This window comes from Maritimibacter sp. UBA3975 (assembly GCF_002384975.1).
Lineage (GTDB): Bacteria > Pseudomonadota > Alphaproteobacteria > Rhodobacterales > Rhodobacteraceae > Maritimibacter.
On record NZ_DGCP01000012.1, the window covers coordinates 329942 to 439797 of the forward strand.

General features: G+C 65.3%; 117 protein-coding genes, 1 tRNA gene and 1 other RNA gene (2 of these 119 running past the window's edge). 58 read left to right on the forward strand and 61 right to left on the reverse strand.

Annotated elements, in window-relative coordinates; translation table 11 throughout:
• The 5 genes from B2585_RS15475 to B2585_RS15495 form a co-directional block, all read right to left on the reverse strand.
• On the reverse strand, nt 1-848 hold the 5' portion of the coding sequence (locus B2585_RS15475; RefSeq protein WP_292024843.1) for an SPFH domain-containing protein. It extends 271 nt beyond the left edge of the window; 848 of the gene's 1119 nt are visible here — the first part of the coding sequence; the start codon lies at nt 846-848; its stop codon lies off the left edge, out of view.
• Nucleotides 849-858: 10 nt separating this feature from the next.
• Entirely contained in the window at nt 859-1797 is a 939-nt protein-coding gene (locus tag B2585_RS15480; protein WP_292024844.1) for a DUF2927 domain-containing protein, read from the reverse strand.
• 2 nt (nt 1798-1799) lie between these two features.
• Nucleotides 1800-2990 carry a toxic anion resistance protein gene (locus B2585_RS15485; RefSeq protein WP_292024845.1) on the reverse strand — a complete coding sequence of 397 codons (1191 nt, stop codon included), beginning with the start codon at nt 2988-2990 and terminating at the stop codon, nt 1800-1802.
• Nucleotides 2991-3005: 15 nt separating this feature from the next.
• The gene (locus B2585_RS15490; RefSeq protein ID WP_292024846.1) at nt 3006-3890 is read right to left on the reverse strand and encodes a 5-bromo-4-chloroindolyl phosphate hydrolysis family protein; all 885 of its coding nucleotides are present in this window, start codon (nt 3888-3890) and stop codon (nt 3006-3008) included.
• 314 nt (nt 3891-4204) lie between these two features.
• Complete coding sequence (locus B2585_RS15495; protein WP_414674062.1) at nt 4205-5086, reverse strand: pseudouridine synthase; 882 nt, start codon at nt 5084-5086, stop codon at nt 4205-4207.
• A gap of 2 nt (nt 5087-5088) precedes the next feature.
• Here B2585_RS15495 and B2585_RS15500 point away from each other — a divergent pair, with 2 nt between their 5' ends.
• Entirely contained in the window at nt 5089-5520 is a 432-nt protein-coding gene (locus tag B2585_RS15500; RefSeq protein WP_292024998.1) for a nucleoside deaminase, read from the forward strand.
• A gap of 88 nt (nt 5521-5608) precedes the next feature.
• On the opposite strand, the gene B2585_RS15505 is transcribed toward B2585_RS15500, so the two are convergent.
• A complete protein-coding gene (locus B2585_RS15505; protein WP_292024848.1) occupies nt 5609-6301 on the reverse strand; it encodes a metal-dependent hydrolase in 693 nt (230 codons plus the stop codon).
• Nucleotides 6302-6353: 52 nt separating this feature from the next.
• Between B2585_RS15505 and B2585_RS15510 the strand changes: the two genes are divergently transcribed.
• The 8 genes from B2585_RS15510 to B2585_RS15545 all read left to right on the forward strand — a co-directional run bounded on the left by B2585_RS15510 (nt 6354) and on the right by B2585_RS15545 (nt 11902).
• Nucleotides 6354-7007 carry a ceramidase domain-containing protein gene (locus B2585_RS15510; RefSeq protein WP_292024849.1) on the forward strand — a complete coding sequence of 218 codons (654 nt, stop codon included), beginning with the start codon at nt 6354-6356 and terminating at the stop codon, nt 7005-7007.
• A gap of 28 nt (nt 7008-7035) precedes the next feature.
• On the forward strand, nt 7036-7323 hold the full coding sequence (gatC, locus tag B2585_RS15515) for an Asp-tRNA(Asn)/Glu-tRNA(Gln) amidotransferase subunit GatC (protein ID WP_287435542.1): 288 nt from the start codon (nt 7036-7038) through the stop codon (nt 7321-7323).
• Complete coding sequence (gatA, locus tag B2585_RS15520; RefSeq protein WP_292024850.1) at nt 7323-8807, forward strand: Asp-tRNA(Asn)/Glu-tRNA(Gln) amidotransferase subunit GatA; 1485 nt, start codon at nt 7323-7325, stop codon at nt 8805-8807. Before gatC ends, gatA begins: the two co-directional genes overlap by 1 nt.
• A gap of 33 nt (nt 8808-8840) precedes the next feature.
• Nucleotides 8841-9602 carry a hypothetical protein gene (locus B2585_RS15525; RefSeq protein WP_292024851.1) on the forward strand — a complete coding sequence of 254 codons (762 nt, stop codon included), beginning with the start codon at nt 8841-8843 and terminating at the stop codon, nt 9600-9602.
• Complete coding sequence (locus B2585_RS15530; protein WP_292024852.1) at nt 9568-10293, forward strand: N-acetylmuramoyl-L-alanine amidase; 726 nt, start codon at nt 9568-9570, stop codon at nt 10291-10293. Before B2585_RS15525 ends, B2585_RS15530 begins: the two co-directional genes overlap by 35 nt.
• Before the next feature lie 11 nt (nt 10294-10304).
• Nucleotides 10305-10690: RNase P RNA component class A (gene rnpB / locus B2585_RS15535), an RNA gene on the forward strand.
• A gap of 386 nt (nt 10691-11076) precedes the next feature.
• On the forward strand, nt 11077-11244 hold the full coding sequence (gene rpmG, locus B2585_RS15540; protein ID WP_009572866.1) for a 50S ribosomal protein L33: 168 nt from the start codon (nt 11077-11079) through the stop codon (nt 11242-11244).
• A 118-nt stretch (nt 11245-11362) separates the two neighbouring features.
• Nucleotides 11363-11902 (forward strand): GNAT family N-acetyltransferase, encoded by a 540-nt coding sequence (locus tag B2585_RS15545; RefSeq protein WP_292024853.1) that lies wholly within the window; start codon nt 11363-11365, stop codon nt 11900-11902.
• A 51-nt stretch (nt 11903-11953) separates the two neighbouring features.
• Here the strand turns inward: B2585_RS15545 and B2585_RS15550 are convergent, their stop codons facing one another.
• From B2585_RS15550 to B2585_RS15560, 3 genes are all read right to left on the reverse strand, one after another.
• On the reverse strand, nt 11954-12076 hold the full coding sequence (locus tag B2585_RS15550; protein WP_292024854.1) for a hypothetical protein: 123 nt from the start codon (nt 12074-12076) through the stop codon (nt 11954-11956).
• Between the two features lie 163 nt (nt 12077-12239).
• On the reverse strand, nt 12240-12977 hold the full coding sequence (locus tag B2585_RS15555) for a Bax inhibitor-1/YccA family protein (RefSeq protein ID WP_292024855.1): 738 nt from the start codon (nt 12975-12977) through the stop codon (nt 12240-12242).
• Nucleotides 12978-13093: 116 nt separating this feature from the next.
• Complete coding sequence (locus B2585_RS15560) at nt 13094-13306, reverse strand: DUF1127 domain-containing protein (protein WP_292024856.1); 213 nt, start codon at nt 13304-13306, stop codon at nt 13094-13096.
• A gap of 116 nt (nt 13307-13422) precedes the next feature.
• Between B2585_RS15560 and B2585_RS15565 the strand changes: the two genes are divergently transcribed.
• Nucleotides 13423-14340 carry a LysR family transcriptional regulator gene (locus B2585_RS15565; protein WP_292024857.1) on the forward strand — a complete coding sequence of 306 codons (918 nt, stop codon included), beginning with the start codon at nt 13423-13425 and terminating at the stop codon, nt 14338-14340.
• On the opposite strand, the gene B2585_RS15570 is transcribed toward B2585_RS15565, so the two are convergent.
• Entirely contained in the window at nt 14277-15245 is a 969-nt protein-coding gene (locus B2585_RS15570; protein ID WP_292024858.1) for an NADPH:quinone oxidoreductase family protein, read from the reverse strand. The genes B2585_RS15565 and B2585_RS15570 overlap by 64 nt on opposite strands.
• Before the next feature lie 361 nt (nt 15246-15606).
• On the opposite strand from B2585_RS15570, the gene B2585_RS15575 reads away from it, so the two are divergent.
• The 7 genes from B2585_RS15575 to B2585_RS15605 all read left to right on the forward strand — a co-directional run bounded on the left by B2585_RS15575 (nt 15607) and on the right by B2585_RS15605 (nt 20966).
• Nucleotides 15607-15975: a helix-turn-helix domain-containing protein gene (locus tag B2585_RS15575; RefSeq protein WP_292024859.1), complete on the forward strand. Its 369-nt coding sequence runs from the start codon at nt 15607-15609 to the stop codon at nt 15973-15975.
• 66 nt (nt 15976-16041) lie between these two features.
• The gene (hisN, locus tag B2585_RS15580) at nt 16042-16842 is read left to right on the forward strand and encodes a histidinol-phosphatase (protein WP_292024999.1); all 801 of its coding nucleotides are present in this window, start codon (nt 16042-16044) and stop codon (nt 16840-16842) included.
• A complete protein-coding gene (locus B2585_RS15585) occupies nt 16839-18173 on the forward strand; it encodes an 8-oxoguanine deaminase (RefSeq protein ID WP_292024860.1) in 1335 nt (444 codons plus the stop codon). The genes hisN and B2585_RS15585 overlap by 4 nt, the downstream gene beginning before the upstream one ends.
• Before the next feature lie 80 nt (nt 18174-18253).
• Entirely contained in the window at nt 18254-18871 is a 618-nt protein-coding gene (locus tag B2585_RS15590) for a VOC family protein (protein ID WP_292024861.1), read from the forward strand.
• A gap of 46 nt (nt 18872-18917) precedes the next feature.
• Entirely contained in the window at nt 18918-19598 is a 681-nt protein-coding gene (locus B2585_RS15595; RefSeq protein ID WP_292024862.1) for a molecular chaperone DjiA, read from the forward strand.
• Nucleotides 19598-20629 (forward strand): endonuclease/exonuclease/phosphatase family protein, encoded by a 1032-nt coding sequence (locus tag B2585_RS15600; RefSeq protein WP_292024863.1) that lies wholly within the window; start codon nt 19598-19600, stop codon nt 20627-20629. The genes B2585_RS15595 and B2585_RS15600 overlap by 1 nt, the downstream gene beginning before the upstream one ends.
• Nucleotides 20630-20666: 37 nt before the next feature.
• Nucleotides 20667-20966, forward strand: a complete 300-nt coding sequence (locus B2585_RS15605; protein ID WP_292024864.1) for an AAA+ family ATPase — start codon at nt 20667-20669, stop codon at nt 20964-20966.
• A 4-nt stretch (nt 20967-20970) separates the two neighbouring features.
• Here B2585_RS15605 and B2585_RS15610 read toward each other — a convergent pair whose 3' ends face one another.
• The 4 genes from B2585_RS15610 to B2585_RS15625 form a co-directional block, all read right to left on the reverse strand.
• Complete coding sequence (locus tag B2585_RS15610; RefSeq protein WP_292024865.1) at nt 20971-22506, reverse strand: Ppx/GppA family phosphatase; 1536 nt, start codon at nt 22504-22506, stop codon at nt 20971-20973.
• Nucleotides 22507-22633: 127 nt separating this feature from the next.
• Nucleotides 22634-24820 carry an RNA degradosome polyphosphate kinase gene (locus B2585_RS15615; RefSeq protein ID WP_292024866.1) on the reverse strand — a complete coding sequence of 729 codons (2187 nt, stop codon included), beginning with the start codon at nt 24818-24820 and terminating at the stop codon, nt 22634-22636.
• A gap of 39 nt (nt 24821-24859) precedes the next feature.
• The gene (locus B2585_RS15620; protein ID WP_292024867.1) at nt 24860-25543 is read right to left on the reverse strand and encodes a DnaA ATPase domain-containing protein; all 684 of its coding nucleotides are present in this window, start codon (nt 25541-25543) and stop codon (nt 24860-24862) included.
• Between the two features lies 1 nt (nt 25544).
• The gene (locus tag B2585_RS15625) at nt 25545-26636 is read right to left on the reverse strand and encodes an AI-2E family transporter (protein WP_292024868.1); all 1092 of its coding nucleotides are present in this window, start codon (nt 26634-26636) and stop codon (nt 25545-25547) included.
• A gap of 98 nt (nt 26637-26734) precedes the next feature.
• Here B2585_RS15625 and B2585_RS15630 point away from each other — a divergent pair, with 98 nt between their 5' ends.
• Complete coding sequence (locus tag B2585_RS15630) at nt 26735-27589, forward strand: asparaginase domain-containing protein (RefSeq protein WP_292024869.1); 855 nt, start codon at nt 26735-26737, stop codon at nt 27587-27589.
• 149 nt (nt 27590-27738) lie between these two features.
• Here the strand turns inward: B2585_RS15630 and B2585_RS15635 are convergent, their stop codons facing one another.
• Both B2585_RS15635 and B2585_RS15640 read right to left on the reverse strand, forming a co-directional pair.
• Nucleotides 27739-28242, reverse strand: a complete 504-nt coding sequence (locus B2585_RS15635) for a fasciclin domain-containing protein (RefSeq protein WP_292024870.1) — start codon at nt 28240-28242, stop codon at nt 27739-27741.
• 108 nt (nt 28243-28350) lie between these two features.
• A complete protein-coding gene (locus B2585_RS15640) occupies nt 28351-28983 on the reverse strand; it encodes an SAM-dependent methyltransferase (protein WP_292024871.1) in 633 nt (210 codons plus the stop codon).
• Nucleotides 28984-29087: 104 nt separating this feature from the next.
• Between B2585_RS15640 and B2585_RS15645 the strand changes: the two genes are divergently transcribed.
• Nucleotides 29088-29513, forward strand: coding sequence for an RrF2 family transcriptional regulator (locus tag B2585_RS15645; protein ID WP_292024872.1), 426 nt, complete (start codon nt 29088-29090; stop codon nt 29511-29513).
• Here the strand turns inward: B2585_RS15645 and B2585_RS15650 are convergent.
• The 8 genes from B2585_RS15650 to B2585_RS15685 form a co-directional block, all read right to left on the reverse strand.
• Complete coding sequence (locus B2585_RS15650) at nt 29503-30399, reverse strand: alpha/beta hydrolase (RefSeq protein WP_292024873.1); 897 nt, start codon at nt 30397-30399, stop codon at nt 29503-29505. The genes B2585_RS15645 and B2585_RS15650 overlap by 11 nt on opposite strands.
• 58 nt (nt 30400-30457) lie before the next feature.
• Nucleotides 30458-30676 (reverse strand): formate dehydrogenase subunit delta, encoded by a 219-nt coding sequence (locus tag B2585_RS15655; protein WP_292024874.1) that lies wholly within the window; start codon nt 30674-30676, stop codon nt 30458-30460.
• Nucleotides 30666-31481 carry a formate dehydrogenase accessory sulfurtransferase FdhD gene (gene fdhD, locus B2585_RS15660; protein ID WP_292024875.1) on the reverse strand — a complete coding sequence of 272 codons (816 nt, stop codon included), beginning with the start codon at nt 31479-31481 and terminating at the stop codon, nt 30666-30668. Before fdhD ends, B2585_RS15655 begins: the two co-directional genes overlap by 11 nt.
• A 2-nt stretch (nt 31482-31483) precedes the next feature.
• On the reverse strand, nt 31484-34399 hold the full coding sequence (fdhF, locus tag B2585_RS15665; protein WP_292024876.1) for a formate dehydrogenase subunit alpha: 2916 nt from the start codon (nt 34397-34399) through the stop codon (nt 31484-31486).
• Between the two features lie 4 nt (nt 34400-34403).
• A complete protein-coding gene (locus B2585_RS15670; RefSeq protein ID WP_292024877.1) occupies nt 34404-34613 on the reverse strand; it encodes a DUF4287 domain-containing protein in 210 nt (69 codons plus the stop codon).
• A gap of 100 nt (nt 34614-34713) precedes the next feature.
• Nucleotides 34714-36213, reverse strand: coding sequence for an NADH-ubiquinone oxidoreductase-F iron-sulfur binding region domain-containing protein (locus tag B2585_RS15675; protein WP_292024879.1), 1500 nt, complete (start codon nt 36211-36213; stop codon nt 34714-34716).
• On the reverse strand, nt 36210-36692 hold the full coding sequence (locus tag B2585_RS15680) for a formate dehydrogenase subunit gamma (protein WP_292024880.1): 483 nt from the start codon (nt 36690-36692) through the stop codon (nt 36210-36212). The genes B2585_RS15675 and B2585_RS15680 overlap by 4 nt, the downstream gene beginning before the upstream one ends.
• Nucleotides 36693-36776: 84 nt before the next feature.
• A complete protein-coding gene (locus tag B2585_RS15685; protein WP_292024881.1) occupies nt 36777-37658 on the reverse strand; it encodes a LysR family transcriptional regulator in 882 nt (293 codons plus the stop codon).
• 147 nt (nt 37659-37805) lie between these two features.
• Between B2585_RS15685 and B2585_RS15690 the strand changes: the two genes are divergently transcribed.
• Nucleotides 37806-38732, forward strand: coding sequence for a lipid A-modifier LpxR family protein (locus B2585_RS15690; protein ID WP_292024882.1), 927 nt, complete (start codon nt 37806-37808; stop codon nt 38730-38732).
• A 127-nt stretch (nt 38733-38859) separates the two neighbouring features.
• Nucleotides 38860-39906, forward strand: a complete 1047-nt coding sequence (locus B2585_RS15695) for a Hint domain-containing protein (RefSeq protein WP_292024883.1) — start codon at nt 38860-38862, stop codon at nt 39904-39906.
• 6 nt (nt 39907-39912) lie between these two features.
• Here B2585_RS15695 and rsgA read toward each other — a convergent pair whose 3' ends face one another.
• Entirely contained in the window at nt 39913-40980 is a 1068-nt protein-coding gene (gene rsgA / locus B2585_RS15700; protein WP_292024884.1) for a ribosome small subunit-dependent GTPase A, read from the reverse strand.
• A gap of 477 nt (nt 40981-41457) precedes the next feature.
• Here rsgA and rpsD point away from each other — a divergent pair, with 477 nt between their 5' ends.
• Nucleotides 41458-42078 (forward strand): 30S ribosomal protein S4, encoded by a 621-nt coding sequence (gene rpsD / locus B2585_RS15705; protein WP_292024886.1) that lies wholly within the window; start codon nt 41458-41460, stop codon nt 42076-42078.
• A gap of 170 nt (nt 42079-42248) precedes the next feature.
• Here the strand turns inward: rpsD and B2585_RS15710 are convergent, their stop codons facing one another.
• A complete protein-coding gene (locus tag B2585_RS15710) occupies nt 42249-43019 on the reverse strand; it encodes a nuclear transport factor 2 family protein (RefSeq protein WP_292024887.1) in 771 nt (256 codons plus the stop codon).
• A gap of 90 nt (nt 43020-43109) precedes the next feature.
• Between B2585_RS15710 and B2585_RS15715 the strand changes: the two genes are divergently transcribed.
• The 4 genes from B2585_RS15715 to B2585_RS15730 all read left to right on the forward strand — a co-directional run bounded on the left by B2585_RS15715 (nt 43110) and on the right by B2585_RS15730 (nt 46323).
• Nucleotides 43110-43481 carry a winged helix-turn-helix transcriptional regulator gene (locus tag B2585_RS15715; RefSeq protein WP_292024888.1) on the forward strand — a complete coding sequence of 124 codons (372 nt, stop codon included), beginning with the start codon at nt 43110-43112 and terminating at the stop codon, nt 43479-43481.
• A 194-nt stretch (nt 43482-43675) separates the two neighbouring features.
• Nucleotides 43676-45097 (forward strand): homospermidine synthase, encoded by a 1422-nt coding sequence (locus B2585_RS15720; protein ID WP_292024889.1) that lies wholly within the window; start codon nt 43676-43678, stop codon nt 45095-45097.
• A gap of 1 nt (nt 45098) precedes the next feature.
• Nucleotides 45099-45848: a type I methionyl aminopeptidase gene (gene map / locus B2585_RS15725; protein ID WP_292024890.1), complete on the forward strand. Its 750-nt coding sequence runs from the start codon at nt 45099-45101 to the stop codon at nt 45846-45848.
• 97 nt (nt 45849-45945) lie between these two features.
• The gene (locus B2585_RS15730; RefSeq protein ID WP_292024891.1) at nt 45946-46323 is read left to right on the forward strand and encodes a rhodanese-like domain-containing protein; all 378 of its coding nucleotides are present in this window, start codon (nt 45946-45948) and stop codon (nt 46321-46323) included.
• Here the strand turns inward: B2585_RS15730 and B2585_RS15735 are convergent.
• Together B2585_RS15735 and B2585_RS15740 are read right to left on the reverse strand one after the other, a co-directional pair.
• Nucleotides 46272-47081 (reverse strand): helix-turn-helix domain-containing protein, encoded by an 810-nt coding sequence (locus B2585_RS15735; protein WP_292024893.1) that lies wholly within the window; start codon nt 47079-47081, stop codon nt 46272-46274. The two genes, B2585_RS15730 and B2585_RS15735, sit on opposite strands and share 52 nt — an antisense overlap.
• Nucleotides 47082-47098: 17 nt before the next feature.
• Nucleotides 47099-47401 (reverse strand): putative quinol monooxygenase, encoded by a 303-nt coding sequence (locus tag B2585_RS15740; RefSeq protein ID WP_292024894.1) that lies wholly within the window; start codon nt 47399-47401, stop codon nt 47099-47101.
• A gap of 207 nt (nt 47402-47608) precedes the next feature.
• On the opposite strand from B2585_RS15740, the gene hisC reads away from it, so the two are divergent.
• From hisC to B2585_RS15760, 4 genes are all read left to right on the forward strand, one after another.
• Nucleotides 47609-48706, forward strand: a complete 1098-nt coding sequence (gene hisC / locus B2585_RS15745; protein ID WP_292024895.1) for a histidinol-phosphate transaminase — start codon at nt 47609-47611, stop codon at nt 48704-48706.
• Nucleotides 48696-49622 (forward strand): prephenate/arogenate dehydrogenase family protein, encoded by a 927-nt coding sequence (locus B2585_RS15750; RefSeq protein ID WP_292024896.1) that lies wholly within the window; start codon nt 48696-48698, stop codon nt 49620-49622. Before hisC ends, B2585_RS15750 begins: the two co-directional genes overlap by 11 nt.
• Nucleotides 49619-50512 (forward strand): extensin family protein, encoded by an 894-nt coding sequence (locus B2585_RS15755; RefSeq protein ID WP_292024898.1) that lies wholly within the window; start codon nt 49619-49621, stop codon nt 50510-50512. The genes B2585_RS15750 and B2585_RS15755 overlap by 4 nt, the downstream gene beginning before the upstream one ends.
• A gap of 67 nt (nt 50513-50579) precedes the next feature.
• The gene (locus B2585_RS15760; protein ID WP_292024899.1) at nt 50580-51704 is read left to right on the forward strand and encodes an aminotransferase class V-fold PLP-dependent enzyme; all 1125 of its coding nucleotides are present in this window, start codon (nt 50580-50582) and stop codon (nt 51702-51704) included.
• On the opposite strand, the gene B2585_RS15765 is transcribed toward B2585_RS15760, so the two are convergent.
• The 4 genes from B2585_RS15765 to B2585_RS15780 form a co-directional block, all read right to left on the reverse strand.
• Nucleotides 51701-51901, reverse strand: a complete 201-nt coding sequence (locus B2585_RS15765) for a hypothetical protein (RefSeq protein ID WP_292024900.1) — start codon at nt 51899-51901, stop codon at nt 51701-51703. The two genes, B2585_RS15760 and B2585_RS15765, sit on opposite strands and share 4 nt — an antisense overlap.
• 47 nt (nt 51902-51948) lie before the next feature.
• Nucleotides 51949-52134, reverse strand: coding sequence for a hypothetical protein (locus B2585_RS15770; protein WP_292024901.1), 186 nt, complete (start codon nt 52132-52134; stop codon nt 51949-51951).
• Between the two features lie 87 nt (nt 52135-52221).
• The gene (locus B2585_RS15775; RefSeq protein WP_292024902.1) at nt 52222-53421 is read right to left on the reverse strand and encodes an FAD-dependent monooxygenase; all 1200 of its coding nucleotides are present in this window, start codon (nt 53419-53421) and stop codon (nt 52222-52224) included.
• A 2-nt stretch (nt 53422-53423) separates the two neighbouring features.
• Nucleotides 53424-54101: a pyrimidine 5'-nucleotidase gene (locus tag B2585_RS15780; protein WP_292024903.1), complete on the reverse strand. Its 678-nt coding sequence runs from the start codon at nt 54099-54101 to the stop codon at nt 53424-53426.
• A 109-nt stretch (nt 54102-54210) separates the two neighbouring features.
• Here B2585_RS15780 and B2585_RS15785 point away from each other — a divergent pair, with 109 nt between their 5' ends.
• Nucleotides 54211-54852, forward strand: a complete 642-nt coding sequence (locus tag B2585_RS15785) for a GntR family transcriptional regulator (RefSeq protein WP_292024904.1) — start codon at nt 54211-54213, stop codon at nt 54850-54852.
• On the opposite strand, the gene B2585_RS15790 is transcribed toward B2585_RS15785, so the two are convergent.
• Nucleotides 54827-56845: a glycosyltransferase family 2 protein gene (locus B2585_RS15790; RefSeq protein WP_292024905.1), complete on the reverse strand. Its 2019-nt coding sequence runs from the start codon at nt 56843-56845 to the stop codon at nt 54827-54829. The genes B2585_RS15785 and B2585_RS15790 overlap by 26 nt on opposite strands.
• Before the next feature lie 74 nt (nt 56846-56919).
• Nucleotides 56920-58077, reverse strand: coding sequence for a glutamine-hydrolyzing carbamoyl-phosphate synthase small subunit (carA, locus tag B2585_RS15795; RefSeq protein WP_292024906.1), 1158 nt, complete (start codon nt 58075-58077; stop codon nt 56920-56922).
• A 136-nt stretch (nt 58078-58213) separates the two neighbouring features.
• Between carA and B2585_RS15800 the strand changes: the two genes are divergently transcribed.
• Nucleotides 58214-58669 carry a GatB/YqeY domain-containing protein gene (locus B2585_RS15800; RefSeq protein WP_292024907.1) on the forward strand — a complete coding sequence of 152 codons (456 nt, stop codon included), beginning with the start codon at nt 58214-58216 and terminating at the stop codon, nt 58667-58669.
• A 105-nt stretch (nt 58670-58774) separates the two neighbouring features.
• Nucleotides 58775-60310 (forward strand): hypothetical protein, encoded by a 1536-nt coding sequence (locus tag B2585_RS15805; protein ID WP_292024908.1) that lies wholly within the window; start codon nt 58775-58777, stop codon nt 60308-60310.
• Here the strand turns inward: B2585_RS15805 and B2585_RS15810 are convergent.
• The 3 genes from B2585_RS15810 to B2585_RS15820 all read right to left on the reverse strand — a co-directional run bounded on the left by B2585_RS15810 (nt 60296) and on the right by B2585_RS15820 (nt 63059).
• Complete coding sequence (locus tag B2585_RS15810) at nt 60296-60838, reverse strand: DUF2244 domain-containing protein (RefSeq protein ID WP_292024909.1); 543 nt, start codon at nt 60836-60838, stop codon at nt 60296-60298. The two genes, B2585_RS15805 and B2585_RS15810, sit on opposite strands and share 15 nt — an antisense overlap.
• Complete coding sequence (locus B2585_RS15815; protein ID WP_292024910.1) at nt 60838-61317, reverse strand: hypothetical protein; 480 nt, start codon at nt 61315-61317, stop codon at nt 60838-60840. Before B2585_RS15815 ends, B2585_RS15810 begins: the two co-directional genes overlap by 1 nt.
• 68 nt (nt 61318-61385) lie before the next feature.
• Entirely contained in the window at nt 61386-63059 is a 1674-nt protein-coding gene (locus tag B2585_RS15820) for a cytochrome c oxidase subunit I (protein WP_292024911.1), read from the reverse strand.
• A 322-nt stretch (nt 63060-63381) separates the two neighbouring features.
• Here B2585_RS15820 and B2585_RS15825 point away from each other — a divergent pair, with 322 nt between their 5' ends.
• Complete coding sequence (locus B2585_RS15825; RefSeq protein WP_292024912.1) at nt 63382-63621, forward strand: hypothetical protein; 240 nt, start codon at nt 63382-63384, stop codon at nt 63619-63621.
• Between the two features lie 79 nt (nt 63622-63700).
• Here the strand turns inward: B2585_RS15825 and B2585_RS15830 are convergent, their stop codons facing one another.
• The gene (locus B2585_RS15830; RefSeq protein ID WP_292024913.1) at nt 63701-64159 is read right to left on the reverse strand and encodes a c-type cytochrome; all 459 of its coding nucleotides are present in this window, start codon (nt 64157-64159) and stop codon (nt 63701-63703) included.
• Nucleotides 64160-64758: 599 nt separating this feature from the next.
• Here B2585_RS15830 and B2585_RS15835 point away from each other — a divergent pair.
• On the forward strand, nt 64759-65340 hold the full coding sequence (locus tag B2585_RS15835) for a hypothetical protein (protein ID WP_292024914.1): 582 nt from the start codon (nt 64759-64761) through the stop codon (nt 65338-65340).
• On the opposite strand, the gene lipB is transcribed toward B2585_RS15835, so the two are convergent.
• Both lipB and B2585_RS15845 read right to left on the reverse strand, forming a co-directional pair.
• Nucleotides 65337-65984, reverse strand: coding sequence for a lipoyl(octanoyl) transferase LipB (lipB, locus tag B2585_RS15840; protein WP_292024915.1), 648 nt, complete (start codon nt 65982-65984; stop codon nt 65337-65339). The two genes, B2585_RS15835 and lipB, sit on opposite strands and share 4 nt — an antisense overlap.
• A 4-nt stretch (nt 65985-65988) precedes the next feature.
• Complete coding sequence (locus B2585_RS15845; protein WP_292024916.1) at nt 65989-66789, reverse strand: LytTR family DNA-binding domain-containing protein; 801 nt, start codon at nt 66787-66789, stop codon at nt 65989-65991.
• 125 nt (nt 66790-66914) lie between these two features.
• Here B2585_RS15845 and B2585_RS15850 point away from each other — a divergent pair, with 125 nt between their 5' ends.
• Nucleotides 66915-67673, forward strand: a complete 759-nt coding sequence (locus B2585_RS15850; RefSeq protein ID WP_292024917.1) for a hypothetical protein — start codon at nt 66915-66917, stop codon at nt 67671-67673.
• A gap of 140 nt (nt 67674-67813) precedes the next feature.
• On the forward strand, nt 67814-68329 hold the full coding sequence (locus B2585_RS15855; protein WP_292024918.1) for a DUF2306 domain-containing protein: 516 nt from the start codon (nt 67814-67816) through the stop codon (nt 68327-68329).
• Here the strand turns inward: B2585_RS15855 and B2585_RS15860 are convergent.
• Nucleotides 68281-68613: a hypothetical protein gene (locus B2585_RS15860; RefSeq protein ID WP_292024919.1), complete on the reverse strand. Its 333-nt coding sequence runs from the start codon at nt 68611-68613 to the stop codon at nt 68281-68283. The genes B2585_RS15855 and B2585_RS15860 overlap by 49 nt on opposite strands.
• A 202-nt stretch (nt 68614-68815) precedes the next feature.
• Between B2585_RS15860 and B2585_RS15865 the strand changes: the two genes are divergently transcribed.
• Nucleotides 68816-68902, forward strand: a tRNA-Leu gene (locus B2585_RS15865).
• Nucleotides 68903-68982: 80 nt separating this feature from the next.
• Here B2585_RS15865 and B2585_RS15870 read toward each other — a convergent pair.
• Nucleotides 68983-69957 carry an NAD-dependent epimerase/dehydratase family protein gene (locus tag B2585_RS15870; protein ID WP_292024920.1) on the reverse strand — a complete coding sequence of 325 codons (975 nt, stop codon included), beginning with the start codon at nt 69955-69957 and terminating at the stop codon, nt 68983-68985.
• Nucleotides 69958-70371: 414 nt separating this feature from the next.
• Between B2585_RS15870 and B2585_RS15875 the strand changes: the two genes are divergently transcribed.
• Together B2585_RS15875 and B2585_RS15880 are read left to right on the forward strand one after the other, a co-directional pair.
• Nucleotides 70372-72357, forward strand: a complete 1986-nt coding sequence (locus tag B2585_RS15875; protein WP_292024921.1) for a glycosyltransferase — start codon at nt 70372-70374, stop codon at nt 72355-72357.
• A gap of 95 nt (nt 72358-72452) precedes the next feature.
• Nucleotides 72453-73202, forward strand: a complete 750-nt coding sequence (locus B2585_RS15880) for a sulfotransferase family 2 domain-containing protein (RefSeq protein WP_292024922.1) — start codon at nt 72453-72455, stop codon at nt 73200-73202.
• Nucleotides 73203-73207: 5 nt separating this feature from the next.
• Here the strand turns inward: B2585_RS15880 and B2585_RS15885 are convergent, their stop codons facing one another.
• The 4 genes from B2585_RS15885 to B2585_RS15900 form a co-directional block, all read right to left on the reverse strand.
• Nucleotides 73208-74146, reverse strand: coding sequence for a bifunctional riboflavin kinase/FAD synthetase (locus tag B2585_RS15885; RefSeq protein ID WP_292024923.1), 939 nt, complete (start codon nt 74144-74146; stop codon nt 73208-73210).
• Nucleotides 74147-74354: 208 nt separating this feature from the next.
• Nucleotides 74355-77447, reverse strand: a complete 3093-nt coding sequence (locus tag B2585_RS15890) for a valine--tRNA ligase (RefSeq protein ID WP_292024924.1) — start codon at nt 77445-77447, stop codon at nt 74355-74357.
• 179 nt (nt 77448-77626) lie between these two features.
• The gene (locus B2585_RS15895; protein ID WP_292024925.1) at nt 77627-79255 is read right to left on the reverse strand and encodes an alpha-D-glucose phosphate-specific phosphoglucomutase; all 1629 of its coding nucleotides are present in this window, start codon (nt 79253-79255) and stop codon (nt 77627-77629) included.
• A 28-nt stretch (nt 79256-79283) separates the two neighbouring features.
• The gene (locus B2585_RS15900; RefSeq protein ID WP_292024926.1) at nt 79284-79715 is read right to left on the reverse strand and encodes an Lrp/AsnC family transcriptional regulator; all 432 of its coding nucleotides are present in this window, start codon (nt 79713-79715) and stop codon (nt 79284-79286) included.
• Between the two features lie 116 nt (nt 79716-79831).
• Between B2585_RS15900 and B2585_RS15905 the strand changes: the two genes are divergently transcribed.
• Genes B2585_RS15905 through B2585_RS15915 form a run of 3 tightly spaced genes read left to right on the forward strand, consistent with a single transcriptional unit; the run spans nt 79832 to nt 84422 of the window.
• Nucleotides 79832-80983, forward strand: a complete 1152-nt coding sequence (locus B2585_RS15905; RefSeq protein WP_292024927.1) for a type III PLP-dependent enzyme — start codon at nt 79832-79834, stop codon at nt 80981-80983.
• Between the two features lie 30 nt (nt 80984-81013).
• Nucleotides 81014-83302 carry a xanthine dehydrogenase family protein molybdopterin-binding subunit gene (locus B2585_RS15910; RefSeq protein WP_292024928.1) on the forward strand — a complete coding sequence of 763 codons (2289 nt, stop codon included), beginning with the start codon at nt 81014-81016 and terminating at the stop codon, nt 83300-83302.
• Between the two features lie 16 nt (nt 83303-83318).
• Nucleotides 83319-84422, forward strand: a complete 1104-nt coding sequence (locus B2585_RS15915) for a DUF2235 domain-containing protein (protein WP_292024929.1) — start codon at nt 83319-83321, stop codon at nt 84420-84422.
• Here B2585_RS15915 and B2585_RS15920 read toward each other — a convergent pair.
• The 3 genes from B2585_RS15920 to B2585_RS15930 form a co-directional block, all read right to left on the reverse strand.
• On the reverse strand, nt 84397-84885 hold the full coding sequence (locus B2585_RS15920) for a PaaI family thioesterase (RefSeq protein WP_292024930.1): 489 nt from the start codon (nt 84883-84885) through the stop codon (nt 84397-84399). The genes B2585_RS15915 and B2585_RS15920 overlap by 26 nt on opposite strands.
• 65 nt (nt 84886-84950) lie before the next feature.
• The gene (locus B2585_RS15925) at nt 84951-85403 is read right to left on the reverse strand and encodes a hypothetical protein (protein WP_292024931.1); all 453 of its coding nucleotides are present in this window, start codon (nt 85401-85403) and stop codon (nt 84951-84953) included.
• 62 nt (nt 85404-85465) lie between these two features.
• Nucleotides 85466-85918, reverse strand: a complete 453-nt coding sequence (locus tag B2585_RS15930; protein ID WP_292024932.1) for a hypothetical protein — start codon at nt 85916-85918, stop codon at nt 85466-85468.
• A 198-nt stretch (nt 85919-86116) separates the two neighbouring features.
• On the opposite strand from B2585_RS15930, the gene B2585_RS15935 reads away from it, so the two are divergent.
• Nucleotides 86117-86404 carry a co-chaperone GroES gene (locus tag B2585_RS15935; protein ID WP_292024933.1) on the forward strand — a complete coding sequence of 96 codons (288 nt, stop codon included), beginning with the start codon at nt 86117-86119 and terminating at the stop codon, nt 86402-86404.
• 38 nt (nt 86405-86442) lie between these two features.
• A complete protein-coding gene (groL, locus tag B2585_RS15940) occupies nt 86443-88080 on the forward strand; it encodes a chaperonin GroEL (RefSeq protein WP_292024934.1) in 1638 nt (545 codons plus the stop codon).
• 58 nt (nt 88081-88138) lie between these two features.
• Here groL and B2585_RS15945 read toward each other — a convergent pair whose 3' ends face one another.
• Together B2585_RS15945 and B2585_RS15950 are read right to left on the reverse strand one after the other, a co-directional pair.
• The gene (locus B2585_RS15945) at nt 88139-88798 is read right to left on the reverse strand and encodes a hypothetical protein (protein ID WP_292024935.1); all 660 of its coding nucleotides are present in this window, start codon (nt 88796-88798) and stop codon (nt 88139-88141) included.
• A complete protein-coding gene (locus B2585_RS15950; RefSeq protein ID WP_292024936.1) occupies nt 88791-89327 on the reverse strand; it encodes a MarR family winged helix-turn-helix transcriptional regulator in 537 nt (178 codons plus the stop codon). Before B2585_RS15950 ends, B2585_RS15945 begins: the two co-directional genes overlap by 8 nt.
• A 147-nt stretch (nt 89328-89474) precedes the next feature.
• Between B2585_RS15950 and B2585_RS15955 the strand changes: the two genes are divergently transcribed.
• From B2585_RS15955 to B2585_RS15970, 4 genes are all read left to right on the forward strand, one after another.
• Nucleotides 89475-90605, forward strand: a complete 1131-nt coding sequence (locus B2585_RS15955; protein ID WP_292024937.1) for a hypothetical protein — start codon at nt 89475-89477, stop codon at nt 90603-90605.
• A 2-nt stretch (nt 90606-90607) separates the two neighbouring features.
• Entirely contained in the window at nt 90608-91348 is a 741-nt protein-coding gene (locus B2585_RS15960) for an alpha/beta fold hydrolase (RefSeq protein WP_292024938.1), read from the forward strand.
• A gap of 62 nt (nt 91349-91410) precedes the next feature.
• Nucleotides 91411-92286 carry a 50S ribosomal protein L11 methyltransferase gene (locus B2585_RS15965; RefSeq protein WP_292024939.1) on the forward strand — a complete coding sequence of 292 codons (876 nt, stop codon included), beginning with the start codon at nt 91411-91413 and terminating at the stop codon, nt 92284-92286.
• 89 nt (nt 92287-92375) lie between these two features.
• The gene (locus B2585_RS15970) at nt 92376-92756 is read left to right on the forward strand and encodes a hypothetical protein (protein WP_292024940.1); all 381 of its coding nucleotides are present in this window, start codon (nt 92376-92378) and stop codon (nt 92754-92756) included.
• Nucleotides 92757-92763: 7 nt separating this feature from the next.
• On the opposite strand, the gene B2585_RS15975 is transcribed toward B2585_RS15970, so the two are convergent.
• Entirely contained in the window at nt 92764-93312 is a 549-nt protein-coding gene (locus B2585_RS15975; protein WP_292024941.1) for a peptidoglycan-binding domain-containing protein, read from the reverse strand.
• Nucleotides 93313-93374: 62 nt separating this feature from the next.
• On the reverse strand, nt 93375-93767 hold the full coding sequence (locus B2585_RS15980; RefSeq protein WP_292024942.1) for an OB-fold nucleic acid binding domain-containing protein: 393 nt from the start codon (nt 93765-93767) through the stop codon (nt 93375-93377).
• 116 nt (nt 93768-93883) lie between these two features.
• Between B2585_RS15980 and B2585_RS15985 the strand changes: the two genes are divergently transcribed.
• Together B2585_RS15985 and B2585_RS15990 are read left to right on the forward strand one after the other, a co-directional pair.
• Nucleotides 93884-94207 (forward strand): 2Fe-2S iron-sulfur cluster-binding protein, encoded by a 324-nt coding sequence (locus B2585_RS15985; protein WP_292024943.1) that lies wholly within the window; start codon nt 93884-93886, stop codon nt 94205-94207.
• Nucleotides 94208-94387: 180 nt separating this feature from the next.
• Nucleotides 94388-95104, forward strand: coding sequence for an FG-GAP repeat domain-containing protein (locus B2585_RS15990; RefSeq protein ID WP_292024944.1), 717 nt, complete (start codon nt 94388-94390; stop codon nt 95102-95104).
• A 100-nt stretch (nt 95105-95204) separates the two neighbouring features.
• Here B2585_RS15990 and B2585_RS15995 read toward each other — a convergent pair whose 3' ends face one another.
• Together B2585_RS15995 and purD are read right to left on the reverse strand one after the other, a co-directional pair.
• On the reverse strand, nt 95205-95798 hold the full coding sequence (locus B2585_RS15995; protein WP_292024945.1) for a hypothetical protein: 594 nt from the start codon (nt 95796-95798) through the stop codon (nt 95205-95207).
• Between the two features lie 2 nt (nt 95799-95800).
• Entirely contained in the window at nt 95801-97063 is a 1263-nt protein-coding gene (gene purD / locus B2585_RS16000) for a phosphoribosylamine--glycine ligase (RefSeq protein ID WP_292024946.1), read from the reverse strand.
• 787 nt (nt 97064-97850) lie between these two features.
• On the opposite strand from purD, the gene B2585_RS20700 reads away from it, so the two are divergent.
• Together B2585_RS20700 and xseA are read left to right on the forward strand one after the other, a co-directional pair.
• The gene (locus tag B2585_RS20700) at nt 97851-98411 is read left to right on the forward strand and encodes a type 1 glutamine amidotransferase domain-containing protein (protein ID WP_292025000.1); all 561 of its coding nucleotides are present in this window, start codon (nt 97851-97853) and stop codon (nt 98409-98411) included.
• A 37-nt stretch (nt 98412-98448) separates the two neighbouring features.
• Nucleotides 98449-100029, forward strand: a complete 1581-nt coding sequence (xseA, locus tag B2585_RS16010) for an exodeoxyribonuclease VII large subunit (protein ID WP_292024947.1) — start codon at nt 98449-98451, stop codon at nt 100027-100029.
• 140 nt (nt 100030-100169) lie between these two features.
• On the opposite strand, the gene B2585_RS16015 is transcribed toward xseA, so the two are convergent.
• Both B2585_RS16015 and B2585_RS16020 read right to left on the reverse strand, forming a co-directional pair.
• Nucleotides 100170-100568 carry a hypothetical protein gene (locus B2585_RS16015; protein WP_292024948.1) on the reverse strand — a complete coding sequence of 133 codons (399 nt, stop codon included), beginning with the start codon at nt 100566-100568 and terminating at the stop codon, nt 100170-100172.
• On the reverse strand, nt 100565-101596 hold the full coding sequence (locus B2585_RS16020) for an alkane 1-monooxygenase (protein ID WP_292024949.1): 1032 nt from the start codon (nt 101594-101596) through the stop codon (nt 100565-100567). Before B2585_RS16020 ends, B2585_RS16015 begins: the two co-directional genes overlap by 4 nt.
• Before the next feature lie 114 nt (nt 101597-101710).
• Between B2585_RS16020 and B2585_RS16025 the strand changes: the two genes are divergently transcribed.
• The 5 genes from B2585_RS16025 (at nt 101711) to B2585_RS16045 (ending at nt 106084) form a co-directional block, all read left to right on the forward strand.
• A complete protein-coding gene (locus B2585_RS16025; protein ID WP_292024950.1) occupies nt 101711-102337 on the forward strand; it encodes a lysoplasmalogenase family protein in 627 nt (208 codons plus the stop codon).
• A 53-nt stretch (nt 102338-102390) separates the two neighbouring features.
• Nucleotides 102391-103737, forward strand: coding sequence for a signal recognition particle-docking protein FtsY (gene ftsY / locus B2585_RS16030; RefSeq protein WP_292024951.1), 1347 nt, complete (start codon nt 102391-102393; stop codon nt 103735-103737).
• Nucleotides 103738-103928: 191 nt separating this feature from the next.
• On the forward strand, nt 103929-104471 hold the full coding sequence (locus B2585_RS16035) for a hypothetical protein (RefSeq protein ID WP_292024952.1): 543 nt from the start codon (nt 103929-103931) through the stop codon (nt 104469-104471).
• Nucleotides 104472-104480: 9 nt separating this feature from the next.
• Nucleotides 104481-105383: a DMT family transporter gene (locus B2585_RS16040; RefSeq protein ID WP_292024953.1), complete on the forward strand. Its 903-nt coding sequence runs from the start codon at nt 104481-104483 to the stop codon at nt 105381-105383.
• Between the two features lie 50 nt (nt 105384-105433).
• Entirely contained in the window at nt 105434-106084 is a 651-nt protein-coding gene (locus B2585_RS16045; RefSeq protein WP_292025001.1) for an inner membrane-spanning protein YciB, read from the forward strand.
• A 3-nt stretch (nt 106085-106087) separates the two neighbouring features.
• Here B2585_RS16045 and B2585_RS16050 read toward each other — a convergent pair whose 3' ends face one another.
• From B2585_RS16050 to B2585_RS16065, 4 genes are all read right to left on the reverse strand, one after another.
• The gene (locus B2585_RS16050; RefSeq protein WP_292024954.1) at nt 106088-107137 is read right to left on the reverse strand and encodes a hypothetical protein; all 1050 of its coding nucleotides are present in this window, start codon (nt 107135-107137) and stop codon (nt 106088-106090) included.
• 215 nt (nt 107138-107352) lie between these two features.
• A complete protein-coding gene (locus B2585_RS16055) occupies nt 107353-108447 on the reverse strand; it encodes a hypothetical protein (RefSeq protein WP_292024955.1) in 1095 nt (364 codons plus the stop codon).
• 16 nt (nt 108448-108463) lie between these two features.
• Nucleotides 108464-109165: a glutathione S-transferase N-terminal domain-containing protein gene (locus B2585_RS16060; protein ID WP_292024956.1), complete on the reverse strand. Its 702-nt coding sequence runs from the start codon at nt 109163-109165 to the stop codon at nt 108464-108466.
• A gap of 140 nt (nt 109166-109305) precedes the next feature.
• A protein-coding gene (locus tag B2585_RS16065; RefSeq protein WP_292024957.1) for an alpha/beta fold hydrolase crosses the window boundary here: on the reverse strand, nt 109306-109856 show its 3' portion. 301 nt of this gene lie beyond the right edge of the window; only the last 551 of its 852 coding nucleotides appear in the window; its start codon lies beyond the right edge, outside the window — the gene reads right to left on this strand; the stop codon is at nt 109306-109308.

A 109856-nucleotide genomic window follows, 5' to 3' on the forward strand; every position in this document is an offset into this window, starting at 1 on the left:
CCCTGCATCGACTGCGCGCCCTGCGCCATCGCCATTCCAAGACCCATGCCCATGCCCGCGCCCATCCCTTCGGATGCAGCGCCGCCTTTTTGCAGCGCTTCCGCGGCGGACCATTTCATGTGCTCGTCGAGGTTGCCGGCAAGCCCGCGCGACGTGCGTTTGTCCAATGCCTCCTCCACGGCGGGCGGGAGCGAGATGTTCTCGATGTAGAACTCGGGGATCGCGAGGCCGTAATCCGCGACGATCTTGGTGATCTCCTTGGCGACCATCTCGCCCAGCTCCATCGTGTTCGCGGCCATGTCGAGCACGGGAATGCCCGCACCGGCGATCACGCGGCTGAAGGACTGCACGATGATGTTGCGGATCTGGAAGCTGACCTCGTCCATCGTGAACTCGCCGTCGGTGCCGACGATCTCCAGCAGGAACTTGGCCGGGTCGGTCACGCGCACGGCGTAGGTGCCGAAAGCGCGGATACGCACAGGGCCGAACTCCGGGTCGCGACACATGATCGGGTTCTTCGTGCCCCACTTGAGGTCGGTGAACCGGGTCGTGTTGACGAAGTAGATCTCGGACTTGAACGGCGACTTGAACCCGTGGTCCCAGTGCTGAAGCGTCGTCATGATCGGCATGTTGTTGGTTTCGAGCATGTAAAGCCCCGGCGTGAACACGTCCGCCAACTGCCCCTCATGCACGAAAACCGCCGACTGCCCCTCGCGCACGGTGAGCTTCGCCCCGTACTTGATCTCGTGGCCCTCGCGCTCGAACCGCCAGACCATCGTGTCGCGCGTGTCGTCGACCCAGTGAATGACGTCGATGAATTCGCCCGTCAGGAAATCGAAAATACCCATAGTTGTCCCCCTATGAAGTGCCGCCCATCAAGTCGGCGGCGATCCGTTCCACGATGGGCCGGGCTTCGCCTTCGGTCATGCCGGGGCGCAGGCGCGGATCGTAGAGCATCTTGAGAAGATATTCGTCATGCGTGGTAAGCAACCCGAATTCCTCGTCGTCGTTGAAAATCGACGGACGGGCGAGCGGGTAGTCGTTGGACAGCCCAAGCCCCTGGGCCACTTCCTCCTGAATGCATGAGGCTCGCAGCAGGTCAGGGTGCTCGGCCCGGATGATCGCGACGGCCTGATTGTAGGTGCCGTCCTGCTCCGGGTCCGTCGCGAAGGCGAGGCAATAGGTCGACTGCGGCAGGTTGATGACGGTGTTCAGCGCGGTGCGCGAGATGTTGGGCATCAGTTGCCGCAAACGCGGCTCCAGCGCGCGCCGCTCGCTCTCGGACAGGATGAAAACGTGGAAATTCCCGCCCCGCGACACCGAGACGGGATGGCCGGTCACACGGGCCAGACGCCTTGCGAATCCGGCAAGCTCGTTCGAATCGCGGGTGCGCTTGGTCGGGCTGACCGACGGACCGAATTCGAGCGTCAGGCGCACGGGCTTGTCCCAGCGGTGCAGCTTGGACGCGCTTTCACGCGCCACCAGCGTGCCGCCCTGGTCTGCATATTCCTCATAGAACGCGATGCGCAGGAAGTTGCGGGTCAGGTCGCGCGCGGTGAAGGGCGCATCCGGCCCGCCCCCGTCGGTGCGCAACAGCCCCTGCGCCAGAAGCCCGCGTTGCAGGCGTCCGTAGTAGGAAACAAGCTCGGGCGACAACCCGTCCGCCTCGGGCACGCCCTGCGACTCCGGGCGCGGCAAAGGGGAGGGCGCGGTCGCCACTGCGCCGCTTCCCGGCACATCGCAGCCGGACAAAAGCCCCGCCACGACCAGCGCGGCGGGGAGGAGGGACGTTTTCAAAGTCAATTGGGAACCGCTTCGCCCATGTTGTGTCCCGAAGACGTGCCACGGGCCTTGGCCGAGGCGAGCGTGTCCTTGAGCTCGCCTTCCATCTTGACCAGTTCTTCCTCGGCGGCAGCGCGCTTGGCCTTGCCCTCGTCGGCGATCTGGAGGCTTTCCTCGATGGTCGCGATAAGGTCGGCGTTGGCCGTCTTGATCGCCTCGATGTCGAACACGCCCCGCTCCATCTCCTGCCGGATGACCTTGTTGGCCTCGCGCAGGTTCTTCGCGTTGGAGGTGAGCAGCTCGTTTGTGAGGTCGTTGGCCTCTTTCACGGCCGCAGCAGCCTCGGCCGACCGCTGGATCGTCACGGCCTGCGCCAGCTGTGTTTCCCACAGCGGCACCGTGTTCACGAGCGTCGAGTTGATCTTGGTCACAAGGCTCTTGTCGTTCTCCTGCACCAGCCGGATCGAAGGGAGCGACTGCATCGTCACCTGCCGGGTAAGCTTGAGGTCGTGGACCCGGCGTTCGAGGTCGTCGCGCGCAGCCCGGAGGTCACGCAATTCCTGTGCCTTGAGCACGCCCTGTTCTTCGGGGGCGGCGTCGACTTCCTTTTCCTTGGCCGGGATCACGGTCTCGTCCAGTTCCTTGATCTTGGCCTCGCCGGCGGCGATGTAGAGCGCCAGTTCGTCGTAGAATTCCAGCGTCTTCTCATAGAGCTTGTCGAGCGACTTGATGTCCTTGAGCAGGACGTGCTCGTGCTTGAGCAGGTTGTCGGTGATCCGGTCGATCTGGTCCTGCACCGTTTCATATCGTGCCGCGAACTTGGCTGCCGGGGCTGCCTTGCCGATGATGCGCTCCCAGAACGTGCGCTTGCGGCGCATGTCCAGTTCGGAGACGGAAAAGCCCCGGATCGTCGTGACGATATCGCGCAGGGAATCTCCCGCAGGGCCTGCGTCCTTGTTGCGCACGCCTGACAGCATTTCCTGGCTGATCGTCTGAAGCTCCGCCTGCGCGCCCGATCCGAACTCGATGATCGACTGGCTGTTGCCCATGTCGATCTCGCCCATCCGCTTGGTGATCTCGGCCTTTTGCGGCGCATCTGCGGATTCGAACGGCACCAGCGCGCTCGACGGCTCGCGCAGGACGACCGCCGTCACCTCTTCCACGTCCCGCGTCTCAGTGCCTGCTTTCTTGAATGTCTTGTCGTCCATAACCTTGTCCCTGTCCTAGTGACTTACCACGCCCTCACGGGCCAATCGTTCCCGCAGAACCTCGATTTCGATGTTCAGGTCAGCGTGGTCGTCGGTAAGCATCTTTTGTGTCCGCGCGTTGAAATTCCGCTCAAGATCGTCGAGGAGCTGGACGTAATCCGTCCGTGCCTCGGCGCTGCGCGACTGGCTGTAGATATCCGCGAATTTGATCGTCGCATCACGCGCGCCCATCAAATAGACGGTGAGGTACTTACGCGCCTGCGTAAGGTCGCGCGGATCGTCTTCGATCGTGCGGAACATGGCGCGGGCCGTGGCCTGAAAGCTGTCCACCCGCCGCTCCAACTCACGGTCACGGGCGCGTACGATAGCTTCTTTCATCGCGGTGAGCAGCTTCTCCGCCTCGCCCACGGCGCGGGCGACCCGATCGGTCTGGTACTCGTCCACGCCTTCCATTCCCTTGTTCTTCAAAGGATCGGGCCCGAAGGCCATGAAATGAAGCGCAGCGCCCAGAACCCCGAAGATCACGGCATTCATCACGCCGCCGCCCACGAACCCCGCCAGCGCGAGGCCGAGCCCGGTGGTCAGCGAGCCGAGGATCTTGCGCGGGGCACCCGGCCGGCGCGCGATCTTGCGTGCATCATAGGCCTCATGCGCCAGGACGCCTTCCCGCGTAAGCCAGGCAGCGAGGATCAGGAGACCGAAGGCCACAAGCCGCATCGCAAGGCCAGCGGGCTCCAGGAAAAAAGCGGAGACCGCCAGCGGCAGGGGCATCAGGAACAGCAGGTTCACCCGCCCTCCGGCCCGCGATCGGGTCTGGCCATCGAACGGGTTCTTCGCGGGTGGCGGCGTTTGTTCACCGGACCCGTCCGGGCTGAATTTCCCGCCGTAACGCTGGGCCATCAGCCACCCCCCGTGATCGCGACATACAAGATGAGCGCGAGGAGAAGCACATAGGACAGCTTCTGCAAACCGGAACCGGACAAAACGACCCCCTCGGCCGGACATTCCCACAACTTCTCACAGATATAGGGGCGATGACCCGCGCGGGCCAGTTGATTCCCGAAAAGTCGGGGAACCTTGCCGATGTACCGGCCCGTCCAAAAGGTGCGAGCCGGCGCCCGCGCAGGATTTGCGCCGCCCTGCCTTTGGCAGGTCGCCGCGATATGCCGGGCGAGTCCTCGCACCCCCGAAGTATTTGAAAAGCAGAGAAGGGGTCAGCGTTTGCGGGGTGGCTTGCGGCGGCGCACGGGAGTCTTTTTTGCCGTGCCGGTCGGATCCTTGGGCGCCTCGAGCCCGAGTTGTTCGCGAAGAACACGACCCTTGACCTCTTCGACCGCGCCCGCCTTCAGCTCGCCCAGGCGGAACGGGCCGTAGGAGATACGGATAAGCCGGTTCACCGTCAGGTCGACAGCCTCCATCGCGCGCCGGATTTCGCGGTTCTTGCCCTCGCGCAGGCCGATGGTGAGCCAGGCGTTCGCGCCCTGCTGCCGGTCGAGCGTGACCGCCATCCCCTGAAACCGCTCGCCGTCGACCGTAATCCCTTTGCGCAGCTTTTCGAGAACGGCCTCTTCCGGCTTGCCGTTTACGCGGACGCGGTATTTGCGCACCCAACCGGTAGACGGCAACTCCAGCTTGCGCTTGATGCCGCCGTCATTGGTCAGGAGCAGCAGCCCCTCGGAGTTTATGTCGAGACGTCCGACACTCATCACCCGGGGCATGTCCTCTGGAAGTTTTTCGAACACCGTGTCGCGGCCCTTTTCGTCCCGCTCGGTGGTCACGAGGCCGGTGGGCTTGTGATAAAGCCAAAGGCGCGGGGCCTCGGGTTCGCTGACCTCTTTTTCGTCCACCGTGATCCTGTCGCGGGCTGTGACGTTCAGCGCAGGGCTGTCGATCACCCTGCCGTTCACGGCGACCCGCCCCGCCTCGATCATGCGCTCGGCTTCCCGGCGCGAGGCAACGCCAGCCCGCGAAAGCACCTTGGCGATCCGGTCGCCGGGGGGGGTCTTGTCCGTCATGCTCCCCCGATAGGGCGCGCGTGTTCCCTTGTCCAGCGGCGCGGGGCGGGCGAAGAAGGGGCGTGACCGGGTTTCGCTCATATATGGATGCCGCGCTTGACGAGGCACGCGCCGCCGCCGCGCGCGGGGAGGTGCCGGTGGGTGCCGTGCTTGTGGGCCCGGAGGGCCGTATCGTCGCGCGTGCCGGCAACCGGACGCGTGAACTCAGCGATCCGACGGCCCACGCCGAAACACTGGCGATCCGTGCCGCCTGCGCCGCGCTTCAGACCGAGCGCCTGCCGGATTACGACCTCTACGTCACGCTGGAGCCGTGTCCGATGTGCGCCGCCGTCATCTCCTTCGCGCGAATCCGCCGCCTCTACTACGGCGCGTCGGACCCCAAGTCCGGCGGCACGGCTCACGGTGCGCGGGTTTTCAGCCACCCACAATGCCATCATGTGCCCGAGATCTACGACGGCATCGCCGCCGCCGAGGCTGAGGCGCTCCTGAAATCCTTTTTCAGCAAAAAACGCTAGGCTTCTTTCCGGTCCAAAATATCCCGGAGGGGGTCTGGGGGAGGCTGGCCTCCCCCAGCTGGTCGTGGCAGCAAGCTGCCGCGAAACCTCAGATATCGATGGCCTGCATCACCTCCGGTTCGATCACCTCGACACCCTTCAGTTCCGCTTTCATCACCGCGGCCGACTGCTCCAGCAGAGGAAAGGTGCGGTAGTGGCACGGGATCACCGTCTTGAAGTCGAAATACTTCTTCGCAGCGTAGGAGGCACGCGCCATGTCCATCGTGAAATGGCCCCCGGCGCACAGGATGCCAATGTCCGGTTTGTGAATCTCGCCCATCCACGCCATGTCCGCCATGATGTCGGTGTCCCCGCTCACATAGATCGTGTGACCTTCGCCAGAGATCATGTAGCCCGATTCGTTGCCCATGTAGCGCGGGCCGTCCGCTGTTGCCTCGGAGGACGAATGGGTGGCGTTCACCATCGTGACCGCGACATTGCCCAGTTTCACCGTGCCGCCCTTGTTGAAACCCACGGTCTCGAGCCCATGCTTCTGTTCCCAGAACCCCATCAGGTCGAATATGCCGACGCAGGGAATGCCCTTGTCCTTGCAGATGCCGACCGCCGAATTGGCGTGGTCGAAATGGCCGTGGGTGATGAGCACATGGGTCACGCCCTCGGTCGCCGCCGCCCATTGGTCCTCGGGCAGCATGGGATTGCCTTCGAGCCACGGGTCGATCAAGAGGACTTGGTCCTCGATTTCGATGCGGAAGCTTGCGTGTCCGTGCCAGATGATCTTCATGGGGATACCTCCTGTTGTTGCAGGGAGCGTAACAAAACCGGGAGTGATGTCGATGGACTGGACCGCGCAGATCGACGCCTATTGCGAGAGGGTGGGGTTCGGCTTCTGGGCCGAGCCGATCAACGCGCTCACCAACATCGCCTTTCTGATCTCTGGCTTCATCGTCTGGCGAAAATCGCAGGGAAAGAACCTGCCACTGGCCGAGGCGATGGCCATCGTGCTTTTCGCCATCGGCATCGGGTCATTCCTGTTTCACACCTTCGCGACCCGTTGGGCGGGGGCGATGGACACGGCGCCGATCCTGATCTTCGTGCTCCTGTTCACCTTCGCGGCGACTTACGACCTGTTCAAACAGTCGCTTCCGATGGCGGCTGTCATCACGCTGGCGTTTTTTCCCTTCATGGCGCTCGCCTATCCGATCGGGGATTTGGCCCCGTGGCTCAGGGGCTCGACCGGGTACATCCCCGTACTTCTCTGGATCGGCCTCTTCGCGCTCATGGCCTCGGGCCAGCTCGCGTGGGATTTCTGGACGGGCTTCGCGCTTCTCGCGCTGTCGATCACCTTCCGCAGCCTCGACGAACGAGTCTGCGGACAGGTTCCCATTGGCACCCATTTCCTGTGGCACCTTCTGAACGCCTTCCTGCTCGGCTGGTTCGCCAGTTTCTACATCCGTCACATGCTTGCAGGTAAGGCCGCTCGGGGCTAAACCGCCACGGACGTTTACGGAGGCAGATATGTCGATCGACAAGGACACCGCGCGCAAGGTGGCGCATCTCGCCCGCATCCGGGTCGAGGATGACGCGCTTCCCGCGCTGGCGGACGAATTCAACACCATCCTCGGCTTCATCGAACAGTTGAACGAGGTGAACGTGGACGGGATCGAACCGATGACCTCGGTGACGCCCCAGCGCCTGAAACGCCGCGAGGACGTGGTGACCGAGGGCGATCAGGCCGACAAGATCCTCAAGAACGCCCCCGATGCCCGCGAGGGCTTTTTTGCCGTGCCGAAGGTGGTGGAATGATGTCCGGTCTGAACAAGCTGACCATCGCCGAAGCGCGCGACGCGCTGAAGAAGGGCGACGTAACGAGCGTGGAACTGACCGAGGCCTGCATCAGCGCAATCGACGCGGCCGGCGCTCTGAACGCCTTTGTCCACAAGACACCCGAAATTGCGCTGGAGCGTGCGAAATCGGCCGATGAGCGCCTGAAGGGCGGCGAAGAAGCCCCGTCACTGTGCGGTATCCCGGTGGGGATCAAGGACCTCTTCTGCACCAAGGGCGTGGACAGTCAGGCGGCCTCGGGCATCCTCGAAAACTTCAAGCCGGAATACGAGTCGACCGTCAGCCAGAACCTCGCCGATGCGGGTGCGGTCATGCTGGGCAAGCTCAACATGGACGAATTCGCGATGGGCTCGTCGAACGAGACCTCGGTTTACGGCGACGCCGTGAACCCGTGGAAGGTCGACGACCGCCAACTCACACCGGGCGGCTCCTCCGGTGGCTCGGCCTCCGCCGTGGCCGCCGATCTGTGCCTCGCGGCCACCGGCACGGACACCGGCGGCTCAATCCGCCAGCCTGCCGCCTTCACCGGCATCACGGGGATCAAGCCGACCTATGGGCGCTGCTCGCGCTGGGGCATCATCGCCTTCGCGTCGTCGCTCGATCAGGCGGGACCGATGACCAAGAACGTGCGTGACGCGGCGATCATGCTGGAAGCCATGTGTTCGCACGACCCGAAGGATTCGACCTCGGCCGACATTCCGGTGCCGAACTTCGAAGCGATGCTCACGGGCGACATCAAGGGCAAGGTCATCGGGATTCCCAAGGAATACCGGATGGACGGGATGCCGGACGAGATCGAGAAGCTCTGGGCCGAAGGCACAGCGATGCTCAAGGACGTAGGCGCGAAGATCGTCGATATCTCGCTGCCCCACACGAAATACGCTTTGCCGGCGTATTATGTGATCGCGCCCGCCGAAGCCTCGTCCAACCTCGCCCGTTACGACGGGGTGCGCTACGGCCACCGTGCCAAGCTCGCCGCCGGTGAAGGCATCGTGGACATGTACGAAAAGACCCGCGCCGAGGGCTTCGGCCACGAGGTGCAGCGCCGTGTGATGGTGGGCACCTACGTCCTGTCGGCGGGCTTCTACGACGCCTATTACAACCGTGCCCGCAAGGTGCGCGCCCTCATCAAGCGCGACTTCGACGAGGCCTTCGATCAAGGCGTGGACGCGATCCTCACCCCCGCGACGCCCTCTGCGGCTTTCGGGCTGGGCGAGATGGCCGAAGCCGATCCGGTGCAGATGTATCTCAACGATGTCTTCACCGTGACCGTGAACCTCGCGGGCCTTCCGGGCATTTCAGTGCCTGCCGGGCTGGACAAGCAGGGCCTCCCGCTCGGGCTCCAACTGATCGGGCGTCCGTGGGAAGAGGGCGACTTGCTGAATGTCGCCTATGCCCTCGAAGGCGCGGCCGGTTTTGTTTCCAAGCCGGAGAAATGGTGGTAAACGGCCCGGACTTCACCCCGGAGAACAAGATCCATGCGTAGCGTCGCAGCCACAGTTTCCCTCGTCGTTCTGGCCGCCTGTGCCGGTCCGATCCCCGAAAGCGGGCCGGGCGCAGTGGACACCACCGCGCGCGCGTCGAATGGCTCGGGACTGCCGCCGGCCTCCGCTGTGGGAAGCCAGCCTCTCGACAGTGAAGGGGCCGCGATTGCCGCCGAGACCTCGCAACTGCTTGGCCTGAGCTCGGGCAATCAGACCGGCGCGCCGCTCAACGCGATGACGACCCCGGCCGCGACAACCGGCGGATCGACCTCCGAAGTCGCCGTCGAAGCGGGTGCCGCGGCGAACACCGAAGTGATCTCCGACGAGCAGAACTTCCAGGCGGTCGCCTCGCGCGAGACGATCCAGTCCGATGCCGAGAGGCTTGCGGAAAACCGCGCGCAATACGTTGTGATCCAGCCGACGCAGGTGCCCCAGCGCGAAGGCGGCAATGGTGCCTCGGTCGTGAAATTCGCGCTCGCCACGAATAACGCCGTCGGGCAGCAGCTTTACAGCCGCTCGGGCTTCAACGCGCAGGCCCGGTTCGAGCGCAATTGCGCCAAGTATTCCCACAGCGACCTCGCGCAGGAAGCGTTCCTCAACAGCGGCGGCCCTGAGCGCGACCGTGAAGGGCTCGACCCGGACGGGGACGGTTTTGCCTGTTTCTGGAACCCGGCGCCATTCCGCGCCGCCCGCCAGGGTGCTACCGAAGTGGTGACGCAATATGTCGACGTCGAGACGCCCGGCGTCTCCGAGTAACGCGGGCCACTGGCGGCCCTCCCCCAATTTCGGCCCGCGCCGCGACGGGCTGACGCCCGAATTGATCGTGATCCACTACACCGCGATGGCGAGCGCCGAGGCGGCGTTGGAGCGGCTGTGTTCACCCGAGCATGAGGTGTCCTGCCACTACCTGATCGGGCGGGACGGCACGCTCTGGCAGATGGTCGAGGAAGAGGCGCGCGCCTGGCACGCGGGGCAGGGGCGATGGGCCGGACGGGACGATGTGAATTCACGTTCCATCGGCATCGAGTTGGACAATTCCGGCACCGTTCCCTTCGCGTCCACCCAGATGGAGGCGCTCACCTTACTGGTTTCCGACATCCGCGCGCGCTGGGGCATTCCCGTCGCGGGCGTCATCGGCCACTCGGACTTCGCGCCGGGCCGCAAGGGTGACCCGGGCCGACGCTTCGACTGGCGCCGGCTCGCGCTTGAGGGTCAGGCGGTCTGGCCGGACCCTGCCGGAGATTTGGCCGAGGTCTCAGACCAGGCATTCCGTGCCGCCGCCGAAGTCTTCGGCTATCCGGTCGAGGAGGGGTGTGCGGTGATCCTCGAAGCCGCGCGGCAGCGCTTTCGCCCCTGGGCGCGCGGGCCGCTCGACGGGCATGACGTGGCGCTGATGCGCGACCTCGCCACACGCTTCCCCGTTGACCGGGACGCCCCCGCCGCCTAAATCCACCCGGCGCGGATGGCCGGACGGTCGCCGGTGTCGGGGGCTTCCCCGACGCGGGAGGAAAGTCCGGACTCCACAAGACAACGGTGCCGGGTAACGCCCGGCCGGGGAAACCCGAGGGAAAGCGCCACAGAGAACAAACCGCCCCGCATGTCGGGGTGAGGCTGAAACGGTGGGGTAAGAGCCCACCGCGGGACCGGCAACGGAACCGGCAAGGCAAGCCCCACCGGGAGCAATGCCGAATAGGGATCTCGCGCCCCGCGTGGGCAGGGCCGTCTTGGCCCGGAGGTCCGGGTTGGCAGCTGAAGCCGCGTGGCGACACGCGGCTTAGAGGAATGATCGTCGAACCGGGGTCCGCCCCGGGGAACAGAATCCGGCTTACAGGCCATCCGCGCATATTCACGAGGGGGCCGTTTCCAGAATGAGCGGGCTGGCGCCCGCGCAGGATTTGCGCCGCCCCGGCTACGCCGGGACGCCGCGGTGGGCGCACATGCCTTGGGTGGCGATGACGCCAAGGGCAGGGCTATTGCTGGTGAGGCGTCTGAGGGGGCGGTTTGCCCCCACAGCGCGCCGGTCGGTGCCTTGTGGGAGTCGCTTGCGCGCCGAGGACGGGACGCGGCCTGAGCCACAATCGTTGCGTGATCCTGGACCTGCGGCCGAATCGCGGGCCAAGGGCTGCGAAAAGTGCGGCGACGGTGGTTGACTCGGAGCCGCGTTTCTATAGAAGGCGGGCTTCAAGGATTTACCCGGGCCGCAGTGCGCGCCCGATGAGGAGCTGGAAAAATGGCGAAACCGACGACGATCAAGATCCGCCTGAACTCGACCGCGGACACGGGCCACTTCTATGTGACCAAGAAGAACGCGCGCACCATGACCGAAAAGATGGTCGTAAAGAAATACGACCCGGTCGCGCGCAAGCATGTCGAGTACAAGGAAGGCAAGATCAAGTAAGCCCTTTCTCGGCGACGAGACAATAACCGCGCGACCCACCGGGGCCGCGCGGTTTTTCTTTGTGAGGACATCATCCGTCCGGACCCCGTTCAGCCCCCCGAACGAGAGGACCAACAGGATGAGACTGAATTGCTATGCGGGCGAGACCGCGACACCACCTCCCTTCACACTGCGAGGCGCCGGAGCGGACGACGCCGAGGCGCTCGGCGCGCTGTTGGCGGCGAGCTATGCGCGCCTGCTCGCGCCCGACTACCCGCCTGCCGTGCTGGACGCCGCCCTGCCACGCATCACGATGGCACAGCCCGAGTTGCTCGCGGCGCCTGGCTACCTCGTCGCCGAGGCGGGCGGGGGTGAGATCGTCGCGGCCGGCGGCTGGACCTGGCGTGGGCCAGCGGGCGGGGCCGCGCCGCTCGACTGGGCGCATGTGCGCCATGTCGCCGTGCATCCGGACCTTGCGGGCGCGGGGCTCGGACGGCTCATCGTGACGCAGGCAGCCGACACGGCGCGGGAGGCCGGGGTCCGGGTGCTGTCGTGCCTGTCCACGCTCACGGCGCGGGGGTTCTATCGAAGGATGGGATTCGCCGATCTCGGCGAGGTGGAGCTGTCGCTCGCGCCGGGTGTGGGGTTCCCGGCAGTCCAGATGCGCAAGGTGCTCTGACAATGGCGGAAGGCCGCACCGAAGCGCGGCCTTCCGAACCTTGGTGGGCGATCAGGCTTCGTTGCCGCCCATCGATTCGAGACGCCGCTTGTTCTGCGTGCGGCTCATCACGAGATACATCAGCGCCACGCCCGAAAAGAACGCGCCGACGCCGACAAGAGTGATCGTGGTCATGTTAAACCCTCATTTACTATTCTGCCCCATCGCCATCGCTAATCAGTGAATGTGACCACAATGGGCCGAATGCGGGGTCAGTTCGCGTCTTGGGGCAACAATGGTCAAAGAAAAGGGCCGGCCCCGAAGGACCGGCCCCAAGGCCGTCAGACCTGCGTCATCGTCACTCGCGGTTGCCGAGGAACTGAAGCAGGAACATAAACAGGTTCACGAAGTCGAGGTACAGGTTCAGCGCACCGATGATGGCGGACTTCGCCAGCCATTCGCTGTCCATCGCGTGGGCGTGCTGGATGTACTCGTTCTTGAGCTTCTGGGTGTCGTAGGCGGTGAGGCCCGCGAAGATCAGCACGCCGATCGCCGAGATCGCGAAGTGAATCGCGGGCGAGGCGAGGAAGATGTTCACGATCGACGCGATGATCAGACCGATCAGGCCCATGATCAGGAACGACCCCCAAGCCGAGATGTCCTTCTTCGTGGTGTAGCCCCAGAGGCTGAGGCCAGCAAAGGAGATCGCGGTGATGAGGAAGGTTTGCGCGATCGAGAAGCCCGTGAAGGCCATGAAGATCCAGCTGATCGACAAACCCATCACCGCCGCGAAGGCGTAGAAGTAGAGTTGTGCGCCAGCTGCGGATAGTTTGTTGATCGCCGCGCCGAAGGCGAAGACCATCACCAGCGGCAGGAACATCACGATCCAGCCAAAGATGTTCGGCGACAGTGTCACCGGGTCGCGCAGAAGCGACTGGAGCGGTTCGGCCGTGCCGAATGCCCAGGCAACGCCCGCGGTCACCAACAGACCCACGGACATCGTCGCGTAGATCTTGTTCATATGGGCGCGAAGGCCCTCGTCGACTTGTGCCGCGCGGGCACCTGCACCGGCGCGGACCGTTCTTTGTTCAGCCATATGCTGCCTCCATGAAGCCAATCCCTGTGGGATACACCCACACTTGGACCAGATATTGGCGAGCGGGCCGGGTTTTTCAAGGATTTCCGGGGGCATGAGGCCCCCGAAACGATGACTTACCGGTGATGACGGCTCGATAGCTCCCAAAACGGGCGCCTGCTCTCGGACCAGGCATCGCGCCGCGACAGCCCAATATCTTCCAGCAGATGGTCATCGAGCCGGGCCAGGGCGCGGCGTTCGCGGCGGGCCGAGATCGCAGCGCCGAGCGTGTCCAGAGCCGAAAAACGGCCGCGGCGGGTGCGGGGAATATGGCGGGACGCGGCGAACATGGCGTTTCTCCAAATGTGATGTGTTTTGCACGATTGATTACGATGCTTGATATATGCTGCAATCTGGTGGATTATGAAAACGAATGATTTTGAAGTCTTGCATCAAGGATTGTGATATGGCCCGGAACCTCGATCTCACCGCCCTGCGCGCCTTCGTCACCGTGGCTGACGTGGGGGGCGTGACGCGCGCGGCGGGTCTGCTTCATCTGTCGCAGTCCGCCGTGTCCATGCAGCTCAAGCGGCTGGAGGAGGGGATTGGCCAGTCCCTTTTCGACCGAAGCGGGCGCTCCATCGAACTGACAGGGGAGGGGGAACAGCTCCTCTCCTATGCACGCCGGATGCTGGAGCTGAACGACCAGGTGCTGGGCAAGCTCACCGACAGCGGGCTCGAGGGCGAAATCACGCTGGGCGTGCCCCATGACATCGTGCTGCCCGCACTTCCCCCGGTCCTGCAACGCTTCAACGCTGAGTTTCCGCGCATGAAGATCACGTTGATTTCCTCCTTTACGCGGGCGCTGAAGCAGGAATTCGTGCGGGGGGCGTGCGACGTGATCCTGACGACCGAGCAGGACGGGGAGGGGAACGGCGAAACGCTGTGCCACCTGCCACTCACCTGGGTCGGGGCGCCGAACGGCAAGGCGTGGAAGCAGCGGCCCCTGCGGCTCGCCTTCGAAGAACGGTGCAAATTCCGCCCGGGCGTTCAAGCGGCATTGGACGAGGCGGGCATTCCCTGGGAAATGGCCGTGACCAGCGACATGAGCCGCACCATCGACGCGAGCGTCGTGGCCGACCTCGCCGTTCATGCCCGGCTCGCCGGTACGCAGATGGACCCGCTGGAGCCGATCGAGCACGGCGGATCGCTCCCGGACCTGCCCGTGAACAACGTCAATCTCTATGTGGCGGAAAGCTGTCGTGGAGAAGCGCCCGAGGCGCTCCTCCACATGTTGCGTCAGGCTTATTCCGGGCTGGCTCAGCCGCGCCCGGTGGTGACCACGACCTTGCCGGTGGACTTCCGCGAGCGCAGAAGCTCGTAAGCCTCGCCCGCCTGTTCCAGCGGCAGCGCACTGCTTACATGCGGCTTGAGCTTGCCCTGGTCGTACCAGTCCAGCAGCGTCGCCATGCTGTTGCGCAGAACCTCGGGCTTGAAGCGGTTATAGCCGCCCCAGTAATAGCCCATGATGTTGATGTTCTTGACCAGCAGGTGATTGGCCGGGATCTGAGGGATGTCGCCCGAGGCGAAGCCCACGATCAGGATGCGCGCCTCCGGGTTGCAGGCCCGCAGCGCCGCCTTGAACTGCTCGCCGCCCACGGGGTCATAAACCACGTCGGCCCCGCCTGCGGCTTTCACCGCTTCGCGCAGGTCGTCCGATTCGCTGTCGATCAGGTGATCCGCCCCAGCCTCTTTGCAAACTGCGAGTTTTTCCTTGCCGCGCGCACAGGCGATCACGGTCGCCCCCATGAGCTTGCCGATCTGGATCGCGGTCATGCCGACGCCCCCGGCCGCCCCGAGGACGAGGAGGTTCTCGCCCGGCTTCAGCCCGGCGCGATAGTCGAGGCCGACGTGGGAGGTGCCATAGGCCACCTGAAACGCCGCCGCATCGGTGAACGTCATCGAATCGGGGATTTCGAGCGCCTTGGCCGCCGGGAAAGTCCCGAAATCGGCCAGCCCGCCCGAGCCTCCGCCGACGATGACCCGCGTGCCCGGTGCCGGCCCATCGGTGTCCGGCCCCAGCGCACGCACGGTGCCCGCGACCTCCATTCCCAGTGTGAACGGGAGTTCGGGCTTCTCCTGATACTGGCCCTTGGCCATCAGCAGGTCGCCGAAATTCAACCCACAGGCGGCTACTTCCAGCAACAATTCGCCGTTTCCGGGAGTGGGTTCCTTTGTTTCTACTAACTCCGGGTTAGTCTCATATGATATAACTTGATAAGCGCGCATGCCGTCCTCCTTTGGTGCAAGGCTATCCATCAGTCCGGCCGAAGGCGACAACGACGCTGCGTGATCATGGGATCGGGACCCGCGGGTCCCACAGTTGGGAGTGGGACGCATAGCGACCAAAACGCGTGCAGGCAGCCTTGCTGGCCGCTGATTTTGCATTTTGCAATACACGCATAAGGCGAAAAGTTTTGGATCAAGGTGGAATGCCGTCCCACGCGGTAATGGGGTAAATAATTCTCTAAGTATCTGTAATTTAAGCGTAAAGCTGCATGAAAACCGTTTGGCCAAAAAGACAGGTTGTGGTTGAACGGAAACTGTCGCTCACTATTGATAGTGCGCGCGTGTTTGGGAGACGATTTCGATGAAACATCCGGTGGATGTGCATGTAGGAAAGCGGGTACGTCACCGTCGCTGGATGGTGGGTATGACGCAACAACAACTGGCCGAGAAGGTCGGGATCAAGTTTCAGCAGATCCAGAAGTACGAAACCGGGATGAACCGGGTGTCGGCTTCTCGTCTGTGGGACATTTCCGACGCTCTGTCCGTGCCAGTGAGCTTTTTCTTCGAAGGGCTCGAAGGCGGGGTCGACGACGGCGTGGAACACGCGCTGCCCGACGACATTCTCGCCGACAAGGAGGCGTTGGAACTGGTGCGCAGCTACTATGCCATCCCGGAAAACCAGCGTCGCCGGCTGTTCGAACTCGCACGGGTTCTCTCCGACGCAGCCTGACCGCTTGACGGATGCAGGACATGTGACTACCGCCGAAGGGGTTCCTCCTTCGGTGAAAGCCCCGTGATCTCTGAAGACCTTCATACAGACCTCATCGCCACGGCGGACGCCATGGCCGACGCTGCCCGGGCCGCGATCCTGCCGTGGTTCCGCTCTGCGGGACTCGCCTCCGACAACAAACTGACTGAAGGTTTCGATCCGGTGACCGAAGCCGACCGCGCCGCCGAACGCGCCATGCGCGCTGTCCTGGCCGAGCGGCGGCCGGATGACGCGATCCTTGGCGAAGAATACGGGCGCCAGGCGGGGACCAGCGGCCTGATCTGGGTGCTGGACCCGATCGACGGCACCCGCGCCTTCATCTCGGGCACACCCACATGGGGTGTGCTGATCGCGGTTGGCGACGCGGATGGCCCGCGCTACGGCGTGATCGACCAGCCCTATATCGGCGAGCGTTTCGCGGGCGGGTTCGGACGCGCCACGATGACCGGTCCGCACGGCACACGGTCGCTCGCCACGCGCCGGACCGAAAACCTTTCTGCGGCGACGATCTTCACCACCTTTCCCGAGGTCGGGACCAAGGCCGAAGGCGCGGCGTTCCACGACCTTGCCGCCCGCTGCAAGCTCACCCGCTACGGAATGGATTGCTACGCCTACGCGCTGCTCGCCGCCGGACAGGTGGACCTCGTGGTCGAGGCGGGGCTCAATGCCTACGACATTCAAGCGCCCATCGCCGTGATCGAAGCAGCGGGCGGCATCGTCACCGACTGGACCGGCGCTCCGGTACATGACGGCGGGCGGGCAGTGGCCGCCGCGACACCGGCACTCCACGCTGCTGCGCTCGACATCCTATCCGGGGTCATGGGATGACCGACATCACCATTCGCAACGTCCGCACCGTCCTGACGATGGATGATGGCGGGACAGAAATGTCCGATTGCGACATTCGTATCGCCGACGGAATGATCGCCGAGGTCGGCCCGTCCCTCATCCCCGCGGGTGAGATCGTGGAGGCGACCGGATGCCTTGTCACCCCGGGTCTCGTGAACACCCACCACCACCTCTACCAGTCGCTCACCCGCGCCGTGCCGGGCGGACAGGACGCGCTGCTCTTCGGCTGGCTCAAGGCGCTCTACCCGATCTGGGCGCGCTTCGGGCCTGAAGAGATGCGCGTCTCGGCCCTAACCGGGCTCGCGGAACTCGCGCTGTCCGGCTGCACGCTGACCTCCGACCACCTCTACCTGTTTCCCAATGGCTCCCGCCTCGACGACACGATCGAAGCGGCGCAGGAGATCGGGATGCGCTTTCACCCGACACGTGGCGCCATGTCCATCGGCGAAAGCGCCGGTGGCTTGCCACCCGACAGCCTTGTGGAGCGTGAGGCCGATATCCTTGCCGACTGTATCCTCGTGATCGACGCGCATCACGACGCGACCGAGGGCGCGATGGTCCGGGTCGGGGTCGCCCCCTGCTCGCCCTTCTCGGTGAGCCGCGAGTTGATGCGCGACGCAGCACTCCTTGCCCGCGACAAGGGCGTCATGCTGCACACCCACCTCGCCGAGAACGACGAAGATGTCGCCTACAGCCAGGAAAAGTTCGGCTGCCGCCCCGGTCAGTATGCCGAAGATCTGGGCTGGACAGGCGACGACGTGTGGCACGCCCATTGCGTGAAACTGGATGGGGCCGAGATCGACCTTTTTGCCCGCTCGAAAACCGGGGTCGCTCACTGCCCCTGCTCCAACTGCCGGCTCGGCTCCGGCATCGCCCCGGTTCGCGCCATGCGGGACGCAGGGGTGAAGGTCGGGCTGGGCGTCGATGGCTCCGCCTCCAACGACGCAGGCAACCTCGTGGCCGAGGCGCGCCAGGCCATGCTCCTTCAGCGGGTCGCCCACGGCGCCGACAAGATGTCGGCCCGCGAGGCGCTGCGCATCGCGACGCGGGGCGGGGCCGAGGTGCTCGGGCGCCACGATTGCGGGCAGATCGCGGTCGGAAAGCGCGCCGACATCGCGATCTGGGATCTTGCCGGCATCGAAAGCGCGGGGAGCTGGGATCCGGCCGCGCTCCTGCTCGCCGGCCCCACACGGGTCAAGCATCTCTTCGTCGAGGGGCGGCAAGTCGTGCGCGACGGGCAGGTGACGACCATCGACCTGGCGCGCGTGATCTCGACGCAGAACCGCCTCGCCGCTGCGCTCGCATCCTAAGTTACCGTAAAGTTACTTTCCGCAGATACCATTTTCGTTTCCCCTTACGTCATGCAATAGTGCTGCGCGGGAGAAATGGGATGATCAGCGCGAATTTGGATCACCTCGTGGTCACGGCGGCCACGCTGGCAAGCGGGGTGGAGCTTGTCGAGACGACGCTCGGGCAACCGATGGACGGCGGCGGCGATCATGTGGCGATGGGTACGCACAACCGGCTCATGTCGATGGGCCCCGAAGATTATCTCGAGGTCATCGCGGTCAACCCGGACGCCACCTCGCCGGGCCGTCCCCGCTTCTTCGATCTGGACAGCCGCACGGGGGCCGCAGCGCTGACCAATTGGGTGCTCCGCGTGGACGACCTGGCCGGGGCGCTGGACCTCGCCCCGCCGGGCACCGGCGAAGGCGTGGCGCTCTCGCGCGGTCCCTATGCCTGGCGCATGGCGGTCCCGGCGGACGGCAAGCTCCCCTTCGACGGCCTGTTCCCCAGCCTCATCCAGTGGGACAGTCCGCACCCCGCCCCGGCGATCCCGGACGGCGGCGCGCGGCTCGTGTCCCTGACGCTCTCGCATCCCGAGGCGGACGCGCTCGCCGCCGCTCTGGAGCCGCTGTTTTCCGACGCCCGCGTGACGGTCGAAGAGGGGCCCGTGAGCCTTACCGCGCGCATCCGGTCTGCGGGTGCGGAAGTGACGCTTACCTGAGCTTTCGCCCTGTCGTCGTTACGTTATCTCTGATTAACTGCCCCCCATGTCGATCTGGACCCGCATCACCGACGCGTTGTCCGCGCTGACCTCGGGCGAGAGCCTGTCCGAGGTCTTCTCGCGTCTGCGCACGCCGCCCGAACGGTCCGCCGGTTTCGCCATTGCCGTCATCGCCCTCGGGGCCAAGATGGCCAAGGCGGACGGGCTGGTGACGCGCAACGAAGTGTCCGCCTTTCGCGAGGTCTTCACCATCCCGCCGAGCGAGGAACCCAATGCCGCGCGCATCTTCAACCTCGCCCGGCAGGACGTGGCGGGGTTCGAGCAATATGCCGAGCGGATCGCCTCCATGTATGGCCGTGCCGACCCGGCGCTGTGCGACCTGATGGAGGGGCTGTTCCACATCGCGATGGCCGACGGACAGTACCACCCGAACGAGGACATCTTTCTGTCCCGCGTCGCTGACATCTTCGGTATCGACGGCAATCGCTTCCGGTCGCTTCGCGCGCGGTTCGTGCCGGGCGCCGAGCCCAATCCTTACGAAGTGCTTGGCGTTTCGCCCGACATGCCGCTCCCCGAAATCCGCAAGGCCTGGCGGGCCGAGGTGCGCGCGGCCCACCCCGATCAGCTCATCGCGCGCGGTGTGCCGGAAGAGGCCGTCAAGCTCGCCGAGAAACAGCTCATCGCCGTCAACCGCGCCTGGGAAGAAATCAGCGAAAGCCGCGCCTGATGGTCCGCATCGCGACGTACAATGTGGAATGGTTCGACGGGCTGTTCGACGACGAAGGCGCGCTGTTGGAGGATGGCGGCTGGTCCGGTCGCTACGACGTGACGCGGGCGGATCAGCTTACCGCGCTGGGCATCGTCTTTACCGCGCTGGACGCGGACGCAGTGATGGTGATCGAGGCCCCGGACGATAACCGGACCCGCTCCACCGTGCGCGCGCTTGAGAATTTCGCCCGCGCCTATGGCCTGCGGGCGCGCAAGGCGCTCTTGGGGTTTCGCAACGACACGCAGCAGGAAATTGCGCTGCTTTACAACCCCGACGTCTTTGATGCTGTGCATGAGCCGTGGGGCGAGGAAACGGGCAAGAAAGGCACGCGGGATGCGCCGCGCTTTGACGGCGTGTTTCGCTTCGACCTCGACGTGGATGCCTCCCCCGACCTCGTGCGCTGGTCCAAGCCGCCGCTGGAAGCCTGCCTGACCCTGCGCGAAACCGGGCGCGATGTTCACCTGATCGGCGTCCACGCCAAGTCCAAGGCTCCCCACGGCGCGACCGACGCGCAGGAGGTCATGCGGCTCGCCATCGAGAACCGGCGCAAGCAGATGGCCCAGTGCATCTGGCTGCGACAGCGCGTGAACGACCACCTCGACCGGGGCGACAGCCTGATCGTGCTTGGCGATTTCAACGACGGTCCGGGGCTCGACGAATATGAAAAGCTCTTCGGGCGCTCCGGGGTCGAGATCGTGTTGGGCGAAACCGGGCAGACCGAGCTTTACGACCCCCACGCCCGCCTCGCCGTGTCGCGCCGGGTGGGGGCGATGCCGGTCACCGCACGGTTCTGGATTCACTCGGAAAAACGCTATCTTCAGGCACTTCTCGACTACATCATGGTCTCGCCCGACCTGATGGAGCCACGCCCGGACTGGCGCATCTGGCACCCGTTCGACGACCCGGTCTGCTACGAGACGCCCGAGTTGCGCGAGGCGCTGCTGACGGCCTCCGATCACTTCCCGGTTACGCTCGACATCGACCTGTGATCTTGGCAGGGGGCCGCCTGCGCCCCATATTCAGGGCATGACACGGATTCTGCCCCTTACCATCGCCGCCCTCCTTCTGGCCGCGCCCGTCGCCGCTCAGGAGGACGAGAGCAACCCCCAGCTTCGCGAGGGGGCCGAGATGATGTCCGAGGCGTTCCGCCTCCTGCTCGACGGCCTGTCGAAGGAGGTCGAGCCGCTGACCGAGGCTTGGCGCGACATGCTCAAGGATCTCGAAGAACTGCCGGAATACGAAAAGCCCGAGATGCTGCCGAACGGTGACATCATCATCCGGCGCAAGGTGCCGCTCGAAGAGGCCCCGGAAGGCACGGACATCTGACCGGTCAGGTCGCGATCTTCACGAAGCCCTCGCCGCCAAGCGCCTGCGCGAGGCTCTGAAAGCGCGCCTCGGCCACTTCACCGAAAAGCCCCGCCGCATCCGCCTCGATCTTGAGGAAAAGCTCCTTGCGCTTTGGTCGCCAGGCGAGCGCCGCCTTCTTGTGCGGCTCGTCCACCGCGAACATCGCGCCAAAGCGCATGGCCTTGCCGACCATCTCGGCCTTGGCGATCAGTTTTTCGTCGAGGATACCGAAGGTCCGGTCGAAGCGGTTATTCTCCCGGCTGTTCTTGTAGCGATGCAGCAGCGACAGGCCGAGGAACACCCGTTCCTCGTGGGTCAGCCCGCCGAGGTTGGCGCGGGTCACGTTGTCGAAACAGACCTCGTGCCGGTAATCCGGGTGCGCGCGCCACGTCACGTCGTGGAGCAGGCAGGCGGCTTTGACCAGACGCCGCCGGTGCGACGGCTCATTCGCGACCAGCGGCCGGATGAAGGCATAGAGCGACTTGCCGAACCCCGGCATCCGCGCGTCCTTCATCTCGGAAAACCGGCAGGCTTCGATCAGCGGGTCGCGCTGGCGCAGCCGGTCGGGCATCTGCTCATAGAGCAGCCCTTCGCGAATCCCGTAGGACGACACCGCGATCTCCTTGGGGTGGAACGTGCGGATCAGCCGTTTGAGCACCTCGGCAGCGGTCGGGACCAGCGCCATCCGCGTCGATGACGTGCCGGTGTGGCTGCGCACCTCGTCCAGGTCCGTCTTTCCCACCCATTTGAGCGTCGTGGCCAGCGCCTTGGGCGACATGCGGTATTCGTGCAGGACGGTCAGCGGGTAGTCGCGGCGATACATATCGAGCCGCGCGATGGCCCGCCAGGACCCGCCGACGAGGTAGAGCCGCTTGTGCTCGGTCCCCATTTCTTCCGCCAGTTCCGCGAGGACGGCGGTGATATGCTTGCGCATCGCCTTCTTGCCGCCCTTCACGCCTTCAAGCTTGAGCGGGCCCAGACCCGACGAGACGCGCTTTCCGACCTGTCCATCCTTGATGACGGCGAGCTCCATCGACGAGCCGCCGATATCGCACATCAGCCCGTCGGCATCCGGCCAGCCCAGAAGCACACCCTGACCCGACAGACGCGCCTCTTCACGCCCGTCGATGACATGCATGTGCAGGCCGGTTTCGCGCAGCACGTCCTCGCGAAACTCCGGCCCGTCCTCGGCATCGCGGACGGCGGCGGTCGCCACGGCTGTCAGGGGGGCGAGCTTCATCCCCTTCGCCAGAAGCTGGAATCGTTTGAGCGCCTTCAGCGCGCGGTCCCGGCCCTCGGGGTTCAGCCGGCCCGACTGGTTGATGCCGGCGCCAAGGCCGCACATGATCTTTTCGTTGTAGAAATAGGCGGGCGAGCGGGCCGCGCCGTCGAAAACGACGAGGCGGACTGAGTTGGACCCGATATCCACCACGCCGACCCGGCTCAGATCCCGCGCGGCCGGGTCCTTGAACAGCGGCCGTCCGAAGGGTTCCCAGTTTCGATCCTCGGTGCCGTCCATGCGTCACTCCCGGTGGCCTCGCCCGGTTATGGACCGTGGCAAGGCGGTGCGGCAACCCCGATCTGGTCGCTGCCGATACGTTTCACGGGGTCAATCGCCTCGGCGCGCGGATGTTCCCGCCTTGGCCTCAGTCGTGGCTGTGGGCCAGTTCAGGCACATCGGCCGCCCCCGCACTTCCCCGGCCCGAAAGCGACGGATACTCCATGAAGAACCGGTGGCAGTTGAACGGCGTGTCGTTGGCGCTCAGGTCCGGGCGCAGGAAGCTGCCGTCCGGCTGCATCACCCAGCTTTGCGCCACGTCGTGCATGTTTGCCGCCATCACCTGGCTCACGATCTGGGCCTTCACGGTGGGGTTCGTCGTCTCCACCAGCGTCTCGACCCGCCGGTTCAGGTTGCGGCCCATCCAGTCGGCTGACGACAGGAAGACCCGGCATTTCTTGGAGGGGAGGCCGTGGCCGTTGCCGAAGCACACGATCCGGCTGTGTTCGAGGAACCGGCCCACGATGGATTTCACGCGGATGTTCTCGGACAGTCCCTTGATGCCGGGCCGCAGTCCGCAGATGCCCCGCACCACGAGGCTGATCTTCACGCCCTTCTGGCTGGCCCGGTAGAGCGCGTCGATGACGTCCTCTTCGATGATCGAGTTCATCTTGGCCCAGATTTCGGCGGGCTTGCCCGCCTCGGCATAATCGGCCTCGGCGTCGATCATCTCGATCAGCTTGGATTTGAGCGTGAGCGGCGAAATCGCCAGTTTCTCGAGTTTTTCGGGCTGTGCATACCCCGACAGGTAGTTGAACACCCGCGTCGCGTCGCGTCCGAGCGCGTCGTCGCAGGTGAACAGGCTCAGGTCGGTGTAGATGCGCGCGGTGATCGGGTGATAGTTGCCCGTGCCGAAATGGGTATAGGTGACGAGGTCGTCGCCCTCGCGCCGCACCACGGTCGAGATCTTGGCATGAGTCTTGTAGTTCATGAAGCCATAGACGACATGCGCCCCGGCCCGCTCCAGCCGTCGCGACTGCCGGATGTTGGCGGCCTCGTCGAACCGGGCCTTGAGCTCGACCAGCGCGGTCACCGACTTGCCGGCCTCCGCTGCCTCGCACAGCGCCGACACGATCGGGCTGTCGCGTGAGGTGCGGTAGAGCGTCTGTTTGATCGCCACCACGTCCGGGTCGAGCGCGGCCTGTTCGAGGAACCGCACCACCATGTCGAAGGTCTCGTAAGGGTGGTGGAGCAGCATGTCCTTCTGCCGGATCGCCGCGAACATATCGCCGTCGTGGTCCTGTACCCGCTCCGGGATGCGCGGCGTGAACGAGGTCCAGAGCAGGTCGGGCCGGTCGTCGGTGACCAGTTCGGACAGGTCCGAGATGCCGATAAGCCCGTCGACCTCGACCACCTCTTCATCCGTGACGTGAAGCTCGCGCTTGATGAGGGTAAGCAATTCGGGCGGTGCGTCCGCAGAGACCTTCATGCGCACCACCTCGCCCCGGCGGCGGCGTTTGAGCGCGGTCTCAAACTCACGCACAAGATCTTCGGCTTCATCCTCGACCTCAAGGTCGCTGTCCCGCAATACGCGAAAAGCACAATGTCCCTTGGTCACATAGCCCGGAAACAGGCTTGTGAGGTTGAGAAGCAGCAATTCCTCGAGCGGGAGGTAGCGCATCGACCCGTCCCGGTCCGGAAGCCGGATGAAGCGGTCGATCTGGTGCGGGATCGGCAGGAGCGCGCGCAGCTTGCGCTTGTCGCCCTTGCGCTCCAGTTGCAGCGCCAGCGCGAAACCGGTGTTCGGGATGAACGGAAACGGATGCGCCGGGTCGATGGCGAGCGGCGAGAGCACCGGAAAGACGCGGCGCAGGAAAACGCCTTCGAGGAAGGTATGGTCGGTTTCGTCCAGCGCCTCGCGCGTGCAGATCGAAATGCCCGTGGCCGCCATGTCGCGGGCCAGCTCGTTGAAGACCTCCTGTTGGCGCGACATCAGCGCGCGCGCATCAGCGTTGATCTTGACCAGTTGTTCGGCGGGCGACAGGCCATCGGCGCCCGGCGCGGTATGCCCGTTGTTGGCAAGTTCGCGCAGGCCCGCGACGCGCACGGTGTAGAATTCGTCGAGGTTCGAGGCCGAGATCGACAGGAACCGCAGCCGCTCCAGCAGCGGAACGCGCAGATTTTCCGCCTCTTGCAGCACGCGCCAGTTGAAGCCAAGCCAGCTCAGCTCGCGATTGAAGAAACGCTTGGGCCCGTCGAAATCGGTCGGGTCGAGTGTCACGGGTTCTGGAAACGCCGTCTCAAGGAAATCGGCGTCGATATGGGTCTGGGTCATATGCGGGGTATCGGGCACGTTCGTAACCTTTCTATGACGTTATGACCCCTCACCGCCTTCACTGTCCAGAAGCCGCGCCGCCAGCGCGCGGGTCACGTCACGCTTCTCGGCAAGGGCCAGCGCATCGAGCCGCATCACGAAATCCTGCGCGGCGGCGAGCGACCGGGGCAGACGCGGCGCGAGATAGGCGATCAGGTTCGGCGCCACCGCGATCTGCCGGTCGTCGAAAAGTTTGACCAGCACCGCCGAGATCAGCGCGTCATCGGGTGGGCTAAGGGCGACCATCGGCGTGCCCTCGATCCGGCTGGCAAGGTCGGGCAGGTCCAGCCCCCAGCGCGACGGGGCCGCGCGCGAGGTGAAGAGGACTGCGCCACCCTCGGCCAGCACGAGGTTGTGCAGGTGGAACAGCGCCGCCTCGGCCTCATCATCCCCCGCGACCCGGTCCGCATCCTCCACCGCGACCGAGCGCCCGGCAAGCGCGGCTGTTTCGGTGTCGGGCAGGGCAGAGGCGGGAACGATCTCGGCCCCCGACAGGGTCGCCCAGACCTCCACAAGGTGGCTCTTGCCCGACCCGTCCGGGCCGGTCAGCACCATCTTGCGTCCGGGCCAGTCCTTCCACCGTTCCACCGCGGCCAGCGCCACGGCGTTTGACTCGGCGATGAAGAAATCCCCCCGGTCCCGCGACGTGCGCACGGGAAGATCGAACGTCAGTTGTTCGGCCATGTCAGGTCTCGTCGTTCTGGTCCTGCGGGAGCAGCGCGCCCTCGGACAGCCCCTTGTAGAGCCGCCCCTCCTTGTACCGCTGGATGAGATAGCGGGTCACGACGCCAAGCGCAGCGGCGACCGGCACGGCGACCAGCATACCTACGAACCCGAACACGGTGCCGAAGGCCGACAGGGCGAAGATCAGCCAGACCGGGTGCAGGCCGACGGACGTGCCCACGAGGTTCGGGGTAAGAACGTTGCCTTCCACGAACTGCCCGACGAGGAAGATCGCCACCACGCCGCCCAGAAGCCACCACTCCCCCCAGAACTGGAACAGGCCCAGCCCGATGGCCAGCGCCCCGCCGACCAGCGCGCCGACATAGGGAATGAAGGTCAGAAGCCCCGCGACCGCCCCCACGATCAGGCCGAATTGCAGCCCGATCAGCATGAGCGCGACGGCATAGAAAGTGCCGAGGATCAGGCAGACTGTCCCTTGCCCCCGGATGAATCCGGCCAGCGTCCGGTCGATCTGGCTCGCAAGATGACGGATGACCGGCGCATGGTCACGCGGCAAGAGGTCGTCTATCGCCGCCACCATCCGGTCCCAGTCCCACAGGAGATAAAAGGTCACGACAGGCACGATCACCACGAGCAGCGCGACGTTCACGATCCCCATCGCCGAGTTCAGAAGCGCGTCGATCAGCTGCCCGCCGCGTTCCTGCAAGGTGGAGCCGAGGCTGTCCAGCGACTGACGCAGCACGCTGTCCTGATCCACCACATCCGGGAATCGTTCGATCAGGAAGTCACGGATGTTCTGCGCGATCTGCGGTGCGACGTTCACCAGCTGTCCGGCCTGATTGATGAGCGATGGCACGACGAGCAGGATCAGAAGAACGAAGACGATGATCGCGAGGACCGAGATCGTCGCGGTCGCCCAGATCCGCTTGAAGCCCCACGTCTCCAGCTTGTCTGCAATGGGGTCGAGGAAATAGGCGATGGCCCCGCCGATCAGGAACGGCATGATCACATCGCCCAGAAACCACAGCACGACGAAGAACACGACGGCGGCGAGAGCCCAGTATTTGAATTGCGTGCCGACCGGCAATGCCATGCAGTCCCCCTTGGTCGCCGACAGTCTTGGCGGGTTTGGGGCAGAGGATCAAGCACCCGCGGCTTGATGCGCCTCCGACCGGCGGTCATACCGGGGGCATGGAGATCGTCCTGATCCACACCGGGGGCACCATTGGCATGGTCCCGTCGCCCGACGGCCTCGTGCCCGAGACAGGCCGCGTCGAACGCGCGGTGGCGACCCTCATGCCGACCGGCGCGCAGCTAACAACCCATGTCTTCGACCCGTTACTGGACAGCGCGGACGTAGGGCCCGCCGACTGGAACCGGATGCTCGACCTGATCGACGCGCACCCGAAGGCGTCCATCCTCGTCACCCACGGCACCGATACGATGTCCTTCACCGGTGCGGCCTTGGCACAGGCGCTGGCGGGGCGCGACGTGCGCGTGATGCTTTGCGGCGCGATGGCGCCTCTGGGCGCGGGGGAGGGGGCGCGGGCCAATCTCACCCTCGCGGTGGCCACGCTGCTGGCACCCGGCTGGACCGGCGTGAAATGCGCCTTCGCGCAGCGGATCATGGAGGCGGGCGGACTCATCAAGCACGATACGCGCGGCGACGATGCGTTCCGCGCCGTCGCTCAGGACCCGGCCGACCCGCCCGCGCGCACTCGGTTCGACCCGGACCGCCGCCTCGCCATGCTGGCCCTCACGCCGGGACTGCCTGCCAAAGCCCTGCGCGGCGCGCTCGCCGCCCTCGACGGGGCGGTCCTGCGGGTGTTCGGCTCCGGTACGATCATGCACGACCCGGCGATCCACGCGGCTCTGGCCGACGCCATCGCCTCCGGCACGCGCATCCGTGCGGTAAGCCAGTGCGAGGCAGGGGGCCTTGCCCCCGGTCATTACGCGGCAGGCCAGCCGCTCTGGTCGGCCGGCGTGGAAAACGGCGGGCGCGAAACACCCGAGGCCGCGCTCATTCGACTGTGGTTGAACCCCTGAAAATAAAAAGGTGCGGATCTCCGGGAAGAGATCCGCACCGTGCCGGGGTTAGGGGGCCCCGGCTGGGACAGTCATGGGACACCTACATTACGCGTGGGGGGCGATGTTGGTTCCCATGATTGCGAAAAAAGTTTTCCGCTTTGCCGTGATCAGCAGGACGCGCCCATCTCGCCGGGCATGACGACCGTGTCGATCACATGGATGACGCCGTTGTCGGCATCGATGTCCGCGCTCACAACCGTGGCTTCGCCGCCGGCGCCGTCGGCCAGCGTGACGCCGCCATCCGACGCGGTGACACAGATCGTGGCGCCATTGACGGTCTCGACCGCCGTGGTGCCCATCGCGATGTCGCCGGACATGATCTCACCCGCAACGACGTGATAGAGCAGGATCGAGGACAGCGTGTCCTTCATGTCGGGCTCGAGCAGCCCTTCCACGGTGCCCTCGGGCAGCGCAGCGAAAGCGGCATTGGTCGGGGCGAAGACGGTGAACGGGCCTTCGCTGCCCAGCGTTTCGACGAGGCCGGCGGCATCGGCGGCGGCCACGAGGGTCGAGAAGTCGTCATTTCCCGCCGCGATTTCGGCGATGGTTTCGGCCTGGGCCGTACCGGCGGTCATCAGGGCGAGGGCAGCAGCAGTAGCAAGGGTCTTCATGACAGGTAACCTCCATGTATGTCTGTCGTCCGTATGCATTCCATTACGAGGGGTCAGGACGGCAGGATCATGGGGATAACGGCCCTGTCAGGCGACGTGATGAATACGTCATTTCATCCGTTCGAGAATGACATGGCTGTCGGCCGCGATGTCGCGCTGGCCTTCCGGCCCGGTCACCTCGCGCTTGGACAGGCCCACCTCGATGTCGCGCCAGTCCTGCCCCGCCCGCGCGACGGCGGCCCGGTCCTCTTCCGGCGTCGGAAAGGCCGGGTGGTCATGGCTCTCAGGCTGGCGCCAACTGGGTGCCGTGTTGTGACCTGCGACGATCAGAAGCCCGCCCGGAGCCGTTGCCCGGGCGGCGAGTTCCAGCACGCGGGCGCGGTCGAACGCCATCGGGCTGTGAAAGAAGACAACGGAGACGAGGTCGAAGGAGCCGGTTGGGAAGCTCTCCGGCATGGTGTGGCGTTCGAACGTGACCCGGTCCGCAAGGCCCGCCGCCTCCGCGCGACCTTGTGCGATGTCCAACGCGGTCTGCGAGACGTCCACGCCGGTCACGCGCCATCCCAAGCCTGCCAGCCACAAGGCATCGTCACCCCGCGCACAGCCGATGTCGAGCGCGCGGCCTGGTGACCGGCCGTCGGAATGACGTTTCAGAACACCTGTGGGGTCGCCATTCGTCGGCGTGGTCATGGTGGCGTATCTGTTTTCCCAGAACGTCCTGAGGTCTTGCGTGTCGGGCATCTTCGTCTCCTTCATATCATGTAACATCATATGTATCATGAATTGCCGGAGTCAATATCATGTAACCTCTTTTGTTTCGTAAGGTCCGCGATTAGATTGAGGCCATGCGCACAGACAACCGCCTCTCCCGCGTCCTCCACGCGCTCCTCCACCTTCAGGATCTGGACGGCCCGGCCACGTCCGAGCAGATCGGAATGATGCTGAACACCAACGCCGCCGTCGTGCGCCGCACGATGGGCGGGCTGCGTGAGGCCGGGTTCGTGGCCTCGGTCAAAGGGCACGGTGGCGGCTGGACGCTGGCCCGGCCGCTCGACCAGATCACGCTCCTCGCGCTTTATGACGCGCTGGGCGAGCCGTCCCTCTTCGCCGTCGGTCGGTCGGAGGATGCGCCGGGCTGCCAGTTGGAACAGGCGGCCAACGCCGCGCTCAGTTCCGCGCTCGACGCTGCCCGCGCCCGGTTCCGGCAGGAGCTGTCAGAGGTGACGGTGGCCGATCTGCGTGACCGGACAGCACCGGGTTTCAGCGTTTGAACGCATCCGCCAACGCGGCCTTCATCCGCGCCACATACGCGCGAGAGACCGCCGCGTCCTTGCGCACCTGAGCGAAGCCGTGAAACCCGCCTGGCACGTCGTGGAACGTGACGGGCACACCGGCCGCAGAGAGCCTGTCGGCATAGTCGCGCGCCTCGGCGTGAAACAGATCCCGTGTGCCGACCCCGACCCAGGCGGCGGGCAATCCGGCCGGGTCTTCGATCCGCGACGGCGAGGCGGTTTCAGGCACCGGCCCGCGCACGTCCTGCAGGTATCCGTCCCAGGCCCATGTGTTGATCTCCGGCGTCCACAGGCGCAGCGTCTCCGGGTCCGGCGCGGCGGCGCGGCGCGTGGCCTCGTCCAGCATGGGCTCATGGAGAAGCTGAAACCGGATCGCCGGCCCGCCCCGCTCCCGCGCAAGGATCGTAAGCGCCGCCGCCAGACCGCCCCCCGCGCTGTCCCCTCCGACTGCGATGCGCGTCGGGTCCACGCCCGGCTGCGCCGCGAGCCATTGGAGCGCAGCATAAACGTCCTCCAGACCGGCAGGGTAGGGGTCTTCGGGCGCCAAACGATAGAACGGACAGGCGACGACCGCGCCCAGCTCCCGCGCCACGTCGCGGGCAAAGGGCTTCTCGATCAGCGGATGACCGAAGATCAGCCCGCCCCCGTGTATCCACAATATCGCAGGATGCGGCCCTGCAGCCTCGGGGCGAAACACCCAGATCTTCTGGCCCGTTGCGCTGACGGCCTTCTCCACCCCGCGCCCGCTAAGCCATCCGCCCAGCTTCATCAGGAACCTCAGTGGGCCAAGGCTACGCGGCGAGACAGCCTGCCGCTGGATGCGGTCGGTCTTGCCGAAATCGGGATGAAAAACGGGTTCAGTCATCGAGCGGCTCCGATCAGGGTCGCTCAACCCTCGCCCACGTCGGGGGAACGCGCAACGCTTACTGCGCCGGTTCGCGCACCTCTTTCGTCGCCTCGATCAATAGCGGCGACAAGCCCTCTCCGCCCGCCGCCACATAGTCGAGCAACTGGCGGCGCATCCGGGGCTCCCAGAAGTCGTTGATGTGATCGGCAACCCGCGACGCTTGATCCTCGCCCGGCTGGGTCATGAAGAAGGTGGCGATCTGGTTGGCCATCGTGACCATTTTCTCAGGCGACATCGGAAGCTCCCGTCTGGATGCGGTGCGGGTGGGAATAGAGGTCGAAACTTTCGCCACGCACGAAAGCGGCGAGCGTGATCTGCGCGGCGTCGGCAAGGCGCAGGGCATGGGCGGTGGGGGCCGAGGCCGCGACGATCACCGCGCATCCGGCCTGCGCCGTCTTCTGCACCATCTCGACCGACACGCGGCTGGTGATGACCATCGCGCCACTGGCCGGGTCGATCCCCGCCCGCGCCAGCGCCCCGATCAGCTTGTCGAGCGCGTTGTGCCGCCCCACATCCTCGCGCGCCATGACGATCCCTTCGCCGGGCACCATGAAGCCCGCTGCGTGAACCGCACGGGTCAGGTCGTGCAACGGCTGGTGCGCGCGTAACTCATCGGTCGCCCGCGCGACCTCATCGCGGGAAAACCGCGGGTCGGCATCCACAGCAGGCAGCGCCGGCAGCGCACCCTCAAGCGAGTCGATCCCGCACAATCCGCAGCCCACCGGTCCCATCAGGGCGCGCTGCCGGGCGCGCAATTGTTCCGATCGGTCATCGCGCAGCAGAAACCGCGCCTCGATCCCGGCGTCGAACTGGATGATCTCGAACGTCTCGACGTCCTCGGGCCGGTCGATCACCCGCTCGGTCAGTGCGAACCCATAGGCGAAGTCCTCAAGATCGGCGGGCGAGGCCATCATCACGGCCAGCGTCGTCCCGTCGAACGAGATCGCCACCGGCGTCTCCTCCGGCAAGGTCCGGGTCACCGTCCGCGCCCCGGAGGACGAGACGGCCAGCCCGGGCCGGGATTTCGCCGCGTCCGTCATGCTCACTCCGCCGCCGGAAGGATCCGCCGCGACTGCTCGGCCTGCGCGTTGTAGCGCTCCTGCCAGTCGGTCGGCCCGTTGGAGGGGCTGACCTGCACCGCCGTCACCTTGTATTCCGGGCAGTTCGTCGCCCAGTCGGAAAAGTCCGTGGTGATGACGTTGGCCTGCGTGTCCGGGTGGTGGAAGGTCGTATAGACCACGCCGGTCGACACCCGGTCGGTCAGCGTCGCGCGCAGCGCCGTCTCGCCCGAGCGCGAGGCCAGCTTGACGAAGTCGCCCTCCTTCACGCCGCGCACTTCGGCGTCGTGGGGATGGATCTCCAGCACGTCCTCTTCATGCCATGTCGAGTTCGCCGTTCGCCGTGTCTGCGCGCCAACGTTGTATTGGCTCAGGATACGTCCGGTGGTCAGCAGCAGCGGGAACCGCGGCCCGGTCTTCTCGTCCGTCGCCACGTATTCCGTGATCATGAACCGGCCCTTGCCGCGCTTGAACTCGTCGACATGCATCAGCGGCGTGCCCTCGGGCGCGTCGTCGTTGCACGGCCACTGGATCGATCCCAGTTCGTTGATCCGCTCATAGGTCACGCCCGCGAAGGTCGGCGTGGTCGCCGCGATCTCGGCCATGATCTCCCGCGGGTGGGCATACTCCCAATCCGCGCCCATCGCCTGTGCGAGCAACTGCGTCACCTCCCAGTCAGCATAGCCCGCCTTGGGTGCCATCACGCGGCGCACCATGTTGATGCGGCGCTCGGCATTGGTGAAGGTGCCGTCCTTTTCAAGGAAGGACGACCCCGGCAGGAACACATGCGCGTAGTTCGCCGTCTCGTTCAGGAAAAGGTCGTGAACGATCACGCATTCCATTGCGGCAAGACCTGCAGCGACGTGTTTCGTATCCGGGTCCGATTGCAGGATGTCCTCACCCTGACAGTAAAGTCCCTTGAAGGTGCCATCCACGGCGGCGTCCAGCATGTTCGGGATACGCAGGCCCGGCTCAGGGTCGATGGTCACGCCCCAGGCGGCCTCGAACGTCTTGCGCACCTCGGGCAGCTTCACATGGCGATAGCCCGGAAGCTCATGCGGGAACGACCCCATGTCGCAGGACCCCTGCACGTTGTTCTGACCGCGCAGCGGGTTCACGCCCACGCCGGGCCGCCCGATGTTGCCGGTCAGCATGGCGAGGTTCGCGATCCCCATGACGGTGGTGGACCCTTGGCTGTGCTCGGTCACGCCGAGGCCATAGTAGATCGCGCCATTGCCACCACGGGCAAAGGTGCGGGCGGCGGCGCGCAGCGTCTCGGCGGGCACACCCGTCAGCATCTCGGTGGCCTCGGGCGAATGGCGCTCCTGACTCACGAAATCCGCGTATTCGAGGAACTCGTTCCAGTCGCAGCGCTCGCGGATGAAATCCTCATCCATGAGACCCTCGGTCACGATCACATGGCTCAGCGCGGTCACCACGGCCACGTTGGTGCCGGGGCGCAGGGGCAAGTGATGCGCGGCTTCGACATGCGCGGATTTGACAAGGTCGATCCGGCGCGGGTCGATCACGATCAACTCGGCCCCGGCGCGCAGGCGCTTTTTCAGCCGCGAGGCGAACACCGGGTGCCCATCGGTCGGGTTCGCCCCGATCACGATCACCACGTTGGTCTGCTCGACCGAGTCGAAATCCTGCGTCCCGGCCGAGGTGCCGAAGGTCTGACCCAGACCATAGCCGGTGGGCGAGTGGCACACGCGCGCACAGGTGTCAGTGTTGTTGTTCATGAACACGCCGCGCGCGAGCTTCTGGACGAGGTAAGTTTCCTCATTCGTGCAACGTGAAGAGGTGATGACCCCCACCGAACGCCGCCCGTAATCTTTTTGCAATGATTTCAGACGTTTCGCGGCGAAACCTATGGCCTCGTCCCATGACACCTCCTGCCACGGGTCGTCGATGGACTCCCGGATCATCGGGCTCAGGATGCGATCCTTGTGCTCGGCATAGCCATAGGCAAAGCGGCCCTTGACGCAGGAATGGCCCCGGTTCGCCTTGCCGTTCTTGTAAGGCACCATGCGGACAAGCTGATCGCCGTTCATCTCGGCCTTGAACGAACAGCCCACACCGCAATAGGCGCAGGTGGTGACGACCGACCGGGTCGGCGTTCCCAGTTCGGCCACGCTTTTCTCTTGCAACGTCGCGGTCGGGCAGGCCTGCACGCAGGCCCCGCAAGACACGCAATCGGACGTCAGGAAGTCGTCCACCGCACCTCCTGCCGACACGCGGCTTTCGAATCCGCGCCCCTCGATGGTCAGCGCAAAGGTGCCCTGCACCTCTTCACAGGCCCGCACGCAGCGCGAACAGACGATGCACTTTGACGGATCATAGGTGAAATACGGGTTCGACTCGTCCTTGGGGATATAGCGGAAATTGCCGTCGCCCTCGCGCCGTTTGGCATCCGCCATGCTCAGCGCGCCGGTCCCCGTCGGGTCGAAATGGTTCTCGCCTGGCTCGTAACGCACGTCGCGCAGACCCACGGCCCCCGCCATGTCCTGCAACTCGCAGTCGCCGTTCGCCGAACAGGTCAGACAGTCGAGCGGGTGGTCAGAGATATAAAGCTCCATCACCCCCTTGCGGATCTTCTGCACCTTCGCGGACTGGGTGCGCACCACCATCCCCTCGACCACAGGTGTCGTGCAGGAGGCGGGCGTGCCGCGCCGCCCCTCGATCTCGACCACGCAGAGGCGGCAAGAACCGAAGGCCTCGACGCTATCCGTTGCACAAAGCTTGGGCACGGTGATTCCGGCCTCGTAAGCCGCGCGCATGACGCTGGTGCCCTCGGGCACGGTCACGGCGGCGCCGTCCACGGTCAGCGTCACGGGCGCGCCGGTCTTGGCGGGCGTGCCCATATCGGCGTCGTTCCAGGGAATGATGAAGTCCTTCATGGTCTCATCCTTTCTGCGTTGACAGCGCATGCGCCACGATGGCGTTCGCGTGCCCATGTCCAAGACCGTGCTCGGCTTTGAGCCAGCTCACGATCTCCATATGTTTCATACCGGCCTTGCCCGCCACCAGCCCGAGCCAGTGGTCGATCGGCTGTCCGTATTTCGCCTCGATCGACGGGAAATAGGATGCGGGGCCCTTCACGCTCTCGCTCATGCGCCGCGCCCCCGTCTGTCCGGTTCGGAAATATCCCGGGGGGTGTTGGGGGCAGCGCCCCCCACCCGGTCGGATTTCGCGCAGACGAAATTCGAAACCTTCATTCCGCCGCCTCCTTCGACCGGGCGAAATCGTCCGGGAACAGCGTGAGGGCGGACATGACGGGGTAGGGGGTGAAGCCCCCCAACGCGCAAAGCGACCCGTCTGTCATGGTCTCGCACAGATCGGTGAGCAGCTCCTTGGCGCTCTCGTCGCCCGCCGCGATCCGGTCGATGGTCTCGACGCCGCGCACCGCGCCGATCCGGCAGGGGGTGCACTTGCCACAGCTTTCGACCGCGCAGAATTCCATCGCGAAGCGCGCCATGCCCAGCATGTCGGCTGTGTCGTCGAACACGGTAAGCCCCGCGTGACCGATCAGGCCACCGGCACCGTCGAATTCCTCATACCCAAAGGGCGTGTCAAACTGGCCCGGCGCGAAATAGGCGCCCAGCGGTCCGCCGACCTGCACCGCTTTCACCGGCCGGCCCGAACGGGTGCCGCCCGCGATGTCATTCACGATCTCACCCAGCGGCAGGCCAAAGGCGATCTCGTAGAGCCCGCCGTGTTTCACGTTTCCCGCGATCTGGAGCGGGATGGTCCCCTTCGACCGGCCCAGCCCGAAATCGGCATAATGCGCGGCACCCTTCTCGAAGATAACCGGAATGGTGGCGAGCGAGATGACGTTGTTCACCACCGTCGGCTTGCCCAGGAACCCCTCGAGCGCGGGCAGCGGCGGCTTGGCGCGGACCACGCCGCGCTTGCCTTCGAGACTGTTCAACAGCGAGGTTTCCTCGCCACAGACATAAGCCCCGGCGCCCACGCGGATTTCCATGTCGAACGCCGGACCCTTAGCCAGCAGGCTCGCCCCCAGCACGCCATGTGCGCGGGCCACCTTGACCGCCTCGTTCATGATGCGGATCGCGTCCGGGTATTCCGACCGCAGGTAGACATAGCCCTTGGTCGCACCGACCCCGACGCCTGCGATGGCCATCCCTTCGATCAGGCTGAACGGGTCGCCCTCCATGATCATCCGGTCGGCGAAAGTGCCCGAGTCGCCCTCGTCGGCGTTGCAGACGATGTATTTCTGGTCCGCACTCGCCTTGGCCACCGTCTCCCACTTGATGCCGGTGGGAAAGCCCGCGCCGCCGCGTCCGCGCAGACCGCTCGCCTTGGCTTCCTCGACAACGCCAAGGCCCTCCATCCCGAGCGCACGCTCAAGTCCGACAAGGCCCCCGTGCGCGCGGTAGGCGTTCAGATCGAGCGGATCGATCACGCCGCAGCGCTGAAACGTCAGACGGGTCTGGTTCGCAAAGAACGGAATTTCTTCGGTGGGGCCGTGGCCAGCAAGCGTGCCGTCGATCAGCGCCGGTACGTCATCGACCGTTACCGGACCGAACGCATGGCGCACGCCGTTGATCTCGACTTCGGCCAGCGGCTCGAGCCACGTCATCCCGCGCGAGCCAACGCGGATCAGCTCGACGTCATGTTTGGCGAGCTCTGCGGCGACATCGTCAGCACCGAGCGCGCGGGCCACCGCATCTTGAGACAGGTAAATCTTCATGCGCCCGCCTCCGCGATCACTTTTTCGAGCTTGGCCACGTCCAGCGCGCCCACGACCTTGTCGTCGATCATCGCGGCGGGGCCGTTGGCGCAGAGGCCAAGGCAATAGACAGGTTCGATCGTGACCGCGCCGTTCGGCGTCGTACCGTGCCAGCCGGTGCCCAGCTTGGCCAGCACCGCATCCGCCAGCCTGTTCGCGCCAAGCGCCTGACAGGCTTCGGCGCGGCAAATCTTCACGATGTGGCGGCCGGCGGGCAACGTACGGAAATCATGGTAGAAACTGATGACGCCATGCACCTCGGCCCGCCCGATGTTGAGCGTGTCGGCGATGGGCTGCACCGCGTCCTCGGGGACGTGATCGAACGCCTCCATCATGCCGTGGAGAATCGGCAGGAGCGGACCTTCGAGATGGGTGTGGGCGTCGATCACTTCCTGAATCGCCGCGAGATCGGGCGCGGATGCTGGCGTGCTGGCTTGCATGGGTCCTCCAAAACTGGCGGAGCCATTGCACGGAAGCTGTGGGTTTTCAATATCGCGGTTCCGTTAACCGATAGGAAATTTCTATCAAACGGACAGTGCGTGCGCCTCGTCCAACAGTGCCTGGAGCACGGGGGTCTGCGGCTCCTGATGCGGCGCGACCAGCCCGACGCTCGGCCCCGGGCGGTCGGAGCGGATGGGAACCACCGCTGCCCCCCGGCCCGTTGCGAGCGACGCGGCCATGTCGCCCGGCAGGACCGTGGACCAGCCGCCCTGTTCCACATGGCTCACCAGCACGACGGTGGAGTTCGACTCCATGCGCACGTTGGGCGTCTGCCCGGCCTCCATGAAAGCGCGGTTGATGATCCGGCGGTTTTGCATGTCCGGGGTGAGCAGGCAGAGCATCCGCTCGCCGATATCCGTCCAGCCGATCTGGTCCAGCCCGGCCGCCGGATCGTCCGGCGCGCAGACCAGCGCGTAATCCTCGCGGTAGAGTTCCTGCACCTGCACGCGCCCCAACGGCTCGTTGTCGAGATAGCTCAGGCCCACGTCCGCTTCGAGGTTTTCCAGCATGTCGAGGATCTGGATCGAGGTGCGCGACAGGATCGTGAAGGTCACGTTGGGATGGGCGGCCGAGAACCGCGCGGACAGGCGCGAGGCCCAGGTGAGCGCTGTGGGGATCACGGCGAGGCGCAGGTGGCCGGTAAGGCCCTCCCGCGAAAACCGCATCTCGTCGCGCAGCCGCCGCGCGTCGCCCACGATCTGACGGGCCCAGTCGAGCGCGCGCGCCCCTTCGGGCGTCAGCCCGCCGAACCGCGAGCCGCGCTGCACCAGCTTCACCCCCAGTTCGGCCTCAAGCTGCTTGATCCCGGCAGACAGCGTGGGCTGCGTGATGCCGAGGGTCTCGGCGGCGCGGCCGAAGTGGCGTTCGTTGGCGAGCGCGATGAACATTTCCAGCTTGTTGAGCATATCGGAAAAGTATCATCAGCCGGGCGGGTTTCCATAGAAAACGTCGATCCTGCGTTGCAATCGGGACTATCCGTCCCGAAAAACAATTGAGCCGAATCGGCCCGCCGCCTGTATTCTGCCTATTCGTCCTTCAACCGGGAGCCTCCTATGTCGTCCTTCGCCCTGCGCCTTTGCGCCGCGCTCTGCCTCGCGCTCGCTGCTGTTCCGGCCCAGGCGCAGGTTGGCGGCTGGTCCTATCTCGGATGGGCGAACGTCACGACGAACGACTCCACCGGAGACGGGCAGGACCGGTGGCAGAGCTTCTCGACCACCACGTCCTTTCTGTTCGGACCCGAGGGCACGACGGACCTGCCAACCGGCTTCGGCACGCTCCTCGAGGCCCGGATCGGCACGCAGATCGTGACCCCCGCCAACACGCGCACGCCGGCCCCCGGCGACCGGCCCGCAGCGGGCGCGATCCGGGCAGGACTGTTCACGCACTTCGCGCGGGGCGGATGGGACCTGTCGCTTGGTGCGGGTGTCGAGGCGGTTGGCCCCGCGACCCGGATCCTCGCGATTCAGGACCGGTTCCACCGCACGCTTGGCTTCGACCGGCTCGCGCCGGGCGTGATCGCGGGGCAGGTGGGCAACCGCCTGCGCCCGATGGGCCATGCCGAGGCGGCCTATAACATCGTGATCGACGAGGCGGTGACTTTTCGACCCTTCGCCAGCGCACATGTGGGCCTTGAAAGCTACGCCCGCGTGGGCTTTGACCTGCTCGTCGGGCCGGGGTTCCGCAACGGGGTGATCGCCCGCGACTATGTCAGTGGACAGCCCTACCAGGTGCTCAAGCGGGTGAACGAGCCGGGGATCTCGGTCCTGTTCGGCGCGGACGTGGCGCGGGTCTTTTCGTCGAGCTTCCTGCCATCGCCCGGCTACACGCTTACCCCGGTACGCGCACGTCTGAGGGGCGGCGTGCTGCTGGAAGAGCGGAACTTCAGCCTGTTCTACGGCGCGACCTATCTCACCCCCGAATTCACCGCGCAGCCCGGCGGTCAGCTGGTGGGAACGATGCAGTTTCGCATCAGCTTCTAATCCTTTTGATGTAGTGATCGGAAATTAACGTACAAAACGGTTAACACCCGTTTCCTGTCGTGATACGATTTTATCATTACAAATCGGCCCGCTTAGAGGCCGTGTACGAGTAGAGGCAGGAACAGTTATGAAGACGGGCATTATCGGCTCGTTCGTCATTTCCTGGTCCCAAACCGAAGTTGACGGTCTCGCGGATGCTCCGCGTGGCTCCTTGGGTGTGGGTGCAAGCTGGCGGTGGTCCGGCACGGCATTGCGGGTGGATGGCCCGCAGGACGTGATCCGGCTCGACCTTGGCGAGCAGGAGGCGGACATTCGCAGACGCGCGGCGCGCAAGGTGCGCCGCCTGACGGGGTCTTCCCCGGCACATCCGAAAACGAACAAGGACGAGGACAGCCTGTTTGACATGGGCTTCACCGTGACGGACGGGTTTCGCAGTTATCCGGTGACCATGATGAACGGTGTCGAGGGGCGCGGCACGCTCCTGATGTTTTCCGACGGGCTTCCGCCGAGCGACCGCGACCTCTGGGTCGTGCAGGCGCAGATAGAGGCCGCCGTCATGAACCGGCTGACCGATCAGCCGACCGGCGTGATCTGCTTCACCCCGGGTACACGCATTCGCACCGCCGACGGCGATATCGCCGTCGAGGAGATCCGCGAGGGCACGCGCATCCAGACCAAGGACAACGGGCTTCAGGACGTGCTGTGGATCGGAGAGAAGCGTGTCTCGGGCGCGCGGCTCTATGCCATGCCGGAATTGCGGCCCGTCCGTGTGCGCCAGGGCGCGCTGGGCGACGAGCGCCCGGATGGCGACCTGATCGTCTCGCCCGCGCATCGGATGCTTCTCAAGGGGGCTCGGGCGCAGGCGCTGTTCGGCACGAACGAGGTGCTGGTCGCCGCGCGTGACCTGATCGACGACCGGCGCGTGACGCGTGATCGCTCGGTGACCTCCGTCACCTACATCCACCTGCTGCTTGACCGGCACGAGGTGGTCTTTGCCAACGGGCTGGAGACCGAGAGCTTCCTGCCCGAGGGCGAGGCGCTGGACGCGGTGGAGGACGTGCAGCGCGAGCAACTGCTTGGCGCGATGCCATCGCTCGCACAAGGGGCTGACGCCTATTCCGCCCCGGCCCGCCGTCTGCTGACGCAGGCCGAAGCGGCGATCATGGGGGCCTGACCCGCCTCAGCGCCGGTTCGGCTTTTCCCGTGTGACGCGCTTGACGTGTTTGGCGAAGCCTTTTTCGCGGGCGCGTTTCTGCGCGACGGTGGCCGTGTTGTGGGCCTCCTCGGCGGCCAGCTTGCGAAAACGGGTGAGGCGGACCGGGTCCAGTTCGCCCGCGGCGATGGCCGCCTGGACGGCACAGTCCGGTTCGCCCTCATGGGCGCAGTTGCGGAATTTGCAGCGGGTGGCGAGGTCTTCGATATCGTCGAAAAGCTCAGACAGCCCGGCGGCGACGTCCGTCAGCTGAAGCTCGCGCATCCCCGGCGTGTCGAGTACGGCGGGGCCGGTGTCGGTGAGGTAAAGCTGGCGGTGGCGGGTCGTGTGGCGGCCCTTGGCGTCATCCTCCCGCACGCCTTGCGTGTCGAGTTCGGTATCCGCGAGCGCGTTGGTCAGCGTCGATTTCCCCACACCCGACGAGCCGAGGAAGGCCACGGTGCGCCCGGGTTTGGCCCATTGCGCCAGCGCCGTGCGCGGTGCCTCGCCCCGCGCGTCGAGCGCGATGACCGGCACGCGGGAGGAGATCGCCTGTGCCTGCGTCACGAAATCCTGCGGATCGGCGGCCAGATCGGCCTTGGTCAACAGGATCACCGGATCGACCTCGGCCTCGAAGGCCAGAGCGACATAGCGTTCCAGCCGCGCCACGTTGAAGTCGGCGTTGCAGGAAGAGACGATGAACACCGTGTCGATATTGGCGGCGATGAGCTGCACTTTCGCCTCGCGCCCGGCAGCACGGCGGCGGATCACGCTTTTTCGTTCGAGCAGGACGGAGTCCGCCGGGTGGTCGGCGTCGTAGAGGAGCCAGTCGCCCACGGTCACCGCCTCGTCCGGTGGAAGCTCCGCCTCGATCCCGTCGCCGGTTACACGCAGGCCGCTGCGATGAACGGCGGTGACGCGGACCGGAGGGGTGGCGGTGAGGGTATCGGCGTCGATCTGGGCCGCGAAGAACGGCTGCCAGCCGAGCCGGGCGAGCGCGGAGGGCGCGGTAGCAGGCGTGGCGGAGGGGAAAAGCTGGGAATAGTCCCGTGTCATGGGTGCGTCTTTCGATTTGTCAGTCGTGAGGGGTGTGGCGCAACGAAACCTGTCCGCCGAACGGGGCGGTCCATTCCTGGTCCTCGTTGCCGTGGGAGGCCCGTGCCTCCCTGTCGCATCACGTCATAAACGCTCCATGATTGTGCGGTGATGATAGCTGCATGGGCGCGCAAGTAAAGCCGGGGCGGGCTTATCCGCTGCCTGGGCCGTTGACTCCCCGCCCCACACCGCTATAAGCCCGCCATCTGGCCCCCGCGTGGGGCCGGTTTTCATTGGTGTTGGTGGCCCTCGCAAGAGGCAGCCTGTCAACCCGGGCAGCCGGTTCGCCGGTCCGGGGAGAGGACAACGCCCTTTAAAACGGCACGAGGCCCCCCGGCCACCGCGCCCCACGGTCGAAACCGCTTCGCGATCTCGACCCGAACAGTGGGCACCGGTTTTCGGATCAGGTCGAAATGCCACCCATAAAGGAGATCAGCCGTGACCAAACGCACGTCTGCCAAGTACAAGATCGACCGCCGCATGGGCGAAAACATCTGGGGCCGTCCGAAATCCCCGGTGAACCGCCGCGAATACGGCCCCGGCCAGCACGGCCAGCGCCGCAAGGGCAAGATGTCCGACTTCGGCCTTCAGCTTCGCGCCAAGCAGAAGCTCAAGGGCTACTACGGCGACATGACCGAAAAGCAGTTCCGCCGCATCTTCGCCGAGGCCGAGCGTCTCAAGGGCGACACCGGTGAGCTTCTCATCGGCCTGCTCGAGCGCCGCCTCGACGCCGTGGTCTACCGCGCGAAATTCGTGCCGACCATCTTTGCCGCCCGTCAGTTCGTGAACCACGCCCATGTGCTCGTTAACGGCCAGCGCGTGAACATCCCGTCCTACCGCGTGAAGGAAGGCGACGTGATCGAGGTCCGCGAGAAGTCCAAGCAGATGGCGCTGGTTCTTGAAGCCAGCCAGCTGCCGGAGCGCGACGTGCCCGATTACCTCGACGTTGACCATTCCAAGATGAAGGCGACCTTCGTGCGCACGCCCGGCCTGTCCGACGTGCCGTACCCGGTCCACATGGAACCGAACCTCGTCATCGAATTCTACGCTCAGAACTGATCTGGGCCGACACGATTACGGAAAGGGCCGCCCGGCTGGGCGGCCCTTTTTCGTTTGGCGCAGGGAGCGGGGTGTGCTGCGTTGCGGTTGAGGATCGGCTGGGCGGGACAAGATCCCTGAGAAAGCCGACGCGTTGCATCCCCCGTCGTCAGACAAAGGATGCATCGAAATCAGAATTTGCCGTTATCGTGCGGCATCTCGGCCGGTATCTCGGAAACGGTGTCCCAATGCTCGACGATCTTGCCATCATCCACGCGGAACAGGTCGAAAAACGCGGTCGGAGTCTCGCCGATTGCCCCCTCCGACACGGCGAAGACGAAATTTCCTTCCGCGACCACGAAGTGAGTCTCCGAATAGGTCATCGGCTGTCCCGCTTCAGCCATCGCGGCAAGCGCGGCGCCTAGTCCATCGAGTCCATCGCCGACCATCGGGTTGTGCTGCATATAGAGGCCCGGCGAGATGTAGTCCGTGATCCGCTCCGGGTTCGCGCCATGCAGCACGTCCTCGATGAACCCCGAAACCAAAGCCTTGTTCTCCGCCGTCAACGCAGGATCGACCACTTCGGTCGGCCCGTCCGTCATGGAACGGCCCGATACGGTTTCGGCGGGCGGCTCCTGAAGATTGTCCCAGTGCTCGACGACCTGGCCGTCTTCGACACGGAACACGTCGAAAGCGACGAGGGTCTGGGCCCCGAGTGCCTGAGCGTTGTGGTAGGTGTTATGCAGGACAACGATGTTGTCTTCGGTGACGACACGATGAGTCGTCAGTTCGATCCCGCTTTCCTCGAGCACCGGGATGAAGCCCAGGATCGGGTCGGCTCCCGTCGGCACGGCGACGTTGTGCTGGACGTAGTCTGGTGCAAGCAGGTCACTTGCGGCCTCTACATCGTATTCAGTGAAGATTGCTGCGACTGCGGCGAGGACCAGTTCTTGAGCGGTCATGTGATGATTCCTTCAACCATTGCTTCATGAAGGATCAGTTGGTATCAAATTCGGACTAGGTATCAATTACGCACTAATTGGGAACCAGGTATGCTCAAGGTAACCGCCCTTACCAAAGCCGACGTGGATGGCTGCCCGGTCCGGCAGGTCCTTTCGAAGGTCACGGGCAAATGGCAGGTGTTGATCGTGCTGTCTCTGGAAGACGGGACACTTCGCTTCGGCGAGCTGAAGCGCACCATCGGAGATATCACGCAGCGTGTCCTGACGGAGAACCTGCGAAGCCTCGAACGCGACGGGTATGTCACGAGGAGCGTCGATCCAGGCCCGCCCATCGCCGTCCGCTACACGCTGACCGACATGGGTCACGAGCTCTTGCCGCTCTTGAAGGCGCTGACCGGATGGGCCGCGGAGCGGCATGCCGATGTCAAACGAGCGCGCAATGAGTTTGACAGCAGGGATTGAGGCTTTGCCGCAGACGGTCCTGCAACCGCACCATCGGTCAACCAGGGCTCGATCCGGGTATTCGCTTCAAAGATGACGCCGGGCAATTGCCGACCCCGGTTCCGCCGGCCGTTTGCCCCCTGACGCGCCGACCCTTCCCCTATTGGCGCGCATTTGCGATACGGGGCCCCGACCCGGACCAAAGGAGCGTGCCCATGTCCCATCCCGTCTACGCGACGATTGACGGCCCCGTCATCATGATCGGCTTCGGCTCTATCGGGCAGGGAACGCTGCCGCTGATCGAACGGCATTTCCAGTTCGACGCGGACAAGCTCACGATCATCGAGCCGGCGGAGGTCAACGGCGCGGCGGCCAAGGCGACGGGGTACGCGCATATGGCCGAAACGCTGACGCCCGACACTTACCGCGACGTGTTGGGCGGGTTGTTCGAGGACGGCAAGGGGTTCGTGGTGAACCTGTCGGTCGACACCTCGTCGCTCGACCTGATGAAATTTTGCCGCGAACATGGCGTGCTCTACATCGACACAGTGGTCGAACCCTGGGCCGGGTTCTACTTCGCCACCGAGGACAACGCGGCGCGCACGAACTATGCGCTGCGCCAGAAGGTTCGGGACGAGAAGGCGGCCAATCCGGGCGGGACCACCGCCGTGTCCTGCTGTGGCGCGAACCCCGGCATGGTGAGCTGGTTCGTGAAGGCCGCGCTTCTGCGGCTGGCGGATGACTTCGGCGCCGAGGCGGATCCGCAGACACGCGGCGAATGGGCTGCCCTCATGCAGACACTGGGGGTCAAGGGCGTTCATATCGCGGAGCGCGACACGCAGGTGCGCCATGAGCCGCGCCAGCCGGGGCATTTCGTCAACACATGGTCGGTCGAGGGCTTCATCGCCGAAGGCTTCCAGCCTGCCGAGCTTGGCTGGGGCAGCTTCGAGCCTTGGTTCCCGCCGAACGGCCACCGGCAGAAGACCGGCTGCAAATCCGCGATCTGGCTGGAGCAGCCGGGCGCGAACACCCGCATCCGCACATGGTGCCCGACGCCGGGGCCGCAGTTTGGCTTTCTCGTCACGCATAACGAAGCGGTGTCCATTGCCGATTATTACACCGTGGGCGAGGGGGACGACCCGGCGTTCCGCCCGACGGTCCACTATGCCTATCACCCCTGCGACGATGCGGTGCTCAGCTTGCACGAAATGTTCGGCTCGGGGCAGGTGCAGGAGGTGCATCACATCCTCGACGTGGATGAGATCGTGGACGGGATCGACGAGCTGGGCGTGCTGCTCTACGGCCACGCGAAGAATGCCATGTGGTTCGGCTCGCGCCTGTCGAACGACGAGACCAAGACCCTTGCGCCGATGCAGAACGCGACGGGGCTTCAGGTAACTTCGGCGGTGCTCGCAGGGATGGTCTGGGCGCTGGAGAACCCCGAGGCCGGGATCGTTGAGACGGACGAAATGGATCATCGCCGCTGTCTCGAGGTGCAGATGCCCTACCTTGGCCCGGTCGAGGCGCATTACACGGATTGGACGCCGCTGACCGATCGGCAGAGCCAATTCCCGGAAGAACTTGTCGAAAACGAACCTTGGGCCTTCGCCAACGTCCTGGAACGCATGGGCGCCTGACATGACGATCACGCAGCAGGACGAACTCGAAGGGCTGAAAGAGATCGGCGCGATCTGTGCCCGCACGATGCGCGCGATGGCCGCCGCGCTCGAGCCGGGGATGACCACCCGCGAACTGGACGAGATCGGGCGCGCGATCCTCGACCGTCACGGCGCCGTTTCGGCCCCCCAGTCGGTCTATGACTTTCCCGGCGCGACCTGCATCAGCGTGAACGAGGAAATCGCCCACGGCATCCCCGGCGACCGTGTGATCGCGGTGGGCGATCTGGTGAACATCGACGTCTCGGCCTCTAAGAACGGGTTCTTCGCGGACACTGGCGCCACCTATCAGGTCGCGCCGAAATCGCGCGACATGGAACGGCTGATGAAGGACGGCCACCGCGCCATGCAGATCGGCATCGCACAGGTGTCCGAGGGCAAGCCCATCGCCGGGATCGGCAAGGCCATCGGCAAGTTCGCCTCGGACCGCGGGTATACACTGATCCGCAATCTGGCGAGCCATGGGGTCGGGCGTTCGCTTCATGAATACCCCGAAGAAGTCGCCACATGGCCCAAGCGCGGCGACCGCCGCCGGATCGACAACGGCCTCGTCCTGACGGTCGAGCCGTTCCTTTCGCGCGGTGGCCACTGGGCCGAACAGGGCCACGACGGCTGGACGCTTTACAGTGAACCGGCTGCGCCCTGCGTGCAGTACGAACATACGATCGTCGCGACCAGGCGCGGAGCCGTGGTCGTCACGTTGCCGCACTGAACCGGCGACCGCACAACACATTCAAAAATTTGATTGGGTCTTTTTCTGAGGCGCGCCGGTGCCTAGATGCGTTCAAACGCATACACAGGAGCGCAAAATGAAAACCGAAGAGATCAACGGCAAGACACTCGAAACCTGGACGCCCGAGGAAGTCGCGCAGGGGCTGAAGGACGAGACCATCGTTCTGATAGACGTGCGCACACCGGCGGAGTTCATGTTCGAGAGTATCGAAGACGCGCTTCTCGCGCCCATGAGCCACATCTCGAAAAAGGCGTTGCCGGCCGGACTGGGTAAGCACGTCGTGCTCTATTGCGGCTCCGGCATGCGCTCGCGCAAGGCTGCCGAAATCTGCCTGTCCAAGAAATTCGAGAAGATGGCCCATCTCGACGGCGGTTTTGCCAACTGGAAGCAGTCGGGCCAGCCCTATCTGGGCACCGACATGTCCACGGGCGCCCCGACGGTCAAGACCGGCTGAGTTGCGCCCGCGCAAGAGGCCCGGAAGGCGGTGGGGGTCAGTCCCGTCACATCCTTGAACGCGGCGTTGAAGGCCGATAGCGCGTTGTAGCCGACGGCGAAGGCGACCTCGGTGACGCCGGGGCCGGCTACTGCCAGCATCTCGGCGGCGCGGATGATCCTCAGGCGGCGCAGAGCCATGCGCCACGTCATCCCGAGTTCCGCGTCGAACCGGCGGGCGAGCGTGCGTGGGGTCAGGCCGACCGCTGCGGCAATTGCGTCGAAGCGCGGTGTGCCGGCCATGTCCGCCTCCGACAGCTCCAGCGCGCGGGCCACGGCATCGGTCCGGGCGACCGGCATCTGCATCGCTGTCGGGGTCGCGGCGAGCCGCCATGTTTCCGACTGGAGCGCGGCGAAGAGCGTCGCCGCATGGTTGGGCAGGGGTGCTGCGTCATCCCCCCAGCCTGCACAGGCGCACACCAGTTCGCGCGCGAGCGGTGACATTTCGAACACCGAAAGCGGGTCGGGCGGGGCCGGGTAATGCGCCGGGTCGAACAGGGCCGAACAGGCAGTGAGCGGCCGGGCCAGCGTGACGCGGATCGGTTCATCCGCGGCGATGAGCGCCGCCCGCGCCGGTGGGAGGGTCCAGGCCCGGCCACCGGCGACCAACCGCATGGTGCCAGAGGTCGCATAGAGCAGGTAATGCCGGGGCATCCGGAACACCTGTTCGGGCGCGGCCGGGTATTCGCCGGTATGACAGAAGGCGGGGCGCTGGCTCATCGCTCGATGCTAGCGGTTCAGGCGACCTCTTCAATCATTTCGGCCCGGAACCGGCGCGACGAGGGCGGGCCGGTCATGATCGGGCGCAGCGCCTCGCCCGAACGGGCGAAGGCGGTGGAGGCGAGATAGGTCGCGAGGGCCGCTTCATCCTCCCATTCGTGAACGATGCTGACGCGGCCGGGCAGGGCGGGGTCGGCATAGGGTGCGAAGTGACGGCAGCCGGGCAGGGCGCGGACCTCTCCGACCTCCATCTCGAGCACGGCGAGCGCGTGGGTCCGCTCCGCCGGATCGACGTCGAAATCGACATGCACGATCATCATGGTGTGTCTCCGTTATGGTGGTGGTGTGATCTGGACAGAGTGCCGCGCGGGCGGCCGTCCGTCCTCCGCCGGTCCGACAAAAAACCCCGCCGAACGGACAATGTGGCATCGTGGTTTCAGGCACTTGCGCCCCCCCGATGGTTACGGTTTGTTCTAGCCCTGTGGCCCCATGACCGTTAAGACGGGGGCTCAACTCCGGGGATGAAAATGACCAAATTGCCCAAGCCGCAGCCCGGCATCATGGACATCAGGCTTTACGAGTCCGGCGCCTCCAAAGTGGATGGCATCGATAACGTCGTGAAGCTCAGCTCGAACGAGAACCCGCTCGGCCCGTCCGAGAAGGCGACCGAGGCCTATGTGCGCGCGGGCCATTCCCTGAACCGGTATCCGAACACGGACCATCAGTCCCTGCGCTTCGCCATCGGCGAGGTCCACGGGCTCGACCCCGAGCGGATCATCTGCGGCGTCGGGTCGGACGAGATCATCAACTTCATCTGTCAGGCCTATGCTGGCCCGCGTGACGAGGTGATCTACACCGAGCATGGATTTTCCATGTACAAGATCTCGGCCCGGGCCGCGGGCGCGACTCCCGTCGAGGTGCCCGAGCGCGAGCGCGTGGTGGACGTGGACGCGATCCTGCGGGCCGTGACCGGCAAGACCAAGGTGGTGTTTATCGCGAACCCGGCCAATCCGACCGGCACGATGGTCGGGCAGAAGGAGCTCGCGCGCCTGGCGCGTGAACTGCCGGGCAATGTCGTGCTGGTGCTGGACGGCGCCTATGCCGAATATGTCGAGGGCTTCGATGGCGGTGCCTCGCTTGTCGACAGGCACCCGAACGTCGTGATGACGCGGACGTTCTCGAAAATCTACGGTCTGGGCGGCCTGCGCATCGGCTGGGGCTATGCCCAGCGGGAGGTTGTCGACGTGCTCAACCGCATCCGCGGCCCCTTCAACCTCTCCACCACGCAGCTCGCCGTGGCCGAGGCCGCCGTGCGCGACCGGGCGCATGTCGAAAAGTGTCGTACGGAGAACGCCCGCCTGCGCGCCTGGATGGCCGAGGCGTTGGCGGAGCATGGCGTGCCCTCGGACACCTCCTGCGCCAACTTCGTGCTGGCGCGATTCACCGATGAGAACGAAGCCGAGGCGGTGGACAATTACCTCAAGGCCAACGGGATCATCGTGCGTCGGGTGTCGGGCTACAAGCTGCCCCACTGCCTGCGGATCACGGTGGGGGACGAGCCGTCCTGCCGCCGGGTCGCGCACCTGATCGGCGCTTTCAAAGGGAGCGTTGCCGATGCCGGATGACGCGCCGCTCTACGACCGTGTCGCGCTGATCGGCCTCGGCCTCATCGCGGGGTCGATGGCGCATGCGATGCGGCGCGGCGGGCTCGTGGGCGAGATCGTGGGAACCGCGCGCTCGCCCGAGACGCGCGACGTGGCCCGTGAGATCGGTCTGGTGGATCGCGTGGTCGACACCCCGGCGGAAGCGGTCGCGGGGGCCGACCTCGTCGTGCTCTGCGTCCCCGTTGGCGTGATGGGCGCGGTGGCCGAAGAGATCGCCCCCCACCTTGCCCCCGGCGCGACGGTGAGCGACGTCGGCTCGGTCAAACGCGCGGTGATCGACGCGGTGGGGCCGTATGTCCCGGAGGGCGTGCATTTTGTCCCGGCCCACCCGCTCGCCGGCACCGAGCATTCCGGCCCGCGCTCCGGTTTCGCTGCGCTCTTCGACAACCGCTTCACGCTGATCGTGCCCGCCGAAGGATCGGACCGGGACGCCGTCGACCGGCTCGCGGCGCTCTGGCGCGGCATGGGGGCCTATACGGAAGAGATGGACGCGGATCACCACGACCTTGTCCTCGCCGTCACGTCCCACACCCCGCACCTCATTGCCTATACGATGGTGGGCGTGGCCGACGACCTGCGCCGCGTGACGGACAGCGAGGTCATCAAGTATTCCGCCGCAGGTTTTCGCGATTTCACCCGTATCGCGGCCTCGGACCCGACCATGTGGCGCGACGTATTCCTCACGAACAAGGATGCGACGCTGGAAATCCTCGGCCGCTTCACGGAAGAACTTTTCGCACTTCAGAGGGCCATCCGCACCGGGGATGGGGACCTTTTGTTTGACTATTTCACACATACGCGGGCGATCCGGCGGGGCATCATCGAGGCCGGGCAGGACACCGACGCGCCGGACTTCGGGCGGGTGAAGACCGAATGAGGGCGGCGGTCGCGATAGGCACGGGGCTCATCGCGGCGCTCTTCGCCACGACGCTGGCCGCCGAGGCACCGACCCGCTCGCTCATTCCCAAGCCACGTCCCGGCGGGCAGGCCGCGCAGCAGGCTCCGGCGGTGGTGAACGACCCCATCGCGAACCTCGTGAACAACATCCTGAAGCCACGCCCGCGCCCCGGTGCGAATACGCAGGTGCAGCAGATGACGGCGGCGGGGACCGGGAGCTACACGCGGCTCGCCGTCGCCCGATCACTCGTCCCGAAACCCAGGCCCCAGAACCTCGTGCGGCGCAATACCGTCCAGCGCACCGGGATGGCGCAGTCAGGCGACGACGCGCGGCGCGTCACCCGCGCAGGGTCAGTCTGCGGAAGGCCCGAGATCAAGGGCGTGAAGCTTCAGTCCATCCCCGGGCGGGTCAACGGCTGCGGCGTGTCCGAGCCGGTCAAGGTGACATCGGTCTCTGGCGTGGCGCTGAGCCAGCCCATCACCGTGGATTGCCAGACGGCGGTCGTCTTCAATGCCTGGGTGGGTCAGGCGCTTGTCCCGCTGACCAAGCGTCTGGGCGGAGGCGTGCAGGAAGTCACGATCTTCGCGAGCTACGCCTGCCGGACCCGCAACAATCAGCGCGGCGCAAAGATCAGCGAGCATGGGCGGGGCCACGCGGTCGACGTGGGGGGCTTCACGCTGGCCAACGGCGTTGAGCTGACAGTGCTGGACCACTGGAACGACCCGCAGCACGGGTCGCTGATGCAGCAACTCCACCGGGTGGCCTGTGGTCCCTTCGGGACGGTGCTGGGCCCCAAATCGGACCGGTTCCACAAGAACCACTTTCATTTCGATACAGCGCGCTACCGCTCCGGGTCTTACTGCCGCTGAAAAACCGCTCGCATTCCGGCCGTGAAACCCGCTATTTCCCGGGAGAACCCGAACAACGGAGGCCCCCATGGCGCTGCGCAACGACATCGATCCCGACGGCTTGCTTGAATTCTCGGTCGTCTTCACCGACCGCTCGCTCAACCACATGTCCGGCGCGTTCCAGCAGGTGATGCGCGACATCTCGGCGGGGCTGTGCGAGGTCTACAAGGCCGACGCGGTGGCCGTTGTTCCAGGCGGTGGCACCTACGCGATGGAGGCGGTCGCGCGCCAGTTCGCCACCGGCAAGCGCGCGATGGTGATCCGCAACGGCTTCTTCTCCTACCGCTGGAGCCAGATCTTCGAGATGGGGACGATCCCCGGCGAAGAGACCGTGATGATGGCCCGGCGCACCGGCAACGACCCGCAGGCACCCTTTGCCCCCTGTCCGCTGGACGAGGTTGTCGCGAAGATCGCCGAGGAAAAGCCGGACGTCGTTTTCGCTCCGCATGTCGAAACCTCGTCGGGCATCATCCTGCCGGACGACTACATCCGCGCCGTGACCGACGCGGTCCATGAGGCCGGCGGGCTTTTCGTACTCGACTGCATCGCCTCGGGCACGATCTGGGCGGATATGAAGGCGCTGGGCGTCGACGTTCTGATCTCGGCCCCGCAGAAGGGCTGGTCGGCCCAGCCCTCCGCCGGGCTGGTGATGATGAGCGAGGCGGCGCTTGAGGCCGCGAAAGCCGCCAAGTCCACGAGCTTCGCCATCGACCTTGGAAAATGGATCGCAATCATGGAGGCCTATACCAACGGCGGTCATGCCTATCACGCGACGATGCCGACGGATGCCCTGCGGGCCTTCCGCGATGCGATGCATGAGACCCGCGACTACGGGCTTGAGAAGGTGAAAGAGGCGCAGTGGGAACAAGGACGGCGGGTGCGCGCGGCACTGGCGGAACGGGGCTTCAAATCCGTCGCGGCACCGGGCTTCGAGGCGCCGGGCGTGGTCGTGGTCTACACCGACAATCCCGAGTTCCAGACCGGCAAGGCGTTCATGGGCGAAGGCGTGCAGATCGCCGCGGGCGTCCCGCTGATGGTGGGCGAGGGCGACGACTACAAGAGTTTCCGTCTTGGCCTCTTCGGCCTCGACAAGCTCTATGACGTCGATGCCTCGGTCGCCCGGCTTGAAGCTGCGCTGGACGCGGTCGTCTAGCGTCGCGCGCCGCGCAGCAGGTATCCGGCGACGAAGGCCAGAACAAGCTCGGTAACGAAGACGACGCCGGACATGCCGGCAAGCACGATGCCGATCATGGCGAAAACGACGACGAGCGAGGCGAGCAGCAGGCCGATCTGAGCCTGTTGCTCCTGTGGCACGGCGGCGGCTTTTGACTTGTGATCCTGTTGGTTCATTGGGGCTCTCCTTTTCTATCGAACCCCCATGAATGCGGTCCGGTTCCCTAGCGGCCGATGGACAGCAGGACCAGCACCACGAAAAGGATGGGCGTCGCCGCGACCATCACGAGCCCGACGCCCGGCAGGCCGAACAAGAGCAGTGCTACGGCGAGCACGGCCACGATCAGCGCGGCGATGAGAAAGCCGACCATCGCGTGTTTGCGGTCGGTGGCGGGATCGGAATGGGTCATGCGTCTCTCCTGGCTCCGGGCTCTGTGCCCGGTGCAGAGATAATTCGCATCGAAGATATGTGAATACCGCGCGACAGGGCGCCGCAGTCAGGTCGGGCCAAGCCCTGCCCGCATCACGCCGCGCCGCACTGGTGCGATATCGTGAACCGCGCGAAGCCCCAGAAGACGCACGGCCTGCACGCCCGCGTCACCAGACCCGGCCACGCGATTGAACAGGTCGATGACGCGCGCGCGCCGGGCAATGTCGGGCTCGCGGGCTTCCGCATACCGGCGCAGCACTTCGGGCGCGCCGGGATCCTCTGGGTGCTGGCAGGCAAGGTCCAGCAGTTCCGCTATGTCGTTGAGCGACGTGTTCAGCCCCTGCGCGCCGATGGGCGGCAGGGCGTGGGCCGCCTCCGCCACCACCGCGACGCGCCCCTCGGCCAGCCGGTCTGCGGTTTGCGTCAGGATCGGCCAGATCGACCGGCGGCCCTGGAGCGTCATCCAGCCCAGGAGGCCCGTGGAGCGTTCGAACATGACCTGCTCGAAGGCGTCCACCTCCATCTCCATCAGCTCGACCGAGCGCGGCCCCTTGTTCATCCAGACGATGGCGGAGGCCGGGCGGTTGTCGATATCGGGCAGGGGGACGATCGTGAACGGCCCGCCTTCGTTGTAGATCTCGGTCGAGATATTCTCATGCGGCAGGTCGTGCGTCACCGTGAAGGCGAGCGACTTTTGACCGTAGCGCGTGGTCGACACGCCGATCCCGGCAGCCTCACGCAGGGGAGAGAGCTTGCCATCCGCCGCCACGGCGAGCTTCGCACGCACCGACGAGCCGTCGGTCAGCCCCACAATCACCTCGCTCGTCCGGTTCACGAGGCTCTTGAACCCCGTGCCGTAAAGCATGGTGATCCCCGGCGCGTCCTGAAGGTAGCGCCATAGCTCGCGCCGCACGAGCCAGTTCATCAGGTTCCAGCCGAAGGGTTCGCCCGACACGTCGGCCGAGGCGAAGACTCGCCGCTCGCGCTCGACAGGGGGCCAGCCGATGGTGTCGATGACGGCCAGGTGGTCGAGCGGGCGCGAATGCGGCTCCAGCAGGGACCACAACCCGCAGGCCTCGAACAGGTCGCGGGCCGGTTGCAGGAAGGCGGTGGAGCGCAGGTCGGAGCCGTCGAGATCGGCTTCGGTGACCGGTGGCACTGGGTCGGCCATCACAACCGAAAACCCCCGCGCGGCGAAGGTCGCCGCCGCCACCTGCCCGGCGATGCCGCCGCCGGAGATGAAAATATCCGCCTCGCGCCGTTCCATGGTCAGTAACTACGCTCCGGCCCGGGCTGCGCCAAGCCCGCGAAATGCGACAGAAAGTCCGTCAGGTCATCGGTGTGGTGGTGAATGTGATCCGCCGTCACGGGTGCGTCCGCCACATGAATGGTGCGCATCCCCATCGCGTGCGGCACGGCGAGGTTACGGGGATCATCTTCGAACATCGCGGCCACGGCGGGGTCAAGCCGGTCGGCGGCGAACACCGTCTCATACGCCACGCGCCGCGGTTTGGGCTGAAAGCCCGCGTGTTCCACGCCGTACACCGCATCGAACACGTCGCCCAGCCCGCGTGCGGCCAGCACGTTGCGCGCATAGGGCTCGGAGCCGTTGGTATAGACGATCTTGCGGCCCGGTAGCCCCGTGATCCGCTCGGCGAGCACGCTGTCCACCTTCAGCGCATCGAACGAGATATCGTGGACCTCGTGCAGGTATCCTTCGGGATCGACCCCGTGGACTTCCATCAACCCGGCCAGCGTGGTGCCGTGGCTGGCCCAATACTCAGCGCGCAGGCGGTCGGCCTCGGCCCGGTTGACGGCGAGGGTGCGCATCACCCAGTCGATCATGCGCAGCTCGATCTGGTCGAACAGCCGCGCCGAGGGCGGATACAGGGTGTTGTCGAGGTCGAAGACCCAGGCGGTGACGTGTGAAAAGCGGTCGGCTACCATGCCCCCTAGATAATGCGGCACGGTGTCGCCTGCGACCCCGAAACGCCCCCATCGCTTGATTGTCAGCGACAGACCGGCATAGTCGCGGGATAAATTTGGGGGGAACGACGTGACCGAACCGCGCAGCGGAACCAAGGACGCTTATGAGCTGATCCTCGACGCCATCGACGAGGGAATTTACCGTCCCGGCGACCGGATGGTCGAGAGCGAGCTGGCCGACCGGTTCGGCGTTTCGCGCACGCCGATCCGCGAAGCCTTGCAGCGGCTTGAGACCCAGAGCCTTCTCAACCGCGACGGACGCTCGCTCATCGTGGCGTCGCTGGACCACAACCAGCTGGCCGAGCTTTACACCGTGCGCGCCGAGCTCGAGGGGCTTGCGGCGCGGCTGGCGGCCCAGCATGCGGCACCAGAGGAGCAGAAAGTGCTGCGCGACATGGTCGAGGAGGACCGTGCCCTGATCGCCGACCCCGAAGCGCTCGCACGGGCGAACCGTCGGTTTCATCGCCAGATCCACCTGGCCTCCCACAACCGTTACCTGCTCCAGCAGCTCGATCGGGTGCATCGCACGATGGCGCTGCTCGCCACCACGTCGCTGGCCGTCGAGGGCCGGTCCGAGGTGGCGCTGGAGGAACACGACGCGATCGTGCGCGCGATCGAGGCGCGGGACGGTGATGCGGCGGACGAGGCACTGCGCACCCATATCTCCAAGGCGTTCGAGACCCGCCTCAAGCTCGACTCGCGACAGGTATGATCGGCGCCGCCTGCGCGGCCTCGTCATGGTCGTCATGGCCGTGCTGGGTCTTGTCCCAGTAAAACGGGTGGCGCACGATCTCGCCCGACCCCTTGAGCGCGGCGAGCGAGGCGAGGGGAAAATAGACGTGCAGCGTCACGACCCAAGGCCGCAGGAACCGCCGACCGGGCGTGGAGACCGCGATCATCCCCGCCGCGATGGACACTGCCTCGGACAGGACGAAGGTCGCGAACATCGTCCAGATCATCCAGACGGGCATGGCTGCGGCGAGCGGGTGGCCGATCCCGAGCGCGAAGGCCCAATAGGACCACAGCACGGGCGCGAGCAGCAGGTGGGACAGGGTCCCGAGGAACACGATCTGGAACCCTGCGAACCCGCGTGGGCCCAGCTCGCGCCAGAGCCGCATCGGGGCGCGCATGTGAACGCCATAGGTCATGGCGTAGCCCTTGATCCAGCGCGAGCGTTGCTTGATCCACGGCCAGAGGCGGCAGTTGGCCTCTTCCTGCGTGACGGTATTGACGAGCTCGGTCGTGTAGCCCAGCCTTGCGAGACGCATCCCGAGGTCGGCGTCCTCGGTCACGTTATGCGCGTCCCACCCGCCGAGATGTTCGAGGGCGGCGCGGCGGAAAAACAGTGTCGTGCCGCCCAGCGGCACCGCGAAGCCCAGCTTTGCCATGCCGGGAAGCATCAGGCGGAACCATGTCGCGTACTCGATCGTGAAACAGCGTGACAGCCAGTTGGTGCGCGCGTTGTAATAATCCAGAACGCCTTGGAGACAGGCGACGCGGGGCGGGGCCAGTGAGAACCGCGCCACGATCCGGTCGATCTGATCCGGCGCTGGCGCATCCTCGGCGTCATAGACCCCGATCACCGAGCCGCGCGCGAAATCGAGGGCGAAGTTCAGCGCCCGCGGCTTGGTGCGCACGCCCCCGCGCGGCACCGTCACCTGCCGCATCCATGCCGGGAGGCGGGCGGCGGCGAGCGTGGCATGAGTGAGCGTGTCGTCCTCCTCGACGATCAGGCAGATGTCGAGCAGTTCGCGCGGATAGGTCAGCCGCTCCAGCCTCTTGACCAGCCGCCCGGCGATCTCGCGTTCGCGGTAGAGCGGCACGAGGATCGTCACCACCGGACGGCGGCGCGGGTCATGCGGGCCGGGCGCCGGCACCTCCGGCGCCGGCGTCCGCTTCGCGCGGGTATGGAGCACGATTGCCGCCAGTTTCACGGCGCTGTTCACGGCGAGGGTGGCCACCGCCCAGCCGGTCAGCATCGCCCAGCCGGTGAGGGGGGACGTGAGAAAAACGAGCGCCAGAAGCCCGGCGAGGATGAGCCAGAGCCGCGCGGTGCCGGTCGCGTTCCAGGTCCGGCAGGCCATGTCGCCCTGCACGCGCGTTTCGGCGCGCTGGACGAGGTGGCGATGGCGCAGGCCGATCAGCGCGGCCTCCACCTGCGCGCCGCTCGCCACGACCATGCGCAGGCGTCCGAAATGCGCGGGAAGCTGCGGGGCGATCCGGGCGAACCGGTCGGGATAGGCGCAGGCGATGATGGTTGTGTCGCCCACCCGCTTCCACGGGACGCAGCGGTTGGCGAAGCAGAGGTCCAGCCCCGCCTCGTCGATCAGACGAACGTCCGGAGGGTCACTGTCGAGGTCTGCAAGTGTCGTTCCGTACAGCCGTGCGAGGCCGCGAAACAGTGCGGGCGCTGTCAGCAGTCCGCGTGAGAGCAGGACGTCGCCCAACCGAAGCGTCGTGCCGCGCCGGGCCGCCCGCGCTTCAGCCAGATCGTCGGCCCGCAGATCGCCCGTTGCGACCAGCAATGCGCCAAGGCCGGGCCGGGGGGGCGGTGCGGAGGGAACGACGGCGAGCGAAGGTCGGGCCGGGGTGTGCGGCCTGACATCGCGGCGTGGTGCCGCGATCTCCGCCCGCGCCGCGGCGGCGGGCAGGAACCTGTCCGCTACGGGCCGATAGGCATGGCTGCGCTGTATACCGTCCGGCATCGTGCTCCCCGATCCAAAGGGCACTGTGCGGCACGGTTGGTTAAAGTTTGGTTAAGATCACCGGGCCGGGCGAGTCACGCGCCCTTGCGTGCTTCGATGGCCTGCGTGAACCGGTCGAACAGGTAATAGCTGTCCATCGGTCCCGGGCTGGCCTCGGGGTGATACTGCACCGAGAAGACCGGCCGGCTGTCCATCGCGATCCCGCAGTTCGATCCGTCGAACAGCGACACATGCGTTTCGCGCACACCTTCGGGGAGCGACTGACTGTCCACCGTGAAGCCGTGGTTCATCGAGGTAATCTCGACCTTGCCGGTCGTCATGTCCTTGACCGGGTGGTTCGCGCCGTGGTGGCCGTGGTTCATCTTGATCGTCTTCGCTCCGAGAGCCAGAGCGAGCATCTGGTGACCGAGACAGATACCGAAGACCGGGAGGTCGGTGTCGTCCAGAACCGACCGGATCATCGGCACGGCATAGGCACCAGTGGCCTCCGGATCGCCGGGACCGTTGGAGAGGAACAGGCCGTCCGGCTCATGCGCCAGCACCTCCTCCGCCGTGGCGGAAGCGGGCAGCACGGTTACGTCGCATCCCGCCGAGGCGAGACAGCGCAGGATATTGCGCTTGGCGCCGTAGTCGATGGCCACGACCTTGTATTTCGGCTGCTCGAGGCGCGGATAACCGTCCGGCCAGGCCCACCGCATCTCGTCCCAGCGGTAGCTCTGCGCGCAGGTCACGTCGCGGGCGAGGTCGAGGCCCACGAGGCCCGGAAACTCCCGCGCCTTGGCGACCAGTGCCTCGAGGTCGAAGTTGCCGTCCGGATCGTGGGCAAGCGCGACATGCGGCGCGCCCTGCTGGCGGATCGCGCGGGTCAGCCGCCGGGTGTCGATCCCGCCGATCCCGATGCGGCCACGCTTCTCGAGCCAGTCCCACAGAGGCTCGGCCGACCGCCAGTTCGAGGGCTCCGTCGGGTCCCACTTCACCACCATGCCGGCAGCGACCGGGTCCTGCGTCTCGTCGTCTTCCGGGTTCACGCCGGTGTTACCGATATGCGGGAAGGTGAAGGTCACGACCTGCCCCGCATAGGAGGGGTCCGTCATGATTTCCTGATAGCCCGTCATCGCCGTGTTGAAGCACAGTTCGGCGGTCGTCACGCCCTTTGCTCCGAAGCCTTTTCCGTAGAAAACGGTTCCGTCTGCGAGGGCGAGGCAGGCGGTCGGTTTTGTCTTGGTCGGCATGTGACGCTCCCGGATCGGATCGCGCAGGTGTTACGGGTGCGCCGTCCCAGCGTCAAGAGGAGGTCGCGCTTGTTTCCCCCAGCGCGAAGGTGTAATTTCGGCACTTCGTGACGGAAATTCTGAAAGGGTCTCCCCTATGCGAAATCGGCTCAGCGCGGCTCTCAAGACGGCGATGAGGGAGAAGGACAAAGAGCGTCTTTCCACACTTCGCCTGATCAACGCCGCCATCAAGGACCGCGAGATCGCCATGCGTGGCGAGGGGGACGAGGCGGGGGCGCTCACCGACGACGTGATCCTCGGCATCCTGGGCAAGATGGTGAAACAGCGCCAGGAATCGGCGCGCGCCTATGAAGAGGGCGGGCGGCTGGAACTGGCCGAGCAGGAATTGCGCGAAATCCGTGTGATCGAGGAATTCCTGCCGCGCCAGTTGAGCGAGGCCGAAGTGGACAAGGCCATCGACGATGCGATCACCGAGGTCGGTGCGACATCAATCCGCGACATGGGCAAAGTCATGGGTGTGCTCAAGTCCAAATATACGGGCCAGATGGATTTTGGCGCGGTCGGTCCCCGGGTGAAATCCAAACTGGGGTGAGCGGCCCACCTCGGGCTTTTCCGGGCGAAAAATACCGGATAATCTTCGCGTTAACGGCCTGTGGATAGCGCAAGGCCCTTTGACGCAAACGGTTCCGGGGGCTTGATGAGCGCCAATGACGACATGAATGCGCCCCACTTCGGGGGGCGCACGCGGGGCATCGCATCCCTGGCAGACCGGATTTTGCGACTGCGCCGACGCGCTGGCCTTCACAAGCGGATCGACCAACTCACCGACGCGACACATCGCATCGCTGCCGAGCTGAAGGCACAGCGTGAGACCCTGAGCGCGATCGAAACGCGACTGTCGGCCCGCGATATGGCCGAGGATGTGCTGACGCGCGAGACGGCGCAGATCGGCGAACGGCTCGACACGCTCGAAACCCTCACCGCGCGGGTGAACGAGTTCGCGCAAGTCGCCGCCGGAAACAGTGCGGGGGCTGCCCGTTTCGCCACGATGTTGAGACGGCGCGGTCAGCCGATCCGGGTCGGATTTCTTGTCCACAATTACGAAGCCTGGGGCGCGCTCCGAGCCGTCCATGCCCTCATGCGCGACGATCCTCGGTTCGAACCCGTCGTGTTCACGATTGCGCGCCGGTTTCCGGGCGCCGAGACGTTCGGAGACGAAGATCACAATAGCGCGTGCCTTGCTGCCGAGGGCGTGGGGCATGTGCGCCTGAACGATGACGAGCCGGAGGTCGATATCGCCCGGATGAAGGCGTTCGATCTTGAAGTGATCTTCCGACAGTCGCATTGGCAGGCGGACGTGCCGCCGGTTTTCCGGACTGAGCATCTGACGTTCGCCACGCAATACTATGTGCCTTATGCTATCGCCCCGCTCATCACGTCCGGTGGCGGCATCATCGGTCACACGCGGAAAGACCTCCTCGCCCGGCAGTTCGTGGCCTGTGAGACGAGCCGCGACATCCTTCGCGCGCATGACCGGCTGGATGGTGCCCGGCTGACAGTCTCAGGCCATCCCAAGGTGACCGAAGTGCAGAACGCGCGACCAAGCTGGCCCATCGCCTCCGGCAATGCCAAGCGCACGATCTGGAGCGCACATCACGCCATTTCGACGGGCTGGAACAACTTCGGTGTCTTCCCGCAAGTCTGCGACGAGATGCTCGCACTGGCCACGCGCCGTCCCGACATCGACTTTCTCTTCAGCCCGCACCCCGGCCTGTTGTCCCGCATCAACGCGACCACGGGTGACGAGCGGGCGCGGTATGAGGCGTTTTTCGCCGCCTGGGATGCGCTCGGGAATACCGGCCAGCTGCGCACTGGCGAGTATCAGGGCCCGTTCGCCGCATCGGACATCCTGATCGTCGACGGTCTGAGCTTTCTGATGGAATACCAGCTGCTCAAGAAACCTGTGATCCGGCTGTCACGCCCTGACCACTCTCCGTGGAACGCGTTGGGCGAGAGGGTGGCGCGTGGGACGCATGAGTTGCCCGCCACCCGGATCGAGGACATCGAGGCGCTGATCGAGGGGCTGCTGGACGGCTCGGTTCCGCGCAAGGACGACGTGCAGCAAGCGCTGATCGACGAGTTGACCCCGCGTGGCGACCCGGCGCGTTTCATTGTCGAGACGATCCACGAAGATCTGCGCGCAGGCGTCAGGCCGACTTCATCCGCGCCGTGATTTGGCCAGCGTGAAGGCCCTGTCGAGATCGTCGAAAAGGGGTGGGCGCTCGTCCTCGGACAGGAACGCGCCGATCTCAACCTCGCGCCCGTTGCCCTTGAGCGTGATGTAGTCCTTCACCGGCCCGCCATTCGCATGTTTCTGCACGGTCACCCAATGCGGGTTCGCCTCCCACTCCGCATAGGTGCGGCGCGGCCCGGTGCGGGTCAGGCGGACGTGGTCGGTCCAGATAGTCAGTTCTTCGAGGATTTCTCCGTCGCGGTAGCTTTTGCCGATGAACCACCACAGGCCGAAGATCGCGATGAGGCCGGGGAAAAGCAGCCACCACATGGCGACCGTGCCGACAAATGCCGAGATCGGGATCATCAGAAAGACATAGGCAAAGCCGATGGCGAAGGCGAAGCCGCGCTTGGGGAGCGAGCGAAAGGGCCAGACGTGAAGCACCGCGATGGGCGCGCCGCCTGCGTCGCGCCCACGTGCATCCGTGTGCGGGGCGTCGGTGATCGGGTGCTCCCATTCATAGGGCATCAGGCGGCCCTCCGGATGCGGCGGATCAGCGGACGCAGGATGATCGTCAGGACGAGCCCGGCCAACCCTGCGAGGAGGACATAGGCCCCGATCTCGGCCACCACCTGCGCCCAGCCGCCCCGCCGGTCGGGCGGGAAGGTGAATGGCAGGAGGCTGGCCGCCCCGCCGATGAGCACCATCAGGTACAGCGTGTTCGTGGTCAGCCGGTCCTCGCGCCCCAGCCGTTCCTTCACGACCTGGGCGACCATCAGGACAAAGGCGATGATGACCAGCGTGCGCACGAAGGCGACGAAGCCCACCACATAATAGGCATCGGCACCGAGAGGTGTGGGACCGCTTGGCCAGAACACGGCCACGAGCATGTAGGCGGTGCTGCCCATCAGTCCCGCGACCGTCACCCATGACGCGCGCAGGCCGAGCAGGGCGGCCAGCAGTGCCGGCAGCGGGATCAGGATCAGCAGGGCGGGGGGTGGCAACATCATCGTCCCTTACGAAAAAGGCCCGGACGTTTCCGCCCGGGCCTTTCGGTTGTCTCAGCCGTCAGCCCTTAGTGGGCGTGCGACTTGTCCCAGTCTTCGCGCTTGGGGAGCTGTTCGAACGTGTGCTCCGGCGGCGGCGAGGGCAGCGTCCACTCGAGCGTGTCCGCGTACTCGTTCCAGTAGTTCTTCTCGGTCACGCGACGACCGGCCATCAGCGTGTAGGCGATGATCCCGAAGAAGAAGATGAACGAGGCGAAGGAGAGGAACGCACCCATCGACGACAGCTTGTTCCAGTATGCGAAGGCATCCGGATAGTCGATGTAACGGCGCGGCATCCCCTGACGGCCCAGGAAGTGTTGCGGGAAGAAGGTGAGGTTCACGCCGATGAAGAACAGCCAGAAGTGAACCTTGCCGGCCCATTCCGGGTACTGACGGCCCGACATCTTGCCCAGCCAGTAGTAGATCCCGGCGAAGATGGTGAAGGCCGCACCCATCGACATGGTGTAGTGGAAGTGCGCCACGACGTAGTAGGTGTCGTGATAGACCCGGTCGACGCCTGCTTGCGAGAGCACCACGCCGGTCACGCCGCCGATGGTGAACAGGATCAGGAAGCCGATGGCGAAGAGCATCGGTGTCTTGAACTCGATCGAGCCGCCCCACATCGTCGCGATCCACGAGAAGATCTTGATGCCGGTCGGCACCGCGATAACCATCGTGGCCAGCATGAAGTAGGACTGCTGCTGGAGCGACATGCCAACCGTGTACATGTGGTGCGCCCAGACGACGAAGCCGATCACGCCAATGGCGATCAGTGCCCAGACCATCGGCAGGTAGCCGAAGACCGGTTTGCGGGCGAAGGTCGCGAAGACGTGGCTGACGAGGCCGAAGCCGGGCAGGATCACGATGTACACTTCCGGGTGGCCGAAGAACCACAGGATGTGCTGGTAGAGGATCGGGTCACCACCGCCTGACGGGTCGAAGAAGGTCGTCCCGAAGTTGCGGTCCATCAGCAGCATGGTGATCGCGCCGGCGAGAACCGGCAGGGCCAGCAGGATGAGCCACGCGGTCACGAAGATCGACCAGGAGAACAGCGGAACCTTGAAGAGCGTCATGCCCGGGGCACGCATGTTCAGGAACGTCGTGATCATGTTGATCGCGCCGAGGATCGAGGAGGCGCCGGAGACGTGGACCGCGAAGATCGCGAGGTCCATCGAATAGCCGCCTTCGGTCGTCGACAATGGCGGGTAGAGCACCCAGCCCACCCCGGACCCAAGCTGGTCGTTGCCGCCGGGGGCGAGGAGCGAAGCCACACCAAGCGCCGTGCCGGTCACATAAAGCCAGAACGACAGGTTGTTCATCCGCGGGAACGCCATGTCCGGCGCGCCGATCTGAAGCGGCATGAAGTAGTTGCCGAAGCCGCCGAACAGGGCCGGAATGACGACGAAGAACATCATGAGCACACCGTGGTAGGTGATCATCACGTTCCAGAAGTGGCCGTTCGGCGTACATTCCTGGCTTGCGTCGGTAAAGAGCCGGAAGCCCTCGAGACACATGTGCTGGACACCCGGGTCCATCAGCTCGAGTCGCATGAGCACCGTGAAGCTGACCGAGATCAGGCCGACGAGAGCCGACACGATCAGGTACAGGATGCCGATATCCTTGTGGTTGGTGGACATGAACCAGCGAGTGAAGAAACTGCGGTTGTCTTCGTGGTCATGGCCCTGGATGGCTGCGTCCGCCATTGAGGTCTCCCTTAAACTGTCCTCGCGCACAGGGGATTCCCCCTGCGGAATTGAAGTGTGTTTACTGCGACAATGTGAACAGGGCAACGCTCACGGCGATCAAATCTGCGCCTTTTTGCATGTAAACCAACGAGAAAACGCGTCTGCGTCAGGGCCAACCGGCGGTTCCGGGCATATTGTCGCACAGCGGGCGGATTGATCGGTGTCAAGGACGCGCCCCGGCGCGGGGCCTTTGGCGGCGGATTGGGCGTTTTGCCGGTCGCGGCCTGCGCGCTATGCTGGCGCAGGTGACGAGGTGAACTGGCGCGAGGGCCGCGAAACGATGACTGGGTTCAAACTCAAACGGGTGACGATTTCTTCGCCGGCACAGCTCGACGCCTGGCTTGGCGGGGCGGACGGGCGCCACACGCGCGTGATGCTCGTCACACATGCCGACGCCACGAATACCTCTCATGTACCGCGCGACGTGATCCGTGACGCGCTTTCGGCGCATCGGTGGGTCGCGGAGAGGTCTTACACGCTCAACGGCGGGCTGCTGGGACATGTGATCCGCAGGGCCTGACACAAGCGCCGGTGCTCACGAAAACGCCCCGCCGAATGGATCGGCGGGGCGCTGGATCAACGGGCGGACCCGGTCTGGATCAGGACTCTTCGCCCTCTTCCATCTCGCCTTCTTCCGAGAAGGTGGCGAGGTACGCGGCCACGTCCTCGCCGTCGCGCAGCTTGAAGGTCATCTTCGAGCGCGCGCCGTCGTCGTCAAGGTACTCGGCGAGGAAGGCCTTGGGGTCGGCCATGTATTCCACGATGTTCTCGGTATCCCAGACAAGGCCCGCTTCACCGGCGGCCACGATCGAGTCGCCGTAGTTGAAATCCTCGTAGGTGCCGGCGGTGCGGCCGATCACGCCATAGAGGTTCGGGCCGGTGCGCCCGCCTTTCACGATGTCCTCGCCGTCGGCGTCGGAGATCATGTGGCAGGACTTGCACTTGCGGAAGTCCTTTTCGCCTGCGGCGGCGTCACCCATCGCTTCGTGGCTTTCGGCAAAGGCTGCTGCGCCCGACAGGGCGATAACGGCGGCGGCGGTAGACAGGATGGCTTTCATGGCGTTCCTCGTTGCTTGCATTCGATACGGTGCCGGGGAATCGAGACGCCCCGGCGCTGACGTGACTTTGGCCGCAAGATGGGGTGGATGCAAATGTCCCGCAACAGGTCGCTTGGTCGCATCCGCCCACGATAGCGCGAGGCGCGGCCCTGCGACACGGGGCGATCACGCGCATCGGATCGTCCGGATCGTTTCTGGCGAGTCATCTTTCGGAGGTATCCGTGCCACCTTCGTGACGGATGTGTGCGTCACGCATCGGCACCGCCGGTAAAACACGTCACGACCTCTATGATACCAGGCCCCTTCGCTAATTGTGCCGCATGGGCCGGAGGCTGTCATAGCTGGATATAAAGACCCGGAAGACCCGGCCGAAGGCGCCCGTAATTCGCAGTGCGGCCTGCCGCCGGAGTGTGCCTCTGGCGCCCGCCGCAGGGGCGACGGGCCACGCGGCGACCTGTTCCCGATGTGGCGCATCGCGTTTTGCAATGGCGCAGGCTGGCGAACCCGTCCCGCGCGGTTCACGGCAATGCGCCTTGAGCGGTGGGCGGTTTTTCGCTAACGCCGATACACGGCCTCTCGTTTTTTCCGGAGACTCGACTATGCGCCCGATCCTGCTGTCCGCTGCCGCGCTGATGCTTGCCGCCTGTTCCTCGCCCCTCGATCCGCTCGCGAGCGGCTTCAACCGCCTCATTTTTGCAAGTTCCGGGCTGCCGTCCACCGCCGCTTCGGTGCCGACGAGTGGTGGCGCGACCTATGAGGGTCTGCTCCTGTTATCGCCGCAGGACGGCGGGCGGGCCCTTGCCGATTTCATCGGGGATACGACGCTGAACGCCACGTTCGACGCGGGCGGGGCCGCGCTCAGCGGCGCTGCGCAGGATTTCGTCAACAGCGACACGGCGCGGGAGGTCGCCGGCACCATCGCGCTCACGAATGGCCGGATCGACAGGACAAGCGCGATTGCGGACCCGGAGGGGTCTTCTTCCACGGGGGCGCTTCTGGTCAATGCCGATGGCACGATCACCGATACGGATGGCACGGCCTATGCCGTCGATGGTGTGATTTTCGGGGACGTCGTGGGGCCGTTCGGCCTCTACCTTACCGGCACCATGTCGGGCGACGTGGCGACGGGAGGGCGGACCGTTGCGGCGGGCGGACAGCTTGTGACCGAGCGGGTGGACTAGCCGAACACCGTATCAAAGCCGCGCCGCAGCGCCACGTCGAGGTCCGCCATTGTGACCGGCAGACCCAGATCGACGAGGGATGTGACGCCGTGTTCGGTGATGCCGCACGGCACGATCCCTGTGAAATGGTCGAGGTCTGGGTCCACGTTGACCGAAATGCCGTGAAAGCTCACCCATTTTCGCAGGCGCACGCCGATTGCCGCGATCTTGTCCTCCTGCGGGGCGCCGGTGGCCGAGAGGGGCTTGTCGTTGCGCACCACCCAGACGCCGACGCGGCCCTCGCGGATGACGCCGGTCACGTTGAACGTGTCCAGCGCGGCGATCACCCAATCCTCGAGCTGTTTCACGAAGGCGCGCACGTCGCGTCCGCGGGCGCCCACGTCCAGCATGACATAGGCCACGCGCTGACCAGGGCCATGATAGGTGTATTGGCCCCCGCGCTTGGTCTCGTAGACCGGGAAACGGTCCGCATCGACGAGGTCGGCGGGCTTGGCAGACGTGCCGGCCGTGTAGAGCGGCGGGTGCTCGACCAGCCAGACAAGCTCCTCGGCCTCGCCCGCCGCGATGGCCGCCGCTCGCGCCTCCATGAATGCGACCGCTTCATCGTAGTCGGTCAGCCCGTCCGTGATTTTCCACTCGACCATGCGCCTACGGGAGAAGCCCCGCCTCCTTCACCGCAGGGACATAGGTGCGGCTCACGGGGATGTCACGCCCGTCCGACATGGTGAGGATCGCGCGCGCACCGTCGCGCCGCGCCGCCGTGACCTCGCCGGTCGCGACCCAATGGGAGCGATGCACCTGCATCCCAGACACCGCGCCCGTCTCACCCATCGCGTCGCTGAGGCGCAAGAGGATCAGCTCGGCCCCTTTCGTGGTCGCGACTTCGACATAGTGATCCTGCACCGAGACCGAGATCAGCCGCCCGCGTTTGTCGACTGGCAGCCGGTCGATCAGCCGGGGCGGGGCGGGGGCGGCTGGGCCGGAGCCCTTCATCTCGCCCGGTTCGGCCCCTGTTATCTGCCGTTCGATGGCCACGAAGGCGGCCGCGATGATGATCGAGATGACGACGACGTTCGCCCCGAGGATCAGAAGCGGTTCCAGTTCGAGGAACTCGACACCGAACACGCCGGCATTCACGGCGAGGAGAAGGGTAAAGTTCACCACACCCGCACAGGCCCCCGCGACGATCACCGAGGTCCACAGCCCGACCCTGCGCGCGCGGAGGGTTTCGGCGACGACCGTGGCCACCGCGCTCCCCACGAAAAAACCGATGGCGGCGACGATGATCCAGTAAAGGATTCTGGGAAGGGGGCGCATGAACTCATCGGTGCCGAAAGGGCCGGCCAGACCAAGAATCACGCCGGTCGCGGTAAGCCCGACCCATGCGCCGCGACTGCGCGCGAGTGCGGCCATTTCCTGCCGTGCGATCTGAAGTGGCGTGCGCGTCACGTCGGTTCCCTTTCTGCCAGACCGCAGTTTCCCCCACGGACCGCCCGCTGACAAGACGATGCCCGTTTCCCCCGCGCTTTGCTTGCAGTATCAAGACCCGGCAGGGATGGCATCGAAGACGGGACATGAAGGTCTACATCAACACGATTCCCAAGGCCGGAACCTATTTCACGGCCGAATTCCTCGCCCAGCTCGGCTTCACCGATACGGGCTTCCACGTCGGACTGAACGACGTGCTGCGCACCAAGGATTTCCCGCTTTCCGTCAACATAGAAACGCCTACGGCGACCATTGAGAACAGGCCCTACGCGGAAGTCATCCGGGGCTTGAAGGACGGCGAAGTGGCTTTTGGCCATTTCCCGGTCGCCCTGCGCCCGTTGCGTTTTCCCGGCCTGCGCTTCATCTGCACCTACCGCCATCCGCGCAAGACGCTCATGTCGGAGTTCGTCGACTTCCGCTATCGCCGCCGTGACGTGCGGTGGATGTCGCGTGACAATTTCCAAGATGACGATGCGGCCTTCGTGGCCTTCCTCAGGCAGAAGGGGCCTGTCCAGATGGACCGTTGGAACGAGCTTCTGGGCATCCGGCGCCTCGTCCTGCTGCGTGTGCCGGGCTTTTCGCCGCGCCGCTATGCCTTTTGCAGCTTTGATGATCTGCTCGAAGGCGACGCCAGCGGCGAGGCTTTGGCCCGATGGCTGGGCCGCGACCCGGCGCGCGTGCCCGAGGCGCTGGCCCGCGCCCGTGCGGCGGAGACCAAGACCAAGGCCACCGGGCTTGAGGTCGACCGCAAGCGCCTCTGGTCCGCCGAGGCCGAGCGGGCCTATTCGGCCATCGGATTCGAGCGGAAAATGAAAGCCGCGCGTAGGCTCGGGTTGAACGTGTAACGCGATTGCCATTCACGCTTCGCGAACGGCAATCCTTTGCCATACACGCGTTTCGACGCCGCATTCGCGTAACAAGGCTCGCGCCGGACCGCGCCGCCTGCCACCCGTCTCCCATCGCAACGCAAGCCATGGAGAGACCCATGTTCGACCTCACGCCGCTTTTCGAAGCAGACCTCGCCGTCCAGATCCACGTCATAGCTGCGACGGAATCGATCCTGCTCACGCCCTTCGCGCTTTTCCGCAGGAAACGCGACCTTTTGCACAGGATCACGGGCTACGCCTGGGTGACCAACATGCTGGTCACGGCGGTCTCATCCTTCTGGATCATGGAGAACCAGCTCATCGGCCCGTTCAGCCCGATACACGCGCTTTCGCTTCTCGTGCTTTTCAACCTGTTCAACGCCATCCGCCAGATCCGCCGGGGTAACGTTAAGGCGCATCAGGGGATCATGAAAGGTACCGCGCTCTGGGGCCTCGGGATTGCCGGGGGCCTGACCCTCGTGCCGGGACGGATCATGAACGAAGTGGTCTTCGGCAGCGGTGAGCCGGGGTCGGCCAACACTCTCGGCGCGCCACTGACCATTGCGATGGTCGTCGCAGCTCTGGCCTATATCGCCTGGGCCGTCCGGCGCGACCGGCAATCCAGCCGCGCCTGAAGGTGTAAGTTGGCGACGAGAGCGCCGATCCCCGTCATATCGTAAAGCATGTCGGTGTTGTCGTGCTCGATCGCGACCCCGCCGGCCACCTCGTCGCCCGTCGCCCCGCCGATCACGCCGGCATAACAAGCGACGCCGGCACCGGTGCGCCAGCTTGCCGAGGTCCCGAATATCGCGACCGAATGGGTGTTGCCGCTCATGCCGTAGTCATCGAACACCCCGTGGGCGAGCGAGGGGCGTTCGGTGAGATTGTGGTCCCTCCCGTCCACCGTGAGCGATGACACCCCGTTGAATATGGGCGTCTACCGGGGCCGGCACGGTGCCGCGAGGCAACGATTGTCGCGCGCATTCGCCTGCATCGCGCCGGTTTTGCCCGTACATGTGCGAATTTCAGGCTGCCTGCGTATCATTGCCAAGAAATGCGATTTCCCCTCTTCACATCCCACGAATCCCGCGCTATTCAGCGCGCCACCAAGCCAAGACAGTGCGGTCGTGGCGGAATTGGTAGACGCGCAGCGTTGAGGTCGCTGTGGGGTAACACCCGTGGAAGTTCGAGTCTTCTCGACCGCACCATTTCTCTACTTTCGGAGAACGTCAAAGCCCAGCGAAATCGCGGGGCTTTTGGTTTTTCAGGGTCTGTTCCGGCCGCGGGTTCAGTGGAGGTTGTGGCGGCGCGCAGCCTCGCCCGCGATCCAGGCGTAGGTCTTTTCCATCCCCGCGCGCAGGGTCTCGGTCGGCTCCCAATCCAGCTTTTCGCGGATCAGCCGGTTGTCGGAATTGCGTCCACGCACGCCCTCGGGGCCGGGGATGTTGTGGATCGAGATATCCTTGCCGGACAGGTCGATCACCATCCTGGCCAGGTCGTTGATCGAAATCATCTCTTCCGACCCGATGTTCACGGGTCCCTCGAATTCCGAGCGCAACAGCCGGGTCGAGCCCTCGACGCATTCGTCGACATAGAGGAACGACCGGGTTTGCAGCCCGTCGCCCCAGACCTCGATCGTGCCGCCCTCGGGCGTCATCGCGACCTTGCGGCACAGCGCGGCCGGGGCCTTTTCCTTGCCGCCGTCCCAGGTGCCCTCGACGCCGAAGATGTTGTGATAACGCGCGACCCGACACTCCATTCCGTAGTTGCGGTTGTAGGCCAGGTAGAGGCGTTCCGAGAACAGCTTTTCCCACCCGTATTCGCTGTCGGGATTGGCCGGATAGGCGCTATCCTCGGCACAGTTCGGGTTGTCTGGGTCGAGCTGGTTGTGCTCGGGATACATGCAGGCCGACGATGAGTAGAACACCCGCTTGATGTTGCGCTTGTGGCAGGCGTCCAGCACGTTCAGGTTGATGGTCGCCGAGTTGTGCATAATGTCGGCGTCATTCTCACCAGTGAATACATAGCCCGCACCGCCCATGTCGGCGGCGAGTTGGTAGACCTCGTCGAAGCGCCGGTCGATCACCGAACGCACCACGTCCTGCTCGCGCAGATCGCCGATGACGAAATCGTCCGCTTCCGTCTCTGCATGTTCGTGGAATTTAAGGTCCACGCCACGCACCCAGAACCCCTCGCGCTTAAGGCGTTTCACGAGATGCCCGCCGATAAAGCCGCCGGCGCCGAGTACGAGTGCTGTTTTCATGTTTTCCGTCCAGAAATGGTATTCGATGGTTTAGGGACCGTAGAGTTTCAGGCGGATCGCGCAAGGTCCGATTTGTCGCGCGTCCGTTAAGTGTGGGCCATTCAAGACACACCGCGCCAAACGCCTCAGGCGCTGGGTCTCGCGTAGCCGAAGCCCCCGGAGGCAAGTGTCCTGAGACAAACTATTCCTTAATTTTTTCACTGACGGACCTGTATTTCCGTCGGATGCAAAAAAGGGTTAACGAAAGGTTAATATTCTGGGTGTCTGAAAAATTATTATCCGAAACAACGCGTTTTCCTTCTGTAGAACAAAAAACTGCATAAAATAATTCGGACCGCGTTGACCGGAATTAACACTTGCGCCAATGTCGGTCCGGGAGCTGCCGGGGTGAGACATCTCATCGGGCAAGAAAACTTGGATATACTCAATATTCTGACGAAGGTGCGGCAGCGTGGTGCCGCGTTCAATTCCGGCGCGCTGCGCGCGATCGACATCGCGGAACCCGCGCGCCCTGAGGGGCAAATGCGGTCGCCGACCACGACGACCCTGCCGCGCCTCGAAGCCATTGCGAAGCCGGGGGTGAGCCTCGTCTCCTGCGCGCGCAACCGGACCGACAACCTTGCCGAGGCGGTGTTGTCGTGGATCGCGCTCGACGAGCTGAGCGAGATCCTCATCGTCGACTGGTCCTCGGATACGCCGGTGGCCGGGGACCTCGCCGCGCGCGGCATCCGGGACCCGCGCCTGCGCGTGGTCCGTGTGGAGGGGGAGGACAAGTGGACGCTGTCTTACGCCTATAACGCGGGCTTCCGGCTGTCGCGTTACGACCGGATCGTCAAGGCGGACGCCGATATCCTCATCAATCCGGATTTTTTCGACCGCAACCCGCTCCCCGACGACGGGTTCATCGCGGGCAACTGGAAGCTCGCCACGAAGGATCAGCAGCACACGAACGGGTTTTTCTACACCCACCGCGCCGCGCTTGCCCGTGTGGGCGGGTTCAACGAGTTCATCACCTCCTACGGCTGGGACGATGACGACCTCTACGACCGTCTTGAAACCGAAGGCGCCCTCCGACGCGACGTGGTGCAGGACACGATCTATCATCAGCCGCACGGGGACGAGGAGCGGCTGGATGAGGGCGTGAACCGCCGCTCCGGCAGCGCGCTGGACCTCATTACGGGCGATCCGCATTTCGGCATCCGCCGCAATCGCTACCTCGTCGAACTCATGCCGGACTGGAAGCCGCATCTGGAACCGCTGCCGCTCGCCCATACGACCCTGCCAGACGGATCCGAAATCCTGCGCCGTCGTGCGAGCCACCCGAACGAGGTGCCGCGCTTCGTGGCCGAACGGGCCGACGACACTGCGCTGCGTGTCATGGCGTCATGGCGGTTCGGACAAGCGGTTCTCGGGCTGGAGGACGCGCGCCTGCGGTGCCTCCTGTCGCAACCCGCCGCCGCGCTCAACGAACAGGACGTGCGGCGCGCCCTGCGCCAGCAGGAGCGCGACGCCAAGCCGGCCCCCGATATCCGCGCCCCGGCCTATGTCCCGCATCGAACGCGGCTTTTCATCGACGCCCAGCACGGGTTGGGCAACCGCTTGCGCGCGATGGGATCTGCCGCTGCTGTGGCCAAGGCGACCGGGCGCGAACTCGTGGTAGTGTGGCAGCCCGACGATCATTGCGAAGCGCGTCTTACGGACCTTTTCGACTACGACGGCGCGGTGATCGAGGAGAGTTTCGCAGCGGATGCCGCCCGGCTCGGTGCCCGCGTCTACAACTACATGGAAATCGAGGCCGGGGCGGAAAAGGACGCGCCCATCGACCTTACATGGGCGGGGGACCTCTATGCCCGCTCGGCCTATGTGCTGAACTGCGGCGGCACGAGTTGGGAGGCCGAGAACGCCTTTCTGCGCGACCTCACGCCGGTCGCGCGCGTGCGCGGCCTCGTCGCCTCCGTGCGCGCGCCCAACGATGTCAGCGTCCATGTCCGCATGGTCGGCGGCGCGAAGGACGCGCATCTCAGCTACGAATCAACCGAGAACTGGACCGAGGAGAGCCAGGCAGAGATTGGTTTCTGGCGTGACAAGAGCCATTTCTCGGCCTTCCTCAATCGGGTGGAGACGCTTCGCAAGGCGGGGGAGGCGGACCGAATCTTCGTCGCTGCCGACACGCCCGAGGCCTACCGCGCCTTCGAGGCGACGTTCGGCGAACGGGCGACGCATCTGCACCGTGACCTGTACGACCGCTCGCCCGAGCAGCTGGCCTATGCGCTGGCCGATGCGATCCTGCTGGGCCGCGCACCCCGGTTGCTCGCCTCGACCTGGAGCTCGTTTTCCGAGCTCGCTATGCGCCTGGCGCCCGGCCCGCTGGCCCATGAGATGAGCGGAAAGGATTTCTGAGTGTCCGCTATCAATTGCGCCCGCCCCGCCGGAATGGACCGACCGCACCATAACCGCTACGGTCCCTTCATGGGTCCGACCCGAAAGGCCGCGCCATGCTGACCAGCGTCACCAATCCGCCCGTCCACCACATCAAGCCGCCGGCCTTCGTCCATCTGTTCAAGGCGGCGGGAACGTCGATCCAGATCCAGATGCGCTCGGTTCTGGGCAGTGACGCGGTTCCCAAGATCAACGACGGGGATACCTTCCTGCCTGACATCGCCGCCGCATTGGACGCACCCGAAACCCGCATCATCAGCGGGCATTATTCCTTCGCGCGGATCAATGCGGCCTATCAGGCCGCCGAGAAAGGCTCGCCCACCTGTTTCACCTTCATCCGCGATCCCATCGACCGGATGGTGTCGAGCTACAATTACTTCCGCGAGACGGTCGGGGAGAAATGGCACCAGCAGGCGGCAGAGATGACACTCGACGACTTCGCGCTCTTTCTGATCGACAACGACCCGCGCGCGATCTGCAATCATCAGTGCCAGGAATTGTCGGCCGACCACACAGCCACTTTTGCCGCCGCCCGCGCCAATATCGAGGCGCATTTCGCCTTCGTCGGCTGTGTGGAGGAGATGGAGGCGGCCAACCGTGTCGCGCAGTCATGGCTCGGGGTGAGCTGGGATGGAACCACACGGCTCAACGTCTCGACCCACGGGGTGACGCGCCGTTCACTGTCATCTGCCGTGCGCGCGCGTGTCGCCGCGGCCACCGCCGAGGATCAGGAACTCCTCGCCTTCGTGCGTGATAAAGGGTGTTTTGTGGGGCAGGCCGTGGAGCGCGCGGCCCGCAGCGCCTGAGCTCGTCAAAGGTCGGCGAGGACCGCCCGCGCCTTGGCGCAATCCGCGTCCATCTGCATGATGAGCGCGTCGATATCTTCGAACCTTTCTTCGGGCCGCAGGTAATCGACAAGGGCGACCGAGATATGCTCGCCATAAAGGTCGCCGCGGAAGTCGAAGAGGAACGTCTCGATGTTCGGGATGTTTTCCCCGAAGGTCGGGCGCACGCCGATGGAGGCCGCGCCCCCGTATTCACCGGCGTGCGGGCCGGTCAGCACGTCGGCCTTGACGGCATAGACCCCGTATTTGGGCGGATGCAGTCCGGCGATGGACATGTTGATCGTGGGATAGCCCAGGTCGCGCCCGCGCTGGTCGCCCCGGATCACTTCGCCGTCCACCCGGTGCCAGTGCCCCAGCATCCGTGCGGCATCCTGCGGGCGGCCCTCGGTCAGCGCCTCGCGGATGGCGGTGGAGCTGATCTCCACGTCGTCATCGCGCATCAGCGGCGCAACGGTCACGCCAAAGCCCAGCGCCTCGCCCAGAGCGATAAGCGTCTCCGTGGTCCCGGCGCGCTTGGCCCCGAAATGGAAATCCGCCCCCACGACGACATGGCTCAGGCCCAGCCCCTCCACGATCACCCGCCGCGCGAAATCCTCGGGCGTGAGAGCAGACAGGGTGTCGTTGAAGGTCAGTTCATAAAGCAACTCGACGCCGAGCCAGTCGAGCCGGTTGGCCCGCGCTTCGGCATTCATCAGCCGGAAGGGATCGCCACCGGGCACGAAATACTCGCGCGGGTGCGGCTCGAACGTCATGACGCCCAGCGGCGCGCCCGAGGCCGTGGCCTCGCGCCGCGCGATGTCGATGACGAACTGGTGGCCCCGGTGCACGCCGTCGAAATTCCCGATGGCAGCCGATGCCCCCCGGTCCCGATCTTCGACGAACTGAAAATCACGAATGATGCGCATAGGGCGGGAGTAGCCCCGCCACACTTGGGTCGCAAGCGGGAATGACGTCCCGAACCCCTTCTCTGTTTCCCGAAACCTTCGGGGGGGGCGCGAAGCGCGCGGGGGCAGACAGCCCCCTCGCACCTCCTCATCCCTCACGCCCCCGGGGAGGTCGTCCCCGCGAGCGTAGCGAGCCACCGCGACGGGGCACCAGCCCCGGCGCAACCCCTCAGCCGATCTCGGCCAGTCGGGCCAAAGCCTCGCGCAGCTTGGCCGCTTCGTCCTCGCGCGCGTCGAGGTTGCCTTGCGCTTCGGCCACCACCTCGTCCGGGGCGTTCTGGGCGAATTTCGGGTTGTTCAACCGGCCTTTCAGTCCCCCGATCTCTTTCTCCAGCTTACCCAGCGTTTTTTCCAACCGCGCCTTTTCCTCGTCCACGTCGATGATGTCGGCGAGCGGCAAGGCAAAGGTGCCGCCCTCGACCGGAATGGTCACACAGCCCTTGGGCAGGTCGGCCATCTCGGTCACGCTGTCGATGCGCCCCAGCTTGAGGATCAGCGTCTCGTTGGTGGCGAAGGCCGCCCGGCCCGCGTCGTCCAGATCACGCAGGATCATGGGAATTTTCAGCCCGGCCGGTACATGCATCTGGGCGCGCGCCGAACGCACGTCCTCGATCAGCCACACGACCCAATTGAGTTCCCGGTCCGCATCCGCGTCGATCAGTTCGGCGCCGTAGGTGGGCCAGTCCTGATGGACCAGCAGCGTGTCACGTGCCGCGATCTGACCCCAGAGCTCTTCCGTGATGAACGGCATGATCGGGTGGAGCAGGATCAGACACTGGTCGATGACCCAGGCCATCGTCGCCCGCGTCTCGGCCACAACGGCCGCATCGTCCGAGGCCAGAAGGGGCTTGGCGAACTCCAGATACCAGTCGCAGACCTTGCCCCAGACATAGGCGTAAAGCCCGTTGGCCGCGTCGTTGAACCGGTAGGCGGTGATCGCCTCGTCCACCGTCACGCGGATGCGCGCGGTCTCGCCCACGATCCACTTGTTGACCGTGGCCGTCACACCCGCTGGGTCGAACGCCGGGTCCGGCTTGCAGTCGTTCATCTCGGCAAACCGGGCCGCGTTCCAGAGCTTGGTGCCGAAGTTGCGATAGCCCTTGATCCGCTCTTCGGACAGCTTCAGCACGCCACCGATGGCCGCCATCGAAGCATTGGTGAAGCGCAGCGCGTCCGCGCCGTATTCGTCGATGATCTCCAGCGGGTCGATGACGTTGCCGGTCGTCTTGGACATCTTCTTGCCCTTCTCGTCTCGCACGAGCTGGTGAAGATAGACGGTGTGGAACGGCTCCTTGTCGACCACGGCGAGCTGCATCATCATCATCCGCGCGACCCAGAAGAACAGGATGTCGAACCCGGTGACGAGCACGTCGGTCGGAAAATACTTGGCCAGTTCCGGCGTCTCATCCGGCCAGCCCAGCGTTCCGATTGGCCACAGGCCGGACGAGAACCATGTGTCGAGCACATCCGGGTCGCGCCAGACCGGATAGACCAGCTTGGACGGGTCCTGATCGACGGTGTAGCGGGCGAGCGTGTCAGCCAGAACGTCGATGGCCTCTTTCTTGTCGGCCACTTCGATGATGCGCATGTGATTGATCGGCACCGGCGTATCCGCGATCTCGTCGGTGAACGCGTCGACCACGCCCTCGAACGTCTCGGCGGCGTGATGCACTTCGCCCCGATGGACGAGGCCACCCAAAAGCACCTTGAGCATTTCGATCTCGTCCAGATCGCCATCGGCGCTGACGTAATCGGTGTAGCTCAGGTCCAGCCCGTACCAGACGGGGATCTGATGACCCCACCAGAGCTGGCGCGAAATGCACCAGGGCTCGATGTTCTCGAGCCAGTGGTAATAGGTCTTCTCGCCCGCTTCGGGGATGATCTTGGTGCGCCCCTCGCGCACGGCGTCGAGCGCGGGGCCGACGACCTTTTCAGCATCCACGAACCACTGATCCGTCAGCATCGGTTCGATCACGACCTTGGAGCGATCGCCGAACGGCTGCATGATCGGCTTGTTCTCGACGAACGGGACCATGTCTCCGTCTTCGTTGGCGATGGTGACGGCGAGTCCCTCGGCATTGATCTGCTCGACAACTCGTTCCCGTGCCTCGAACCGGTCCAGCCCGCGTAGGTCGTCGGGGACCAGATTGAGCGTGTCGACCTCGGCCCCGGTGAAATCCGCGCCCTCGGCAATCTCCTGCGCCCGCGTGGCACAGGTGGCGTAATCTTCGCCATCCGCGCGCATCTGGCCGGCCATATCCATGAGCCGGTACATCGGGATGCCACCGCGCGAGGCGACGCCGTAATCATTGAAGTCATGCGCGCCGGTGATCTTGACCGCGCCCGAGCCAAAGTCCGGGTCCGGGTAGTCGTCGCTGATGATCGGGATCAGGCGGCGATGCTCTTTCGGACCCACCGGAATCTCACAGAGCTTGCCCACGATGGGGGCATAGCGTTCGTCTTTGGGATGGACCGCCACAGCCCCGTCGCCCAGCATGGTTTCGGGCCGGGTCGTGGCAATCGAGATGTAATCGCGCTCTTCGGTGAGCGTGACGTTCCCGTCCTCGTCCTTTTCGACGTAGGTATAGGTCTCGCCCCCCGCCAGAGGGTATTTGAAGTGCCACATATGGCCCTGCACTTCGATGTTCTCGACTTCCAGATCGGAAATCGCGGTCTCGAAATGCGGGTCCCAGTTCACCAGCCGCTTGCCGCGGTAGATGTAGCCCTTCTCATACATGTCGAGAAAGACCTTGATGACCGCGTCGTGGAAGTTGGGGGAGTTCTCATGCCCCGTGCGCGGGTCGCCATCGGCCCCGGCCATGGTGAAGGCGTTGCGGTCCCAGTCGCAGGAGGCGCCGAGGCGCTTGAGCTGTTCGACGATGGTGCCGCCATACTGCCCCTTCCATTCCCACACCTTGTCGAGAAAGGCCTCGCGCCCGAGTTCCCGGCGCGAGGGTTGCTGGGTGTTGGCCAGCATCTTTTCGACCTGAAGCTGGGTGGCGATGCCCGCATGGTCCTGACCCGGCTGCCAGAGCGTATCGAACCCGCGCATACGGTGCCAACGCACGAGGATGTCCTGAAGCGTGTTGTTGAATGCGTGGCCCACATGGAGCGCGCCGGTCACGTTGGGCGGCGGGATCATGACTGTGAAAGTCTCGTCCCGCGAGGCGTTGGCCCCGGCAGCGAAGGCGTTCGCCTCGTCCCAGGCCGCGGAAATGCGCGGCTCGGCGGTTTTGGCGTCGAAGGTCTTGTCCATGGCCATGAGATTGTCCCCGTTCCTGGGTGGCTTCGGTCGATGGCGTGATAACGGCCTTGGCCGGGAAGGGGAAGGCGGCGCTTCCAAATTGTGCGGGCTGGCGCCCGCGCTTTATTGCGGGAGGCGTGACGACCGCGACTCGAAAGCCGGGAATGATGCGCGGGATCGGGGCGGCGGATGTCTTGTCAGGTCACCACGTCCGGCGCGCTGCGGCCCGTGCGCTTCTCGAGGTCCGCGATCTGGTCGGCGGCGCGGGCCACACGCTCCAGCGCTTTCTGGGGGTCCTGGCGCAGATTGCCGGTCGGTTTCTCGTGGTTCTCCAGATAGAGCCGGATCGTCGCCCCCTGCGTCCCCGTGCCCGACAGGCGCAGCACGGCGCGCGCGCCGCCTTCGAAACCGAGGATAATGCCTTGCGACGTGGCGGTCGATCCATCGACCGGGTCGGTGTAGTCGAAATCGCGCGCCTCGGTCACGGTGAGACCGGCAAAGCTCTTCCCCGGCAGGGTTTCGAGGGCAGCCCGCAGATCGTCCATGATCGTGCCGGCGATGTCGCTGTCTACCGCCTCGTAGTCATGGCGGGAGTAATAGGTGCGCCCGAAACGGCCCCAATGATCCTCCATGATCTGCTGCACGGACTGTCCGCGCGCCGCGATGATGTTGAGCCAGAGGAGCACGGCCCAGAGCCCGTCCTTTTCGCGCACATGGCTGGACCCTGTTCCGGCGCTTTCTTCGCCGCAGATCGTGACCTGTCCGGCGTCGAGCAGGGTGCCGAAGAATTTCCAGCCTGTGGGCGTCTGGTGCGCGGCAATGCCGAGCGCCTCGGCCACGCGGTCGGCGGCGGCCGACGTCGGCATGGAGCGCGCGATCCCTGCGATCCCGTCGGCGTAGCCGGGGGCAAGATGGGCGTTGGCCGCGATCACGGCGAGGCTGTCGGAGGGTGTGACGTAGATGCCTTGGCCCATGATCATGTTGCGGTCGCCATCCCCGTCCGAGGCCGCGCCGAAATCCGGGCCGTCCGGGACCATCATGTGATCGACCAGGTCCTTGGCCCATACCGGATTCGGGTCCGGGTGGCCGCCGCCGAAATCGGGGGAAGGGCGGCGGTTCACGACACTGCCGTGTTTCGCGCCGAGCCGACGTTCGAGGATCTCGACTGCATAGGGGCCGGTCACGGCATGCATCGCATCGAAGCGCAGGGTGAAGCCGCGCGAGATCAGGTCGCGGATCGCGTCGAAGTCGATCAGCGTTTCCATGAGGTCAGCGTAATCCGCCACCGGGTCCACCACTTCGATCGTCATGTTGCCAAGGGTGAAGGTGCCCTCCTCCGTGATCTCGGGCGCATCTTCCTGCGCGATGTGGTATTCGGTGAGCGTCTGCGTCTCGGCATGGATCGCGTCGGTGATCGCTTCCGCCGCCGGCCCGCCGGTTTCCGTGTTGTACTTCAGCCCGAAATCGCCCTTGGGGCCACCGGGGTTGTGGCTCGCCGACAGGATAAAGCCGCCGTCGGTTCCATATTTGCGGATCAGGTGCGAGGCTGCCGGCGTGGAGAGCAATCCGCCGCGCCCGACGATAATCTTCTTCACCCCGTTCGCCGCGGCCATCCGCAGAATTTTGGCGATCGCGATGTCGTTGAAGTAACGTCCGTCGCCGCCGACGATATAGGTTCTGCCCGCAGGTTCGATGGTGTTGAAAATCGCCTGCACATAGTTTTGCAGGAAGTCAGGCCGCGAGAAGACCTCGGTCGTTTTCCGCAGGCCCGACGTGCCGGGTTTCTGGCCTTCGATCGGGCGTGTGGCGCGTGTCTTGATCTGCATCTCGGCGTCCATTCCTCTCGTCGCCGGGTCAGCCCGGCCTTTGTATCTTGGTCGATAGATGTATCAGCGTCTCTGACCCTTTTACACCGTCAATCTCTCCGATCCGGTCCAGCGCCCGGTCCAGCGCGGCGGTCGTGGGCGCCGCCAGCGTGAGCACGAGGTCGGCGCGGCCGGAGGCGGTATGCGCCGCCTCCACTTCCGGCATCCGGTCCAGCCGGGCGATCACCGCCGCCGTGGCACGCGGTTCAAGGGCCAGAAGGACGGTGGCGCGGATCTGATCGGCTTTGGCCGCATCTCCCAGCCTGAGCGCATAACCCGCGATGACGCCGGTTCGTTCCAGCCGTTCGAGCCGCGCCTGCACGGTGGAGCGCGCGAGGTCGAGGTCGCGGGCGAGGGTCGCGACCGGGATGCGGGCGTTTTCGCCCAGCCGTGCGATGAGGCGGCGGTCGGTTTCGTCCATATCGTCGGTTCTTTCGTCGTTTTGACGAAAGAAAAGCACGAAACGCCCGTTCTGTCGTTATGAATCGACGGAACTCGGCCTCACGCTTTCCAAATGAATACGCGTGAGGGCAGGATATGAGCAGGTATTCCCGCATCTGGTCGACCGAGATCGATCATCTGAAATCCGTAACGCCGGATCATCCGGTGCTTTATTTCTCGCCGGAAACTCTCGCGGATACCGCGCGGCGGTTTCGCACCGGGTTTCCGGGGCTCGTGACCTATGCGGTGAAGGCCAACGACAATCCGGCAGTGATCGACACGCTGGCGCAGGCCGGTATCCGCGCCTTTGACGTGGCCTCGCCCGCCGAGATCGCGCTGGTGCGCGCGGCGGTGCCGGGCGCCGCGCTCCATTACAACAACCCCGTCCGCAGCCGGGCGGAGATCGACGCGGCGGTGGAGGCCGATGTCGCCTCCTATTCCGTCGACGGTCCGGGGGAACTCGCCAAGCTCAGCGGCCGCGTGCCTGAAGGGCGCGAAGTCTCCGTCAGGCTCGCCCTGCCGGTGCCGGGCGCCGCCTATGACTTCGGCGCCAAGTTCGGGGAGCCGCCGGAGGGCTGCGTGACGCTCCTGCAATCGGTGGTCGAGGCGGGCTTCACCCCGGCCATGACGTTTCATCCCGGCACGCAATGCACCGATCCCGGCGCCTGGGGGCGGTACATCGAGACCTGTGCAGAGGTCGCACGGCAGGCCGGTGTGCGCCTCTCCCGGCTCAACGTGGGCGGCGGCTTTCCGTCCGACCGTGGCAAAGGGGCCGCGCTGGAGCCGATCTTTGCCGAGATCGCCCGCGCCACGGCACTGGCGTTTCCCGACACCCCTCCGCGTCTCGTGTGTGAGCCGGGGCGCGCGATGGTAGCCGAATCCTTTTCACTGGCCGTGCGGGTGAAGGCATTGCGTGAATGCGGCGGGCTGTTCCTCAACGACGGCATCTATGGCCTGCTCGCCGAGGTGCCGATCATGGGGCCATATGCCCGTTTGCGGACCGTCACGTCCGAAGGCCGCCCGCGCAATGGCGCGCCTCATCCGCGGGTGCTTTATGGGCCAACATGCGACTCGCTCGACCGGCTTCCGGGTGAGGTCGGGCTGCCCGGCGACGTGGACGAGGGCGACTTTCTTATCTTCGACGGGATGGGTGCTTACTCCACTGCAACCAATACGCGATTCAATGGCTACGGGGCGCATGAAATCGTGACGGTGCGCCGGGGTGGACATCGCGCGACGCAAAGCTAGGGTGACGTTCGTCAACGCGCGGGAGTCATCATGGAAAAGTTCGGCAAGTCTCAATCTTATGCACGGCTTGAGGATGTTCGCTTTCTGAAAGGCGAGGGGGGATACGTCGACGATATCGCTCCCGAAGGATCGTATTACGGCTATTTCCTGCGGTCCCAAGTGGCGCATGGCACCATCACCACGCTCGACGCCGAAGAGGCGCGGGCTTTGGATGGGGTGCATCTGGTGCTCACCGCCGAGGACCTGGAGGCAGCCGGCGTGAGCATGGCAATGTACGCGGCGACCGTGAAGAACATCGATGGCTCAAAGGGTGCGACCCCTGCGCGACCCCCGCTGGCCAAGGGCAAGGTGCGCTTCGTGGGGGAGGCCGTGGCCTTCATCGTCGCCGATACCATCGACACCGCCCGCGACGCCGCTGAAATGATCGAGCTGGAGCTCGACGAACTCGACGTGCATATCGACATCGCGCCGGGCGGGCCGCTGGTCCATGACGATGTGGCGGACAACCTCGCCTACGACTACGGATTGGGCGACCGCGACGCGACCGAGGCGGCGATTGCCGAGGCCGCACACGTCGTGACCTGCAATGTCGAAGACACCCGCGTGGCCGCCGTGTCGATGGAACCGCGCGGGGCCTATGCCGAAACACTGGAGGGCGGACGCCTTCACATCGCGCTGTCGGGGCAGGGAGTCTGGGGGCCGAAAGACCAGATTTCTTCGGCGCTGGGCATCGCACCCGAGGATCTGCGGGTGACGAATCCGGACGTCGGCGGTGGTTTCGGCATGAAGGGGCAGATGTACCCGGAATACATCGTTCTGTGTCAGGCGGCGCGGGCGCTGGGACACCCCGTGCGCTGGATGGCGGATCGCACGGAGTCGCTCCTGTCCGACAATGCCGGGCGGGCCGTGCGTCATACCGCGACTCTCGCCTTCGATGAGAATTTCAGGATCACCGCCTACAAGGTCGACACCGTCTCGGACCTGGGCGCCTATAATTCCCAGTTCGGGCAAATGATGCAGTCGCACCTGTTCGCGCGTGTGCTGACCGGCGTCTACGACATCCGCACGGCGTGGCAGAACGCCAAGGGGGTCTATACCAACACCGTGCAGGTGGATGCGTATCGCGGAGCCGGGCGGCCCGAGGCGATCTATCTGCTCGAGACGATGATGGACCGCGCTGCGCGCATTCTGGGTGTCGATGCCTGGGATCTCAGGCGCAAGAACTTCATCCCGCCCGAGGCCTTTCCCTATGACACCGTGTCGGGCGAAACCTACGACGTGGGCGACTTCAACCGCGTACTGGCGCGGGTGGCCGAAGAGTGTGACCTCGGCGGATATGCCAAGCGAGCGGAAGAGAGCGCGAAGGCGGGCAAGCTGCGCGGTATCGGGCTCGCCTATTACATCGAGTCGATCCTCGGGTCGCCCGAGGAGGACGCGACGCTTGAGTTCACCGAGGACGGGCGGGCGCTGCTGTACGTTGGTACCCAGTCCAACGGACAGGGGCATGAGACGGTTTATGCCAAGTTCCTGTCCGATCAGACCGGGATTCCGGTCGACAAGATCGAAATCGTGCAAGGCGACAGTGACCGCATCGCGCGGGGCGGCGGCACCGGCGGGTCGCGCTCGGTGACGGTTCAGAACAACGTCACGCTGACGACGGTGGAGACGACCGTCAGGAATTTCACAGCTTTCCTCGCCGAACTCGAGGGCGTGGACGAAAGCGCGGTGACATTCGATGACGAGGTGTTCCGCATCGAGGGCTCCAACCTGACCCCGACGATGCTGGACGCGGCGGCGCTGGCGAAGTCGAAAGGGCGGGAGGACATCTTGCGCGTGACCGAGACCGCCAAACTCCCCGCGCGGTCCTTCCCGAACGGCGCGCATGTCGCCGAGGTGGAGGTCGATCCCGAGACGGGCCAGAGCGCGCTTGTCCGCTATACGGTGACGGACGACTTCGGAAACCTCATCAACCCGATGCTCGTCGAGGGACAGGTCCACGGCGGCGTCGTGCAGGGCATGGGACAGCTTATGATGGAACATCTCGTGACCGACGAGGACGGGCAGATGCTGACCGCCTCCTTCATGGATTACGCCATGCCGATCGCCGAGCTGGTTCCGTTCTTCAAATTCACGACCGAGCCGGTTCCCTCGACCGCGAATGTCATGGGGATGAAGGGTTGCGGCGAAGCGGGGACCGTTGGTTCGATGGGTGCCATCGGCAATGCGCTGACGGATGCGCTGTGGCAGGTTGGCGTGCGTGAACCGCAGATGCCCTACACGCCGATGCGCGTGTGGCAGATGATCCAGGACGCCAAGTGATGATCAGGGGCGGGTCATGTCACTGAAGACAAGGCTCAACCGCGCGCTCCACGGGCTCACCGATGGCGGGTTCACCCGGTTCCGCAAATGGCTGCGTGGCCGGGTGCTGTCGGCGGGTGCCGACACGCCGGCGCGCGAACCGGTCACCCATGTCATCGTGCTGGACGGCACCATGTCGTCGCTGGAACCCGGTGAAGAGACCAATGCCGGGATCGTTTACCGCATGATGGACGAAGTGCGCCGCTCGGGCCACGGGGCCAAGATTTCGGTTTATTACGAGGCGGGCATCCAGTGGCGCGGGTGGAAAAGCGCCTGGACCGTGGCGACGGGCAAGGGGATCAACCGGCAGATCCGGCGCGCCTATGGCGTGCTCGCCTCGCGCTACAGGCCCGGCGACAAGATCTTTCTCTTCGGGTATTCGCGCGGCGCTTTCGCGGTGCGCTCGCTCTCCGGTCTGATCGGGCGGGTGGGGCTTTTGAAGGCCGAACATGCGACCGAGCGCAACGTGTTACAGGCCTATCGCCATTACGAGGCCGAGGAGATGACCGAAAGCGCGCGGGCTTTCTCACAGGCCTTTTGCCACGAGGACACGACCATCGAGATGATCGGCGTCTGGGATACGGTGAAGGCGCTGGGCCTGACCTGGCCGGTGATCTGGCGGCTGTACGAGCCGCGCCATCGCTTCCACGACGCCAATCTCGATACACATGTGCTGCACGGCTACCATGCTCTGGCGCGGGACGAGACGCGCGATGCCTACGAGCCGCTCTTGTGGGACACGAGCGCGGAGTATCCGGGGCGGGTCGAGCAGGTCTGGTTTCCCGGCAGCCACGGCGACGTGGGCGGGCAGGTAGCGGGCTTCACCGCTGCCCGGCCTCGCGCCTTCGTCTCGCTCCACTGGATGCTGGGCAAGGCCGAGGCGGTGGGCCTGACGCTCCCTGAAGACTGGCACACACGGTTCCCGCCGAACCCGGATGCGCCTTCGATGGGCACGTTTCACGGCTGGGGCAAGATCTTCGTGCTGCGCTCAAAACGCCGGCGGGGCCACGATCCGTCGGAAAGGGAGTGGACGCCCGAGGTGTCGGAGGAGGGCGCTACGCCGGCGCCACAATCTGCATGACCATGCAGGTGGTCGAGCCGGTGGCGTAGAGCTTGCCATCCGCCACGCCGCGGATTTCGCCGTTGGCCACGCCGGTCGAGCGTCCGCCATGCTGGATCGTGCCGACCGCCTCGATCTCTGTGCCCAACGGGATCGGGCGCACGATGTTGATCTTGTATTCCAGCGTCGTGTAGGTCGAGCCCTTGGGCACCGTGGTCATCACCGCACAGGCCATGCAGCTGTCCAGAAGCGTTCCGTACCAGCCGCCGTGAACCGCACCCATCGGGTTGCAGTACTCGAAGGTGGGGGTGCCGCGAAAAGTGACGCGTCCGGGGGCGACTTCGGTCGCGACGTAGTTCATCACCTGTCCGATGGGCGGACCCGGGAATTCACCCGCCACCATCCGCTCCATGTATTCGAGCCCGCTCATCGACAGGGCCTCGTCCATCGAAATCAGGTCGTCCTGCGTCGCCGCAAATGTCATCGCGTGTCCTCCCGCGCCGACCGTCGCGCGGTGCGGACCGACGGACAAGTGTGACGTTGGGGCGCTCAGGTGTCGGGCAGGTAGTCGGCCAGCGCCGGGATGGACTGGGCAAGGCCGTCGGCCACGAATTCGTCCACTGTTTCGCGCCCTTCGAAGATGTTGGAGACGGCCTGAAGCGTCCCGGCGACCTCGCCGTTGTCCTTCCAGTCAATCATCGCGCCGACCGCGAGCCGAACGGAGCCATAGCACCCCGCTTCGGCACGCCGCGCCTGCACCGCGATGACAAAGGCCGTCTCAGCTTCGGCCTCGGTCTCGACAAGTTCGATGGTGGTCTTGCCCAGTTCCGCGCGTGCGATATCGGCTGCGGCCCCGGGGTCGGTCCAGCAGTCGTCCTCGGTCATGTCCGTGACGATGACAGTCATGGGAGAGATGTTGGTTTCGGTCAGCGGGGTCTGTTCCTGCGCCAGTGCCGGGGCGGCGAAGGCGAGGGTCAGAGCCGTGGCGAGGCGTGCGGGCATCGGGCGTCCTTTCGCAGTGCAGGTGCAGCGTGAGGGCCGTGCCGCGCGATGTCAAACGGGCGTCATTCGGCGGGAAAGCCGCCCAGTTCCGTGCCGACGAAATGGTCCATGATCGCCGGGATCACAGCGTTCAGGTTGTCATAGCCTTCGAAGTTGGCGCCGCTGTCGCGCAGGATCACCCGGACCTCCTCGCCCGCCCATGTCGCGGGCCCGCGCAGGTCGAGGAGCATGTTGCCGTAACAGCCCCCGTCGCGGGAGGCGTCGACGTAAAGGAAAAGCGTCGTCGCAGCCTCCTCCGGGTCGTCGGTATGCGCGATGCCGACCCCGTCTAGCGCCCGCTTGGCGATATCAGCGGCCTGATCGGCCGACGTCCAGCAGCCGTCTTCGGCCTCGTCCAGATACTCGAACATGACCGGCGCGATGTTGGACTTGGTGTAGGGGTGGACCTCTTCGTTCTGGGCGATGGCGGGGGTGGTGATCAGGGCCAGGGCGGCGGCGAAATGCTTAAAAGTCATGGAATGTCCCGGGTTCCGGTTGAATGTACGACCCAGTTTCCATACGAGGCGTCTCACCTGTCAACGTCTTTACGCGAAACGCAAAATTTTTGCTTCACGCGCTGTTGACTCGATGTGCTCCGCTGCCTACCTATCCGCCGTTAGCACTCGCGTATCGTGAGTGCTAACGGGAACAATGAGAGTTGAGGAGCCTCTGAAATGGCATTTACTCCCCTGCACGACCGTGTGCTCGTCGAGCGCGTCGAAAGCGAAGAAAAGACCACCGGCGGCCTGATCATCCCTGACAGCGCGAAAGAAAAGCCCGCCGAAGGCGTGGTTGTCTCTGTTGGCGCCGGCGCGAAGGACGACGACGGCGACCGCATCACGATGGACGTCAAGGAAGGCGACAAGATCCTGTTCGGCAAATGGTCCGGCACCGAGATCACGCTCGACGGCAAAGAGATGCTGATCATGAAAGAATCCGACATCATGGGCATCATTGCCTGATCGCCGGACCCTCTAACCAGATATTCAGGAGCTGACGAATGGCTAAAGAAGTCAAATTCGACACCGAAGCCCGCAACGCAATGCTGCGCGGCGTCAACACCCTGGCCAATGCGGTCAAGGTGACCCTCGGCCCGAAAGGCCGTAACGTGGTCCTCGAAAAATCCTTCGGCGCCCCGCGCATCACCAAGGACGGTGTGTCCGTGGCGAAGGAAATCGAACTGGAAGACAAGTTCGAGAACATGGGCGCGCAGATGGTCAAAGAAGTGGCCAGCCGCACCAATGACGAAGCCGGCGATGGCACCACCACCGCGACCGTTCTGGCACAGGCCATCGTGACCGAAGGCATGAAATCGGTTGCCGCCGGCATGAACCCGATGGACCTCAAGCGCGGCATCGACACCGCGACTGCCAAGGTCGTGGAAGCGATCAAGGCTGCGGCCCGTCCGGTCAATGACTCCGACGAAGTCGCTCAGGTCGGCACCATCTCGGCCAACGGCGAAACCGCCATCGGCCGCTTCATCGCCGACGCGATGCAGAAAGTGGGCAACGAGGGTGTCATCACCGTCGAAGAGAACAAGGGCATGGAAACCGAAGTGGATGTCGTCGAAGGCATGCAGTTCGACCGTGGCTACCTCTCCCCCTACTTCGTGACCAACCCCGACAAGATGATCGCGGAGCTCGAAGACTGCTACATCCTGCTGCATGAGAAGAAACTCTCGTCGCTGCAGCCGATGGTCCCGCTCCTCGAGCAGGTCATCCAGTCGCAGAAGCCGCTCCTCATCATCGCCGAGGACGTCGAAGGCGAAGCGCTGGCCACCCTCGTGGTCAACAAGCTGCGCGGCGGTCTGAAGATCGCGGCCGTCAAGGCGCCGGGCTTCGGTGATCGCCGCAAGGCCATGCTTCAGGACATCGCGATCCTGACCGGTGGCCAGGTGATCTCGGAAGACCTGGGCATGAAGCTCGAGTCCGTGACGATGGACATGCTCGGCACCGCCAAGAACATCAACATCTCGAAAGAAGAGACGACGATCGTTGACGGCGCTGGCGACAAGGCCGAGATCGAAGCCCGCGTGTCCCAGATCCGCACGCAGATCGAGGAAACCTCCTCGGACTACGACAAGGAGAAGCTGCAGGAGCGTGTTGCCAAACTCGCCGGCGGTGTGGCTGTCATCAAGGTCGGCGGCATGACCGAGACCGAAGTGAAAGAGCGCAAGGACCGTGTCGATGACGCCCTGAACGCGACCCGTGCGGCCGTGCAGGAAGGCGTGATCGTGGGCGGCGGTGTCGCTCTCGTCCAGGGTGCCAAGGTGCTCGAAGGTCTCGAAGGCGAAAACGCCGACCAGACTGCCGGTATCGCCATCGTGCGCCGCGCGCTGGAAAGCCCGCTTCGCCAGATCGCCGAGAACGCCGGTGTCGACGGTGCCGTTGTCGCGGGCAAGATCCGTGAAAGCGACGACGTCAAGTTCGGCTTCAACGCGCAGACCGAAGAATACGGCGACATGTTCGCCTTCGGCGTGATCGACCCGGCCAAAGTGGTTCGCACCGCTCTGGAAGACGCCGCTTCGATCGCCGGCCTGCTCATCACCACCGAAGCGATGGTAGCCGACAAGCCGGAAGAAAAAGGCGCTGGCGGCGGCGGCATGCCCGACATGGGCGGCATGGGCGGCATGATGTAAGCCGATCCATCGGATCAGTTCGAAAGGGCGTCCCTCGGGGCGCCCTTTCTTTTTGACCTCATGTGGACTGGGGGCGTCGTGCTGATACCGCCGCGGTCAGGGCCAGCGCCCAGCCGATGAGAAGCTCGGCAATGAGTTTCGTGGTTTGTGTGACCACGAGTGACTGGCTCGCCGACCGTGCGGCGCCTTCGGGGTCCAGGATGCCGCCGACGCTGCCAAGCCCGCAGATGTCCCACGTCGCAAAAGCGAAGAACATATAGCTGGCCACCCGCCAGTTGCGCGCACTGGAGTCATCGGCACGCCCGCCGCCGGTGGTGAGAAAGAGTGCCACGATCACAAGCAGGATGATCAGGCCCATACCGGCGAAATAGGCCGTATAGGGCCCGGGCAGGGCGGGGATGCACCAAAGGCCAAGCCAGACCACCGTGCCGATCCCGAGACCGACGCGGAACCGGCGAGATGCGCCCTGCCCGCTCAGGGCGCCAAAGGTCAAACAGGCCGCACCGAGGTGGAAGGACAGCATCCAGAGGATCGTCTTCGCCGCGCCCCAGATCAGTGCGTAGTCGGGCCCCGTGCCGTTGTTGCCGGTGCTTCCATGTTCGAGGAACCTCAGATAGCTGGGAAGAACAAAGAAGTTCCCGAGATAGCAATAGGTCAGGAGCAGAATTCCAATCAGGAACCAGGGCCGCAAGACGGATCGGGTGATCGTGTCAGTCATGTCGTGTCTCCGAAGTGGCGTCTTGGCCGAGGTCGGCCTCGATTCGGGCGAGAATTGATTGAAGCGTTTTGCATTCAGCTTCCGTGAGCGGTTCGACCAGTGCGGTCATGCGAGCGAAAATGTCGGGCAGGATCGACAGGAGGAGGGCGGTGCCCGCCTCGGTCAGCCCAACGGTCTTGCGCCGTCGGTCGGTCTCGCCAGCGCTGCCGTATTCGACCAAACCATCGCGGGCGAGGCCGGTGACGAGCCCGGTGGTGGAGGCGCGCGTGACACCGATCCGTTCGGCAATGACCGATGGGGCGAGCGGTCCGCCTGCGGCATGCAACGTCATCAGGACCGAATAGCGCCCCGGCGAAAGTCCGTGTTCTCGAAACCTGTCCGCGAACCCACCTAGCAGACGCTTGGAGACGCGCAGAAGGTCCTGCGCGGCGCGCAACGCGTGCGGGTCGATGCCGGCGAAAAGGTCTGGGTGGCGCTCGACAAGGCTCGGCGCTGGCGTGTCGTTCAGGCGAAGATCCGTATCAGTCATTTTTGCCATCAAGGTGATTAGGAACCTAATCATTAGGGTCCAAACTTAATTCGTCAACGTATTTCGCAGATCCGTCGCATCGCGTCTTAAAACCAGGACCCATCGCACCTATGTGAAGGGGAGTAACATTAAGAACGGGGACAGATCATGTTGCGCCAATTCCTACTCATCATTCTCATGGTGGCGGCGACACCGCTCGCCGCGCAGGACACGAGCCGAATGACCTTCGGCGGGGACGTCTATGCGGCCGGCCGCACGGCTTCGGTCGGCGAAGCCGTCGAGGGCGATCTTTTCGCCGCCGGCAACCGGGTCGAGGTCGAAGGCGAGGTCACGGGCAGCGCCCACCTTGCCGGACGGCTGGTCTCGGTTGACGAGGCTATCGGCGGAAACCTTTACGCGGCCGGTATGGACGTTGAGGTGAACGCCCCGGTGGCGGGCGGCGTTACGGCGATGGGCAACTCCGTGACCCTCTCGGACACCATCGAGGGCAACATCCGCGCCATGGGCGGAGACGTGATGCTCGGCGGCACGGTCGCGGGCAGCGCCATCCTGGGCGGCGAGTCCATCGAGGTTAATGGCGAGATTGCGGGCGATCTGTCGATTGCCGGGGCCAATGTCGACTGGGGCGAAGCCGCCAGCGTCGCAGGCACCGTCATCTTCTATGCCGAAGACGAAGAGGACGTGAACGTGCCCGAACGGGTGGCGCCCGCCGACCGGGTGGAATTCCGCAGTGTCGAAGGTTGGGAAGAGGATATCGAGGCTGCGACGGAACAGGCCACGCCCGGATTCTGGGCCAAGCTGACCGGGCTATTCGGTGGTGTCATCCTGACAACGCTGGTTGCCACGCTCGTCGCCGCCCTCGCACCGGGCTTTACCGCCACCCTGCGCGAGCGTGCGCTCGCCTCACCGCTGAGAAGCCTGTGGATGGGGGCGTTGGGCCTCGCCGTGGCCGCAGGCTCGACCGTCGTGCTGGCCATGACGGGCATCGGTATCTTCCTTGCTCCGCTCTCGATTGCATTTGCCGTCGCACTGGGCTTTGCGGGCTACGTCACCGGGGCTTACCTGCTGGGCGTCTGGGCCGTGAACCTGGCCGGGCAGGGGCTGCCGGATTCGACCCTGGACCGGGCCATCGCGGCCTTCGTGGGGGCGGCACTTCTGGCGCTTGTCATGCTGATCCCGTTCATCGGGTGGCTCGCGGTGTTCGCGGTGCTGCTGATCGGTATCGGCGGCCTGGTGATCCGCGTCTTCTCGCCGGTCTTTTTTGAGGAGCCTGCGTAAGCGTGAGGCGGCTGCTTACCCTTACACTGGTCCTGTCCGCGCTGGCTCTGCCGGCGCGGGCGGACTGCGTCGTGCTCCTGCACGGCCTCGCCCGGACCTCGGCCTCGCTCCTCGTCATGGAGGAAGCGCTGGAAGAGGCGGGCTACGACGTGGTGAACCGCGACTACCCCTCGACCGAAGCACCCATTGCCGAGCTGGTGGAGGCCGCCGTGCCCCCGGCCGTGGAGGCCTGCGGCGCCCAGCGGGTCCATTTCGTCACCCACAGCCTTGGCGGCATCCTTGTGCGGGCGTGGCTGGAGGATCACCGGCCCGACAATATGGGCCGCGTCGTCATGCTTGCCCCGCCCAACAAGGGCTCATCCGTGGTCGACGACCTCGCCGGGTTCGCGCCCTACGAATGGATGATGGGGCCTGCGGGTTTGCAACTCGGCACCGGGCCTGATGCCACGCCGAACCTGCTTGGCCTGCCGGAATTCGAACTGGGGGTGATCGCGGGCAACCGTTCGCTGAACCCGATCCTGTCGGCGATGCTCGAAGGGGCGGACGACGGCAAGGTAGCGGTAGAGGCGACCCGGATCGAGGGGATGAGCGACCACATCGTCCTGCCGGTTACCCATACTTTCCTCATGTCCAATCCGACCGTCATCGCGCAGGTCCTTTTGTTTCTCGAAACAGGCGCGTTCGACCATGCGATGACCTTTACCGGCGCAGTGAGCGAGATCGTCGAGGAGACGACAGAGTAACGCGCCAGCTTGACCCCCCTGATGGCGGTCGCTAGGGCGGGGCGAACCCGAAGGAGACCCCGATGCCCACATGGACCGCGCTCACCACGCTCCTAGGCAAGTCCAAGGCCGACGCTCTGGGCGAGGCGATGGAGACGCTCATCCCCGAACCCACAGGAATCGGTGTGTTCGAGATGGAGGACGACAGCGGGCTGTGGGAGGTCGGCGGCTACTTCACGGAAGAACCGGACCATGCCGGGCTCGCGCTGTTGTCCGCGATGCATGGCGCCAAGGATTTCGCTGTCTCCGAACTGCCGGAAGTCGACTGGGTCGCTCATGTCCGGCGCGAATTGCAGCCGGTCGAGGCCGGCCGCTTCTTCGTTTATGGTGCACATGATGCCGAGCGGCTGCCGCAGGGGCGCGTGGGGCTCAGGATCGAGGCATCGATGGCCTTCGGCACCGGTCACCACGGCACGACGCTGGGCTGCCTCGAGGCTCTGGACATCATTGCCGACAAGGGAATCGTCGCGCGCAACGTCGCCGACATCGGCTGCGGCACGGCCGTGCTCGCGATGGCCGCGGCCAAGATCTGGCCCAACCCGGTGATCGCCTCGGACATAGACGCGGTCGCGGTGGAGGTGGCCCAGGCCAATGTGCGCGCGAACGGGGTCGAGGACCGGGTGCATGTGGTGGAGGCCGCAGGCTTCGACCATCCCGACCTCAAGGCCGCGCAGCCCTTCGACCTTGTCTTCGCCAATATCCTCAAGGGTCCGCTGATCGGGCTGGCCCCGGACATGGGTGTGGCGGTCGCGCCCGAGGGGCGGGCGATTCTGTCCGGCATCCTCAATCCGCAGGCCGATGAGGTCATCGCGGCCTACCAGAAAGCAGGCTTCACCCTGGACCGGCGTGCCGAGCATGGCGACTGGACCACGCTGACCCTTCTGCGCAAGCCCGCTTAATTTCGCACAGTTCGTGTCATATTGCCGCCGGAATTAAACATATAGTGGTCAGTATAGTTTTCACGCGAACAGGCGAAAGGTCAGCCGTCATGGCGGACATGAAGCACAAGAATTTCGAGCATCGGGTGCAGCGCATCGAACGCGGGCACCGCAATCTGTCCAGCGGATTCGTCAAGTTGGAGGAGCGCAACGGCCTGCTCGTCCCGGTCAAGAAGGTCCGGTCCCGGCGCGGGTTTCCGTGGCGCGGCCTGTTCCTCGTCCTCGTCGTGTTCACGCTGTTCAAGGCGACCCTGCTCGCCTATCTCGGCCCGATTTCCTATATCGACCAGCACGCCAAGCTCGAACAGGGCTCGATCGTCGAACAGGCCGGTGCCTGGATCATGCGGCCTGATGCTGCAACGGTCTATCTCTCCGGCGTGATTTCGCCGGTGGTCGGGATTCTCAACAGGATCGCCGAGCTGACGACCTGAGCGCGTCTCAGGACAGGTCGATTTCCACCAGCCCCAGAAGCCGCGCGCTTTCCGTCGACAGGATCGCCGAATTGAGCCCCTCACCGATCTGGAAGGTGCGGATCGCCTTGCGCGTGGTTTCGTCCAGCGTGCCCGAGACGGGGCCGCCGTAAAGCCCGCGTGCCGAGAGGGCGCGCTGGATCGAGGCGATGAACTCCGGCGTCCAGCGCGGGGGGCAGGGGGTTTCGAAATAGATCGGCTCGCGCCCGTCCACGATCTTGGCCTCGGTGACGGTTTCGTATTTCGCGGGCGCGATGATGTTGCCGGTCGGGCCGATCCTGGCCTCCTCCACCAGCTTGTGTTCCGTGACCTGCTCCACCGTCGCGGGGGTCACATCCTTGCCGTAGCACGCGCCGGGGCGCGCGCCGGGGGGGCCGAGGGTGAAGTCGGTGATGATCTCCTCATCGCCGAAGTCGGCGCGGGTGACCTCCTGCGTCGGACCGGTCCGGGCGCAGCCGGCAAGGGCGAGACACAGGGCTGCCATGGCCCCGGTGGTGCTGAAAAATACGCGATACATACTGCTCGGCGTCCTTGTTGCGGACTGTTTGGCGCGACAATAGCGCGATTTGTGTAACCGGGCTAGTCCTGGAAGGCGGACCGGGCGGGGGGCTGCGCAAGGCTGTCGAGCATCCAGGAGATATCCTCGACCTGATCCGCGACGATATGGGCCACGCCGCTCTGACGCTGGATTTTTCCGGTCACGCGCAGACAGCGACCCGCGACCACCGCCCGACGGAAGCGTTCGTAAACCGCACGCCAGACGACGATGTTGGCGATCCCCGTCTCGTCCTCCAGCGTGATGAACACCACCCCGTTGGCGGTGCCGGGACGTTGGCGGACGAGTACGAGGCCGGCCACCGTGATCCGCGCGCCCTCAGGCGGCCGGTCGAGCATCCGGTGGGGCACCGCGTGGGGCGGGCGCGGCCAGCCGCGTGGCCCGGCGTGGGCGGTGGGAGGGGCGGGGTAGAGCATGTGAACAAAGTAAGAACATTTTGGGGCGGTGCGCAAGGCGGCACAGGTGGCGAACCGGGGTGGACCCTTGCGCGTCCCTTGGCTAGAACACCGCAAAAGTGCATTCGGAGACCCTCATGGCGAAGATCACCTACATCGAGCACAACGGCACCCGACACGAAGTCGACGTCGCCAACGGCCTGACCGTGATGGAAGGCGCCCGCGACAACGACATCCCTGGTATCGAGGCCGACTGCGGCGGGGCCTGCGCCTGCTCCACCTGCCACGTTTATGTGGCTGAAGAGTGGGTCGAAAAGCTGCCGGGCCGCGAGGCGATGGAAGAGGATATGCTCGACTTCGCCTACGAGCCCGATCCGGTACGCTCGCGCCTCACCTGCCAGCTTCAGGTCTCTGACGCACTCGACGGCCTTGTCGTCCAGATGCCTGAAAAGCAGATCTGAACCCTCTGTTGGCAAGCGGTGCGCGCTGACGCGCGCGCTCTCTCGTCTCGGACCCGCCTGAGGCGCGTCCTCGGGAAAGTCGCCCGGCCCCGGCCGGTCACGTTTGCGTGGCGAGGGCGCCCGGCGCTGGCCTTCGCGCCGTTGGCCCGGCAGCATGGATGCGAACAGGCGGAGGGTTCCATGCTGATACGTTCCACGCTCGCTGTCCTCGCGCTCGCCGGCGCGGCCCAGGCCAAGGACGTCTCGGGCGCGTCCTATGTCGAGCCGACCGATGCCTATGGACATGGCGCAGTGAAGAACGGCGAATATGCCGGGCTGCGTATCGACTACGATGACGGTTCCCATAACGTGATCCGCTTCGACGGTGCGGTGTTCGAGGATACCGCCCCCCGGCTGCACGACTTCGACGGCGACGGCACGCCGGAGGTGGTCGCCGTGCTCTCGGGCTTTCGGGTGGGCGCGATGGTGCAGATCTTCGACTTTGACGGGGAATGGGCGCGGCCCATCGGAAACACGCAACCGATCGGGCAACGTCACCGCTGGCTCGCCATCGCCGGGATCGCGGATTTCGACGGGGACGGTGTGGATGAGGTTGCCTATGTCGACCGCCCACACCTCGCCCGCATCCTGCGGCTGGCGCGGGTAGAGATGAATGGGGGCAAGGCCGTGCTCACACCTGTCGCCGCTGTCGAGGGGGTGACGAACCACCTGCTCGGGACGCCGGAAATCGAGGGTGGTGTGCGCCATTGCGCGGGCACGCCGCCTGCGATCCTTACCGCCAATGCCGACTGGAGCCGGATTGTCGAGACGATCTGGGACGGGGCCGGTCTGGTGTCTACGGAGGTCGGGGACTATGCCGGGCCCGAGAGCTTCGCGCCGTATCTTGAGTGCGCGTGAGGCGGAGACGGACCTTTGTTGTTGCGGCGTGGGCATAGGCCCACAGGCTTGAGCGGGGGCCAGCCCCCGCACCCCCGAGGTATTTTCGGACCCAAGAAGATCAGGCGTCGGGCGCGCTTCGCGACAGGATCTCATCAAGCGTGTCAGCCAGGGCTGCGGGATTGATGCGCGGGCGTTTGCGCCAGGGCCAGTTGCCATAGGTGAGGACGGCGCCCAACAGGATCAGGAACAGCGTCGGGATCGCCGCTTCGAGCAAGCGGTCCGAGCCGATGCCCGAGGCCAGCGCAGCGACCGCGAGGATGAGGCCGCCGAGGAGCGTGCCGAGCCCCACGAGGAACATGCCCCAGCGCCCGCCCCGGATCACGCCGAGTGCGATCTGCTGACCGGGCCGCGCCAAGGCCAGCGCACGCAGGGTCGCGGCGCAGGCGGCGAGGTGGGTGCGGGCGTCAGGATCGGCGTCGTAGCCGACGCGTCCGCCGGTGTAGCCGATCGACCGTCGCAGCTCTGGTGTGTAGAGGTCGAGGCGCACCATGCGGTTGCCCTTGATCACCTGGTTGGTGAAAGCCGCGTCCTCGACCAAGGCCGCGTCGAGGGTCCAGTTGTCGTCGAGCGCGAGGCGGGTGCCGTCTACTGTCAGGGTATCCGCGCGGGCCAACAGCGCGGGCTTCCAGCGGAATGTCTCGGGCGCAGCCATGCTCAGAGTGCGCGCCAGCCGATGTCGGAGCGGTTGAAACCCTCGGGCCAGTCGATTTGGTCGATCATCGCGTAGGCCGTGTCGCGGGCCGCTTGCAGCGAGTCGCCGCGCGCCGTGACGTTGAGGACGCGGCCGCCTGAGGCGGTGATCTGGCCGTCCCGTTCGCGGGTGCCGGCGTGGAACACCATCTGTTTCGAGGTCTCCTCGATGGCGTCGAGTCCGGAGATTACCGACCCCTTTTCATACGCGCCGGGGTAGCCGTTCGCCGCCATCACCACGGTCATGGCGTGGTCGTCGGCCCAATTCACCTGACGGCCCGCGAGGCGGCCTTCGGCGCAGGCCAGCATCAGGTCGAGCGCCTGTGCGCCCAGCCGCATCATCAGCACCTGACATTCAGGGTCGCCGAAACGCACGTTGTATTCCACGAGGCGGGGCTGGCCGTCCTCGATCATCAGGCCCACGTAGAGCACACCCTTGTAGGGCCTCCCGCGCTCGGACATGACCCGCATGGTGGGGGCCACGATCTCGTCCATCGCCTTTTGCACCACGGCATCGGTCAGGACCGGAGCGGGGGAATAGGCGCCCATGCCGCCGGTGTTGGGTCCGGTGTCGTCGTCGCCCACGCGTTTGTGGTCCTGCGCCGTTCCGATGGGGAGGAGCGTTTCGCCGTCCGACAGGACGAAGAGCGAGCCTTCTTCGCCGGTCATGAATTCCTCGATGACCACCTCGGCCCCTGCCGCACCGAATTCGCCACCGAACATGTCGTCGATGGCGGCGAGCGCCGTATCCTCGTCCATCGCGACGATCACGCCCTTGCCGGCCGCCAGACCGTCGGCCTTGACCACGATGGGGGCGCCCTGTTCGCGGATATAGGCTTTCGCAGGTTCGGCTTCGGTAAAGTGGGCGTAGGCGGCCGTAGGCGCGTTGGCCGCGTCGCAGATCTCTTTGGTGAAGGCCTTGGAGGCTTCGAGTTGGGCCGCGGCGCGCGATGGGCCGAAGGCGAGGATGCCGGCAGCCTCGAGCGCATCCGACACGCCAGCTGCCAGCGGTGCCTCGGGGCCGATGATGACGAAGGTGATGGCGTTCACGTTGCAGAAGTCGACGACCTTTTCGCCGTCCTCGACGTCGAAGGTGGCGCATTCGGCGATCTGGGCGATGCCCGCATTGCCCGGCGCGACGATCAGCTTGTCGCATTTCGGGTTCTGCATCACGGCCCAGGCGAGGGCGTGTTCGCGGCCACCGCCGCCGAGGATAAGGATGTTCATCGGGCACGTCCCTTACTATTTTGCACGGGGAATAGCAGATGGCGGGGCCGGGGCAAGGTAGCGACATGATCGATGAGGCGCTCTGCGCACGAATTGGGGTGTATGATTTCGGAAATCTCGGGGCGGAAGGCTTTGCGGATCGGCTGGCCACCGAGCAGGGATGGCCCACGGTCTTGCCTGCAAGGCGGTGCGCGAGTATCTGCGCTTCGCCTATCTTGCGATGGTGGCGCGCGAGCCGCTGACGCCGTCGCGCGTTGTCGATGCGTGGCATCTCCATCTGCAGCTGCCGGATTACGGGACATTCTGCGACGACGTGCTTGGGCGACCGTTTCGCCACGCGGTCAGTGACGGCCCGGCGGCCAAGGTCCGCAACCGGCTGCACTACCTCGCGGCACGGCAACGCTACGCCGAGGAATTTGGGGAACACCTGCCCCAGACACATTGGCCGGGACGCCCGGTGCGCGGGTCGCTTTGGATATGGGCGGGGATCGGCGCAGGGCTTTCGTGCCTCGGCGTCGGTCTCGTGCTGTTCGAGGTGCAACAGGAACTGCGCGCTTTCGCGCTCGTGGGAGCCGCGACCACAAGTGTTGGCGCGGCCGCGCTGGTGCGCCTTGGCGTGTCCGTGCATCGCGGGCAACGCGGCGTGGCGGACTGCGCCCACTATTTCGTCCACGACACGGACGCAGGTAACGACTGGCCGGCGGGGGATGGCCGGGCGCAACGGCGGCAGGAACAGGGGCGACGGGGTGTCCGTTTAGAGGGCAACGGAAACGAAAAGGAGGACGTCATGTCCGATCTGAACGGCAAGAAAATCGCCATCCTCGCCACCCACGGTTTTGAACAGTCCGAGCTGGAAGTGCCGCTCGACAAGCTCAAGAAGGCCGGGGCCGAGGTCCATGTCATCGCGCCAGAAGGCGGCGAGATCAACGGCTGGGACGAGAGCGACTGGGGTCGCCCCGTGAAGGTCGATCTTGCGCTGGGTGACGCAAAGGCCGCGGACTACGACGCACTCGTCCTGCCGGGCGGGCAGATCAACCCCGACCTGCTGCGGGTCAATACCGAGGCGCTGGCCTTCGTGCGCGCGGCTTTCGCGGGCGGCAAGACCATCGCAGCCGTCTGTCACGCACCCTGGCTGCTAGTCGAGACCGGGATCGCGAAGGGGCGTCACATGACCTCGTATCCTTCGGTCAAGACCGACGTGCAGAACGCGGGCGGCCTGTGGGAAGACAGCGCCGTGGTGACCGACAACGGCATCATCACCTCGCGCAACCCCGGCGACCTCGACGCCTTCTGCGACAAGATCGTGGAGGAGGTGAACGAGGGCACGCACCACCGTCAGGCGGCCTGACCTTTTCTTCGGCCTCTGGGTCGGGCATGGTCCGCCCATGTCTGACCTGATCGAAGATTCCGGCATCGGGGGCAACGCCCCGGAATTCACCGTCTCGGAGTTGTCCGGGGCGGTGAAACGCATGATCGAAGGGGAGTTCGGCCACGTCCGCATTCGGGGCGAAGTCGGGCGCGTGTCGCGCCCGCGCTCGGGCCATGTCTACCTCGATCTGAAGGACGACCGCGCCGTGCTTTCGGGTGTGATCTGGAAGGGCGTGATGGCCCGGATCGCGACCCCGCCCGAAGAGGGTATGGAGGTGATCGCGACAGGACGGCTCACCACCTTTCCCGGGCAGTCGAAATACCAGATCGTCATCGACGATATCGCGCCCGCCGGAATGGGCGCGCTCATGGCGATGCTGGAGAAACGCAAGGCGGCGCTGGCCGCCGAGGGGCTGTTCGCAGCCGAGCGCAAGCGGCCCCTGCCGTTCCTGCCGGAGGTGATCGGTGTGGTGACATCGCCCTCGGGCGCGGTCATCCGTGACATCCTGCATCGGCTGCGTGAGCGGTTTCCCCGAAAAGTCCTGATCTGGCCCGTCGCCGTGCAAGGTGAGCGTTGCGCGCCGGAAGTGACGCGCGCGATCGAGGGCTTTAATGCGCTGGCACCGGGCGGGGCGTTGCCGCGCCCGGATCTGCTGATCGTGGCGCGTGGCGGCGGGTCGGTCGAGGACCTGTGGGGTTTCAACGAGGAAAGCGTCGTTCGGGCCGCTGCGGCGTCGGATATTCCGCTGATTTCCGCCGTGGGGCACGAGACTGACACCACCCTCATCGACCATGCCGCCGACCGGCGCGCGCCCACCCCCACGGCGGCCGCCGAGATCGCGGTGCCGGTGCGGCGCGATCTGCTTGCATGGGCTGCTGAGCAGGAGGCGCGGCTGACCGCGGCGCTCACGCAGGGCATCACCCGGCGAGGTCAGCGGCTCACCGACCTCGCCCGCGCCCTGCCGCGCGCCGAGGCGCTGCTCGATACGCCGCGCCAGCGGCTCGACCGGGCGGGCGACCGGCTCCCCGCCGCGCTGATTGCCAAGGTTCGCCATGAGGATGTGCGATTGAACCGGGCTTCGGGAGGGCTGCGGCCTTCGGTCCTGACCAACCGCGTGACGACGCTGCGCGAGCGCGTGACGGACCGCGCGGGGCGGCTGGGTCCGGCGCTGGCCCGGCCCGTGGAGGCGCGGCGGCGCGACCTCGCACGCCTCACGCCGCGCCTCGACCCGGGGAGGATCGGGGAGGCGAGGGCGCGCAAGGAACGGGACTTCGACGCGCTCGCAGCCCGGCTTTCGCGCGTCGGACTTGCGCAGGTGGAGGGCTGGCAGAAGCGGCTCGATGCGCTCGACCGAATGAGACAGACGCTGGGCTATACCGAAACGCTCAAGCGCGGCTATGCCGTGGTGCGCGGCGACGGGGCGGTGGTTACGACCCGCGACGGCGCGGCGGCGGCCAAGGCGCTCGAAATCGAGTTTGCGGATGGTCGGCTGGACGTCGCCGGCGGCGCGGGCGAGGCGACGCCCAAGCCATCGACGCCGTCCAAGACCTCGAAAAAGTCCAAGGATACGCCGCCAGAGCAGGGTTCGCTCTTCTGAAATGTCGAAAAAGGTGCGGGCTGTCGCCCGCGCAGGATTTGCGCCGCCCTGCCTCCGGCAGGTCGTCGCGGTCGGGGGCCAGCCCCCGTCGCGCGGTGCGCGCCTCCCCCGAAGTATTTGCGGAACGAAGAAGCGGGGCGTCAGACTCCGACTTCGGGGCCGAGGCACTGGAGCGGCTCTTCGGACTCGCCCGTCTCGTAGAGTTCTTCGTATTCGGGGTTGTTCTCGAATTGCGCCACGAGGGTCGAGCCGCGCAGATAGAAGGACCAGCACTGCGGGTCGGGGTTGTCCTCATAGACGAAGCAGATGTCGCCTTCGGACGGATACCAGTAGCCGGACTTGCAGCGGCCATCGAGGAAAGACCAGCGGACCTTGCGGTCGGGGAGGTAATCCTCGCCCCCGTAATGCTGGCCGTCGAAACCGTACATCAGGGTTTTCCCGGTGACGTAGTCCTCGAATTGCTGCGGGGTCAGGCGCTCGGTCTCGGCGGCGGTTGCGGCGAGCGGCAGGAGCGCGGCGAAGAGGGCAGTGCGGATCATGCGGGGCGTCCTTTGTGGGCGGCGAGCACCGGGTTCATCACCCGGCGCCAGAGTTTCGGAAAGAGCGCGAGGGCGGCCATCGCCGGCAGCGTCGAGGGAAGCGTTGGCGCGTCGTCATGGGCGGCGAGCGCCGGGTAGGGGCGGGCCGGATGCGCGTGGTGGTCGGAATGGCGTGGCGCGTTGAGCATCAGGTGGCGCGAGAACCAGTGGCCCGCGTTCCAACTGTGCTGCGGCCCCACAGGCTCCAGCTTGCCGTTCGCACGCGTAGCGCGGGTCAGGCCGTAGTGCTGGACGTAATCCGATAGCAGGAGTTGTGTCGTGGCGTACCACGAAATGAGCAGGTAGGCGCCAAGGCCTGCCCAACCGAAGGCGAGTGTGGCAGTCAGCACGAAGGCGAGGGCACCCGCGCAGTAGATGACGTATGGATTGACCCCGCCCGTGCCGCGTCTCGCAAGATCGGCTTTCTCAGCCCGGTATCCTTCCACGAAGCTGCCCAGCCACGCGCGGCGGGAAAAGGCGTAGAACCCCTCGTTCTCGCGGGCCGAGTTCGGGTCCTGCCGGGAGGCGGCGTAGCGGTGGTGCACCTTGGTATGGGCCGAGGTGTGGTGGCCGAAAAGGAGCGAGATATAAACCCATTTGCCTAGCTCGAAGAGCGGGCGGCGGGACCGGTGAATCAGCTCATGCGCGTTGGAATTCGACACCTGTCCGAAGAACAGCCCCGCGGCGGCGAAGAGCGCGAACCATGTCGCCGGGTGCAGCCCGCCGGTGGCCAGTGCGCGCAGGACGAGAAACAGGAGCGGGAAGTGCAAGAGCGCCAGCAGGGCGGACAGCCCGTCGGCGGCCGGAAGCTCCCGCGTCGGGTCGGCGGGCGTGTCGACCGCCCGGATGAGTTGGTCCATCGCAAAGGTGAAAACCGTCATGTAAGCGAAGGCCACCCAGACCCACACTCCGCCCGCCAGCGCGCCCGCCGCAATCAGGGCGACCGGGGCGAGGGTGGCGGCGGCATAGGCGCGGACGGGATGTTCCATGGGCAAATGATACGCGTCGTGCCGCGCCGCGGAAAGCCCCGCTTCACCTCGCGGCGAATGAAACCTTGACGCATGGGCCGCGTGCGCCATTCTGCGCCGCGTGGAGGGACCTGCATGATCGCACCGCTTCTCGTCTGGACCGGTATCCTGGCGGCGATGATCTATCTTCCCCTGACCGAGGATGAGCCATCCTGGCCGCGCACGTTGGTAAAGGTGCTGCCGCTTGCCGTGTTCGCCGGCGCGGCGTGGCTTTCGGGCAATACCGCGTTTCTCGTTGCGGGGCTGCTCCTGTCAGCGGTCGGAGACGGCGCGCTCTCGCGTCACGGGCAACAGGCGTTCCTGTTCGGGCTTGCGGCGTTTGCATTGGCGCATCTGCTTTATGCGCTGCATTTCCTCGTGCTGTCGCAGACGCCGCTCTGGGAGGCATTCATCGTCAACACGCCGATGGCCGTGTTCCTCGTGGCCTTCGCGGTGCTGGGCGAGGTCTGGCTCATCCCCTATACCCGCCACCTTGCGTGGCCCGTACGGGTCTATGTCGGGCTCATCACGTTGATGGGGCTGGCCGCGCTCACCCTTCCCATCGGGACAGCCTTCCTCGGTGCGGCTTTTTTCATTGCGTCTGACACGCTGCTTGCGTTCCTGCTGTTCCGGCTGGACGAGGAAAATCCGCTCACCTGGCGGCTGGGCTGGGCGGTCTGGATCTTCTACATCGCCGGACAGGCGATGATCCTGTCCGCCTGAGGCTTCCAAATCCGTGAAATCGCGATTAGGTGGAAGCGAAGACCGGAGGCGAAATGTCGTTTTTCAAGAAACTCAAGGATCGGCTGACGAAATCCTCCTCGAAGCTCGAAGAAGGGCTCGAGGCGATCGTCGAGGACGGGGGCGAATCCGAGGAGGTCGTGGCATCCGAACCGCAGCCGCGCCCTGCGCCGGGGCCGGATGCGGAACCGGGGCCAGCGCCCACGCCCGAACCGGTGCCGGAGAACGTGCCGCAGCCGGACCCGGTGACGCCGCCGGAGGAACCCACGCCCGACACGCCACCGACGGAAGTGCCGACGCCGGACAGCGACCCTGTGCCCGATGCGCCCAGCGTGCCGGAACCGGGGCCGCAGGAAGTGCCGCCGACGCCAGACGTGACACCGGGCACGCCGCCGCGCGAGGCGCCGCAGCCAGCCGACCCGAAACCCGACGTGACGCCGATGGAGATCGACTTGCCTGCGCCGGGCGAGGGGCCGGGGGATGGCGATGCCGCCGAAAAGCCGGGCCTGCTTGGCAGGCTGCTGGGCCGGGGCGGGACCAAGACGACAGTCGTGCGCCGGGTTCTGGACGACGACATGCTCGAAAGTCTCGAAGAGCTGATGATCGCCTCGGATATGGGCGTGGATACCGCGCTGCGCGTGTCGGCCAACATCGCCGAAGGGCGGCTCGGGCGGAAAGTTTCGGTCGAGGAAATCAAGGAAATCCTCGCGACCGAGATCGCGCGGGTGATGGAGCCGGTGGCGCGCCCGCTTCCGATCTATTCCAAGCGGCCGCAGGTCGTGCTTGTGGTCGGCGTGAACGGCGCGGGCAAGACCACCACCATCGGTAAGCTCGCGAGCCAGTTCCGCGCCTCCGGAAAATCGGTGGTGATCGCGGCAGGCGACACGTTCCGCGCTGCCGCCGTGGAGCAGTTGCAGGTCTGGGGCGAACGCGCGGGCGTGCCGGTGCTGACCGCGCCCGAAGGATCGGATCCGGCGAGCCTTGCCTACGACGCGATGACCAAGGCGCAGGCGGATGGCGCGGACCTTTTGATGATCGACACGGCAGGCCGGCTTCAGAACCGCGAGGACCTGATGGCCGAGCTGTCCAAGATCGTGCGCGTCATCAAGAAAAAGGACGAAAGCGCACCGCACAACACGTTGTTGGTGCTGGACGCCACCACGGGGCAAAACGCGCTGAGCCAGGTCGAGACGTTCCAGAAGCTCGCGGACGTGTCCGGGCTCGTCATGACCAAACTGGACGGAACCGCCAAGGGCGGGGTGCTCGTCGCGCTGGCCGACAAGTTCGGCCTGCCGATCCATGCAATCGGGGTTGGCGAGCAGATTGATGACCTTGCGCCCTTTGACCCCGACGACTTCGCGCGGGCGCTGACCGGGTTGTGAGGGGCCGGGAGGCCCCTTTCGCCGGTCCTTCTCAGGCTTGCAGAGGCGGAGAAACCCTGCGTGACGGCTTTTCGCGATCTTGGTAAATAACCTGCCGATCTGCCCAATTGTTTTCAAAATTGCCGTTTATGTGCGATGATGATCGCAACAATGGTTAGGTTTTCCTAACCCATAACGAGCAGACAGTGGGTATGGCCCGTCGCAAGACATCGGAACCGACACTCCTTCTCAAGGGCACGCGCACCGCGATGTCCTTCGTGGCCGAGGCGCGTCGACTGGCCATTTCCGACCCCTATCCCGAGGACGGACAACCGGGGTATTCGGTCATGGCCGATGTGCTCGCCCGCGCCGTTCTGTTCGCCAACTGGGAGGTGGTCGGGGCGGCTGCGCTGATCCGTGCCGGGGACGAGGTGCGGGTGGCCGAAGCCGGGCTTCTGGGTCCGTTCCGCACGGATGAGTTCATGCGCCGTCTCACTTGGCGCATGCTGGCGGATGCGACACACGAACTCGCGGATATCGCAATGATCGACGACGCCTGGCGTGAACCGCTCGACATCGAGGCCTTTATTTCGCGACGCCGCATTAACCGGGCCGAGGACAAGGCCGCGCGCCCGACGCCGATCGGCCAGATCGAGATTCCCATCGATCCGGCGACTGCTGCACGCCTCGCCCAGCTCGATCCGCGCGACCGGCGCAATGGAATGCCCCGTGCACCCCGGAGGGTCTCGCTGTAATCAGCGCGGATGAGCGACTGGATTCGCGGCCTCGAAGGCACCGAGGCCGGACATACCGCAGCCCTTGCGCTGGCCCTCCTTGCGGCCCTGCTGCACGCCCTCTTCGGTGCGTTGCAGAAGGGACGCCATGACCCGTGGCTGTCGCGCGGGGCGATAGACGCCTCCTATGGCATCATGGCCACCCCCTTCGCGCTCTTCGTCGTGCCGTGGCCCGATCCGTCGCTGATCCCGTTATTCGCGCTGATCGTGGTGATCCATATTCTCTACAAGATCGCGCAAGGCGTGACCTATACGCTCGGCAGTTACACGGTGGTCTACCCGGTCGTGCGTGGCACGGGTCCGCTGTTCACGGTGATCGGCGCCGGTTTCCTGTTTGGCGAGCACTTCACGGTCGTTCAGTGGATCGGGGTCGCGCTGCTCGTTACGGCGATCTACGGGCTGGCGCTCTACAACCTCCGGCACTGGCAGGTGGACCGCGAGACGCTCAAGCCGGCGCTCGTCATGGCCGTGATCACTGGCCTGTTCGTCGCGCTGTATACCACCGTCGACGCCTATGGCATCCGGGCGACGCCGGACCCGTTCACCTTCCTCGCATGGTTCTTCATGCTCGACGGAATCACCTTCGCCATCGTCGGCGCGATCCGATATGCGCGCATGAAGGATCGCCCCACACCCGGCCCGCTCGCCCTGCGGAGCCTCACCGGCGGGCTTATCGCGTATTTCTCGTTCGGGTCGGTGATGCTGGCCACGAGGCTCGACGATGTGGGCGAGGCCGCGGTTCTGCGCGAGACTTCGACTGTTTTCGCCGCACTGATCGGCTGGCTGGTCCTCAAGGAGTCCACCGGACCACGCCGCGTCACGCTCATGGCCCTCATCGCAGCAGGGGCTGTAATCGTGGAAATGGGTGGTTAAATAGGGGTGATCCACGCGAGCGACAGGGGCGTAACGACAGCATGAGCGACATGAGCGAAAGCACCGGGCAGGACACGTCCAAGACCTCCGAACGGACTGTGAATCCGTGGCTGCGGGCAATTCTGGAATACGGACCCATCATCGCGTTCTTCGTCGGCTACATGCTCGTGCGGGACATGAGCTTCACCGTGGGCGGGCGCGAATACGAGGGCTTCCTGGCCGTGACCGCCGGGTTCATCCCGCTTCAGGCCTTCTCGACTTTCCTGTTATGGCGCGTGACCGGCAAGATCTCGGCCATTCAGATCGCGACCGTCGTGCTGGTGGCGGTGATGGGCGGCATATCTCTCTGGCTTAACGATGAGCGCTTCATCAAGATGAAGCCGACGATTCTGTATGTCTTTTTCTTCCTCGTCTTGGGCTTTGGCCTTTTGCGCGGGCAGAGCTATATCAAGGTGGTGATGGATCATTCCGTCCCGATGGAACACGAAGGCTGGATGATCGTGACCCGCCGCCTCGCCTTGTTCTTCCTTGGGCTCGCAGTCTTGAACGAAGGCGTCTGGCGCACGATGTCGACGGACGCCTGGGTCAATTTCAAGACCTTCGGTCTGCCGCTGGCCATCTTCATCTTCTTCATGGCCCAGTCGGGCGTGTTCAAGAAATACGGCATCGAGGACGATGACGAGGCCGAAAAGGCCGAATAAGCGTCAACCCGCCCGCCGCACAAGCCGCTCCCACATCTGGCCCAGCGGACGGCGCGCGATGCGCCGTTCCGGGAGCGTCACATGCTCCAGCCCCCAGCTTTTCTGCGCGTTGTAGCCCTTTGAGCGGTCGCGCAGGCATTCCCAGGTATCGTTCTTCACCCGTGCTTCGTCCGTGCGGGGCTTGGACGCCTGATCGGCGCGCGAGTGGTCCATGTGAAGAATGGCCATAGGGGCGCGTAGAATGACCTGCACGATCCCGCGCGCCCGGGCACGGTAGACGATGAAACTGTCCAGGTGGGTGAAGGTATCCACCCGCTCCCAGAATCCGCCCATCCTCTCCCACACGGCCCGACTGGCGAGTATGAAATCGCCTGCTGCATTGTTGTGAACGGCGTAGCGCAGGAACGGCATGTGCGGGTCGTGGGACCAGTCGTGGGTGAGCACGGTGCCGTCGTGTGAGAGCACTTCACCTTCGATGGGTTGGGTGCCCTTGCGGGTGGCGGGATCGGCAAAGCCCGTGGCGTACCGCTTGTTGCGCGCAAGCACCTCGAACACATGGTGGCCGATTTCGGCATAGGCCGCGTCCACGGGGCCGGTGCGGCCGGGGAAGTCGCGGAAGTCGTAGCGGTCGGCCCGGTAAAACGCGTCGTCGCGCAGCCTTCGTTGAGCGATGAAATCCATCAATTCATCGGTGAAGACGATGTCGGCATTCGTTTCGAGAATGAAATCACCGCGCGCCCGCTTGATGCCGACGTTCTTGCCTTGAAATTCCAGCACAGGCAGCTTCGCGCCACCGGCGAGACTGTCGTGCGTCGCGCGGTCGACGGTAATGATGCGCACGTCGGCGTTCATGTGCCAGTCCACCGCGTCCGCGATGGAGGGGCGGTCGGAGAGCGGGTTCCAGTTGACCACGACCACTTCGAACAGGTCCGGGTGGCGCTCGGCCTGTCGCCGCAGCATCCGGGCGAAGAACGTGACACGGGCGAGGAAATCGCCGCCGTAGTCGTCGTTGCGCGCCACGACGACGATCGAGAGGTAGGGCCGGCTCCTCATGCGGGTGTCCTCTCTGCAATGTCGGGTCTGGCCCGACCGACGAAGGTGCGGCGACGGGGCCGGGAGACACACTGCCGCGCCGGGCGCATGGCACAGTGCCATCGGAGTGTCGCGAAGCGCGGGACGGAAGTATTCAATGGACGGGCGTTAATCTGGTCATGGTTCGTGGGAGTGTAATGCACTCGGCCAGAAAACACCCGACACCGCGCACAAAGTCAACGCAACCTGAACGTGCGCAGGAGTTTTTTGATGCGGCTGTTGCGCGGCGCGGGCGTCTCCGGCGCGAGAAGGTCGAGATAGAGTGCCGCCAGTTGGCGCGCCGGACCAGCGCCTGGGGGCAGTGTCAGCCCGGCCTCGTTTACGAGAGCGTCAAGCCGGGCGCGTGTCTCTGGCGCCAGCCGTCGCATCTCGTCGTCGAGCGGCGCGGTCAGCATCGCGTGGCGGTGTTCCGCAACGTGCGCGCGGTAGTCGAGACCCGTATGGGCCGCGAGCCATTCGAGCTCCAGGGCGAGCCGCTCCGGGTCGATGCAGGCGAGTGGCGTTTTGAACCGGGGCCCGTCGATGGATTGCTTGAGGAGCCGCAGGAACCGCTTGCGTGCCTCGGCCAGTCGCGGGCGCCCCGTCGAAACCGCCATTGCGCCGTTGAAGATATACAGAAGCCGCGTCACTTCGGCGTTCAGGCTCTCGTTGCGCTGCTTTTCGCGATAAGCGTCCCCGGGAATCGCGCAAAAGTCCGCGAAATCGCGCACCGGAGAGCTGCCGGTGAGATTCGCGGGCACGAAATCCCGCAAGGTAAGCTGATCCGGCGGAAGCGCGTCCACCCAGACGGCAAGGCGTTTTCGGTACTGAAAGGGATCGAAGTCGCGCGGCAGCCGGTCGAATTGCTTGAGCCGCTGTTGCAGCGCGGAGCCGAACAGGCCCATCGGCTCGCGGACGTAGCCGAACACCTCCAGCCGCCGTCCGGAACCTTCGATCCGGTCCTTGAGCCGCAAAAGCGCCGCGTCGCCCGCGTTGCTGATGACTTCGGAAGACAGCACGAGCGTCGGGGTGTCGCGGGCGAGTTCTTCGGTAAAGGCCGTGTCCCACCGCGCCCGCCGTGCCGCGATCGCCTCCGGGCTGTGGCCCCGGTTGAGATGCTGGCGCATCCGTGCGGGATCGTCGGAGAGCAGCGTCGAGAGCGGCAGGTTGTGAAACAGGTTCTCTCCGAAGCGCACGACCCGCACGTCGCCCGTATCCACGCCTGACAGCGACGCCTGGATCGAGGACGAGCCGGTCTTTGGCAGCCCGATATGAAGGATGACGCGGCGCATCCCTAGCCTGACGCGCTCACCGCTTGAACAGCACCTTCTGCGCGTCCTTGTCGTCCTGAAGCTTGGAGCGGTGTTCGGCGCCCACGGCCATGCCGGTCTTGACCGCCTCACGCGCCCCCACGGTGTCGAGCCAGCGGGCGAGGTTGGGCTTGTCGTCCAGCGTCTGCTCCTGCCGCTCCCACAGCGACGCCCAGCCGTAACACGCCATATCCGCGATGGAGTAGAAGTCACCGGCGAGGTATTCCGTCTCGCCCAGCTTCCTGTCCATCACGCCATAAAGCCGCCCGGTCTCGGCCCGGTAGCGATCCTTGGCGTAAGGCAGGTCGTTGGGCGGGTCCATCGCGGGCGCGTAGGTGAGGAAGTGGTGCGCCTGTCCGGCCATCGGGCCTAGACCGCCCATCTGCCACATGACCCATTGGTCCACCGCGATGCGGTCACGCTCGGTCGGGCCGCAGAATTGCCCGGTCTTGCGCGCGAGGTATTGCAGGATCGCGCCGGATTCGAAGATCGAGACGGGTTCGCCGTCCGGGCCGTCCGGGTCCACGATAGCGGGCATCCGGTTGTTCGGCGCGATCTTGAGGAAGTCCGGCTCGAACTGTTCACCCTTGCCGATGTTCACATAATGCACGTCATAGGGCAGGCCCATTTCCTCAAGCGCGATGGTGATCTTCCATCCGTTCGGCGTGGGCCAGTAATGCAGCGCAATGGGTTGGGTCATGTCTCGCCTTTCTCCGCGCGCAGGTCGCGGTCGTTGCGGGTGATAGGTGTGGCTCGGACCTATCTGTGCAGCCGTGGCGAAAAGGTTCAAGCATTATGGCGTCACAAGTCCGCACATGCAGTGCGCGTTTCGGGGCGGTGTCAGGATGCCGCGCGGGACGCGAACGGCAGGAGGGACTCGCGCACTGGCAGTGGAGCGGCCAGCCGGGCAACGGGCACGCGTCCCCGGATCACCGCGCCGTAGAAGGGCAGGAGGCCGGGGCGCAGGTAAAGGCTCCAGTGACAGATCCGGCGCGTTGGGGCGGCAATCGGGTGGCCCAGACGGGCGAGGCGGGCACGCGTCGCGGCCCGGTCGACAGGCAGGTCGACCCAGCCGCTCACCTCGCCCATCCCCGCCCCGATGGACCGCCCGCGACAGCCGAGTACGGCCTCGAGCATCAGGTCGAAGGCCGTGTTTTCGGCGCTGGTGACGTTGAGCACGTCGGCCACCCGACCCGCGGGCGACGCCATCGCCGCCCGCGCCACGGACCGCAACTCCGTCCCGGCGAGGAGGATGATCCGGCCCACGCTGCCCGGCGCGGCGTCGGACAGGGCCGACAGCGCGACCCGTGCGCCCAGCGAATGGGCGAGAATATGAGAGGGTCGGTCGAGCCCGTCCATGAAATCCGCAAGCGCACGACCGGCGCTGCCGG

Excerpts from the sequence above, each read along its gene's own strand:
- B2585_RS15485 (WP_292024845.1), bottom strand. The coding sequence starts at position 2,990 with ATGGACGACAAGACATTCAAGAAAGCAGGCACTGAGACGCGGGACGTG.
- B2585_RS15490 (WP_292024846.1), bottom strand. The coding sequence starts at position 3,890 with ATGGCCCAGCGTTACGGCGGGAAATTCAGCCCGGACGGGTCCGGTGAA.
- B2585_RS15495 (WP_414674062.1), bottom strand. The coding sequence starts at position 5,086 with ATGAGCGAAACCCGGTCACGCCCCTTCTTCGCCCGCCCCGCGCCGCTG.
- B2585_RS15500 (WP_292024998.1), top strand. The coding sequence starts at position 5,089 with ATGGATGCCGCGCTTGACGAGGCACGCGCCGCCGCCGCGCGCGGGGAG.
- B2585_RS15505 (WP_292024848.1), bottom strand. The coding sequence starts at position 6,301 with ATGAAGATCATCTGGCACGGACACGCAAGCTTCCGCATCGAAATCGAG.
- B2585_RS15510 (WP_292024849.1), top strand. The coding sequence starts at position 6,354 with ATGGACTGGACCGCGCAGATCGACGCCTATTGCGAGAGGGTGGGGTTC.
- gatC (WP_287435542.1), top strand. The coding sequence starts at position 7,036 with ATGTCGATCGACAAGGACACCGCGCGCAAGGTGGCGCATCTCGCCCGC.
- gatA (WP_292024850.1), top strand. The coding sequence starts at position 7,323 with ATGTCCGGTCTGAACAAGCTGACCATCGCCGAAGCGCGCGACGCGCTG.
- B2585_RS15525 (WP_292024851.1), top strand. The coding sequence starts at position 8,841 with ATGCGTAGCGTCGCAGCCACAGTTTCCCTCGTCGTTCTGGCCGCCTGT.
- B2585_RS15530 (WP_292024852.1), top strand. The coding sequence starts at position 9,568 with ATGTCGACGTCGAGACGCCCGGCGTCTCCGAGTAACGCGGGCCACTGG.
- rpmG (WP_009572866.1), top strand. The coding sequence starts at position 11,077 with ATGGCGAAACCGACGACGATCAAGATCCGCCTGAACTCGACCGCGGAC.
- B2585_RS15545 (WP_292024853.1), top strand. The coding sequence starts at position 11,363 with ATGAGACTGAATTGCTATGCGGGCGAGACCGCGACACCACCTCCCTTC.
- B2585_RS15550 (WP_292024854.1), bottom strand. The coding sequence starts at position 12,076 with ATGACCACGATCACTCTTGTCGGCGTCGGCGCGTTCTTTTCGGGCGTG.
- B2585_RS15555 (WP_292024855.1), bottom strand. The coding sequence starts at position 12,977 with ATGGCTGAACAAAGAACGGTCCGCGCCGGTGCAGGTGCCCGCGCGGCA.
- B2585_RS15560 (WP_292024856.1), bottom strand. The coding sequence starts at position 13,306 with ATGTTCGCCGCGTCCCGCCATATTCCCCGCACCCGCCGCGGCCGTTTT.
- B2585_RS15565 (WP_292024857.1), top strand. The coding sequence starts at position 13,423 with ATGGCCCGGAACCTCGATCTCACCGCCCTGCGCGCCTTCGTCACCGTG.
- B2585_RS15570 (WP_292024858.1), bottom strand. The coding sequence starts at position 15,245 with ATGCGCGCTTATCAAGTTATATCATATGAGACTAACCCGGAGTTAGTA.
- B2585_RS15575 (WP_292024859.1), top strand. The coding sequence starts at position 15,607 with ATGAAACATCCGGTGGATGTGCATGTAGGAAAGCGGGTACGTCACCGT.
- B2585_RS15585 (WP_292024860.1), top strand. The coding sequence starts at position 16,839 with ATGACCGACATCACCATTCGCAACGTCCGCACCGTCCTGACGATGGAT.
- B2585_RS15590 (WP_292024861.1), top strand. The coding sequence starts at position 18,254 with ATGATCAGCGCGAATTTGGATCACCTCGTGGTCACGGCGGCCACGCTG.
- B2585_RS15595 (WP_292024862.1), top strand. The coding sequence starts at position 18,918 with ATGTCGATCTGGACCCGCATCACCGACGCGTTGTCCGCGCTGACCTCG.
- B2585_RS15600 (WP_292024863.1), top strand. The coding sequence starts at position 19,598 with ATGGTCCGCATCGCGACGTACAATGTGGAATGGTTCGACGGGCTGTTC.
- B2585_RS15605 (WP_292024864.1), top strand. The coding sequence starts at position 20,667 with ATGACACGGATTCTGCCCCTTACCATCGCCGCCCTCCTTCTGGCCGCG.
- B2585_RS15610 (WP_292024865.1), bottom strand. The coding sequence starts at position 22,506 with ATGGACGGCACCGAGGATCGAAACTGGGAACCCTTCGGACGGCCGCTG.
- B2585_RS15615 (WP_292024866.1), bottom strand. The coding sequence starts at position 24,820 with ATGACCCAGACCCATATCGACGCCGATTTCCTTGAGACGGCGTTTCCA.
- B2585_RS15620 (WP_292024867.1), bottom strand. The coding sequence starts at position 25,543 with ATGGCCGAACAACTGACGTTCGATCTTCCCGTGCGCACGTCGCGGGAC.
- B2585_RS15625 (WP_292024868.1), bottom strand. The coding sequence starts at position 26,636 with ATGGCATTGCCGGTCGGCACGCAATTCAAATACTGGGCTCTCGCCGCC.
- B2585_RS15630 (WP_292024869.1), top strand. The coding sequence starts at position 26,735 with ATGGAGATCGTCCTGATCCACACCGGGGGCACCATTGGCATGGTCCCG.
- B2585_RS15635 (WP_292024870.1), bottom strand. The coding sequence starts at position 28,242 with ATGAAGACCCTTGCTACTGCTGCTGCCCTCGCCCTGATGACCGCCGGT.
- B2585_RS15640 (WP_292024871.1), bottom strand. The coding sequence starts at position 28,983 with ATGCCCGACACGCAAGACCTCAGGACGTTCTGGGAAAACAGATACGCC.
- B2585_RS15645 (WP_292024872.1), top strand. The coding sequence starts at position 29,088 with ATGCGCACAGACAACCGCCTCTCCCGCGTCCTCCACGCGCTCCTCCAC.
- B2585_RS15650 (WP_292024873.1), bottom strand. The coding sequence starts at position 30,399 with ATGACTGAACCCGTTTTTCATCCCGATTTCGGCAAGACCGACCGCATC.
- B2585_RS15655 (WP_292024874.1), bottom strand. The coding sequence starts at position 30,676 with ATGTCGCCTGAGAAAATGGTCACGATGGCCAACCAGATCGCCACCTTC.
- fdhD (WP_292024875.1), bottom strand. The coding sequence starts at position 31,481 with ATGACGGACGCGGCGAAATCCCGGCCCGGGCTGGCCGTCTCGTCCTCC.
- fdhF (WP_292024876.1), bottom strand. The coding sequence starts at position 34,399 with ATGAAGGACTTCATCATTCCCTGGAACGACGCCGATATGGGCACGCCC.
- B2585_RS15670 (WP_292024877.1), bottom strand. The coding sequence starts at position 34,613 with ATGAGCGAGAGCGTGAAGGGCCCCGCATCCTATTTCCCGTCGATCGAG.
- B2585_RS15675 (WP_292024879.1), bottom strand. The coding sequence starts at position 36,213 with ATGAAGATTTACCTGTCTCAAGATGCGGTGGCCCGCGCGCTCGGTGCT.
- B2585_RS15680 (WP_292024880.1), bottom strand. The coding sequence starts at position 36,692 with ATGCAAGCCAGCACGCCAGCATCCGCGCCCGATCTCGCGGCGATTCAG.
- B2585_RS15685 (WP_292024881.1), bottom strand. The coding sequence starts at position 37,658 with ATGCTCAACAAGCTGGAAATGTTCATCGCGCTCGCCAACGAACGCCAC.
- B2585_RS15690 (WP_292024882.1), top strand. The coding sequence starts at position 37,806 with ATGTCGTCCTTCGCCCTGCGCCTTTGCGCCGCGCTCTGCCTCGCGCTC.
- B2585_RS15695 (WP_292024883.1), top strand. The coding sequence starts at position 38,860 with ATGAAGACGGGCATTATCGGCTCGTTCGTCATTTCCTGGTCCCAAACC.
- rsgA (WP_292024884.1), bottom strand. The coding sequence starts at position 40,980 with ATGACACGGGACTATTCCCAGCTTTTCCCCTCCGCCACGCCTGCTACC.
- B2585_RS15710 (WP_292024887.1), bottom strand. The coding sequence starts at position 43,019 with ATGACCGCTCAAGAACTGGTCCTCGCCGCAGTCGCAGCAATCTTCACT.
- B2585_RS15715 (WP_292024888.1), top strand. The coding sequence starts at position 43,110 with ATGCTCAAGGTAACCGCCCTTACCAAAGCCGACGTGGATGGCTGCCCG.
- B2585_RS15720 (WP_292024889.1), top strand. The coding sequence starts at position 43,676 with ATGTCCCATCCCGTCTACGCGACGATTGACGGCCCCGTCATCATGATC.
- map (WP_292024890.1), top strand. The coding sequence starts at position 45,099 with ATGACGATCACGCAGCAGGACGAACTCGAAGGGCTGAAAGAGATCGGC.
- B2585_RS15730 (WP_292024891.1), top strand. The coding sequence starts at position 45,946 with ATGAAAACCGAAGAGATCAACGGCAAGACACTCGAAACCTGGACGCCC.
- B2585_RS15735 (WP_292024893.1), bottom strand. The coding sequence starts at position 47,081 with ATGAGCCAGCGCCCCGCCTTCTGTCATACCGGCGAATACCCGGCCGCG.
- B2585_RS15740 (WP_292024894.1), bottom strand. The coding sequence starts at position 47,401 with ATGATGATCGTGCATGTCGATTTCGACGTCGATCCGGCGGAGCGGACC.
- hisC (WP_292024895.1), top strand. The coding sequence starts at position 47,609 with ATGACCAAATTGCCCAAGCCGCAGCCCGGCATCATGGACATCAGGCTT.
- B2585_RS15750 (WP_292024896.1), top strand. The coding sequence starts at position 48,696 with ATGCCGGATGACGCGCCGCTCTACGACCGTGTCGCGCTGATCGGCCTC.
- B2585_RS15755 (WP_292024898.1), top strand. The coding sequence starts at position 49,619 with ATGAGGGCGGCGGTCGCGATAGGCACGGGGCTCATCGCGGCGCTCTTC.
- B2585_RS15760 (WP_292024899.1), top strand. The coding sequence starts at position 50,580 with ATGGCGCTGCGCAACGACATCGATCCCGACGGCTTGCTTGAATTCTCG.
- B2585_RS15765 (WP_292024900.1), bottom strand. The coding sequence starts at position 51,901 with ATGAACCAACAGGATCACAAGTCAAAAGCCGCCGCCGTGCCACAGGAG.
- B2585_RS15770 (WP_292024901.1), bottom strand. The coding sequence starts at position 52,134 with ATGACCCATTCCGATCCCGCCACCGACCGCAAACACGCGATGGTCGGC.
- B2585_RS15775 (WP_292024902.1), bottom strand. The coding sequence starts at position 53,421 with ATGGAACGGCGCGAGGCGGATATTTTCATCTCCGGCGGCGGCATCGCC.
- B2585_RS15780 (WP_292024903.1), bottom strand. The coding sequence starts at position 54,101 with ATGGTAGCCGACCGCTTTTCACACGTCACCGCCTGGGTCTTCGACCTC.
- B2585_RS15790 (WP_292024905.1), bottom strand. The coding sequence starts at position 56,845 with ATGCCGGACGGTATACAGCGCAGCCATGCCTATCGGCCCGTAGCGGAC.
- carA (WP_292024906.1), bottom strand. The coding sequence starts at position 58,077 with ATGCCGACCAAGACAAAACCGACCGCCTGCCTCGCCCTCGCAGACGGA.
- B2585_RS15800 (WP_292024907.1), top strand. The coding sequence starts at position 58,214 with ATGCGAAATCGGCTCAGCGCGGCTCTCAAGACGGCGATGAGGGAGAAG.
- B2585_RS15805 (WP_292024908.1), top strand. The coding sequence starts at position 58,775 with ATGAGCGCCAATGACGACATGAATGCGCCCCACTTCGGGGGGCGCACG.
- B2585_RS15810 (WP_292024909.1), bottom strand. The coding sequence starts at position 60,838 with ATGCCCTATGAATGGGAGCACCCGATCACCGACGCCCCGCACACGGAT.
- B2585_RS15815 (WP_292024910.1), bottom strand. The coding sequence starts at position 61,317 with ATGTTGCCACCCCCCGCCCTGCTGATCCTGATCCCGCTGCCGGCACTG.
- B2585_RS15820 (WP_292024911.1), bottom strand. The coding sequence starts at position 63,059 with ATGGCGGACGCAGCCATCCAGGGCCATGACCACGAAGACAACCGCAGT.
- B2585_RS15825 (WP_292024912.1), top strand. The coding sequence starts at position 63,382 with ATGACTGGGTTCAAACTCAAACGGGTGACGATTTCTTCGCCGGCACAG.
- B2585_RS15830 (WP_292024913.1), bottom strand. The coding sequence starts at position 64,159 with ATGAAAGCCATCCTGTCTACCGCCGCCGCCGTTATCGCCCTGTCGGGC.
- B2585_RS15835 (WP_292024914.1), top strand. The coding sequence starts at position 64,759 with ATGCGCCCGATCCTGCTGTCCGCTGCCGCGCTGATGCTTGCCGCCTGT.
- lipB (WP_292024915.1), bottom strand. The coding sequence starts at position 65,984 with ATGGTCGAGTGGAAAATCACGGACGGGCTGACCGACTACGATGAAGCG.
- B2585_RS15850 (WP_292024917.1), top strand. The coding sequence starts at position 66,915 with ATGAAGGTCTACATCAACACGATTCCCAAGGCCGGAACCTATTTCACG.
- B2585_RS15855 (WP_292024918.1), top strand. The coding sequence starts at position 67,814 with ATGTTCGACCTCACGCCGCTTTTCGAAGCAGACCTCGCCGTCCAGATC.
- B2585_RS15870 (WP_292024920.1), bottom strand. The coding sequence starts at position 69,957 with ATGAAAACAGCACTCGTACTCGGCGCCGGCGGCTTTATCGGCGGGCAT.
- B2585_RS15880 (WP_292024922.1), top strand. The coding sequence starts at position 72,453 with ATGCTGACCAGCGTCACCAATCCGCCCGTCCACCACATCAAGCCGCCG.
- B2585_RS15885 (WP_292024923.1), bottom strand. The coding sequence starts at position 74,146 with ATGCGCATCATTCGTGATTTTCAGTTCGTCGAAGATCGGGACCGGGGG.
- B2585_RS15890 (WP_292024924.1), bottom strand. The coding sequence starts at position 77,447 with ATGGCCATGGACAAGACCTTCGACGCCAAAACCGCCGAGCCGCGCATT.
- B2585_RS15895 (WP_292024925.1), bottom strand. The coding sequence starts at position 79,255 with ATGCAGATCAAGACACGCGCCACACGCCCGATCGAAGGCCAGAAACCC.
- B2585_RS15900 (WP_292024926.1), bottom strand. The coding sequence starts at position 79,715 with ATGGACGAAACCGACCGCCGCCTCATCGCACGGCTGGGCGAAAACGCC.
- B2585_RS15905 (WP_292024927.1), top strand. The coding sequence starts at position 79,832 with ATGAGCAGGTATTCCCGCATCTGGTCGACCGAGATCGATCATCTGAAA.
- B2585_RS15910 (WP_292024928.1), top strand. The coding sequence starts at position 81,014 with ATGGAAAAGTTCGGCAAGTCTCAATCTTATGCACGGCTTGAGGATGTT.
- B2585_RS15915 (WP_292024929.1), top strand. The coding sequence starts at position 83,319 with ATGTCACTGAAGACAAGGCTCAACCGCGCGCTCCACGGGCTCACCGAT.
- B2585_RS15920 (WP_292024930.1), bottom strand. The coding sequence starts at position 84,885 with ATGACATTTGCGGCGACGCAGGACGACCTGATTTCGATGGACGAGGCC.
- B2585_RS15925 (WP_292024931.1), bottom strand. The coding sequence starts at position 85,403 with ATGCCCGCACGCCTCGCCACGGCTCTGACCCTCGCCTTCGCCGCCCCG.
- B2585_RS15930 (WP_292024932.1), bottom strand. The coding sequence starts at position 85,918 with ATGACTTTTAAGCATTTCGCCGCCGCCCTGGCCCTGATCACCACCCCC.
- B2585_RS15935 (WP_292024933.1), top strand. The coding sequence starts at position 86,117 with ATGGCATTTACTCCCCTGCACGACCGTGTGCTCGTCGAGCGCGTCGAA.
- groL (WP_292024934.1), top strand. The coding sequence starts at position 86,443 with ATGGCTAAAGAAGTCAAATTCGACACCGAAGCCCGCAACGCAATGCTG.
- B2585_RS15945 (WP_292024935.1), bottom strand. The coding sequence starts at position 88,798 with ATGACTGACACGATCACCCGATCCGTCTTGCGGCCCTGGTTCCTGATT.
- B2585_RS15950 (WP_292024936.1), bottom strand. The coding sequence starts at position 89,327 with ATGACTGATACGGATCTTCGCCTGAACGACACGCCAGCGCCGAGCCTT.
- B2585_RS15955 (WP_292024937.1), top strand. The coding sequence starts at position 89,475 with ATGTTGCGCCAATTCCTACTCATCATTCTCATGGTGGCGGCGACACCG.
- B2585_RS15965 (WP_292024939.1), top strand. The coding sequence starts at position 91,411 with ATGCCCACATGGACCGCGCTCACCACGCTCCTAGGCAAGTCCAAGGCC.
- B2585_RS15970 (WP_292024940.1), top strand. The coding sequence starts at position 92,376 with ATGGCGGACATGAAGCACAAGAATTTCGAGCATCGGGTGCAGCGCATC.
- B2585_RS15975 (WP_292024941.1), bottom strand. The coding sequence starts at position 93,312 with ATGTATCGCGTATTTTTCAGCACCACCGGGGCCATGGCAGCCCTGTGT.
- B2585_RS15980 (WP_292024942.1), bottom strand. The coding sequence starts at position 93,767 with ATGCTCTACCCCGCCCCTCCCACCGCCCACGCCGGGCCACGCGGCTGG.
- B2585_RS15985 (WP_292024943.1), top strand. The coding sequence starts at position 93,884 with ATGGCGAAGATCACCTACATCGAGCACAACGGCACCCGACACGAAGTC.
- B2585_RS15990 (WP_292024944.1), top strand. The coding sequence starts at position 94,388 with ATGCTGATACGTTCCACGCTCGCTGTCCTCGCGCTCGCCGGCGCGGCC.
- B2585_RS15995 (WP_292024945.1), bottom strand. The coding sequence starts at position 95,798 with ATGGCTGCGCCCGAGACATTCCGCTGGAAGCCCGCGCTGTTGGCCCGC.
- purD (WP_292024946.1), bottom strand. The coding sequence starts at position 97,063 with ATGAACATCCTTATCCTCGGCGGCGGTGGCCGCGAACACGCCCTCGCC.
- B2585_RS20700 (WP_292025000.1), top strand. The coding sequence starts at position 97,851 with ATGTCCGATCTGAACGGCAAGAAAATCGCCATCCTCGCCACCCACGGT.
- xseA (WP_292024947.1), top strand. The coding sequence starts at position 98,449 with ATGTCTGACCTGATCGAAGATTCCGGCATCGGGGGCAACGCCCCGGAA.
- B2585_RS16015 (WP_292024948.1), bottom strand. The coding sequence starts at position 100,568 with ATGATCCGCACTGCCCTCTTCGCCGCGCTCCTGCCGCTCGCCGCAACC.
- B2585_RS16020 (WP_292024949.1), bottom strand. The coding sequence starts at position 101,596 with ATGGAACATCCCGTCCGCGCCTATGCCGCCGCCACCCTCGCCCCGGTC.
- B2585_RS16025 (WP_292024950.1), top strand. The coding sequence starts at position 101,711 with ATGATCGCACCGCTTCTCGTCTGGACCGGTATCCTGGCGGCGATGATC.
- ftsY (WP_292024951.1), top strand. The coding sequence starts at position 102,391 with ATGTCGTTTTTCAAGAAACTCAAGGATCGGCTGACGAAATCCTCCTCG.
- B2585_RS16035 (WP_292024952.1), top strand. The coding sequence starts at position 103,929 with ATGGCCCGTCGCAAGACATCGGAACCGACACTCCTTCTCAAGGGCACG.
- B2585_RS16040 (WP_292024953.1), top strand. The coding sequence starts at position 104,481 with ATGAGCGACTGGATTCGCGGCCTCGAAGGCACCGAGGCCGGACATACC.
- B2585_RS16045 (WP_292025001.1), top strand. The coding sequence starts at position 105,434 with ATGAGCGAAAGCACCGGGCAGGACACGTCCAAGACCTCCGAACGGACT.
- B2585_RS16050 (WP_292024954.1), bottom strand. The coding sequence starts at position 107,137 with ATGAGGAGCCGGCCCTACCTCTCGATCGTCGTCGTGGCGCGCAACGAC.
- B2585_RS16055 (WP_292024955.1), bottom strand. The coding sequence starts at position 108,447 with ATGCGCCGCGTCATCCTTCATATCGGGCTGCCAAAGACCGGCTCGTCC.
- B2585_RS16060 (WP_292024956.1), bottom strand. The coding sequence starts at position 109,165 with ATGACCCAACCCATTGCGCTGCATTACTGGCCCACGCCGAACGGATGG.